The organism is Aeromonas sp. Y289-2, assembly GCF_027705925.1.
Taxonomy (GTDB): Bacteria; Pseudomonadota; Gammaproteobacteria; order Enterobacterales; family Aeromonadaceae; genus Aeromonas; species Aeromonas veronii.
The window spans coordinates 579,750-695,092 of record NZ_JAPDCH010000001.1; the positions used below are offsets into that span (position 1 = coordinate 579,750).

Sequence of the window (115,343 nt, forward strand, 5' to 3'; positions counted from 1 at the left end):
TAATGCGCAGAGAAAGCGGGAAAGACTGTCAGTAAAGAGAGTTGTTGCACCGGTTGCGCAACCGACACATCAGCAGTTGCCACGATGCAAAGATAAAAAAATGGCAGCCATCAGGCTGCCATCGGGAGAGCACGATTCAGCGATCAGAGGGTCGCAGCGACTTCATCGGAGATGGAGCCGTTGTGGTAAACCTCTTGCACATCGTCCAGATCTTCCAGCATGTCAATCAGACGCATCAGCTTGGGTGCAGTTTCTGCATCCAGCTCAGCTTCGGTGGAGGGGATCATGGTCACTTCGGCGCTCTGTGCCTTGAAGCCGGCAGCTTCCAGACCGTCCAGCACGGTACCGAAGTCGTTCGGGGTGGTGTACACCTCGATGGTGCCATCCTCTTCGGTGACCACGTCATCGGCGCCCGCTTCCAGCGCGGCATCCATCAGGGCATCTTCGTCTACGCCCACGAAGGTCAGCAGACCTTTCTTGCTGAACAGATAGGCAACGGAGCCGTCGGTACCCAGGTTGCCACCGCACTTGCTGAAGGCGTGACGCACTTCGGCTACGGTACGGTTACGGTTGTCGGTCAGGCACTCTACCATCACGGCAGAGCCAGCCGGGCCGTAACCTTCGTATACGATGGTCTCGAGCTGCTCGCCATCGCCACCACCGGCGCCACGCTGAATGGCACGGTTGATGGTGTCGCGGGTCATGTTGTTGGTCAGGGCGGCAGTCACCGCAGCACGCAGACGCGGGTTGTTGGCCGGATCGGCATCACCCAGACGCGCGGAGGTAGTGATTTCGCGGATCAGTTTGGTGAAGATCTTGCCACGCTTGGCGTCCTGAGCGGCCTTGCGGTGTTTGATGTTGGCCCATTTACTGTGACCTGCCATAGAGACTCTCCGTTATTTTTTAAATGTCAGTAACTCTGATCATGACTAACCCAAGGGAAACACAGAGGCCGCACGGCGGCGGCCTCCGGTGCCGGTATCGGCTTACTCGTCGCCCTTGATGGTGGTTGCAATCGCCAGCTCACCCAGTTGGGCGGCATTGGCAAGGCTGGGGGCGTCTGTCATCAGACAGGCAGCCGCGGTCGTTTTCGGGAAGGCGATGACGTCCCGAATGTTTTCGGTGCCGGTCAGCAGCATGCTAAGACGGTCCAGACCGAAGGCCAGACCGGCGTGCGGCGGGGTGCCGTACTTCAGGGCATCCAGCAGGAAGCCAAACTTCAGACGCTGCTCGGCCGGGGTGATACCCAGGATATCGAACACGGTGGATTGCATCTCGCTGTTGTGGATACGGACAGAGCCGCCACCCACTTCGTAGCCGTTGATCACCATGTCGTAGGCGTTGGCGTAAGCACCCACAGGGTTGGCTTTCAGCTCGGCCGGGCTCATGTTGCTCGGCGCGGTGAACGGGTGGTGCATGGCGGCCAGACCACCTTCACCATCTTCCTCGAACATCGGGAAGTCGATGACCCACAGCGGTTTCCAGCTGTTCTCCAGCAGGCCCAGATCGCGACCTACTTTCAGACGCAGGGCGCCCATGGCATCGCAGACCACTTTCTTGCTGTCAGCGCCAAAGAAGATGATGTCGCCGTCGGCAGCACCGGTACGAGCCAGGATCTCACGCACGATGGCGTCAGAGAGGAACTTGGCAACCGGAGACTGCACGCCTTCGATACCATTGGCCGCTTCGTTGACCTTCATCCAGGCCAGGCCCTTGGCACCGTAGATGCCGACAAACTTGGTGTATTCGTCGATCTGTTTGCGAGAGAGCTCGGCACCGCCCGGGACTTTCAGGGCAGCCACACGGCCTTTCGGATCGTTGGCGGGGCCCGCGAACACGGCGAACTCGACAGCAGTCAGCAGATCAGCCACATCAACCAGCTCCATTGGCAGACGCAGGTCCGGCTTGTCGGAGCCGTAGCGACGCATGGCTTCGTCGAAGGTCATGATCGGGAAGTCGCCCAGATCCACGTTCAGGATGTGCAGCCACAGTTTGCGGATCATCTCTTCCATCACTTCACGCACTTGCGGCGCGGTCATGAAGGAGGTCTCCACGTCGATCTGGGTGAATTCCGGCTGGCGGTCAGCACGCAGGTCTTCGTCACGGAAGCACTTGACGATCTGGTAGTAGCGATCGAAGCCGGACATCATCAGCAACTGCTTGAACAGCTGGGGTGATTGCGGCAGAGCGTAGAACTTGCCCTTGTGCACGCGGCTCGGCACCAGATAGTCACGGGCACCTTCCGGGGTGGCCTTGGTCAGCATCGGGGTCTCGATATCGAGGAAGCCGTGCTCGTCCATGAAGCGGCGTACGAAGGCGCTGGCCTTGGCACGGGTCTTCAGGTACTTGGCCATCTCGGGACGACGCAGATCCAGGTAGCGATACTTGAGGCTGATCTCTTCGCTGTTGACCTGATTGAAGTCCAGCGGCAGCGGCTCGGCACGGTTGATGATGTTGAGTTCGTGAGCGAACACTTCGATGGCGCCAGTGGCCATGTCGCTGTTGCGCTGGGACTCGGGACGGGTGCGCACCACGCCGGTCACCTGGATGCAGAACTCGCCGCGCAGCTCGGAGGCCAGGGCGAACGCCTCCGGCTTGTCCGGATCGAAGAACACCTGAACGATCCCTTCCCGGTCGCGCATATCGATAAAGATCAGACCGCCGAGATCACGACGACGATGAACCCAACCGCACAATGTAATGGTCTGCCCTGCATGGGCCTCATTGACCTGTCCGCAATAGATAGAGCGCATGGACTTCTTCCTTCGAAATTGTAGAGAGACGGTTAACCTTGGGCCGCCGGGCACGACTGGCAAGCACCGTCTGTCTCACAGCTGGCCAGATTCTTTTTCTTACCCGGTTTGAAATCAGTCTCGTACCATCCGGTTCCCTTGAGCCGGAAGCCTGCCGCCGATATCAGCTTGACCAGATTCGGCTTGCTACAGGCCGGACAGTCGGTCAGGGGGGCATCGGAAAGCTTTTGCAGTTTTGCCAATTCATGGCCACAGACGTCGCAACGATATTCGTAGATAGGCATGGGTCACAAGAAATTGAAAAACAAAAGGGCTGGCATTATAGAGGAAAACCCCCTTTGGGGTAAAATGGCCAGCAGCCTCCTTTCGCCAGTTTTTTGTACTCGATGGCAAAAAGCGGGCAAAAAATCGGCACGAATGCACCAAGAGCGAAGAGAATAGCAATCATGAGCCTCTATTTGGGCCTGCCACAGTGGTCCCACCCCAGCTGGCCCGGCCAGTTGCTGGGCCTTGGCGCCAAGCCTGCCGAACACCTCGCCCACTACGCCACCGTGTTCAATTCGGTGGAGGGCAATACCACCTTCTACGCCCTGCCGACCCCCGATACTGTACAGCGCTGGGCCGATGCGGTTCCCGATCACTTTCGTTTCAACTTCAAGTTTCCGCAAGCCATCAGCCACCAGAGCGATCTGGTGAGCGCAGACAAACAGGTTGCCGACTTTATTCGTCTGCTCGCCCCGCTGCACGACAAGCTGGGGCTGCTCACCCTGCAGTTGCCCGCCCGTTTCGGGCCAGAGGGGCTGGCCAGACTGGCGGCCTTCATCGATCGGCTGCCGCGGGCGTTTCGCTACGCCCTCGAAGTGCGTCACCCTGAGTTCTTCGCCAAGGGGGAGGCCGAGCGGGCATTGAACCGGCTGCTGATGGAACAGGGTGTGAACCGGGTGATGCTCGACAGCCGGCCACTCTTCTCGGTGCAAGCAACCACGCCAGCCCTTGTCGATGCCCAGGGCAAGAAGCCACGCCTGCCGGTACATCTGCTGGCCACCGCCAACGCCCCCATGGTGCGCTTTATCGGCCTGCCGGATCCGGCGGCCAATCACCCCTTCCTGCCCAGCTGGCTCCCCCACTGGCGCCAGTGGCTTTCCGAGGGCAAGGACCTCTACCTCTATATACATACTGCCGACAACGCCCAGGCACCTGAGCTGGCCCGCCAGATCACCCGCTTGCTGGAGCAGGAGATGGCCCCCTGGCCAGGGGAAAACGATCGCGCACGGCAGGGAGTGCTGCGCTTTTAGCCAACCCATTCTGCGGCCATCGTTTCGCTGCAAAAAAAGTGCTTTTTTGTGGCGTGGCAAGCCCTGGCGTCAAGACAAACGGCCATCAATCCTCTACACTACCGCCCCAAGTAAGGGTCCGGAACATGGCCCGTACGAACAGGACAGGTCCAAAGGATTTCACGACCAGCCACCCCGTTCGTAAACAGGTGATAAATCTACTCTGATGGGTGTCACCCAACGACTCAATTGAACAATACAGCCGGGTGATGTCCCGACTGTCAGGTTGCGCCAGCATGCATACCAAAGATCAAATTTTTGCCGCCCCGATCGCCCGATTGGGTGACTTCTGTTTTGACGAACAGGTCGTCGACGTTTTTCCCGATATGATCCAGCGCTCGGTGCCGGGTTACAGTAACATCATCTCTGCCATCGGCATGATGGCCGCCCGCTACGCCCAACCCGAGAGCCGACTCTATGATCTCGGCTGCTCACTGGGCGCCGCGACCCAGGCGATGCGTCGCCATGTCAGCCAGCCCGGCTGCCGCATCACCGCGGTGGATCTCTCCCATCCGATGATCGAGCGCGCCCGCGCCCACCTCTCCGGTTTCAAATCCGAGGTGCCGGTGGAGCTGGTAGAGGCGGATATCTGCGACATCGAGATCGAGAACGCCTCCGTGGTGGTACTCAACTTCACTCTGCAGTTTGTCGAGCCAGAGAAACGGGCCGCCCTGATCCAGCGCATTCACGATGGGCTGCGCCCGGGCGGGATCCTGATCCTGAGCGAAAAGTTCCGCTTCGAAGATGAACCGGTCAACGAGCTGCTCATCGATCTGCATCTCGACTTCAAGCGGGCCAATGGCTACAGCGAGCTGGAGATCAGCCAGAAACGCACTGCCCTTGAGAACGTGATGCGCACCGACAGCCTGCCGGTGCATCAGGCCCGTCTGCGGGATGCCGGTTTCGTCCATCAGGATCTCTGGTTCCAGTGTTTCAACTTCGGCTCCATGATTGCCATCAAATCCAGCGACGCCCAGCCATGATCGACTTTGCCAATTTCTATCAACTGATTGCCAAAAACCGGCTGAGCCACTGGCTGCATACCCTGCCCACCCAGCTGCACGCCTGGCAACATGACAACCAGCATGGCGACCTGCCGCGCTGGAATCGTGCCCTCAACAAGCTGCCGGTGGTCTCCCCCGGCAACATCGAGCTGAAAAGCCGGGTCGAGATTGGCTCGGCCGAGAGCCTTGGCGAAGGTGAACGCAAGAAGGTCGAGAGCCTGCTGCGCCACTTCATGCCCTGGCGCAAGGGGCCGTTCATCGTGCACGGCATCCACATCGATACCGAGTGGCGCTCTGACTGGAAGTGGGATCGGGTGCTGCCCCATATCAGCCCGCTCGAAGGCCGTTACGTGCTGGATGTGGGTTGCGGCAGCGGCTACCACCTCTGGCGCATGGTGGGTGAAGGGGCCAAGCTGGCGGTCGGCATCGACCCTAGCCCGCTGTTCCTCTGCCAGTTCGAGGCCATTCGCCACTTCGCGGGCAATGATCAGCGCGCCCACCTGCTGCCGCTCGGTATTCAGGAGCTGCCGGAGCTGCGTGCCTTTGACACCGTCTTCTCCATGGGGGTGCTCTATCACCGCAAATCCCCCATCGAGCACATCGAGCAGCTGCGCAATCAATTGAAAGATGATGGCGAGCTGGTGCTGGAGACGCTAGTGATTGACGGCGGTGTCAACGACGTGCTGATGCCCACTGACCGTTACGGCAAGATGCGCAACGTCTGGTTTATTCCCTCAAGTCGCGCCCTCAAGCTGTGGGTCGAGCGCTGCGGCTTCACCGACGTGCGGATAGTAGACGAGAATATGACCAGCACCGACGAACAGCGTCGTACCGACTGGATGATTAATGAATCCCTGAGTGACTATCTGGATCCAGACAATCCGGCACTCACGGTAGAAGGACACCCGGCGCCGAAACGTGCCGTACTGATTGCCCGCAAGGCCAAAGACTAGCCGATGGCGATTCAGGAAGTTACACTGACCCAATTCCAGGAAGCACAGTTAAATGAATGACATGAAAAGCAAATTAAAAGGAATGACCCTGCTCTCCCTGCTTAGTCTCGGCGGGTGTGTCAATATGGAAAAAGCGCCTCAGGTCCCTGCTCTGACGCTGGCCGAGCTTCGTAGCGAGCTGAGCCAGAGCGAGCAGCGCCTGCAAACATCCATGGAACAGCAACAGAAGCAGTATGTGCAGCAACAGCACCTGCTGGTTCAGCTCAACACAGATGTCACCAATATGAAAGAGTCCGTCAAGCAAGTAGACCACAAGCTCGCCACCCTCCCCTCCGAGCCGCCCAAGCCGATGGCCATCCCCACCGAGAAGTGCCCGGCCCCCAATCAGGGTCACACCATCGATGGCAAACTGATGGTCGGTGAAGCCGAGTGGATCTGGGTTGATGCAGCCAACGACGCCTTCCAGGCGCGGGTCGATACCGGTGCGACCACCTCCTCCATCAGTGCGCAGGAGATCACCATTTTCGAGCGCAACGGCAAAAACTGGGTGCGCTTCTTCCTGAGCCATCAGGAAGTGGACGACAAGATCCAGATCGAAGCGCCGCTGGTACGCCATGTGCGGGTGCGTCAAGCCTCTGCCGACGATCTGGACCGCCGTCCGGTGGTGCGTCTGGCCGTGCGCATTGGCGACATGACCGAGAAAGCCGAATTTACCCTGAAAGACCGTAGCGACATGACCTTCCCTGTGCTGCTGGGTCGCGAATTTTTGAAAGACATCGCCGTGGTTGATGTGGCCCGCGAATATATCCAACCCAAACCCAAGCTCAAGGATGTGAAATAATCCATGGTTTCCCGTAAGCCGTTCTATTTGCTGGTAGCCCTGCTGTACATTGTCGGCCTGGGGATGACGATCTATCACCATATCGCGTTGGATGTGCCGCTGACGCCCGGTGAAAAGCGCCAGATCTGGTCCATCGAAGCCAAGCTGGAGTTTGAGGCAACCGGTGAGCCGGTGATCGCCTCCCTGGCTATTCCGGGCACCCAGCCCGGTTTCACCCTGATGAACGAGAACGCCGCCAGCCCCGGCTACGGCCTATCCTTTGTCGAGAAAGATGGCGATGCCCGCGCCGAGTGGTCCATCCGCACCGCCTCCGGCCGTCAGGAGCTCTACTACCGCGTCGACATGATGGCGGATGCCCATGCCAAACCGGCCGCCAATCCGCAGCCGCCTGCCATCGAGAAGCAGATCGAGAGTGAGCCTTACGCCACCGCGATGAAGCAGATCCTCGAGCGGGCACAGGAGCGCTCTGCCGACGGCTACACCCTGACTCGCGAGATCATCAAAGAGATCGAGAAGCAGGAGCAGAACGCCGAGCTGCTGAAAAAGCACAAGAGCCGCGCCAACCTGATCGCCGAGCTGCTCAACAATGCTGACGTCCCCACCCGCGTGGTGCATGCCCTGAATCTGGAAGATGGGCGTCGTCGTCAGGAGCTGGTGGATTACCTGCAGGTATTCAACAGCCCGACCGACTACAAGCTGTTCAACCCGCAAACCGGTGAACAGGGTCGTCCGGCCAACCTGCTGCTGTGGGAATATAACTCCGGCGCCCTGCTGGACGTGACAGGTGGTCACAACTCCCGTGTCAGCTTCTCGATGATCGAGCAAGAGCAGCCGGTGAGCGTTGCACTGGCGCAGAAGTTCGAAAAATCAGAGATGATGAACTTCTCCATCCACAGCCTGCCGCTGGAAGAGCAGACCCTGTTCAAGGGCTTGCTGCTGATCCCGATCGGCGTGCTGATGGTGGTGTTCCTGCGGGTGCTGGTGGGGATCAAGACCTCAGGTACCTTTATGCCGGTGTTGATCGCTGTCGCCTTTATCCAGACCTCGCTGGTCACCGGCCTCATCGGCTTCCTGCTGATCGTCGGCACCGGTCTCATCATCCGCTCCTATCTGTCTCGGCTTAACCTGCTGCTGGTCGCCCGAATATCGGCCATCATCATCATGGTTATCTCGATGATCGGTATCTTCTCCGCGTTCGCCTTCAAGCTGGGGCTGACCGACGGCATGAAGATCACCTTCTTCCCGATGATCATCCTCTCCTGGACCATCGAACGGATGTCCATCCTGTGGGAAGAAGAGGGCCCGAAAGAGGTGTTCCGCCAGGGCGGCGGCTCTCTGCTGGTTGCCGTCATCGCCTATCTGGCCATGGATAATGAACTGATCCGTCACCTCACCTTCAACTTCCTCGGCCTGCAGCTGGTGCTGATGGCGACCGTGCTGTTGATGGGTAACTACACCGGCTACAAGCTGAGCGAATTGAAGCGCTTCAAGCCGCTGGTGGACGAGATGAAATCTGGCGTCACCCCGGGTAAGGACAAGTAACCGATGTGGTTCTGGGAAAAATACACCACCCCGTGGAGCCTGTCCCAATCAGGCATCCTCGGCATGAACAAGCGCAACCACTCCTACATCAGCCGCTACAATCCGCGCAGCCTCTATCCGCTGGTGGATGACAAGCTGCAGACCAAGCAAATTGCGCTGGATGCAGGGGTCACCGTGCCTGAGCTGATCGGTACCATCCGTGCCCAGCACGATGTGGGTCGCATCACCGAGCTGGTAAAAGATTGGCCGGGCTTCTGCATCAAGCCGGCCCGTGGCTCGGGCGGCAAGGGTATCCTGGTGATCCTGCGTCAGGAAGATGGCCTCTTCTACAAGCCCAACGGCAGCGCCTCCAACGGTCAGGATCTGGAGCGCCATGTCTCCAACATTCTGGCGGGGCTCTATTCCCTCGGCGGCAAGCCCGACGTGGCGCTGGTCGAAGGCCTCATCAACTTTGATGATGTGTTCGACGGCTACTCCTTTGAAGGGGTACCCGATGCCCGGGTCATCATCTTCAAGGGGTTCCCGGTGATGGCGATGATGCGCCTCTCCACTGCCGCCTCCGATGGCAAGGCGAACCTGCACCAGGGCGCCGTGGGGGTAGGTCTGTGCCTGCGTACCGGTCGTGCCCTGCGGGCGGTGCAGTTTGGCAATCCGCTGCGCCACCATCCGGATACCGGCCTCGACCTCTATGAGCTCAAGGTCCCACACTGGGATACCCTGCTCACCCTGGCGGCCTCCTGCTACGAGATGTCGGGTCTGGGTTATATCGGTACCGATATGGTGCTGGACAAGTTCCGCGGCCCTATGCTGCTGGAGCTCAACGCCCGTCCCGGTCTTGCCATCCAGATCGCCAACGGTCGCGGCCTGGTGCCCAATCTCAAGACCATCGAGAAGCTGGGACAGGTGAAGATGAACGTGGAGCAGCGGGTCAATTTCGCCAAGGATCACTTCGGGATCTTTGAGGAATAACACCTCCGCTTGTGAACTAAGCGCGCCTATGGCGCGCTTTTTTTATGGCTCATGTTTATCTGTCGGCATATCCCCCATCCAGCCATAGGGGCAGCACCTCATTTCGAAACAACGAGTACGCCAGCGAACGGCTGCTTGGAATAGCGAGGAGAGCGATGGAACGATGGAACGATGGAACGATGGAACGATGGAACGATGGAACGATGGAACGATGGAACGAGAAGAGTGTAACCGGCGATATCAGGGGGATAGATGACTCACAGGTATAAAAAAACCGGCGCCAAGACGCCGGTTCTTCAAGGAGAGTACGACCCGATTACAGGGAGTCAGCATTCTCGGACAGGTACTTGGCAACGCCGTCAGGAGAGGCTTGCATACCTTTTTTGCCTTTTTCCCACTGAGCCGGGCACACTTCGCCGTGCTCTTCGTGGAATTGCAGGGCATCGACCATGCGCAGCATCTCGTCGATGTTGCGGCCCAGCGGCAGATCGTTGACAACCTGGTGACGAACGACACCGTTCTTGTCGATCAGGAAGGAACCACGGAACGCCACACCGGCTTCCGGATGCTCAACGTCATAGGCTTTGCAGATTTCGTGTTTCACGTCGGCGATCAGCGGGTACTTGACCTGACCGATACCGCCATCTTCCACTTTGGTGTTACGCCATGCATTGTGGGAGAACTGGGAATCGATGGAAACACCGATCACTTCCACGCCACGCTTCTGGAACTCTTCATAACGGTGATCGAAGGCAATCAGCTCGGACGGGCAGACGAAGGTGAAATCGAGCGGATAAAAGAAGACAACGGCAGCTTTGCCTTTGATGTGGGATGACAGGTTGAATGAATCAACGATCTCGCCATTACCCAGAACAGCTGCGGCGGTAAAATCGGGTGCGGGACGGCCTACCAATACCATATTCAATTCCTCTTTATGTGAAGTGAACAATCCGGTGAGGATTGGGCTACCTAGAGCCAAGTCCATCTAATTCAAGCGACAAACTATAGACCCGGTGGTAGATTAGTTAAATCAAATTAAATAGATAGCATTAATCGGTTTTTTCTATGCAACGTTGGCCCAGCCTCAAACAGCTGCAATATCTGGTCGCTCTCGATGAGCACAAGAACTTCAACCGCGCCGCCAAGGCCTGTCATGTCAGCCAGTCGACCCTGAGTACCGGGATCCAGACGCTGGAGGACATGATGAACCTGCAACTGGTGGAGCGGGACCACAAGAGCTTCATTATGACCCCGGTCGGAATGGAAATCGTCGAGCGCGCTCGCAATTTGCTCTCCGATGCACGGGATCTGATGGAGCTCGGGCAACATCAGGGCGGCGTGATGCAGGGGACGGTGCGTCTTGGCTGCATTCCCACCATCGCCCCCTTCCTGCTCAGCAAGCTGCTGAAAGAGTGCAGCAAAACCTATCCTGACCTCGAATTGTTGCTGCGTGAAGACACCACCAGCAATCTGCTCAAGCAGCTGGAACAGGGTCAGCTCGACTTGCTGATCCTCGCCCTGCCCATCGAGATCGGGGGATTTCACTGCAAGACCGTCGGTCAGGATCCGTTCCACATGGTGATGCCCGCCAGCATGGCGGCCGGTCTGCATACCCCATTCGACTACAAGGAGCTGCCCAACCAGAGCATCTTCCTGCTGGAGCGGGAGCACTGCCTCACCGAGCACGCAGTGAGCGCCTGCCGCCTGCGGGACAAGAGCAAGATCAACCCGTTTGCCGCCACCAGCCTGCACACCCTGGTGCAGATGGTGGAAGCGGGTCTTGGCACCACCTTCCTGCCGCAGATGGCCATCGATGCCGGCATTCTTGCCAACTCCGATCTGGTGGCCATCCCGCTGCCGGGAGAGACCTCCTATCGCGAGATTGGGCTGGTCTGGCGCCCTAGCACCACCCGGGTACAGACCTTCTACAAACTGGCCGAGCTGCTTAAACCGCTGATCAGCCACAACGAGTGACAACAAACGCCAGCCCTCGGGTTGGCGTTTTTCAGTTCCCCGCCACATTTTTCCTATCGGAGACTAGGTCTGGAGCCAGATCCCTGTTTATGATGGAAAAGTTGTCGCGTGCCCTCCTGCCGCCAGAACGATTTGGCAGGATATGGCGCTCGATCAATGTCTCGTTTGGTAGACCCGTCCGTGGAGAGAGCCCGATGTATCGCAAGCTGCTGCTATCCCTGCTGACTCTGCTGCTGGCCGCCTGCTCCAGCACGCCGGAGCCACCTCCGGCCCCTCGGCAGAGCAGTGCCTTCGATGGCTTCTACCAACAGTGGCGCGGTGTCCCTTACCGCATGGGCGGCGCCAGCCGCGCCGGGCTAGACTGCTCCGCCTTCACCCAGCTCGCCTACAGTCAGGTGCTGGGCTTCAACCTGCCAAGAACCACCGAATCTCAGGCCAGCATTGGCAAACCGGTGGATCGCTACCGGCTGCAACACGGGGATCTGGTCTTCTTCAAAACCGGCTGGCAACAGTACCATGTGGGGGTCTACACAGGTGCCGGCGAGTTTATTCACGCCTCCACCAGCAAGGGAGTGATCCGCTCCCGCCTCGACAACGTCTACTGGAACAGTCGCTACTGGCAGGCACGTCGGGTGACCCAGTAACCGCTCAAACGCCTGCTTGCGGCACAAGTTGCGTGCCGATACTCTCCGTCAATCCCTGTCGCGATGTCGGGACACACAACCCGCGCTTATAACTCAATTGGCCCCAAAGCCTGCATATGACACCATTTTGTGATAAGGTGGTGGCCAATTTTTAACACTTTCGCCTTTTTCTCATACGCTCTCTGTCCTGATTGACAACAAGCGAGGCAATAACAAGCAGCGCGCGGCGAAAGTGGAGTGTGGCGCAACACTGCCGGACGGGTGGCCCACAGCGGCAGTATCAAGGGTTAAATAGATAAGGAGATCGTGCAATGAAACAGTATCAAAGCTGGCTGGGGCAATACCTGATGAGTCGCCGTGACGGTGACCACGCCATGGCATGCGAGATGGCGAGTTCCATCTGCGAGTTCTGGCAGCAGCAGGGTGATGAAAACGAACTGGACAAGTGGCAGCAGATTTACCAGAACCATCTGGAAAAGACCACCTGATCCCGACCGTTGCCTTGCTGCCAGCCACCCGGTGTTGGCAGCAAGGCCACTCGCGACCAACCACCATCAGCCAACCCCTCTCCCCCAATTTTCCCGCTACGTTAAACCGCTACCTTCGTTCACTCGCGCTTTACCATCTTCATTTTGCTCTTGCGCACCGGCCTCTGTTCATTCCATCTCGGCAGCCATTTCCTGTGCCCAGTCGATAAAGGCCTGGATCTTGGGACACGCCCGATTGGGCAGGGTCGCCATGTAATAACGCTGCTCGCACTTGACCTCCAGCCCGGCAAAAGGGGCCACCAGCTCGTTGCGTGCCAGTCGCTTGCTCACCAGATTCTTGCGCCCCATGGCGATCCCGGCGTGATTCATGGCGGCGATGATGGCGAGATCCGAGCGATCAAAACCCATGCTCAGCTGGCATGCCTCGAGGCTGACCCCGGCGTGGCGAGCCCAGCAGCTCCATTCATCGGTATCCGAGTCAAATCCCCATGCCTGCCGATCATGGAGCAGCCGGCACAAGGACAAGTTGGCGGGATTGCCGACAAGCCCGTGCTGCTCGGCATATTCCGGGCTGCAGACCGGCAGCATGAACTCATCCATCAGCGGGTGGATGGCAAGCCGCTCCGGGCTCTTCTCATCGAAATAGAGGGTCAAATTGATGCCATAACCATGCAGGTTGATGTTCTCGTTGCCGGTGATGATATTGAGCTCGATCTGCGGATGCAGGCGGGAGAAATCAGCCAACCTGGGCACCAGCCAGCACTGGGCGATGGAGGGACGCGAATAGATGGTCAGGGTACCGGAGAGCTCCTGATTCTTGATCTCCAGGATCTCCTGATTGATGAACTCCAGCGAAGATTTGAGCGCCCAGAACACCCGCTGCCCATCCGCCGTCAGTACCACCTTGCGGTGAAAACGCTCAAAGAGTTTGAACCCCAGCTCCTCTTCCAGCGCGCTGATCCGGTGGCTCACGGCACTGGGACTCAGCGACAATTCATCAGCTGCCATGGCAAAAGATCCGTGGCGGGCGGCCGCCTCGAAGGTGTGCAGCTTGGCCAGCTGGTAGCCACTCAGCAGCTTGTTGCGCGATATGTAATTATCCCCGTTATACATTCATCCCCCTCTTCGCAATGGCCGCCGATGATACACCCACAGGCCACCTTCAGGATGAACCCCAAAGACCCAAAGAGTGTGATTTCGATAAATTGTGACCAATGTAGCGCCTTTGCATCATCTCATTTCATCCAAGTGGTCGATTTCATCATTTGTCAGCCCCGCCTCATTTTCATTCAATAAGCGCATAAACAATCACACACAACAGATGTCGAGGCGCAGTATGAGTTCAGAGGTATGGGTCATCGCTACCTTGCTAAGTAGCATCGTTCTTATCGTGGTCACCATAGTGAAGGGCAAGGTTCATCCTTTCCTTGCCCTGCTGCTGGCGAGCTTCTATGTCGGCACCCTGATGGGGATGGAGCCCCTCAAGATGGTCAGCGCCATGGAAGAGGGCATTGGCGGCACGCTCGGCTTTCTCGCCGCCGTCATCGGTCTTGGCACCATACTCGGCAAGATGATGGAGGCGTCAGGGGCGGCGGAGCGCATCGGTCTCGCACTGCAGAGATGCCGCTGGCTTTCGCCTCAGGTCATCATGGTGCTGGTGGGTCTGGTGTGCGGCATCACCCTGTTTGTCGAAGTGGGGGTAGTGCTGCTGATCCCGCTGGCCTTCTCCATCGCCCGCAAGACCAACACCTCGCTGCTCAAGCTGGCCATTCCGCTCTGCACCGCCCTGATGGCCGTGCACTGCATAGTGCCGCCCCACCCGGCAGCCCTCTACGTCACCAATCAGCTGGGCGCCGATGTGGATTCTGTCATCGTCTATGGTCTGGCGGTCGGCCTGTTTGCCTCGCTTATCGGCGGCCCGCTGTTCCTCAAACTGCTGGGTAACCGGCTCCCGTTCAAGGAGGTGCCCGCAGCCTTTGCCGACATCAAGGCCCGCGATGAGGCCACTCTCCCGACCTTAAGCGCCTCGCTCTTTACCGTGCTGCTGCCCATCCTGCTGATGCTGGCCAAGACGGTCGCCGAGCTCAATATGGGGCACGCCAGCCACCTCTACACCCTGCTGGAGTTTATCGGCAACCCCATCACCGCCATGTTTATCGCCGCCTTCACCGCCTACTACGTGCTGGGGATCCGCCAGCAGATGAAGATGGAAGGGCTGCTCAACAAGACCGAGGAGTGCTTCTCCTCCATCGCCAATATCCTGCTCATTATCGGAGCGGGCGGCGCCTTCAACGGCGTGCTCAAGGCAAGCGGGCTGGGCGATAGTCTGGCCACTATCCTCTCCCAGCTGGATATGCACCCCATTCTGCTCGCCTGGCTGGTGGCCATCGTGCTGCACGCCGCTGTGGGCTCCGCCACCGTCGCCATGATGGGCGCCACCGCCATCGTCTCCCCCATCATGGCGCACTACCCGGATATCAGCCCGGAGATCATGACCCTGGCCATCGGCTCCGGTGCTATTGGCTGCACCATGGTGACTGACTCTCTGTTCTGGCTGGTCAAGCAGTATTGCGGCGCCACCCTGAACGAAACGCTCAAGTACTACACCACCGCCACCTTGGTCGCCTCCCTGATGGCGCTGGCCGGTACTTTCCTGCTCTCCTTTATCGTGTAACAAGACCGAGAACACTATGAAAAACATCGACGTCCAACAGCTCACAGCGCAATTTCCACTGGTGCAATCCCTGATCGCGCTTGAGCCAGTCACCTGGTTCAACCCCAACACCACCACTCTGGCTGCCGGTCTGCCCTATGTGGGGCTCGATAACAACAATGTGGCGGACGCTTCCGCCCGCTTGGCCCGCTTCGCCCCCTATATGTGCGAAGCCTTCCCCGAGACCCGCACCAGCAACGGTATTCTGGAGTCCGAGATCGCCGCTATTCCGGCGATGCAGGCTACGCTCAACCAGCGCTACGGGGTCGAGGTCACCGGTCAACTGCTGCTGAAAAAAGACAGCCACCTGCCCATCTCAGGCTCCATCAAGGCCCGTGGCGGTATCTACGAGGTGCTGACTCACGCCGAACAGTTGGCGATCAAGGCTGGTCTGCTGCGGGAAGAGGATGACTACCGAAAACTGTTCAGCGACGAGTTTCGCCAATTCTTCAGCCAGTACAGCATCGCAGTGGGCTCCACCGGCAACCTCGGCATGTCTATCGGCATCATGAGCGCCAAGCTCGGCTTTACCGTCACCGTTCACATGTCAGCCGATGCGCGGGAGTGGAAGAAGCGCAAGCTGCGTGAACACGGCGTCATCGTGGTCGAATATGCCGAGGATTACGGGGTGGCGGTGGAACAAGGGCGCAAAGAGGCCGAGCGCGACCCCAACTGCTTCTTTATCGATGATGAGAACTCCCGCACCCTGTTCCTCGGCTATTCGGTGGCGGGCGAGCGGGTGAAAGCGCAGTTCGACGAGATGGGTATCAAGGTGGATACCGACCACCCGCTGTTTGTCCACCTGCCTTGCGGCGTGGGTGGCGGCCCGGGCGGCGTGGCCTTTGGTCTCAAGCTCGCGTTCGGAGACAACGTCCACTGCTTCTTCGCCGAGCCCACTCACTCCCCCTGCATGTTGCTGGGGGTCCACACAGGATTGCACGATGCCATTGCGGTGCAGGATCTGGGCATCGATAACCTCACCGCAGCCGACGGCCTCGCGGTAGGTCGCGCCTCCGGCTTCGTCGGCCGCGCCATGGAGCGGCTGCTGGCGGGCTTCTACACCCTGAGCGATCAGGAGATGTATGACCTGCTGGGACTGCTGGCGCGCGATGAGCAGATCACACTCGAACCGTCAGCCCTGGCGGGTATGGCCGGCCCGTGGCGGGTGGCAGCCAATCCCGAGTGGCTAACCGGGCACGGTTGCGATGCCGCAACCATGGCACAGGCCACCCATCTGGTGTGGGCCACCGGCGGTGGCATGGTGCCCGACGAAGAGATGGCAAAGTACCTGGCCAGCGCCAAGATCTAGGCTTTTTCGCCACATTTATCTGCAAATCAACCCGCCATCACGGCGGGTTTTCTGTTTTGGGAACAAGGGGATGGGGCTGTTCTGTCGTAGCCCATGGCGACAATTTCCCCAAGTTGGTCAGTTTGTGCTAAAATGGCGCTCATTTTTTGACATCTCGCGTCACGTTCGCCGCCAGATTGCCCATCGGGCTCTCTGCCCGGGTCGTGACTTTGCACCATCATGCCTGATGATGTTCCCCCCAGGATGAGCCGACAGGCTCCCGTCAAGGTGGGCACCCTCAAGGGCACATGAGATAAGGAGATCGGGTAATGAAACAATATCAAAGCTGGCTGGGAGATTATCTGATGAGTCGACGTGACGGAGATCACGCGATGGCTTCGGAACTTGCCAACACCATCTGCGCCTTCTGGAAGGCCCAGGGTGATGAAGCAGAAACCAGCAAATGGCAGCAACGCTATCAGCAACACGTAGAGCAGGCGCAATAAGCCCCTTCACTCTTTCGCGATAAAAAAACCGGCGCACATGGCGCCGGTTTTGCGTTTCTGGCAAGCAGCAGATTACATCTGCTCGATCATGTCCTGAGCAAACTGGGAGCAGGAGCGCAGGGTGGCCCCTTCCATCAGACGCTCGAAGTCATAGGTGACGGTCTTGTTGCGGATCGCCGCTTCCATCCCCTTGATGATGAGATCGGCCGCTTCGACCCAGCCCATGTGGCGCAGCATCATCTCGGCGGAGAGGATGAGGGAGCCCGGGTTGACCTTGTCCTGACCGGCATACTTAGGTGCAGTGCCGTGGGTCGCTTCGAACAGGGCAACGCCGTCACCGATGTTGGCACCCGGCGCGATACCGATACCGCCTACCTGAGCGGCCAGCGCGTCGGAGATGTAGTCGCCGTTGAGGTTCATACAGGCGATGACGTCATACTCGGCCGGGCGCAGCAGGATCTGCTGCAGGAAGGCATCGGCGATGACATCCTTGATGACGATGATCTTGCCGGTTTTCGGGTTCTTGAAGGAGCACCAGGGGCCGCCGTCAATCAGCTGGGCACCGTACTCGTTCTGGGCCAGAGCATAACCCCAATCCTTGAAGGCACCTTCGGTGAACTTCATGATGTTGCCCTTGTGCACCAGAGTCACTGAGTCGCGATCATTGTCGATGGCATACTCGATAGCGGCACGCACCAGACGCTCGGTACCGGCTTTGGACATCGGCTTGATGCCGATCCCGCAGGACTCGGGGAAGCGAATTTTCTTCACGCCCATTTCGTTTTGCAGGAAGGCGATCACCTTGTTCGCTTCAACGCTGTCGGCCTTCCACTCGATACCGGCGTAGATGTCTTCGGCGTTCTCGCGGAAGATCACCATGTCGGTCAGATCAGGACGCTTCACCGGGCTCGGGGTGCCGTCGTAGTAACGCACCGGGCGCAGGCAGATGTAGAGATCCAGCTCCTGACGCAGGGCTACGTTGAGGGAGCGAATACCGCCACCGACCGGCGTGGTCAGCGGGCCCTTGATGGCCACGCAATATTCACGAATGAAATTCAGGGTTTCGGCCGGCAGCCAGGCACCTTCACCATAAACATGAGTCGACTTCTCGCCGGTATAGATCTCCATCCAGGCGATCTTGCGCTCGCCCTTGTAGGCTTTCTCGACCGCAGCATTCACCACATTCAACATGGCCGGGGTTACGTCAACACCGATGCCATCCCCTTCAATAAACGGAATGATCGGATGGTTGGGAACCTGCAGCTTGCCGTTGGCATCGACTGTGATTTTCTGACCTTGGGTCGGGATTACTACTTTGCTTTCCATCGGCATCTCCTAACTTCCGTTTGTTATCAACTTGTTTGTTGCGCGCGGCCATCTTAGCCCATTCATTTTCATAATAAAACGACAAGAAAGCATGTCAGACCAAAGAGGTAGCCACCCGCCAGTGCGCCGTCACCACGCCTCTCCGACCCCGCCCCGTTATCCTTCCAGCTCGCTGGCCGCCGCCTGCGGCTGACTCAGGGAGCGGTACTGGGAAGGGGTCAAGCCGGTCTTCTGTTTGAACACCCGGCAGAAGTAGTTCACGTCACTGTAACCGCAGCGACTGGCCACCTCTTCAAGACGAAAGCGGTACTTTTTCAGCATGAATTTGGCCCGATCGATCCGCACCCAGCTGATGTAATCGGCAAGGCGCATATGACCCTGCTCGCGGAACAGGTGAGAGAGATGGCTGGCCGAGACGTTGAAACGATGGGCGATGGAGTCACGGGTGATGGGACGGTGAAAGTTCTCCTGGATATAGATGCAGATCCCGTGAAAGAGCTCTGCCCCCCGTGGCCGATCCGTGGCGGACTCCAGCAACAGCTGACGGGCACTCGCCAGCAGGGCCTGCAGCAGGTGATCATCGGTGGGGGAGCGACCAGGATCCTCGGTCAGTACGTTCAGCGCCGCCAAAATGTGTTCGATCACATGGCCCGCCCGCGCCATGATGCTGTGCTTTTGCACATCGAAAAAGTCCGGATCTTCCCTGCGCTTGCTCACCAGGCTGAACCCCAGCTGGCGTTTGCCAAACAGCAGGCTCAGCACCGAGCAGTCGGTGGTCCAGAGCGGCTTGTTCCAGCCGTTGGGAGGGATATAGAGCGCCTGCCCTGGTAACACGCTGATCTCTCTGACCCCCTCCTCCCTGTCCCAGATCTGGTTGAGATACTCGCCGCTAAAGACCAGCTCGAGGCGGGGAAAGTTGACCTGATAGCTGAAACTGGGTGGCACCCCCTGTTCACTGGCAAACCAGATTTGGTCAAATGGAACCTGTTCGCTCAGGGCTCCGTCGAGCAGTTGGCTGAAGATGAGAGACATGGTGATCCTGATCAAGAGAGAGGCAAGCGGTTGCGGCGCGCGCGACCGCCCATGTTATAGTCCGGTCCACAGCAGTAATGCCACCCTTTTCTGCACCCGATTTTCTTCAAACTAGACGAGGCGTCCCTTATGAGCAGTAGCGATCTGCCCTCCTTTCTGTTGATGCAAAACCCGATTCAAGGCTATGACTGGGGAAGTCATGACTCCCTCACCACCCTGTTTGGCATTCCCAACCCGCAAGGCAAACCCCAGGCCGAGCTCTGGATGGGAGCTCACCCCAACGGCTGCTCCGAGGTGACGCTGGCGGGCAGTGTGCAAAAGCTCTCTTCGGTGATCGACAAGGCTCCGGCCGCCGCGCTGGGTGAGGCCACCTTCGCCCGTTTTGGCAGCCTGCCGTTCCTGTTCAAGGTGTTGTGTGCCGAGAAGGCTCTCTCCATTCAGGTGCACCCGAGCAAGGCTCAGGCCGAAGCGGGCTTTGCCAAAGAGGAGGCCGCAGGCATCGATATCAAGGCGAGCAATCGCAACTACAAGGACCCGAACCACAAGCCCGAGCTGGTCTTTGCCCTCACCCCCTATCAGGCAATGAACGGCTTTCGCGCCATTCCCGCCATTCTGGCACTGTTCGAGCGGGTCAATCTGGCGGCCATCACCGATCTGACCGCAGCCCTTGCCGCCAGCCAGAATGAAGCGGGCCTGCAGCACTTCTTCCACCAGCTGCTGGTACTGGAAGGGGCGCGCAAGGAGGAGGCGTTGGAAGGGCTGCTGGTCTTTGCTAACGAGCATCAGGATGAGGAGACGTTTGCCCTCATCACCAGTCTGGCGGCCCAGTACCCGGGAGATGTGGGACTCTTCTCGCCGCTGCTGTTGAACGTGGTGACGCTTGAGCCCGGTCAGGCGATGTTCCTCGATGCCTGCACCCCGCACGCCTATGTACGCGGCACGGGTCTCGAGATCATGGCCAACTCCGACAACGTGCTGCGCGCCGGTCTCACCCCCAAATACATCGACGTGGCAGAGCTTTTGGATTGCACCCGCTGCTTGCCCAAGCCGGACGACCAGATCCTGCTGTCCCCCCGCTGTGATGGCGCGGTACAGCACTTCGACGTGCCGGTACCTGACTTCACTTTCAGCGTCTACCCGGCTGGCGAGCATCAGCTCACCACTGCCAGCGCCGAGATCCTGTTTGCCATCGATGACACAGTGACCCTCAAGCAAGGCGAACAGTCACTGCGTCTGGAAAAGGGGCAATCGGCCTTTATTCCTGCAGCGACTGGCAGTTATCAACTGCTGGCCGAAGGGCGGGTCGCCCGCGCCGGCAACCGCTGCTAATCAGCATAAGAGCCGACTCTCGTTGGAGGGGGAATATGCCTCCCCCTCCCAACAGAGCAATATGGCCTACCAGTCAAGTCCGTCTGTATCTCTACTGCTCTCTTATGCCTACCTTCCTTCAGGCATCTCGCTCTGAAGTCCATCCCTGACTGCATCCTGCCCACAACCAGCTCCACAGGTTTGTCGCCCAAGCTTGGCGCTACCCTGATGCAGATGACTGGGTTTGCTGATACGAAGAAAATTCCAGCCTGCACAAGCAACGGCGACACTCTGAGTATCCGAAAAAATGGAGGCAATAAAAATAACAACTCTACTCTCTACTATTTTCACCCCCTGATGAAAGCTAAAACAGCACATAGATGCATCGCCATTAAACCTTTCCCAGGCCATCATCATTCGGTCTGTAAACGTTTAGCAGCCGTAGTCATACAGAACCATTAATAATGCAAACGAAAGGGATCTCTTTTGAATTTTCGAGATGCGGCCCTATTCTTTAGTCGTTCTATAATTTAATTCCAAGCAGACCATTCGATCTTTGCTGAGAATAACAGCATAAGAAATCAACATTAACACACTGATATATAAACAGATTTATTTTTAACTCTACTTTAAATTGACGTAATCCGTAAAAAAGCCAGGCCGCATTAACTGACAATCCAATCAATTTAAAGGCAGAATAATGAGAGATTTGATATTTATTTCTTGATATGCCAGCCAAACCTCATTGCAGTAAAGAAATAGACCTTAAATACCCTCTGTGATTAAGATCTCTTTTATTTGATTTATTTTTAAGGTATCACATCTATTCGCCGCTATAAATTTCACACAAAGATCCCCTGACAAAAATAGATAAAAGAGGATATATGCTGACAAAAATGACAATTGGGCAAAAGCTGATCATGGCGTTTACCACTCTCGCTTTGTTGATGCTGGGTTTTGCCTGGTTTGCCACTTTACAACTCTCCAATATTTACCGTGACGCCAGTGAGGTCAGCGATAATATCGTGCCCTCCATCCGGGCATCCAGCCAGATGCATGTGTCCTTGCTGGACGCGCGCCGTGCCGAACTGAACATGGTGATAGATGCACTGGGCAAGGATCCCGACTCCCTCAACAGCAGCACACAGTCTTTCGAAGCGGCAAAGAGTCAGTACATGGCCGCCGAGCAACGGTATGGATCAATGCCTTTTGTGTCGGAGCGAGATCGCAACATGTTTGCAGAGCTGAAAACTGCAGCAGCCAAATATTTTTCAGCCCATGGTGACTTGGAAACAGCCATACGGCAGGGAGATATTGCCAAGATGCAGTCGCTGATCAAAAACGAATCCCGCGCAGCCCTCGAGCAGGCAGGACAGGATGGTCTGGAGCTTCGCAAGGAGAACGATCGGGTTGCCAACCTGCTGACCAAGCAGAGTGAGGCTTCCTATGAACGGGCAAAACTGCTGAGCACTACAGTCGGTGCGCTAACCTTGCTGTTCGTCGTTATTGTGGCCTGGCTGCTGATCCGGCAGATCCGCAATCCAGTGATGACCCTGCTGGAGCAGACCCGCCAGGTGGCGGCAGGCAACCTCACCAGCCAACTCGACATGAAGCAATTCTCCCATGACGAGCTGGGTAAGCTGGCTCAGGGGTTCAACGAGATGCAATCCAATCTGCGCATGCTGGTCAACGAGGTCTCCGGATCGGTGGTGCAGTTGGGCGCGGCCGCCGAAGAGATCAGCGCGGTGGCACAGCAATCGGCCAACAACATGGGCGCCCAGCAGCATGAGCTCAATCAGCTGGCCACAGCCATGAACGAGATGCAAGCCACGGTACAGGAGGTGGCCCGCAACACCAACGACGCCGCCAGCGCAGCGACGTCGGCCAGCGACACAGCCGCACAAGGCAGTGAAACCGTCAATGACTCAATCGGCAGGATTGAAAAGGTGGCTACCGCCATCGAAGAGACTGCTCTGGTGATCCGCCAGCTAGGTGATGACAGCCGAAATATCGGCATGGTGCTTGAAGTCATTCAGGGGATTGCCGAGCAAACCAACCTGCTGGCACTGAATGCGGCAATCGAGGCAGCCCGAGCCGGTGAACAAGGTCGTGGTTTCGCCGTGGTAGCAGATGAAGTCCGCACTCTGGCCAAACGAACCCAAGACTCCACTTCCCAGATCAACCACATCATCTCCGAACTGCAGCAGCGTGCTAACGAAGCGGGCGTCACTATGCAACAGAGTCAGGATATGATGTCCGAGACGGTACACACAGCTCGCGAAGCGGGAGCCTCTATTGCCGAAATAAGCAGCTCGGTTAACAGTATCTCCCACATGAATATTCAGATTGCCACCGCAACTGAAGAGCAGGGGGCGGTAAGCGAGGAGCTCAATCGCAATGTAGTCAACATCAGCAATGCCTCGGAAGAAGTGGCGACCGGCGCCAAACAAATGGCTCAGGCTTGCAACGACCTCAACCTGTTGGCAACACAACTGCAGGAGGTTGTACGCAAGTTTCGGACATAACGCCCGATTCTCCTCCCCTCATTAATCAGCTCAATAAGGCTGAAGCACTAAACAGCCCGCCATCCATAAAAGTGGCGGGCTTTGTTAAATAAGGGCTCATGCAAAACCCAAGGACACCGATGATGAACATAACAAGTGATCAGTAGATGGATTAACTCACATCAAGAGCTGCTCTCCCTCTTTCTGATTGTTCTCTCAACGCGTTTTGCCAGCACCTTCACATTTTCCGCCCTCAAAGTAGCACACAAATCTCCATACCTCCGAAGGCAAAACCTTTTCGACGCACTCATGCAAGTAGCAAGGCACATTCATAATTAATTGTTTTTATTAAAAAAAATAAAAACATCGGTATGAGTTGGCTTTCATGATGATATGCGAGCTGGGTCACATGACGACTTGCACAGCACAAAAATCCAGTAAACGGCACATTTGTCCGATTTCGGCACCGCGCCAACGGGAGAACAATATCCAGGTCAATTGTTCCCCCCATCATGCGGCTCGGCAACGGAGCCAGGAGAGTAATATGTTACCCACCATGACCAACGGCAGACTAATCTGCCTGGAGTTGAAGGCCACCAGCAAGGAGGCTCTATTCGACGAGATGGCACAGATGCTGGCGCGCGATGGCGCCGTGTCTGATCAACAGCAATTCGTCAAGGATATCTGGGCCCGCGAGCAGCTGGACTGCACCGGCTTCGAGCAGGGTGTCGCCCTGCCCCACGCCAAGAGCAAGGCGGTCACTCGTCCGGCCATTGCCATCGGTGTCAGCCGCCAAGGTATCGAATACGGCGCCGAAGATGGCAAGCCGACCCAGCTGATCTTCATGATCGCCTCCCCGGATGGCGGCGCCAACCACCACATCGAAGTGCTGGCCGAGCTATCTACCCGTCTGCTGGAGCCGGGCTTTATCGAGCAGATGAAGGCGGCCACTACCGTCGAGCAAGCCCTGACGCTGCTCAAGCAAGGCCCGAAAGCGGAAAAACCGGCGCCAGCCGCCAAACCGGCAGCCACTGCCCCGGCGGCCCCCGAAGAGCGTACCTTCAAGGATCGCCTCAATACCATGAAGCAGCACCTGCTGTTTGGTACTTCCCACATGATCCCCTTCATCGTGGCGGGCGGTGTGCTGCTGTCACTGTCGGTGATGATGAGCGGCAAGGGCGCCGTGCCGGAAGCGGGCTTCCTTAAAGACATGGCCACCATGGGTATCGCCGGTCTGACTCTGTTTACTGCCGTACTGGGTGGCTACATCGCCTACTCGCTGGCTGACAAGCCGGGCCTGGCCCCGGGCATGATCGGCTCCTGGATTGCCGTTCAGCACTATCAAACCGGTTTCCTTGGCGCCATTCTGGTGGGCTTTATCGCAGGTTTCGTGGTCAATCAGCTCAAACGGATCAGGCTGCCTGACTCCATGACCTCCCTTGGTTCGATCTTCATCTATCCGCTGATCGGTACCTTCCTGGTGTGCGGCATCGTGATGTGGGGGATCGGTGCCCCGATCGCCGCCATGATGGAAGGGATGAACCACTGGCTCTCCAGCATGGCGGGCTCAGGTAAAGTGATGCTGGGTGCCATTCTGGGTGGTATGACCGCCTTCGATATGGGCGGCCCGGTCAACAAGGTTGCTACCCTGTTTGCCCAGACTCAGGTCAACACCCAGCCCTGGCTGATGGGCGGCGTCGGTATCGCCATCTGTGTACCGCCGCTGGGTATGGCGCTGGCGACCTTCATGTCTCCGAAGCGTTACAAGAAAGAAGAGCGTGAATCCGGTAAAGCTGCCGCCATCATGGGCATGATCGGTATCAGTGAAGGTGCCATCCCGTTCGCCGCTGCTGACCCCATGCGCGTTATCCCGGCCATCGTCGCAGGCGGCATCGTCGGCAACATCACCGGCTTCATGATGCACAGTATCAACCACGCACCCTGGGGCGGCTGGATTGTCCTGCCGGTTGTTGAAGGCAAGATGGGCTACATCCTGGGTACCATCCTCGGCGCCCTGACCACCGCCATCATCGTCAACCTGCTGAAGAAGCCGGTGAGCGAAGAAGATGACGTCACTACCACCCAAACCAGCTTCGAAGTCATTGAAGCGGAAGGGGAAGCGGACGTACTGGCCATCACTGCTTGCCCGTCTGGCGTTGCCCACACCTTCCTCGCCGCCAAGAGCCTGCAGAAGGCTGCCGCCAAGCAGGGGATCAAGATCAAGGTCGAGACCCAGGGCGCCAACGGCATCATCAACCGCATCACCGCCAAGGATGTCGCCAACGCACGCTGCGTCATCTTCGCCCACGACGTGGCGATCAAGAACCGCGAGCGCTTCACCGATATCGAGGTCATCGACGTGAAGACCAAGGAGGCGATCCACAATCCGGAAGCACTGCTGGCCCGCACGCCGGGCAACAAGGCAAACGCCGCCTGATAGCAGTCAGACCAACCAGTACAAGGGGCCCATCACGGGCCCCTTTTCGTTGTCTGTCGAGCAACCGCACATCATCCCACCGACCAAGCCACTGATTTAAAACATATTAACCAGTCACATCACGGATCTTGGCGAGCCGTCACAGAACGGTGACGTGTAAAAAAACAGCAATTGAAGCGCTGGTCAGATCTCATGTCAAATGGCTCCGCCTACTAAACTGGAGCATCACAAAAATGATAAAAATCAATAAATTGGTTCTGGCTGTTACCCTCACCCTCACTGCCACCCCCTTGCTGGCCGCCCATTGGGAGTGCGGTGAGCACGTGCGCTTTGGCCTCCCCTCCGAATCGGATCAGAAGCTCTGCCGTGAAGGGTATGCCGTCGGCTACAACTACGACTACAAGGTGGCAGACTGGGTATCCTACCGGATGACCGCCCAGAGCGCACAGGGCACAGTGCCGCGCAAGGATGCCTTCGCCGAGGACAGGGAGATCCCGGTCGCCTACCGCGCCACCCTCTCCGACTACAAGGGCTCGGGCTACGACCGTGGCCATCAGGCCCCGGCGGGGGACATGAAATCGAACAAGAACACCATGAAAGAGAGCTTCCTGCTGAGCAACATGACACCTCAGATCGGGGTGCTCAACCAGAAGGCGTGGCGCGTGCTGGAGGACAAGGTGAACAAGTGGGCGGTCTCCCGCAAGGATGTGCAGGTGATCACCGGCCCCATCTTTACCGGCTCTGAAGAGTCCATCGGTCAGGGTGTGGCGATCCCGAGTGCCTACTACAAGATCGTGATGGACCCGGCCAGACTGCAGGCCATCGCCTTTATCATGCCGCAGGAAGAGGTGCCCATCAGCCAGATCGCCAACTACCGGGTCTCGGTACGCGAGGTGGAGGAGCAGACCCAGCTCAACTTCTTCAGCGATATGCCCGAAGAGCAGCAAGAGACGCTGGAAGCCCGCGTCTCCCCGATGTGGAACTGAGCGCGAACACTCGCCAACAGATGGATTGAGACGCCATCTGTCTTGCATCGCAACAGAGGGAGGGGGAGTCACGCTCCCCCTGCCCTTTTCAGATGGCTGCTGACCCGTTGCGGCCACTTTTGCGGCCACAGGTGTGGCATAACCCGACGACCCGCCCCGACTCACAGTTTGCCGCACCGTTAACTGGTATATTGCCCCTCTTTGGCACTAACAGACTGAATTGACGCACATTTGCCTTATCCCATCGGCCCACAAGCCGCTGCGCCACGGCGCGATTCAGCCCGACAGAGGACCTTTTGATGAAACAGACCCTTCTTGCCCTCACCCTCAGCAGCCTGCTGGCGCTCTCGCCCCTCGCCCTGCAAGCGGCCGAGAGCTCGATGCAGATGGAGCACGACCTCAATACCCTGGTCAGCAAACGCCAGGCGGTGGACATGCTGCTCGGCGAAGCGCTGCAGATCTACAAGTCGCCAGCCAAGATCTCCCACGCCGGTTTTACCGCCAAGATGCCGAGCAATATGGAGCTGGTGACCGAGCGGCTGCTGGCCGCCTACCAGCTTGAACCCTACCGCACCGACCTGCTCATCTCGGCTGCCAACGCCCAGATCTACAACGGCAACCTGAGCCGCGCCATCACCTTGCTGGAGCAGGCGCAGGCCGTCGCCCCCGATGATCTCGACATCAACAGCTATCTCGCCATCTGGCAGCTGGTGAAGGGCAACAAGGATGCCTCCCGCAGCTATCTGGCGAAAGTGGCGGATCGCAACAGTGGCCGCGCCGCCGATCTGGAGGAGATCATCGCCCGGGTACAGCGGATCACCGCCGCCCCGCTGCAGACCGAACTGACCGGGGATCAGGTCAAGGCCACCAAGGAGGGCAAGCGCGCCATCGTCACCCTGGGCTACGCCCTCAACCCTGACGGCAGCATGGACAAGATCCTGCTGGGCCGCCTGCAAACCACCCTTGAGCTGGCCAAAGCCGATCCGGAAGCGCTGATCATCCTGACCGGCGGCGTGCCCCAGAACCGCCAGACCGAGGGCAAGCTGATGGCCGACTGGCTGGCCAACCACGGCATCGACCGCAGCCGCCTGATTGAAGAGAACTACGCCACCAGCACGGTGGATAACGCCCTCTACAGCGCCTATGCCCTCGCCCGCCACCAGATTGACTATGCGGTGCTGGTGAGCTCCGCCAGCCATGTGCGCCGCGGCCAGACGGTGCTGGAAATCGCCTGCGACCAGATTGGCCCGGCCAACATCAAGGTGGCGAGCGTCAGCTACCCCGACAAACCCCTCGAGGAGCTGGCCACCCCGAGCGAGAGCGAGCTGCTCGGCATCTACCGCGACGCCCTGCGCACCTACGGCATGTGGAGCTACCGCTCCGCCCCGCTGATCGAGCGTTGATCGACAATCAAAACGAAAAAAATAGGGAGGCGTGATGCCTCCCTCTCTTTTTATTGACCGATGATTGGCCAAGCCGCGCCCGTTAGCTGACGATAAAGCCCTGTGAGGGGGCCGCTTTGGGATCATCACCGAAGCGGTTTGGTCCCTGCTGGCCATTGCAGACCATAAAGTAGATAAGCACCAGAGTACCGATAATGGGGATAAGCCCGAGCAGCAGCCACCAAGCGCTGCGATCGGTATCGTGCAGGCGACGGGCCGCCACCGCCAGCGATGGCAGCAGCACCGCTAGCGAATAGATGGAGCTTATCAGCTCATTGTCGCCGCCGATCAGCTTGTCCACCATGCCGAGCAACAGCATGACGATGACGTTGCACAGCACAAACATCCAGTATTCGGTGCGATGGGCCCGCCCGCTGAATACCGCATATTGCTTGAGGACCGAGATATACCAGTTCATTGCGCCTCCTGAGTGGCCTTTATGCCTATGAATAAAAAGAGAGTCGATAAAACAAGTAGTTAAGAGCTTAGCGCGATCATCCCCCCGAGTCGACAATGATGCCCGAACGCCTCCCAAACTAATCAGCTGCGGCAATCATTGACCGACCGAGCCGGAAGATAATTTGCCCTGCAACAGAGCAAATCACCCCCATCAGCGCATCACTCTCGTCACAAGCAGGAAAATGGTGCTTAATAATCCATTAGCAATCGTATGGACTCAGCGTGAGGATAGCGGTAGATTCGGCGCCCAATCCTGAACAGGATCTGTGTCTCCCTCCCATAATGAATCCACTTATTCATTACTTCTCCTAACACAGGGATAGCCATGAGTATTACACGCAGAGATTTTCTCAACGGCGTTGCCATCACCATTGCGGCAGGCGTCGCCCCCATCAATCTGCTCAAGGCTGCCGAAGGCGGCAGCGCGCTGGCGGATAAAACCCTGGCCTACCCGCCCGCCCTCACCGGCCTGCGCGGCAACCACCCGGGCTCTTTCGAACCGGCCCACAGCATCGCCCGTGACGGCAAGCAGTATGATTTTGCCAATATTCCCCTAGAGGGAGAATACGATCTGGTGATCGTCGGCGCCGGGATCAGCGGTCTGGCCGCCGCCTGCTTCTATCAGCAACTGCTCGGCGCGGATAAAAAGATCCTGCTGCTCGACAACCACGACGACTTTGGCGGCCACGCCAAGCGCAACGAGTTCACCACCCCCGATGGCCTGCGTCTGGGTTACGGCGGCAGTGAGTCCCTGCAATCACCGCGTTCGGTCTACAGCCCGGTGGCGCTCGGTCTGCTCAAGGCGCTGGAGGTCAACATCGACGAGCTGGCCGCCGGTTTCCAGCAGACCTTCTATCCGGATCTGGGGCTCAGCCGCGGCGTCTATTTCGACGAGAAGCACTTTGGCGTCAACAAGATAGTGAACGGGGATCCGGGTCACAACGTGGCGGACGATATCCCCCGCGATCGCCTGAACGGCCGTCCGCTGGCAGAGTTTATCGGTGACTTCCCCCTCGATGATGCCGACAAAGCCGCCCTGTTGGCCCTGCACGAATCGAAGATCGACTACCTGAGCGGCATGACCCGCGAGCAGCAGGATGAGTGGGTGACTCGCAACAGCTACACCACCTTCCTGCGCGATAAAGTGGGCCTCAGCGAGCGGGCGATCACTTACTTCCAGCAGCGCACCAACGACTTCCAGGCGGTCGGCATCGACGCCACCGCCTGCGCTGATGCGCGCCTCTGCGCCTTGCCGGGGTTCGACGGCCTCAATCTGACGCCGCTGGATGCCGAGGAGCAGGCGGAGCTGGACGATCCCTACATCTTCCACTTCCCTGATGGCAACGCCGGTCTCACCCGCCTGATGGTACGCAAGCTCATTCCGCAGGTGGCGCCGGGTCACACCATGCAGGATGTGGTGCTGGCCAAGTTTGACTACAGCAAACTCGACCTGCCTGAGCACAAGGTGCAACTGCGCCTTGGCAGCACGGCGTTGCAGGCCAAAAACGTGCGCCTCGCCGACGGCAAGCTGGCGGTGGATGTCACCTACATCAAGGAGGGGAAACTGCACCGGGTGCGGGCCAAGCAGTCGATCATGGCTGGCTACAACATGATGATCCCCTACATGGTGCCCGAGATGCCGGAGCCCCAGAAGGAGGCGCTGCGCCAGAATGCCAAGGCGCCGCTGGTCTACACCAAAGTGGTGATCAAGAACTGGCAAGCTTTCGTCAAGCTGGGGGTACACGAGGTCTACTCCCCCGCCGCACCCTACAGCCGGGTCAAGCTCGACTATCCGGTCAGCATGGGTGGCTACGAGCATCCCAAGAGCCCGGATCAGCCGATGTGCCTGCACATGGTCTATGTGCCGACCCTGCCGGGCAGCGGCCTCTCGGCACGCGAACAGTCCCGCAAGGGGCGCGCCATGATCCTCGGCATGCCGTTCGAGCAGCATGAGCAGATGATCCGCGAGCAGTTGCAGGGGATGCTCGGCAGCGCCGGTTTCAACCATGAGCAGGATATCCTCGCCATCACGGTCAACCGCTGGTCTCACGGTTACTCCTATGTCACCAACACCCTGTTTGATGACGAAGCGCAGTGCGAAAAATGGATTGAACTGGGTCGCCAGCCGATCGGCAACATCACCATCGCCAACTCGGATGCAGGCTGGAGCCCCTACGCCCACGCCGCCATCGACGAAGCGTGGCGCGCCGTCAACGAGCTGGTTGCCATGAGCAAGGGAGGTGCCCAATGAGCCGCGCCCTGTCACTGACCGCCAGCGCCCTGCTGCTGGCCCTGCCCGCCCTTGCCGCCAACGCAGCCCCCGCCATGTCGGCAGGCGAATACGTGGCCAAGCTGGGCGATTGCGCCGCCTGTCACACCAGCGAAACCAGCAAGCCGCTGGCGGGCGGCAAAGGGTTCCCGACCCCCATCGGTACCGTATTTGCCACCAACATCACCCCCGACAAGACCCACGGTATCGGCAACTACAGCCTGCCGGAGTTCATCAAGGTGATGCGCGAAGGGGTGGCCCGCGATGGCCATCGCCTCTATCCGGCCATGCCCTACACCGCCTACGCCAAGATGAGCGATAAAGATCTCGAAGATCTCTATCACTATCTGATGAAGGAGGTACAGCCGCTGGCCATCGCCAACAAGGAGAGCGACATCCCCTGGCCCCTCAACATGCGCTGGCCGCTGATGGGCTGGAACTGGATCTACCACGATGACAGCCGCTTCACCCCGGTCGCAGGCAAAAGCGAAGAGTGGAACCGTGGCGCCTATCTGGTGCAGGGAGCCGGTCACTGCGGCAGCTGCCACACTCCGCGCGGGTTTGGCATGCAGGAGAAAGCGCTGACCGAGGCGGATCCCGTCTACCTGAGCGGTGCGGCGCTGGATGGCTGGTATGCCCCCGATATTCGCGGCAGCCGATACAGCAAGCAGGCGCTGATCGACCTGCTGAAAACCGGCCGCAGCCAGCATGAAGCGGTCGCGGGCCCCATGGGGGAAGTGATCACTCACAGCAGCCAGTATTTCAGCGACGCCGATCTGGCCAGCATAGCCACCTATCTCACCGATCTGAAAGATGAACCGGTGGCGGAGAAAGGGGCCCGCGCCTACGCCAGTGCCAGCGGCAAGGCGGACTACGCCATGTACTGCTCCACCTGTCACGGGGCCAACGGCCAGGGCAATGACCACGTCATCCCCTCGCTGGTCAACAACCGCACCGTGCTGGCGAGCGATCCGTCGAGCCTGATCAACGTGTTGCTGCACGGCGCCGAAACACCGGTCACCCACGGCCATCTGGGTTACCACATGCCGGGCTATGGCTGGACCATGGATGACGAGCGGATCGCCGAGCTGGTCAACACCCTGCGCGCCTCCTGGGGCAATGAAGGCACCGCCGTCAAGGCGGCAGCGGTCAAGGCCCAGCGCGAGCTGCACGGCAAGGAGTAAGGGCTGTCAGCTCTCTCTTGACCAAGTGCCATAAGAAAACGGGCCTCCACTGGAGGCCCGTTTGCTATTGATGAACCAGGTTCCGGTGCTTATCCCTTGCGGGATTTTGGCCCCGGCAGTGGCGCCGTTGGCTGGCGGTAATCGCCATAGGGGAAGATATTGCGAAAACGCTGGGCCACCGGCTCGGGGATGGAGCGGGAGAAGATCAGCTTGACGCCATCGCCATCGCGCTGCCCCACAATGCGACCGCGCACCGTGTCGTGGCGCAGGATCTGCTTGGCATGCTCAATAAAGGCGGGTGACACCTTGCCCTGCTTGACCACTACCTTGCCGGGGGCAAGGCGGATCTCGAACAGGGCACCACGCCCCAGCTTCATCAACCACCAGATCAGGGCTATCGCCACTATCAAGGAAATCCAGGCCATCTTCATCCCTCCCAAGCTCTTGATATAAGGCAGTATAAGCGGCCGAGCGTTCCGATTGTTTGGCGCCGATCACAGCCCCCGCCTCAACGTAATAGCGCCTCTTTGCTCAGCAATACTTGCCCCAGCCCACCAGCGTCTCGCGATAGAGCGCCAGCAAGGCTTCATCGCGCACCGCCACCCCGACCTGCTGCGGACGATAGGCTGCCCAATCATCGTGGGAGTGGCGTTTGCCATCGAACTTTTGCAGGGTGTGGCCGATGGCCGGGCCGCTGGTGATGACCCGTACCGGTCCCTCGCGCAGGGTAAAGAGGGTCGGATCAATCACATAGGCGATGGCGGACGGATCGTGAACGTGGCAACCGGAGAGCCCCAGCTTCTCGGAGTAGAAGCGCAGATAGAAGCGGCTGACATCCCACAGGAAGCGGCCCGGCTCCCCCGCCTTGTCCCTGAGTTCATCCAGATAGGCGCTGCCGAAGAAGCTCTGCTGGGTCACATCCAGCCCGATGATCACCACCGGCCAGTCGGCGGTAAAGACCCGGTCGGCGGCATCGGGATCGTCGTGAATATTGGCCTCGGCATAGGGAGTGACGTTGCCGCGATGGCCGTTGACGCCAAACGCGCCCCCCATCACCACTACCTGTTTCACCAGCGAGACAATCTCGGGCGCCTGTTGTAGCGCCAGCGCCAGATTGGTCAGCGGGCCGATAGTGACCAGGCTGATCTCCCCCGGCGCGGCTTTCACCGCCTCGACAATATATTGCCAGGCGGGGCGGGGATCCGGAGCGATAGTCACCTCCCCCGCCTCCATGTCGCCAAAGCCGCTCGGGCCGTGGACTATGGTGGTGGGGCCGACCGGCTCGCGCTGCAGCGGGGCGGCAGCACCTTTGGCCACATCCGCCTTCATGCCGTACTTCTGCTTGAGCCAGAGGGCGTTGCGGGTGCCATTGTCGATGGTGGCGTTACCAAAAACAGTGGTGATGGCGAGCAGCTCGATGGCGGGGTGGGCCTCGGCAAACAGGATGGCCATGGCATCGTCGATACCCGGGTCGGTATCCAGAATGATTTTATGGGTCATGAGAAATTCCTACGGTGACAAACCCTGCGACAAAAGGGAGAGTCTACCCGGCTGACGGCCCCATATCCCGGCATGGGATCACAGAGCGGGCCTTTGCTCCCGGCAGCGGGGGCGCTGCTGGCGACAATTAGCATAAAAAACGCGGCCCTGTTGCCAGCGCCGCGCCCTTTATCGTTGTTCGTTATCTGCTATCTGGCAGTGATCTGCCTGACCGGATCCTCAGTGCTTGCGGTGCCAACGCGGTGAGGTCGCCTTCTCCCCCCAGGGGGTGACGCAGGGGAGCAGAGCCCCTTCAATCACCATCTCGCTGCCCGCCAGCGCTTCGGCGATCTTCTGGTGCAGCACCCGCAGTACCTTGCCCTCGTGCTCGGCCAGAGAGTGGCCCGCGGCAAAGAATTCCGGCTGATATTGCAGTGCCAGCTTCTGGGCGAATTCGTAGGTGTTGAAGCAATCCGGCATCCGCTCAACCACATCTTCAAGCCGGGCCAACAAGCTGTTCAGTTCCCTGGTCATAGTGCTCTCTCCGTGTAGGTTAATAGCCAAAAACTACCCCTTATTAGATAAGTCACCAACGAGCAAACCACAAAAGTGTGGGGAGACACACAGTTCTCTCTTGCGTCCGGCTCATGGTGAACGGCAGACAGCTTGCCAGCTTTACATTTCGGTAACAAACAGCTAGATTTAGACCGACTAATCAGTCGGTCATTTTTCATGCGGAGAACAACATGGGTGCGGCGCAGCTTCAACACACTCCTGAGGATATCCTCGCCATCAAATTGTCCCTGCCGGATCAGCTGGCGCGGCTCAAGCGGGCAAGCCTGGCTCACCCCATGCCAACCCTGGCAGAGCGCCGGGCACAGCTGACCAAACTCAAACAGGCGTTGCTCGCCCACAAGGGGCAGCTGTGCAAGGCGCTGGCGGCAGATTATGGTCAGCGCAGCCACTACGACAGCCTGATTGCCGATGTGCTGCCCTGCATCATGCAGATCAACTACACCCAGAAGCGGCTAAAACGCTGGATGCAGCCCCACCGCCGTCACACCGGCCTGCTGCTGGCCCCCGCCAAAGTAGAGGTGCACTTCCAGCCGCTCGGGGTGGTCGGCATTATCGTGCCGTGGAACTTTCCGGTGATGCTGAGCCTTGGCCCCCTCATCACCGCCATCGCGGCGGGCAACCGGGCGATGCTGAAACTCTCCGAGTTCACCCCTCATACCAACGCCGTGCTACGCACCATGCTCACCAGCGTGTTTGACGAAAACGAGATCGCCATCATCGAGGGAGATGCCCAGATGGCGGCGGCGTTCAGCTCACTGCCGTTCGATCACCTGCTCTTTACCGGCTCCACCATGGTGGGCAAGCTGGTGATGGCCGCCGCCGCGCCCCAGCTCACCCCCCTCACCCTTGAGCTGGGTGGCAAGAGCCCCTGTCTTATCGCTCCCGACATGCCGGTCGCCACCGCAGTCGAGCGGATGATCTTCGGCAAGAGCCTCAACGCCGGGCAGATCTGCGTCGCCCCTGACTATGTGCTGCTGCCCCGCAGCGAGGTGGAGAACTTTATCGCCGCCTATCGCCGCCACTTCAGCAAGCTCTACCCGCAGGGGCTCAATAGTGCCGACTACGGCGCCATCATCAACGACCGCCAGTATCAACGTCTCGTCAGCTGGCTGGATGAAGCCGAGCAGGCGGGAGCCCAGCTCCACCCCTGTGGCAGCCCGGCCCGCGACGACCAGCGCCGCCTGCTGGTGCCCCACCTGCTGACCGGGGTACCAAGTCAGTGTCAGGTGATGCAGCAGGAGATCTTCGGGCCGCTGCTACCGCTTATCCCCTACGACACTCTGGAGGAGGCGCTCGCCTATGTGGCTGAGCGGCCCCGCCCGCTGGCCCTCTATCTGATGAGCTTCGACCCCGAGCTGCAGGCGCGGGTGACCCGGGAGACCCACTCCGGTGGCATGGCGATCAACGAAAGCCTGTTTCAGGTGGCGGCCGATGATGTGCCATTTGGCGGCATCGGCGCCTCCGGCATGGGCCACTACCACGGCCACGAGGGGTTTCTTACCTTCTCCAAGGCGAAAACCGTGCTGACCCGCGGCAAGTTCACCACCGGCTCCCTGATCCATCCCCCCTACCACAGCTGGATCCAGAGGCTGATGATGGCCTTCTTCCTGCGCTGATGGAGATGACAATGAATCAGGCTATCCCGCAGCCACAAACCATGACCGACAAGCGCCGCCAGATCCTGGATGCCGCCCTCGCCCTCTGCGCCGAAGATGGCTTGCAGGGGGCTGCCACCGCCCGTATCGCCAAGGCGGCCGGGGTAGCCAACGGTACTCTGTTCCACCACTTTCCGAGCAAGGAGGCGCTGATCCTCGCCCTCTATCAGGATGTAAAGACCCGGATGGGGAGCGCCATCCATGAAGCAGATCCCACCCTGCCGCTGTACGACCAGACCCGCCACTACTGGCAGCTGGCAATGGAGTGGATGCAGGCTAACCCCAATGAGCTCAAATTTGTGCTGGGCTTCTTTCACTCTCCGCTGTTGGCCAGACCGGCCCGCAGCCAGATCCTGAACGATGCCCTGCGCTTTCTGCCTGCCCTGCTGGCAAAGGGGCAGGCTAGCGGCGAGCTGATGCAGGCCCCCGCGCCACTGTTGCTGGAGGTGTGTCAGGGCCAGTTCCTCGCCTGCGCATCACTGTTTGTCGATCAACCGGAGCTGGGAGAGGACGACTACTGGCAAGCCAGTGCGTTCGCCCTCTTCTGGTCAGCCATCTCAGGAGCCAATCCCCATGCAAACACGGATGTTTGAACCTGCGGCAGCCCTTGGCCGCCGCCTCTGGATCACCACTCTGCTCTGGGTGGTGGGTCGTACCCTCTGCCGCGCCGCCCGTACCGACGAGGCAGTACGCCGTGAATTGGCGCCGTTGCCGGACGGGTTGGCTATTCGCCTCGAAGTGGGCGGCATCGGCTACGCCATGAACATGCACAAGCAGGGTGGGCGCTGGTATCCCGGCGCGCCAGTCGCCCCCCATGCCACCATCCATCCGCTACGGGTGCGCTTCAAGCATCCCAATATCGCCTTTCGTGCCCTGAGTTTTCGGCTCGGGGTCAATCAGGCATTTGGCGAAAACCGGCTGCTGGTGGAGGGAGACCTGACCGTTGCCATGCATCTGGTGCGGGGGCTTGAGCAGTTGCAGTCCCTGATCCTACCCGCCTTTATCGCGCGGCCGCTGCTGCGCCACTATCCCGCCCCGACCAACAAGATCGGCCGGGCCTGCAACATCTATCTGGGTCTGGTGACCGGCTAACGCGCAAGGAGCCTTGAAATGAGCCGCTATTACGATTTCTTCTGCCCGGTCAAACTGCTGGCCGGTGAACAGGCGCTGGAGCAACTGGCCAGCGAGCTGGCCAGCCTCGGGGCCCGTCGCCCGCTGCTGCTGACCGACAAGGGGGTCAATGCTACCGGCCTTGCCACCCTGCTGGCCAATGTGCTGGCCGAGGGGGAGCTGCCGGTCGCCGCCATCTGGGACGAGATCCCGGCCGACTCTTCCACCGCCGTGGTGGAGCGGATCGCCAAACGCTATCGCGAGCTCGACTGCGACAGTCTGGTGGCGCTGGGGGGCGGCTCGGTCATCGACACCGCCAAGGCGGTCAACATTCTCACTTCCATGGGGGGTGAACACCTGCTCGACTACTCGGGCGCCGGTTGCCTGACCCGTCCCCTCAAGCCGCTGGCAGTGGTGCCCACTACGGCGGGCACAGGATCAGAAGTGACGCTGGTGGCGGTGATCAAGGATGAGGCGAGCGGGCGCAAGGTGCCCTTCACCTCCCCCTTCCTGCTGCCCCAGCTGGCGGTGTTAGACCCGCGCCTGACCCAGGGGCTGCCCCTCAATATCACCGCCGCCACTGCCATGGACGCCATGACCCACGCCATCGAGGCCTTTATCGGTACCGCCAAGAACCCGGTGAGCGATGCACTGGCCCTGATGGCGGTGGAGAAGATCGCCAGCGCCCTGCCGCAAATCATCCACGACCCGCAAAACAAACAGCTGCGGCTGCAACTGGCGGAAGGCTCCACGCTGGCTGGCATGGCATTCTCCAACTCCATGGTGGGGCTGGTGCACGCCCTCGGCCACAGTCTGGGAGCCCGCTGCCATCTGCCACATGGGTTGTGCATGAACCTCTTTTTGCCGACCGTGCTCGACTACAACCGCCCCGAAGTGGATAGCGAGTTGGCCCGGCTGCTGTTACCGCTGGTGGGGGCAGAGCGCTTTGCTGCCACCCCGGCCCATCAGCGGGCGGAGGCGACCATCACAGCCATTCGCACCCTGCGCGACACCTTGTGGCAAGCGGTCAAGCTGCCGCGCACCATGAGCGAGGCAGGGGTAAGCGATCGCTCGCTACTGACCGAGATCCGCGATCTGGCGGTCAACGACGGCGCCCTGCTGTTCAATCGCAAGGACGCCGACCGTGAGCAGTTACTCACCCTGCTCGAGCGAGCCTGGGTCTGATCCCACCCCTTTGCCAACACTCTTGTGCTGACACTAACGCGGTGCCCGACTCACCATCGGGCACCTTGATCTACATCGCGATATCGATGCGCCCTCTGTCAAAGGGGGATGATATTGACCACGGGCTCTCATTATCTGTTCTATACCTTGGCTAACAGTTATGTTGTGCCGAGAGACCCAACTTTATGCCAGAGGTGCCCACCATGAGCGACATCATCCATCAGGCCAACCAGCAGCAGTTCATCTGTATGGTGGAGGGAAAAGAGTCGAGACTGCGCTACCGGCGGCTCGATGCCAAGACCATCGACGCCTACAGCACCTTCGTGCCCCCCGAGCTGCGGGTGCAGGGGATTGCCGATCAGCTGGCGCGTGCCTTCTTCAACTGGACTCAGGCGGAGGGGCTCACTATAGTGCCGAGCTGCCGCTACATTGATGTCTGGTTACGCCGCAATGCCAACAACTGAACCTCTGAACTCCGCCCTCGAACAGCAATTCCAAGCCAAAACAGAAGCCCTGCTGCGGGCCGATCCGCAGCGGATGGCCTGCCTGCAAGCCGCGGCCGAGCTCAATCTGCCCGACTGGGCGCTGGGGGCCGGTTTTATCCGCAACCTCATCTGGGATCACCTTCACCACAAGGCAGAGCCCACCCCGCTCAACGATATCGACCTTATCTATCTCGACAAAACCGATCCGCAAGGGCTGGCCGAGACGGCGCATGAAGCCTGGCTGGCAAAGCGGCTGCCGGATCAGCAGTGGGAAGTGCGCAATCAGGCCCGCATGCACACGCGGCAGCTGGTAGCGCCGTTTGCCAGCAGCCTTGAGGCGCTCAGCCACTGGGTCGAGATGCCCACCTGCATAGGCGTACGCCTCACCCGAGATGGCGAGTTCGAGTGGCTCGCCCCCTACGGCTTTGCCATCAACTGGTCGCTGCAAGTGAGTGCCAACCCCAGATGTCGCCAGGACAAACAGATTTTTACCCAGCGCATCAAGGAGAAACGCTGGCAGGCTATCTGGCCTGACCTTCAGGTAAACTGGCCATAACCTGATTGCAATCTTTCGATAACCTTGGGCACACTAGGGGAAAAGCTGGTTGTAACTCAATGGGTTAAATAATGCGCGACTTCTTCTCTCTCGAACGCTGGCTACCGGGCCTCGCCGCCCTGCTGCATTACCAGCGCGCCTGGTTGATGCCAGATCTTCGCGCCGGACTCTCGGTGGCGGCCGTGGCGCTGCCCGTCGCCATCGCCTATGCAGAACTCGCCGGAGTGGGTGCCATCGTCGGTCTCTACTCCTGCATCCTGCCCATGCTGGTCTATGCCCTGTTCGGCACCTCCCGCCAGCTGATTGTCGGCCCCGATGCCGCCACCTGTGCGGTCATCGCCGCTGTGGTGACGCCGCTGGCCGCAGGCGACCCCACCCGTCACTGGCAACTGGTGATGACCATGACCGCCATGACCGGCTTCTGGTGCCTGATTGCCAGCCGCTTCAAGCTGGGAGTGCTGGCGGACTTTCTCTCCCGCCCGATCCTGATGGGGCTGCTCAATGGTGTGGCCATCACCATCATGGTGGGCCAGCTCTCCAAGATCTTCGGCTTCACTTTCAGCGAACGTTACCTCATCGAGCGGATCGCCAGCGGGGCCACCTATATCACCCAGACCCATCTGCCGACCCTTGCCATGAGTCTGGTAGCCCTGCTCACCCTGCTGCTGGCCAAGCGCTACAAACCGGCATGGCCCTCCTCCATGGTGGCCATGGTGGTGACCGCTGCGCTGGTGTGGGGCTTTAATCTCGGCCAGTTTGATATCGCCACCCTGGGGACGGTAGGCTCCGGTCTGCCCGCGTTCCAGATGCCGGAATTTCCCCCCGGTCTGATGCGGGAGCTGGTGCTGCCTGCCCTTAACCTCGCCATGGTGAGCTTCGTCTCCATGATGCTGACCGCCCGCAGCTTTGCCGCCAAAAACGGTTACGAAATCGACGCAGACAAGGAGTTTCGGGCCCTCGGTATGGCCAACCTCGCCTCCGCAGTCTCGCAAGGTTTCGCCATCAGCGGGGCGGATTCGCGTACCGCGGTCAACGACGCCAACGGCGGCAAGAGCCAGCTGGTCTCTATCATCGCCGCGGCGGTGATCGCCCTCATCACCTTCTATCTGACGGCGCCGCTCAAATACATCCCGACCGCCGCCCTCGGGGTGGTGCTGGTAATGGCCTCACTCTCGCTCACCGACTTTCGCGGACTGTGGGCGCTGCGTAACTCCGATCGCTCCGCCTTCTGGCTGGCGCTGGTCACCTTTATCAGCGTGCTCACCATGGGAGTGATCCCCGGGATCACCCTCGCCGTGTTGCTGGGCTTGTTCCAGTTCCTGCGCAATGTGATGCGCCCCACCGACCAGCTGCTTGGCATGGATGACGAGGGGGTAGTACGTACCCTGGGGGACAACGAACAGGCCAAGGCGATCCCGGGTATTCTGGTCTATCGCTTCAACTCGCCGCTCACCTACTTCAATGCCCCCTATTTCAAGCGGCGGGTGCTGGCCCTGCTGGTGCAGGATCCCCGAGCCCCCAAGTGTCTGGTGATCGATGCGGTCGCCTGCTTCACCCATCAGGACATCAGCGTGATGAGCATGGTGGGAGAGCTGCACAAAGAGCTGAAACGGCGCGGCATCCATATGGTGATGGCGGGTCGCCACGGCCAGATGACTCACTGGTTAAAGCAGGCGGGCGTGCGGGTGGGCGATGAAGGGATCATCCTCTGCCCCGATATGTATCAGGCGCTGCGCCTGACCCGCTGCTACCGCGAGCCGGTGTTCAAGGATGATGCGGTGGTGGAGAGCACCACTGATGCCATCCGCTCCAACTGGCCGCAGGATGATGCCCTGCCCGACTCGGCGCGCCTCCCCCTGCCAAGCGAACAGGAGGCAGGCGCCACGCCTGCCTGATCCCTTGGCCTGACCCCCTGGCCGATGCAATCCTGCACAAGGATTGCACCGGCCTTAGCCTTGGTGTTAAATGCGCCCCCAGAGGACACTCCCCCGTGCCCTCCCAGCTGTTGGACATGCCATGCAATCTCAATCCCACGCAGGCCCGGGCACGCTATTTGCGCTGACCTGGCCGCTCTTTATCGATCTCGCCCTGCACTTTCTGACCGGCGCCCTCAATACCTTCATGGTGGGTCACGTCTCCTATCAGGGAGTGGCGGCGCTGGCGGTCGGCAATCAGGTGTTCGATCTCGCCATCACATTGTTCAGCTTCGTCAGTATCGGTACCAGCGTGGTGATCACCCAGTATCTGGGAGCCGGCGATCGGGAGAAGAGTCGGGTGGTGATCCACACCGCTATCGGCTTCAACCTGCTGATCGGTCTGGTGGCCGCCATCGGCGTGATGGCAGGCGCCAGCACCATGCTGGCGCTGATGAACCTGCCTGCCAATCTGATGAGCGACGGGACGCTTTACTTGCAGATCATCGGTCTCTGCCTGTTACCGGAGGCCGCAGCCCTCTGTCTGGCGGCGACCCTGCGCGCTCACGGCCACACCCGTCAGGCGATGTATGTGACCCTCATCGTCAACCTCATCACCTTCGTCGGCAACCTGCTGCTGCTCTACGGCTGGTTCGGCCTGCCCCAGCTTGGCGTCGCCGGTGTCGCCATCAGCACGGTCGCGGGCCGCCTGATCGGCGTGGTGCTGCTGGTGTGGCTGGTAGCCCGCAAGACCGGCATTCGACTGGTGGTGCGCGATATCGTCCACCCCAGCCGGGAGATGCTGGGCAAAGTGCTCCATATCGGCCTGCCGGCGGCAGGAGAGAACCTCTCCTGGATGCTGCAGTTTATGGTGGTGACAGCCTTTGTCGGACTGCTGGGTGACAAGGCGCTGGCAACCCAGTCCTACTTCTTTCAGATCTGCCTGTTTATCCTGCTGTTTGGCCTTTCCATCGGCCTTGGCAACGAGATCATCATCGGCCATCTGGCGGGAGCAAGACAGTTCGATCGCGCCTATCAGCAACTGCTCAAGAGCCTCAAGCTGGGGTTGGCAGTTACCTGCGTCATCGCCGTGGCGGCGGCCCTCAATGGCCGCACCATCATCAGCCTCTTTACCGATGATGCCGACATCATCACCCAGGTGGCGCAACTGTTTCTCATCAGCCTTATCCTCGAGCCCGGCCGCACCTTCAATCTGGTGGTGATCAACGCCCTGCGGGCCACCGGGGATGCCCGTTTCCCCCTCTACATGGCGTTGCTCTCCATGTGGGGAATTGCCGTGCCACTCTCCTATTTCCTCGGTATCATGCAGGGTTATGGACTGGTCGGTATCTGGCTGGCGCTGGCCTGCGACGAGTGGGTGCGCGGTCTGGCCATGTTCTGGCGCTGGCGCAGTCGTCGCTGGCAAAACAAAATTCTTGTTGAAACAAAAGCGGAATCACAATGAAGAAGATAGGACTCTTGCTGGCTGCCATCCTGCTCAGCCCCCTGGCCATGGCGCAAACTGCCCCTGCCGCTCCCAAGGCTCAAGCCACCCAGACCTGGTATGTGGCCCCCATCGCCATCGATGAAACCAGCGACGCCCAGAAGGCGCTGACCAAGGACTTCATGGCCCAGATGATCAAGACCATCAAGATCAACGAGTACCAGACCGGCAAGGCCGTAGGCAACACCAAGAAGCCCAAGTGGCTGATCCGTACCAAGCTGATCCTCGCCAGCAACGAGCCGCTGGTCGGCAAGAAGCACCCCCAGGGTCTCACCTACGGCAAGGGCAATCCGACCCAGGAGATCGTCGGCGAGCTGCTGATGAACGGCACCCTGGTGGCCCACATCGGCCAGGGCTGGCGCGAGCCTATCGTCCCGGGCACGCCGGTGGCTGACAAACTCTCCATCGCCAACTATCGCTACGCCATCGGGGATCAGGCCAAGTCGGCGGATCTGGAGGAGCTGGCCGCCCAGATTGGCTTTGAGGCGGGCAAGGTGATCCACCGCGACGGCAAGCCGCTGCCCGAGAAGAAAAAGAAAAAAGAGCAGGCGGACGAAGAGAAAGAGTAACGTTGCCTGCATCCATAAAAAGGGGCCACTCGGCCCCTTTTTTGATCCTGCGCCCTCACGCCAACACTGCCCCTGTTGTGACTTGTCGCACAGTTTGGCTCACCATTCAGATTGACAAATCACTTATCTTGTTTTGATTCAACAAGTTATAAATATCCCGCCGAATACCCCAAATCATTGCCCCCAAATCCGATCAGGATCACATTTATCCCCGGCACTAAGGGGTAGCTTTGGTCTTACAGGCACAATCAAACGAAACCAAGGAGGCTCCATTACATGTTCCCAGAGTACAGAGAACTCATCTCGAAACTGAAGAGCAGTGATGTCCATTTCCAGAAGAAGTTTGACTTGCACAACGACCTGGATGCGGAGATTAGAAAGTTGGAAAAGCATCACGCCAGCGACTATAGCGCCGAGGTGAGAGATCTGAAAAAACAGAAACTCAAACTGAAAGAGGAGATATACGACATCCTCAAACAACATCCACAATAGATGCCTCGAAGAATATGCGGATAAGCAATTTATCCCCCAGCCCGGCCCACGCGCCGGGCTTTTTGTTGTTTCAGTCAATTAGTTGACACCCGAGCCTACCGATCTTGCCGGTAGTTTGTTACATTTTTTCCTTGGAATTCAGGGAATAACGGTGATGATAACATGAGCAGAAAACGATCTTTTTATCATCTATTGCTGCTTTGCCTGTTCGCATTGAGCCACCCCCTGCAGGCTCAGGAGCCTGAACTGGAGCTGTGGCACTCCCAGCAAGCCGGTTACGTGATCGACGACGTGATCGCCCGCTTCAATCAGGAGGGGAACCACAGAGTGCGGGTCACCCAGATTGAGCCGGGCAAGATCAAGGCGGATCTCCTGCTGGCAGCTCAGGCCAGGGGGCTGCCCGACCTGATGCTAATCCCCTCCGATTTTATCGGCCTCTATCGCCAGATGACCCTCGCTCCCCTCCCGGCCGAGTGGTTTTCCCCCGCGCTGATGGCCAGCGCCCTGCGTTATGTCACCCTGGATAGGCAACGCTGGGGCATGCCCATGATGCAGGGCAACCATCTGATGCTGTTTTACAACAAGGCGCTGGTCTCGACTCCGGTGACTCAATGGCAGCAACTGACAGCTATCACCCCGGCCCTCAAGGCCAAGGGGGTCGACCCCGTCAGCTGGCCCTATCACGACATGTACTACTTCGCCGCCTTTTTACACACCTTTGGCGGCTCGCCGGTGACCGAAGGGCGCATCACCCTCGACAGCCCGGCCATGGTGCAGGCGCTGGAGGCCTACAGCACCGTCGCCAGCGAACAGTGGGTCGATCCCGAGTGCGACTATGACACCGCCCTCGCCCGCTTCAATGAGGGCAAGAGCGCCTACCTCATCAATGGGGACTGGGCGTTCAATGATCTGGTGAAGAACATGGGGGATAAGCTGGGCATCGCCCTGCTGCCACGCTGGCAAAGCCATCCCATGCACTCCATGAGCGGCGCCTACGTGATGGGAGCCTCCCGCTGGGCGATGGATGATGAGGATCGGCAACCCGTCATCAAGGCATTGATGGCCTTTATCCAGCGTCAGGATATTCAGCAGTTCATCTATCATCAGGGGGCGCTGCTGCCGGTCAATCAGCAGGCTTTTACCGCCATCAGCCGCCGTCCCACGCCTCAGGAAAAAGTGCTGCTGGAACAGTTCACCCTCAGTACCCCCATGCCCTCCGACAGCGCCATGTCCATCGCCTGGCAAGCGATGGAGAAAGGGTTCGAGCGCTTTAAAGAGGGGATCAGTGCCGCCGACACCGCCCGCTATATGCAGCAGCTGGCCGATCAGCAGTACCGGCAGGTCAAAACACCATGAAACATCGCACCTTTCGGCTCGGCCCGACCCTCATCATCATCCTGTTCACCGTCGCCCTGCTGCCGGCACTGCTGGCCAGCACTGTGCTGCTGATCCGCCAGCACCAGATCATCGCCCAGAGCGAGCAATCGCAGCTGGAGCGGGCCCTCACCAGCATGACCCGCGAGGCCCGCTTTCGCAGCGAGCTGATCGGCACCCAGCTCAATCAGCTCAGCCAGGATCGGGTGCTCCATCAGGCCCTCGACAACTTTCTCTTCTCCAGCCATGCCCGGCTGGCGCTGGCCACCTTTGTCAAATCCAACAGCCTGCTCACCTCGGCCTACCTCATCGATGACAAGGGGTTGGTGGTGGAGTACATCAATGGCCAGGCCTCCCACCTCGAGTCGAGCGACCTGATGCCGCAGCTGATGGCCTGGGGCAAGACCCGCGAGGCGAAACAGGGCAAGCATCTGCTGCTCCCCGTCAATGATCCCGTACTGGTCGACGACATGGAGCAAAACCGCAGTGGCGGGCTGGCGCTGGTGGCCCCCATCTATCGCAACCACCAGCGCGCAGGGGTGATGCAGACTCCTTCCGGCTTCGTGATGACCATTCTCCCCTGGCGGCAGATGGCCCAGTTGCTGGAGCCCTATCTCAAGGGGAGCGAATATCTGGTGATCTCCCAGGGCGAGAACCGTCTCTACGAAGGGGCTCACCAGAGCGCCAACGCGATGGATGACAGGGAGCCAAGCAAGATGGCGCAGCCCCTGGCCATTGGCTGGCCCCAGCTGGAGCAGGAGATCACCCCCACCATCACCCTCTACAGCTACAGCAATGACAGGGTCAGCGAGCTCAACAAATCCCAACAGCTGCTGACCGTCAGCATCGCCGTCATGTTGCTGCTGGTGGCCATCGGCTGCGTCTGGCTCACCCGCTGGCTCACCCGACCGCTGCGCTCGCTGGCCGCGCTGGTGCGCAGCTATGGCAAGGGCAATTACCAGCAACGGCAGGCGCCGCTGCGCTTTGTGGAGTACGACGAGGTGCGCCAGCTGCTGCAGGAGATGGCCAGCACCATCTCGGATCAGGTGCGGGCGCTCTATCAGCAAAATGAACAGCTGCAGCAGGCCAATAGCGAGAAAGAGGCCTTCAACCAGCGGCTGCTCGGCTTCAACGACGAACTGGAGCAAGAGGTTGCCTCGCAAACGACCGCCCTGCGCTCGGCCCTGAGCCGGGAGGAGCGCAGCCGCCATATCCTGCAATCCTGGCTGCAGTTCGGTCTGCACCAGCAGCTGGATATCGATATTGCCGAGCTGGCCAGCTCCGCCCTGCTGCAGCTCTCGCAGCTCTATCCCGGCCACCGCTGGGGACTGGTGATCCGCCGCGATGGCCAGCCCCACTACTCCCTGATCCAGGGGGTCGATGCCCCCTTGCGGGATGCCCTGCAGGAGAAACTGGTTCAACTGATGGATGAGGAGGTCAAACACTCCGAATGCCAGTGGGACAACGCACTTTGGAAGATCATGACCCTGCCCGGTAGCCAGAGCGGCGTGCTGTTTGGCTATCTGATGGTGAGCGCCGAAGGGCTGGAGTCCGAAGACAGGGCCATCTTGCGGCTGTTTGCCAAGCAGTTGGCGGTGGGCATCGAGGGGCGCCTCTTCACCGACGAGCTGGCGCGGGTCGCACGCACCGACAACCTCACCGGACTGCCCAACCGGCAGGCGTTCGAAGAGACCTTCCACCACTATCAAGCGGTGCTGGCGCGCCATCCGGAGCGTCACCTCGCCCTCTTCATGCTCGACCTCAACGGCCTCAAGCGCACCAACGACCAGTATGGGCACGAGGCGGGCGACGCCCTGCTGATCCAGATGGCTCACCAGCTACGCACCCTCTGCCGTCAGGATGAGAAGATTTTCCGCATCGGCGGCGACGAGTTCGTGCTGCTGGCGGAGGCGGATCACCTCGCCAGCCAGCAGCTGGCAGGCAGGTTGGAGGCAAGCCAGCAGCACGCCATCGTGCAGCATGGGGAGCACTGCTTCCCGCTGCGCTTTGCCATCGGCTGGAGCAGCAGCGACCAGACCCCCCTGGCGGAGCTGAGCCGGGTGGCTGACGACGCCATGTATGCCAATAAGGCGCGCTTCTATCAGGGGCAGCGATAAAAAGCGGAGGCCTCTGGCATTGGCGAGCCTTTCGCCAACGCCCTGATCAGCTCGCAAAAATGGCGCACAACGCTAGACGCGGCGCGGACCATGACTAAGATAGGGGCTCTTGATGTCTCGATTTGGAAGGGAGTAGGAAATGGAGTTAGTACTTGGCCCACTGGAAGCCCGCGTCATCGGCTGTCTGATTGAAAAAGAGATCAGCACCCCGGATCAATATCCCCTCTCCCTTAATGCACTGGTCAACGCCTGCAACCAGAAGAGCAACCGCGAGCCGGTGCTGGAGCTCTCCGAGCTCGATATCCGCGCCGTGGTGGACGAGCTGATCCGCAAGCGGCTGGTGGTCAACACCGCTGGCTTCAACGCCCGGGTGCCCCGCTATCAGCACAGATTCTGCAACACCGAATTTGGCGAGCTGAAATTCAGTGCCCAAGAGCTCGGCATCGTCTGCGAACTGCTGCTGCGCGGCCCACAAACCCCGGGGGAGCTGCGCTCGCGCACCAACCGACTCTGCAGCTTCGATGATGTCACCGAGGTAGATGCGGTACTGACCCAACTCATCGAGCGTGGCCCCTACGTGGTCAAGCTGCCGCGCGAGCCGGGCAAGCGCGAATCCCGCTACGCCCACCTGTTTAGCGGCGAAGTGGATATTCAGGCGATGATGGATGCCGCCCCCGCCGCGGCCTATGCCTCCCCTGCCGCCGACCGCCTGAGCGAGCTGGAGCAGGAGGTGAACGAGCTCAAGAGTCGTCTCGCCGCCATGGAAGCACGGCTGGCTGCGCTGGATGGTCAGGGCTGATCGCCTTTACCATCACCCATCTCTATCAGGGAGCCGGGGCTGATGTCCCCGGCTCCCTGCGTTTTTTATCGTGAGGAAGTGCCAGTGATCTCCCTGATTAAAGAGTCAGACCACCAGAAGATGCCCTGGAAAAACCAGCAGGGCACTACCAGCCAGATCCTCATCTCTCCCAAGGGGAGCAGCTTTGCCAAACTCGACTTTGACTATCGACTGAGCTCGGCCCCCATCAAGAGCGCGGGCCCCTTCTCCCCCTTTCCCGGCTATCAGCGCATTTTGCTGCCGGTGAGCGGGGCAGGCTTTGTGCTCAACGGCCACCCCTACGCCACCTTCGAGGCGGCGCACTTTAGCGGCGATGAGGAGACCCACTGCGAGTTGCTGAAAAAAGAGGTGACCGATCTGGGGCTTATCTACCATCCGGATCGCATCAGCGCCAACGTGCGGGTGCTGAACCTCCCCTTCCCGCTGACCCTTACCCTCGAGCCAGAGAAGACCTACCTCTGTCACCTGCTGAGCGGCCAGCTGGCCGTGCAGGGCAAAGAGGTGGCTATCAACGAGACGCTGGTAGTGACCGGGGAAGAGAGCATTCACTTCGAATGCCAGAAGAAGACCGCCATCGCCTTCTTTACCCTGCAGGCCAAATAGCGCGAAAGTCGGCGGTGTGCAGTCATGCCACGCCACACACAAACAGCAGAGATGAAAAAGCCGGGAAATCCCGGCTTTTGCTATTGAGGCAACCGGCTCGTGCCGGTCAGCACCTTAGTTGACCTTGAAGGAGCCCTTCATCATGGCAAAGTGGCCGGGGAAGGAGCAGAAGAAGGTGAGATCCTTGCCCGCCAGACCGTCGGTCTTGAAGGTCACGCTGCTGCTCTCGCCGCCGCCGATCAGCTTGGTGTGAGCCAGCACACGGGGATCATCCTTAGGCAGATAGCCGTTCTCGGCCCCGGCGCTCATCCCGGCAGTCGCCACGGTCTGATAGTCGGCGGTGCTGGCCAGCACCCAGTTGTGGCCCATGGCGGTCACGGGCAGCTTACCGGTGTGGTTCAGGGTGACCGTCACCTCCTTGCAGGTGGCCGGCACGTTCATCTCTTTGAGGTTGTACTGCATGGCATCATTGCCTTCGATGACCAGTGCACACTCATCCGCCAGCACGGGGGCAGCCAGGGTACTCAGAAACAGCAGGGTAATCGCCTTTTTCATCATCTTCTCCTTTGATTGGCAATGGATGGCAACGACTTGGCGGATGCGGTTAACGCTTCGCAAAGATGCCGTCTAAATCGACCTTCATTTTACTCAATTGTCTTCAATCGGCTATGGCTTTTGGCCAAAGCTGCGGGCTAGGTCACCAGACGGTGCTCTACTCGCCACTCTCTCCCTCACGGATGGACGATACGACCCGCTCCCGCCACAGGTTCAAAACTGTTTAATTTTTTCTGCTCTTTTCCCTCCGATTGCCCCTATCAGGGCTCGCCCGGCGGGCGCCCCTTGGCTAAGCTAGCGCCCCGATATGAACCTTCTCCAGATGAGAGCGCCGGATGATTGCGATAACCCCCGTGGCGGCCATGCGCGGCCTGCTGCTGACCCTGCTGCTGGCGCTGGCCGGCTGCCAGCCCACCCCGCCTGCCCAGACCCGTATTCAGGGCAAGACCATGGGCACCTACTATGTGGTGACCCTGAGCGATAGCTACCCCGGTGGGGAGCCCGCCCTCAAAAGCGACGTAGAGAGCCTGCTGGCCCGGATGAACAAGGAGATCTCCACCTACGATCCGGGCTCGCTCATCTCCCGTTTCAATCAGGGACCCGCCAACACCCCGTTTGCCATCCCGCCCGCCATGGCCATCATAGTCCAGCAGGGGATTGATGCCGGTAAGCTGACCGACGGCAAGCTGGATGTGACCGTGGGGCCTCTGGTCAATCTGTGGGGCTTTGGCCCGGACAAACGGCCGGTCAAGCGACCCGATGAGGCGGCCATCGCCGCCGCCCGCCACAAGGTGGGCATCGACAAGCTGACCCTGACCCCGCAAGGGGATCACTTCCTGCTCGAAAAAACGATCCCGGATCTCTATCTCGACCTCTCCACTCTTGGCGAGGGGGCGGCATCGGATGAAATCGCCGCCCTGCTCGAGGGCAAGGGGGTACACAACTACCTGATCGAAGTGGCCGGTGCGGTGCGCAGCAAGGGCAACAACAGCAAGGGCTCGCAATGGAAAGTGGCCATCGTCGAACCCTCCGATCAGCCGGGAGCGTTTTCCGATATCGTCATCCCCAACGGCATGGCGCTCAGCACCGCGGGCAGCTATCGCAACTACTACGAGCTGGATGGCCAGCGTTACTCCCATATCATCGATCCCGCCACCGGCCAGCCGGTCACCCACAAGCTGGTCTCCGCCAGCGTCATCACCCCGACCGCGCTGGAGGCCGATGCCCTCGATACCGCGCTGATGGTGATGGGGCCTGAAGCGGGGATGGCATTTGCCAAACAGCACCAGCTGGCGGTCTATCTCATCATCAAGACCGAACAGGGGTTCAAGGCCGAGTACACGCCGCAATTTGCTCCCTATCTGGCAGAGAAAAAACGGTGAGTTCAAGGCCCTGGCAACAGGGCCTTTTTCTTTCACTCATAGCGGGCAAAAGGCGGACAAACGGAGATGGTTCGCAATCGACAACTTGGCCAATTGCCTCTTCGGGCGCTTTGGTGGCACACTTTCTCCCATCAGCCCGCAGCGCCTCGACCCAGACAGATGCAGACACCTGAACAAGAGCCAGAAAAAAAGAGCCCAGCCAAGCCACAACGCATTCTGATGGTCAATGAGCAGCGCTCGTTTCAGGTGATGATGAAGGCGATGCTGCTCAATCTGGGGATCAGCAACATCACCTACTCCAATACCGCCGAGGATGCGCGGCGCCGCTGCCAGAAGGGCAGTTTCGACATCTATCTCATCGATTACGATCTCGGGGTTGGCGAGAATGGCCGCCAGTTGCTCGAAAGCCTGCGCGACAAAGATCTGATCCCGCCCCAGAGCGTGGTGATCATGGTCAGTGGCGACAGCTCCCGCGCCATGGTACTGAGCGCGCTGGAAGCCGAGCCCGACGAATACCTGATGAAGCCCTTCTCTCAGGAGCAGTTCTCGTTTCGCTTGAAGCGTGCCCTCGCCCGGCGCAATGCGCTGGCCAGCGTCTTTACCGCACTGGCCGATGACAATCTGGCAGCCCTCATTACCGCCTGTGCCGAGCGGGCCGATGCGGTGCCCCGTTTCGCCAACTACTGCCGCTGCCTGCAGGCCGATACCCACCTCAAGCTGGGTCAGGCGCAGGAGGCGCGCGCCCTGATGCGCCAGCTGCTGGCCGGGCAGGAGAACAGCTGGGCCCGCCTGACACTGGGCAAGGCCTGCAACACCCTGGGGCTCCACGAAGAGGCGGTCAGCCATCTGCAGGCGACTCTCAAAAATACCCCGCTGATGGTGGAGGCTCACCTCTGGCTGGCAGAATCCCTGCTGGCCCTTGGCAATGACGAGCAGGCGCAGCAGGAGCTCAGACGGGCGGTGGATATCTCCCCCCAGTCTGTGCAACTCTCCCGTCGGCTGGCGGAGGTGTGCCTGCAGCGCCACGACTACGCCCAGGCCAAGGATGTGCTGATGTCGCTGATCGACCTGTCGCGCAACTCCATCCATCGCACGCCCCATTATCTGGGGGCCTATATCCAGACCCTGACCCTCTACGCCCTCAACAGCAACGACAGCTACCACATCGCCAACCTGCAAAAACAGGTCAATTCGGCCCTGTCGCGCATCCGCGATTCGCTGATGATGTCGGAGTTCAACTACCCGGTGTTCGAGCAGATCTGTCAGGCCCGGGTGCAGATTGCGCTGGGTGAGCTGCTCAAGGGCAAGAAGATGCTCTATCGCGCCAATCAGAACTGGCTCGATGAACCGGCCACCATGCCCCCCGCCCTGCTTGGCGAAACCATCCTTGCCCTCTACCAGCTCGGTGAGTTTGAATATGCCGAAAGCCTGCAAGGGCTGCTGGCGGAGGACGAAGATCGGCTGCTCACCACCTGCATTCAGGCAACCCGCGATGACAAGACGGTGCTGGAGCGGCGTCAGCGCTACCAGCAGCTCAACGATCTGGGGATCAAGGCCTATCAGAGCGGCGAGCTGGAGCAGGCCCTCGGCCATTTTCGCGAGGCCCTGCGCCGCGCTCCCGCCAATACCGGTGCGGCTCTCAACAAGATCCAGGTGCTGCTGCAACTGATGCAGAAAAACCGCAAGAGTCCGGAATTTGGTGCCGAGTGCAAAGACACCCTGGACGTGCTCGACGGCATCCCCCTCAACCCGGCCCAGCAGGAGCGTTTTCGCAAGCTGCGTCAGGAGTTCAACCAGTTCAGCTAAGACCCCGCCACGCCCCCTTTTCCCCGCCTATGCTGAAACCAGTTCGGCAATGCGAGGGAAACGAAGATGGCGATGTGTCGTTATCTGGTGGCCGATGGCCGCCACTGCAGTGAAGAGGCTGGCGAGCACGATCTCTGCCACTGGCATGATCCCCACCATACCCATCAGGAAGCCCACACCGCCGAGGCGCTTGAACAGTACGTTCGCGCAGGCGGACTCTGCCACGGCCTGCAGCTGTCACGGGCCAATCTGGCGGGTCTCAATCTGGTCAACAAGGAGTCCGATCAGGGATTTTTGCTGGAGCAGTGCAACCTCTATCGCGCCAACCTGCGTGGTGGTCACCTCTACGGCCTGCGCATGAAGGGCGGCAGCCTGATGAAGGCCGATCTCAGTGATGCCAACCTCCAGTGCGCCACCCTCGATGACGTCAACCTGCTCGGCATCCGCTGGCACAACACCCGGCTCGACAACATGCAGACCGGCAAACGGGTGATGCAGGATCGCAAGGGGCGCCGCGAACGGGATCCCAAACAGGCGCGCATCTGGTTCAAGGAGGCGGAAGAGACCTACCGGGATCTGCGCAAAGCCTCGGAGGCGCAGGGGATCTTCACCATGTCCGGCAACTATATCCAGCAGGAGCTCACCATGCGCCGCCTGCAACTGCCGTTCTGGTCGACCCAGCGCTTCACCTCCTGGGTGGTCGATCTCTTCTGCGGCTATGGCGAGGCCCCGATGCGGGTGGTGCTCTTCTCGTTGCTGCTCATCTTTATCTGCAGCATTTTTTACTTCTTCTGCGGACTGCATTTTCAGGGCGAGCACCTCATCTACCAGCCCGGTGCCCCTCTCGAGCAAAATGCCATCTTCCTGCTCGAATGCCTCTACTACAGCGTGGTCACCTTCACCACATTGGGGTACGGCGACTTCACTCCGGTCGGCCTCTCCAGGATCTTCGCCGCCTTCGAAGCCTTCACCGGCAGCTTTACGCTGGCGCTGTTTGTGGTGGTATTCGTCAAAAAGATGACCCGCTGACACCTCTGCCCACCCCGCGGTGCCTGCCACTGACGCAGGCCCGCGGCCAAACTTGCATCCACCGCCGATTCCTAGTCCAATAGCCACTTATAAAAATGACATGAGCATCCCGGACATGAAGATCATCTCTTTCAATATCAACGGCCTGCGCGCCCGTCTGCACCAGCTGCAAGCCATCATCGACAAGCACCAGCCCGATGTGATCGGCCTGCAGGAGATCAAGGTGCACGATGAAGCATTCCCGCTGGCCGATGTGGAGGCCATGGGCTATCACGTGGAGTTTCACGGCCAGAAGGCCCACTACGGGGTGGCCATCATGAGCAAGCAGAAGCCAGTCAAGGTGGAGAAAGGCTTCCCCACCGATGACGAAGAGGCCCAGCGCCGGATGATCATGGCCACCTTCGAGCGCGAAGACGGCTCCCTCATCAAGGTGATGAATGGCTACTTCCCGCAGGGTGAAAGTCAGGATCACGAGACCAAGTTCCCGGCCAAGCAGAAGTTCTACGAGGATCTGCAGCACTACCTCGAGACCAACCACACCCCGGACGACCAGCTGGTGCTGATCGGGGATATGAATATCTCCCCCACCGATCTCGACATCGGCATCGGCGAGGCAAACCGCAAACGCTGGCTGCGGGATGGCAAGTGCTCCTTCCTGCCCATCGAGCGCGAATGGATGGAGCGACTGAAAGGGTTCGGCCTCACCGACACCTTCCGCGCCGCCAACCCCACCGAGTGCGAGCGTTTCTCCTGGTTTGACTACCGCTCCAAGGGCTTTGACGAGAACCGCGGCCTGCGTATCGATCTCATCATGGCCTCCGACGCCCTCAAGGACAGCGTGACCGAGACCGGTATCGACTACGAGCTGCGCGGCATCGAGAAACCCTCCGACCACGCCCCCATCTGGGCCTGCTTTGCCTGACACGGCGCAAGATTAACCGATGAGCCGCGACGAATTCGTAAACTGTGAAGCGGCTCGCGGTTGCCCGCGATAAAAGGGCGTAAAAAACCCATCCAGACAAGGTGCCTTATGGCACCTTATTTTTTGCAGCAAGGAGTGGCTGGCGTGATACGGTTGCGAAGAGCCCTGGCCCGGGATGAACATCCCCGAAGCCCCCCGCCCATATCGGAAAAGTCAGACTTTTTTCGTCAATCGGCAACCCTAATTGCCACTTTGAGAAGGTTGTGTTCAAGGTTGCCGCCCTATCATCTCCCATTCCAATCATAAAGAAGTTGTTTTTTTAATCATGACGTTAATGATGTGTATGGAGAAACATGCTGAACGCAGCAGCCGAAATCGATCCAACAGGAGTGTGATGATGAAGGTGTCCAATGCCGGAAGAGAGGTTTACAAACGCAGCTTGCTGACCCTGGCGCTGATCAGCGGTCTGAGTGCCTGTGGCGGCGAGACGACCCAGACGGCACAGACCATGCCCGCCGTCCCTGTGGTGGTCGCCGAGGTCAAGCTGACCGATGTACCGCTCACCACCGAGATGGTGGGAGAGACCGCCGGTTTTCGCGAGATTGATGTGCGCTCCCGGGTCAGTGGCATCCTGCTCAAGCGCACTTATGTGGAAGGCCAGCCGGTTACCGCCGGTCAGGAGCTGTTTCTGATTGACCCTGAGCCCTACAAGGTGGCGCTGGAGCAGGCCAAAGGGACCTTGGCTCAGGAGCAGGCCCGTCTCAACAAGGCCCGTGCCGATCGGGATCGCATCATTCCCCTCTTCAAGCGTCAGGTGGTGAGTCGCAAGGACTATGACGACACCATCGCCAACTACGAAGCGGCCATCGCCAGCCATCAGGCCGCTCAGGCCAAGGTGAAAGAGGCGGAGCTCAACCTCAGCTACACCCAGGTGACCGCCCCCATCAACGGCATGGCGAGCAAGAGCTCCCAGTCCGAGGGGAGCCTTATCTCCACCAGCGGCGACAACGGCCTGCTCACTACCATCACCCAATTTGATCCGCTCTACGTCAACTTCTCCTACTCGGAGCAGGATCGCCTCAACTTCGAAAACTCGGTAAAGAAAGGGGTGATTGAGGCGAAGGATGCCACCACCTGGCGCACCCATATTCGTCTGGCCGATGGCTCCCTCTACCCGGAGGCGGGCAAGCTCAACTTCTCCGACAACCGGGTCGATCCCCAGACCGGCACCATCCGTGCACGGGCCATCTTCGACAACAAGGACGGCGTACTGCTGCCCGGCCAGTTTGTCCGCATGACCATCGATCTGGGCACCCGCAAAAACGCCATCGTGGTGCCGCCGCGCGCCATCGTCCAGTCCCAGGCTGACCGCATGGTGATGGTGGTCGATGCCGACAACAAGGTGGTGCCCCGTCCGGTGACCCTGGGCGCGGCAGTCGACTCCGGCGTGCTGATCGAGAGCGGCCTGCAGGCAGGTGAGCGCTATATCGTCGAAGGCTTGATGAAGGCCCGCCCCGGCGCCGTGGTGAAACCTGTCTCTGCCGACGAGATGAAGGCGATCACCGGCAAGGTGGTCAGCCAGTCTGCGGCCAAGTAAGGAGCCCGTATGTTTTCCAAGTTCTTCATAGAACGTCCCATCTTCGCCAGCGTGATCTCGATCATTATCGTGCTGGGCGGGTTGGCGGCGATGCGAGCGCTCCCCATCGAGCAATATCCCCAGATCACCCCGCCGGTGGTCTCGGTCACGGCGTTTTATCCGGGCGCAACCCCGGAGGTGATCTCCCAGACCGTGGCAGCGCCGCTGGAGCAGCAGATCAACGGCGTCGAGCGGATGATCTACATGCAGTCGGGGTCGGCCTCCAACGGCCAGATGAACCTCAACGTCTACTTCGAGATCGGCACCGATCCGGATCAGGCCACCATCAACGTCAACAACCGGGTCTCGGCTGCCATGGCCCAGCTGCCGGAAGAGGTGAAAAAGCAGGGGGTGACGGTCAAGAAGAAATCGACCTCCATCCTGCAGGTGGTCACCCTCCAGTCACCGAACGGCTCGTTTGATACCACCTATCTGTCGAACTACGCCCTGCTCAACATCATCGACGAGCTCAAGCGGATTCCCGGCATCGGTGATACCACCTTGTTTGGCGGTACTGACTATGCGATGCGTATCTGGCTGCGACCGGATCGACTGGCCCAACTCGAGCTCACCCCGAGCGACGTGATTGGCGCCATTCGCGAGCAGAACACCCAGTTCGCGGCAGGCAAGATCGGTGCCCAGCCCACCACGGCCCCCATCGACTTCACCTACACGGTGCAGACCAAAGGGCGCCTTGAAGATGTGAAGGAGTTCCAGAACATCATCGTCCGCTCCATGCCCGATGGTTCCAAGATCCGGGTCCGCGATGTCGCCCGGGTCGAGCTGGGGGGCAAGGATTATGATCTGGTCGCCCGCGCCAACGGCAAACCGGCCATCGGTATCGCCACCTATCTGCAGCCGGGCGCCAACGCCGTCGCGGTCGCCGATGCGGTACACGCCACCATGGAGCGACTCAAGGAGCGCTTCCCGCAGGATATCGAGTACCAGATCCCCTACGACACCACCGAGTTCGTGAAGATCTCCATCGAAGAGGTGGTACACACCCTGTTCGAGGCGATCGTGCTGGTGTTCGTGGTGGTCTATCTGTTCCTGCAGAACTTCCGCGCCACCCTGATCCCCTGTATCGCGGTGCCGGTGTCGCTCATCGGGACCTTCGCCGGCATGCTGGTGCTCGGTTTCTCCATCAACCTGCTGACCCTGTTCGGCATGGTGCTTGCCATCGGTATCGTGGTGGATGACGCCATCGTGGTGCTCGAGAACGTCGAGCGGATCATGAGCGAGAAGAAGTGCTCCGCCAAGGAGGCTGCCATCCTCGCCATGCAGGAGGTCTCCGGTCCGGTGGTCGCCATCGTGCTGGTGCTCTGCGCCGTGTTCCTGCCGGTCGCCTTTATGGGCGGCATGACGGGTGTGATGTACAAACAGTTCGCCATCACGGTCGCGGTCTCGGTCGCCATCTCCGGTCTGGTGGCACTGACTCTCTCCCCGGCCCTCTGTGCCGTGTTGCTCAAAGAGGGACACCACAAACCCGCCCGCTTCTTCGTCTGGTTCAACGAAAAATTTGACCAGCTGACCCGCGGCTATGTTCGGGGTGTCGCCTTCCTGAACCGTCGGGTGGGGGTCGCCTTTGCCATCATCGCCGTGCTGATCCTCTCCATCTACGGCCTCTTCCTGAAAGTGCCGGGCGAACTGGTACCGAACGAAGATCAGGGCTACCTCATCTCCGCCGTCATGCTGCCGGATGCCGCCGCGATGAGCCGGACCCAGGCGGTGGCGGATCAGTTCGACAAGATCGCCATGGCCAACCCCCATGTGAAGGATGTGATTACCTTCTCGGGCTTTGACATTCTCTCCAATGCCATCATCAGCAACAGCGGCATGACCTTCATTACCCTGAAGGACTGGAGTGAGCGTCAGGGGGCCGGACAGGACTCCTTCTCGCTGGCCAAGACCTTCCAGGGCTTGAGCCTGATGGGGCTGGCGGATGGCTTTGTCGCCTCCTTCAACCCGCCTCCCATTCAGGGGATGTCCACCACAGGTGGCCTTGAGGCCTATCTGCAAAACCGTGGCACCGGCAACGCCCAGGCCTTCTCCGGCGAAGTGCAACGCTTCCTCGAAGCGGCCAAGGCGCGCCCGGAGTTTGCCAGTGTCACCAGCACCTACCGCGCCAACGTGCCGCAGGTCTATCTCGACCTGGATCGCGAAAAGGCCAAGGCACTGGGGCTGCCCATCAACGCGGTGTTCGACACCATGCAGGCCACCTTCGGCCAGGTCTATGTCAACGACTTCAACCAGTTCGGCCGTACCTACCGGGTGCAGTTGCAGTCCGAGGCAGACTATCGCGCCAAGAAGAGCGACATCCGCAACGTCTATGTCCGCTCCGACAAGGGGGAGATGATCCCGCTCAGCAGTCTGGTGACGGTGCGTGATGCCACCGGCCCCGAACTGGTCGAACGCTTCAACATCTTCCAGGCCGCCAAGATCATGGCCCAGCCTGCCCCTGGCTACAGCTCGGGTCAGGCCATCGCCGCGCTGGAAGAGGTTGCTAATGAAGCTCTTGGCAACGACGCCAAGCTGGAATGGACCGGCTCCGCCTATCAGGAGAAAGCGGCCGCAGGCAGCGCTGGCATGGCCTTTGGTTTCGGTATCGTGATGATCTTCCTCATTCTGGCCGCCCAGTATGAGCGCTGGAGCCTGCCGTTTGCGGTGATCACCGCCGTACCGTTCGCCCTGTTCGGTGCCCTGCTCGCCACCTGGCTGGTGGGGCTGACCAACAACGTCTACTTCCAGATCGGGCTGGTGACCCTGGTCGGCCTTGCCGCCAAGAACGCCATCCTGATCGTGGAGTTCGCGGTGATGAAGCACGAAGAGGGGATGAGCCTCATCGAGTCGGCACTGGAGGCGGCACGCCTGCGTTTCCGTCCTATCGTGATGACCTCGCTCGCCTTCATCCTCGGCTGTGTGCCGTTGGTGACCTCCAGCGGCGCCGGTGCCGCAAGCCGTCACGCCCTCGGCTGGCCGGTCATTGGCGGCATGCTGGCCGCGACCTTTATCGCCATCTTCTTTATCCCGCTCTTCTTCCGGCTTATCATGAGAGGGTCGGAAAAAAGGGCCTGACTATTCCGGTAAAGCTCACCAAGCCCCCCCCTCACGGAGGGGCTTTTTTATGTCGGTCCGTTACATCGCAAACAGATAGGCCTTCATCGCCTTGAGGCGTACGGTGGCGGCACCGATGATGTCGATAAAGCCAAGCAGCGGATGGGGTTTATGTGCCGAAATCCAGGCTGAGCCGGTTGCCCCAATTGGCAGGTCCACACCGTCCGGCACCAGCATGTCGAGTACCACTGTCCGACCATGGCTCGACATGTTGTTGCCCACATGCTGCCGTACATCTTGATCCCCCTGCGCAACACTCATCTGGGCCTCCCCCGTACCAGTAAGTACTGAGTGCACCCGTGCCCGAAAGATGCGCCCTGGATAGGCATCTACATAAAACTCGGCAAACTGGCCTGGTGCTATGTTGCGAAAACTCTGATCCGGAATGCGAAACTCCAGAAACTTGCGAGAAGTGTCGTATAGGTGCATGTTGCCGGTACGGGAACCGCTGGCAATATTGACTATCGAGACCTGACCATCAAACGGAGCCCTGATCACCTTCTCTTCATTCCGTCGCTCCTGCAAGGCCAGCTCTGTCTCTAGATTCAACACCTGAGCTTCAATCGCCTGAACCTTCGCTTCACTGGCACTCAGTTGCGCCAGATCGCCATCAATTTGGGTCTGCAGCTGGTCACGGCTCTGAATACTGGCAAAGTTACCCAACTGGGTCAGCCGAGCCAATTCCTTGTGATTGAGGTTCAGTCGTGACTGGATCGCTCGCTGCTGGCTTACCTCTGACGCCACCTGGGCATGCTGGGCGTCAATCTGATAGCTCAACGCCTGAGACTTACCGTTACTCTCCCAGTCCGCAAGACTATAAATGGGCTGACCACGCGCAACACGCTGATTATGCGCAACATAAATCTGATCTATCTGATGAAACTGGTTGATGCCTAGTAAGGGTCCCAACACCGCATGAGGTGCCTTGACCGTCGCCGAATCGGTAAAATCCACCGGAGCCAAATGGCGAGAGGTAGTCAACAAACCAAGCGCCAATAACGCGCCAATTGCGGTACTCCAAAAACCAGTTTTTAGGTTCCAAGGCAATATGTTCAGCTTGACCAGCAACCAGACGATCAGGATATAGGGCAGCAGGATCTCTTTCATGATGCCTCCCCCTCATGACGACCACGTCGAATACCATGGCCGATAATAAGGCTCATCCGCTCGCTCAACACATCCCAACGGGCAAAGGCGATGATGACGGCAAGCACCCACCAGGTCTTGTCGATAAACAGTCCGCACAAGGAGAGTGCAAACACCAGGGTGATATGCACCGACTCAGACACCTTGGCTCGATGCACAGCGATCTCATGCAGTTGCCACAGCAGATAGACCAGATAGAGGACCACATAGAGAGTGATCACAGTAATCACCCCCATAAAGATCTCGGAATCAAGCAGTACCATGATGGCTGGTAAAGCATGGTTGAACTTGGTCGCCTCAATTGGATATATGTGGGCACCTTTCGAGAAGAAGACAACCAGAGCGACCGTGACCAATATAAACGTCAGGCGCCAAAGCCACCGCGCTAACGCAGAGGTTGATTGTGATGACATTTGATGTTGTTCCTTGAGTAACGGATGAGCAAACAAGTGGGCCTCATGAGCCACCCAGCTAATAACGCGCATCAGGCTCGACCGGATCGGCGCGACGGGCAGGATGAAGAAGCCCCCAACCAGTGAAGGCTTGCAACTCAGAACTGGTGTTGCACACCGATGTTGAAGAAGTTCAGGTAGCTGTTGTTGTAGCTGCCGGACAAGTGCGGGCGACCGATCCCGTCCTGATCCACTGGCATATCCCCCAGCCAGGCCAGGGTATAGCTGGCTTCCACCTTGGTGGCTGGGCTCAACTGATAACTGGCCCCCAGCCCCCAGCGCCAACCAGAACCCACTGGAAGCATCACAGTACGGTACTCATCACTCACTGCACTACTGTCATAGCCAATTCCACTGCTCAAACGCAGTGCAGGGGTGACATCAACCTGTGCCCCCAGGCTGGCATGCCATGTATCCTTGTAATTCATATCAATGGTTTGGCTGCCCATGGCAGATGCCACATCGATATCGCCAAAACGGGACCACTGCTGCCAGTTGGCACTGGCCAGCAAGGCCCACTGGTCGTTGAGCTGGTGATAGCCACTTAGCGTAATGGTCTGCGGAATCATGATCTCGACCCCTAGACCTGCCACATCAGCACGTGGGAAGAGCTGATCTTCCAGCTCCCACTTCAGTTCGGAGAAGTAGCTCAGGCCGATACGGGAGTGCTGATCCAGCTCGTAAAGTACCCCGAAGGAGGCGCCATACGCCCAGTCGCTGTTGGAGAATTCCCGCCCTTCCCCCATCCCAGACGTCAGATCCACAGAGGCTTCCAGCGAACCATTCATGGCGATCAGGCTGGCTCCCACCGACCAATTTGAGTCAATGCGGTACGCCAGACTCGGAGCAAAGGCGATGCCGGTCAGCTTGGCCGACTGGGTATAACCACGACCATCCCAGCCATCGCCATAATCGATACCCAGACCGTGACTGCCAAAGACGCCGATACCTGCGACCCATTGATCGTCGATGGCATGAGTCAGATAGAGACTGCCGAGCGGCGCGGTCTGCAGGGCATTTCCACCGTTGTTACCGCCGTTGTCCAGATCCAGCTCAAGGTCGCCGTATACCACACCGCCATTGACCTGCAACTGGGTACCTTCCAGTTTGGTCATACCGGCCGGGTTGCTTGCGATAGTATCTGCCCCTTGGGCACGGGCGGCAGACCCTGCGTTGGCCAGCGCACTGTTGGCAGTGCTGGTCTCGTAGAGGGCAAGGCCGCCAGCCATGACTGAGGGACTCAGCAAAGCGGCAAGCATCAGCGACAGCAGTCGTGGCTGCATTTCAATACTCCTGAATAGTGAACATGGTGAGCACCCGGCAAGGTGTGCTGCTCAAAAACACGGTTTGACTCTTTGATTGTCAGCATCCGGGAGACCTGCGGCTTTATACTGCTCGCTCATGGCGTCACGGGATGGATAAGGTCGGCAAGCACTCCTGCCGCAGTCATTTATGCCGGAGCAAAAGAGTGAACCATCACGCCATCGTGGTAACTGACAGGGGCATCCTAACGGGATGAGGGGCATGCTTCATTAGGGTTGGGCATACGCAATGGTTAAGCATTGCTTAAATATCCCCCCCAACACAGCACCTCTATAACATCACTGGCTCCATTGACCTTCACCTCGTGGCAAGGTTTACAGTCCCGCCATCTGCTCCCTAAGGATGCCCGGATTGTCACTCACCCAGCTTGCGACAAGATTGCCCTCTGCCCTGCTAGCCCGGCTATTGCTGGCGCTGCTGCTCGTCTGCAATCTGACCCTCTGCATCAGCTGGCATGGTTCTCCCCTCTCCTCCGAGACGACCCCAAACAGGGCCCAGTCGATGGTGATGTTCGATTCATCCATGGTGATGGCGGATGGCGATATCTCTCATGCAATGCCCGCTATGGATCACCCGGGCGATGTCATGCCTCTCTCCTGCCATCAGGGAGACGAGAGGTCAGCCATGGGCGATGAGTGCCAGATGCAGACAGGCATCAATGCCCACTCCTTCGGCGCGATGACTCTGCTTGGGGTACTGGTCGCTCTGCTGATCTTTCCCTTGCTGCTTGGCAGCAACTTCGCAGCGTCACTGCTTGATAACTGGTTGCGGGATCCCTTCCTGCGATCGCGCGGTACTCACCCTCCCTCCTGGCCGCGCCGACACCTGATGCTGTCGGTGTTACGCCACTAGAAAGTCCTTCTCTTGCGGTACAGGCAAGCTTCAACTTGCCCGTTCTCTGCCGCCTTGCCTTACCCTGTGCCCCGGCCAAGCCGGTCCGCTCACAGGGAGCCGTGCGCACTGATACAGTTGCGCCCCGTTTGCCGCCAGCCCCTTGGGTGATGCCTTGCACCTCACCCGACCGGCGGCCTGCAAAAGAGAAGACGTATTATGTCACCAGCCCACTTTTCACCGTCCAAGGTTGCTGCCTGCGCGGACGCCTTATCCTCCTGCACTTTCTGCATGCAGATCCGCGCCGGAGGCCAGTCATGAACAAGACCGTCCTGATGTCGGCCCTGCTACTTGCCCTTGGCGCTGGTGGCGGCTACTGGGCCGCCAAACAGACCTCCGATGGCGCAAGCGCCAAAGAGAAGATACCCCTTTACTGGGTCAACCCCATGGATCCCCGCGACAAGCGCGATGCCCCTGCCAAGGACAACATGGGGATGGACTTTATCCCCGTCTATGAGGAGCAGAAAAACGGCTCGCCGGGCACAGTCACCATCAGCCCCGAGATCCAGCAGAACCTGGGGGTGCGACTGGCTAAGGTCGAGCGACTGCCTATCCACCAGCAGATCGAGACGGTGGGCTATGTCGGGTATGACGAGGATCGGCTGGAGGCGATCAACGCCCGCATGGCGGGCTGGATCCGCACCCTCGCCATCAAGAGCGAGGGGCAGCAGGTGAGCAAGGGGAGCCTTATTTACGAGCTCTACGCGCCGGATCTGGTCAACGCCCAGCACGAATACCTGCTCGCACTCAACACGGCCAACCCACTGCTGCTGCGCGCCGCCGAGGGCAAGCTCAAGTCCCTGCAGGTACCGGCAGATCAAATAGCGGCCCTCAAACGCAGCCGTCAGGTGCGCGAAACCATCAGCATTTACGCCCCCAGCAGCGGCTATGTCTCCGAGCTGAAGGTGCGCGAAGGCCAGTATGTTGAGCCCGCTGCGGCGCTCTTTAACATCAGCACTCTCAAGCAGGTGTGGGTCAGTGCCGAGGTGTTCGAGCGTCAAGCAGCCCAGCTGAAAGTGGGGGATCCGGTCACCATGACCCTCGACTATGCCCCCGGTCGCAGCTGGCAAGGTAAGGTGGATTACCTCTATCCGACCCTCGATGCCGCTACTCGCACTCTCAAGGTGCGGCTGCGCTTTGCCAACCCGGACGAGTTTTTGAAACCCAATATGTTTGCCAAGGTGAGCATTCGCACCGGGCAGGGAGAGCCACAATTGGTGGTGCCGAGCGAAGCGGTGATCCGCACCGGCAGTCAGGATCGGCTGGTGCTGGCGTTGGGGGATGGCAACTTCAAGTCGGTCGCCGTCACTCTCGGCCCCCAGTTTGGCGACAAGGTTGCCATCAAGGCAGGGGTAGAGGCTGGGGATAACATCGTCAGCTCGGCCCAGTTCCTGCTCGACTCCGAGTCGGCCATCGATTCGGACTTCCAGCGCATGACGGCGGTGCGCCCCGCTCAGGTGTGGACCCAGGGCGAGGTTGAAAGCATCGATCTGGCCAACCGCACCCTGATGGTCTCCCACCAGCCCATCCCCGAGTGGCAGTGGCCCGCCATGGAGATGGAGTTCACCGTCGCCGAAGGAGTCGACATCAGCAAGCTGGTCGAGGGGCAGACCCTGCACCTGCAGGTGATGCAGGAGGGGGATGAGTACCGCATCACCACCATCCATCAGGAGAAGGCACCCGCTACTGACGGCGACGCCAAGCGTGGAACGGATGAGATGGAGAAGATGGAAGGCATGGACCATAGCCAGCATCAGATGACGATGCCCGAGGTGGAGAAGAAGTCATGATCCCTGCCATCATTCGCTGCCTAGCAGGCAACTGCTCTCCGCTCTCTCTACTTGGTGAGAAAGGAGTTCAATCATGATTCCGTCGATTATTCGCTGGTCGGTGGGCAACCGCTTTCTGGTGCTGTTATTGACCCTCATGCTCACCGCCTGGGGGCTCTGGTCGGTCAAACAGACCCCGGTGGACGCCCTGCCGGATCTCTCCGATGTGCAGGTGATCATCAAAACCTCCTATCCGGGCCAGGCGCCCCAGGTGGTGGAGGATCAGGTGACCTACCCGCTCACCACCGCCATGCTGGCGGTGCCGGGAGCCACCACGGTGCGCGGCTACTCCTTCTTCGGCGACTCCTTCGTCTATGTGCTGTTTGACGACAACACCGACCTCTACTGGGCCCGCGCCCGGGTGCTGGAGTATTTGAGCCAGGTCGCGCCCAATCTGCCCGCCTCCGCCCGCCCCCAGCTCGGCCCGGACGCCACCGGGGTGGGCTGGGTCTATCAGTACGCGCTGGTGGACAAAACCGGCAAGCATGACCTCAGCCAGCTCACCTCCCTGCAAAACTGGTTCCTCAAGTACGAGTTGCAGACGGTGGAGGGGGTCTCCGAAGTCGCCACCGTCGGTGGCATGGTGCGCCAGTATCAGGTGCGGGTCGATCCGGACAAGCTGCGCGCCTACGGCATCCCGCTCTCCCTTATCGAGACCGCCATCAAACAGGGCAATCAGGAGACAGGCGCTTCCGTCATCGAGATGGCGGAAGCGGAGTACATGGTGCGCTCCAATGGCTATCTGAAAAGCGTCGAGGATCTGAAGCAGATCCCGCTCGGCACCACTGTGCGCGGCGCCCCGCTGCTGCTGGGGGATGTGGCAGATGTGGTCACCGGTCCCCAGATGCGGCGCGGCATCGCCGAGCTCAACGGCGAAGGGGAAGTGGTGGGCGGCATCATAGTGATGCGCTACGGCGAGAATGCCCAGCACACCATAGACGGAGTCAAGGCACGGCTGGCGGAGCTGAAAAGCAGCCTGCCGGAAGGAGTAGAGATCGTCACCGTCTATGATCGCTCCGACCTTATCCAGCGCGCCATCGACAACCTCTCCGGCAAGCTGGTGGAGGAGTTCGCGGTGGTGGTACTGGTCTGCCTGGCCTTCCTGTTCCACCTGCGCTCGTCGCTAGTGGTGGTCATCACCCTGCCCATCGCCATTCTGGTGGCCTTTATCGTCATGCACCTGCAGGGGATCAACGCCAACATCATGTCGCTCGGGGGCATCGCCATCGCCATCGGCGCCATGGTGGATGGCGCCATCGTGATGATCGAGAACGTCCACAAACACATGGAGCGGGAAGCGCTCACCGACAAGAACCGCTGGCGCATCATCACCGAGGCGAGCATCGAGGTGGGACCCGCCATCTTCTTCTCCCTGCTGATCATCACCATCAGCTTCCTGCCGGTGTTCGCGCTGGAGGCACAGGAGGGGCGGATGTTCCATCCGCTGGCCTACACCAAGACCTACGCCATGGCCGCCGCTGCCGCGCTAGCCATCACGCTGGTGCCGGTGATCATGGGTTACTTCATCCGTGGCAAGGTGCTGGCGGAGCAGGCCAATCCGCTGAACCGCTGGCTAAGCCAGGGCTATGTGCCGCTGCTCAAAGCCGTGCTGGCCCGTCCGAAAACCACTCTGGCTGTCGCCGCCGTGGTGACGGTGGCGGGCTTCTGGCCGCTCAAGTACCTCGGCTCCGAGTTCATTCCGCCGCTCGATGAGGGGGACATCATGTATATGCCCACCACCGCAGCCAATATCTCGGTGGGCAAGGCGCGGGAGATATTGCAGCAGACCGACAAGCTCATTCGTACCGTGCCCGAGGTGCAGAACGTGTTCGGCAAGGCGGGTCGCGCCGAGACCGCTACCGACCCCGCCGATCTGGTGATGATGGAGACCAGCATCCAGCTTAAACCCCGGGATCAGTGGCGCCCCGGCATGACCCCGGAGAAGCTCAAAGAGGAGCTCGACTCCCTCATCCGCTTCCCCGGTCTCACCAACGCCTGGGTGCCCCCCATCAAGACCCGCATCGACATGCTGGCCACCGGCATCAAGACCCCGGTCGGCATCAAGATAGCGGGGCCGGATCTCAAGGTGATCCAGCAGCTCGGCCAGCAGCTGGAACAGATCGTCGGCAAGGTGGAGGGCGCCTCATCGGTCTACGCCGAGCGGGTGGCGGGTGGCCGCTACGTCAAGGTGGATATCGACCGGCTCAAAGCAGCCCGCTATGGCCTCAACATCGCCGATGTGCAGGCGGTGCTCGCCACCGCAGTGGGCGGCATGGAGGTGGGCCAAACCATCGAGGGGCGCGAACGCTACCCCATCAACCTGCGCTACCCCCAGAGCTATCGCGATTCTGTAGCCAGCTTGGAGCTGCTGCCGGTGGTCACTCCAAGTGGCGCTCGCATCGCGCTGGCGGATGTAGCCCGGGTCTACATCAGCGATGAAGCCCCCATGCTGCGCAGCGAGAATGCACGCCTCAACGGCTGGGTCTACGTCGACATTCGCGGCCGCGATATCGGCTCCTTCGTCGATGAGGCCAAAGCCGAGGTGGGCAAGCAGCTGGTGCTGCCGGCGGGCTACGCCCTCACCTGGTCTGGCCAATACGAGTACATGGAACGGGCCAAGGCGCGCCTCGCCTACGTGGTGCCGCTCACGGTCGCCATTATCGTGCTGCTGCTCTATCTGGCGTTTCGCCGCGTTCAGGAGGTACTGCTCATTCTCACCACCTTGCCGCTGGCGGTGGTGGGGGGGATCTGGACCCTCTGGCTGCTCGACTTCAACCTCTCGGTGGCGGTCGGGGTCGGCTTTATCGCTCTGGCCGGGGTGGCGGTGGAGACCGGCGTCTTGATGCTGGTCTACCTCAACCACGCCTGGGACGACCTCGTCGCCAGCGGCAAGCCGGACAAGGCGGGGCTGCACCGGGCGGTGATCCACGGCGCCGCCCTGCGCCTGCGCCCCAAGATGATGACGGTGGTCACCATCATCGCCGGCCTCTTGCCCATCATGTGGAGCCACGGTACCGGATCCGAGGTGATGCAGCGCATCGCCGCCCCCATGATCGGCGGCATGGTGAGCGCGCTGGTGCTGACCCTGCTGGTGCTGCCAGCGGCCTATTACCTGTGGCGCAGTCGCAGCCTTGGCAAGGGCGCGAACCCGCAATCCGAATAACCCGATTTCACGATCCATATTGACTGAACGATGAGGAAACCATCATGAACTACAAGACGCTGACCCTGACATTGCTGCTTGGCTTTGCCACCCAGACCAACCTGCAAGCCGAAGAGATGATGCACCATGAAGGGCACGAGATGAGTCAGACGGGTGAGATGAGCGAACAGGCCGCAATGGTGATGACCAAGGGGGTCATTACCCGCCTCGATGAGGGGAGCGGCAAGGTCGGCATCAAGCACGAGGCGATCGAGAATCTCAAGATGCCCGCCATGACCATGGTCTTTCGAGTGGCAGATCCGGCCCAGCTCAAAGGGCTCAAGGTGGGGGATGCCATCCACTTTCATGCCGAAAGCCAGAGCGGCAAGCTCACAGTGACAGCCATCCAGCCGCAATAAACGGCTCTGGCTCGCCGAAGAGGTCACGATAGACAGTGACAACGCAAGAGGGAGGCATCAGCCTCCCTCTTCTTTTGGTAAACCTGTTCATGTGGTCAACCTCTGGCACGCGATGGCACTCAGCTGCGGGTTGCCAGCAACTGCTCCACATCCTCGATCACCTTGAGGGCCGCCTGCGGGCCGCCGCTCGAAGTCCAGAGCGATCCGTCCACGGCGCCAAAGCGCTTGGCCTTGATCACCGGCAGTTGCTGGAACGCCGGGGTCTGCTCCGCCTGACGCATGGCATCCACCGCATCACCGGTGGCACTCAGGGTACCGACCACCAGCCAGTCGGCATCCAGCAGATTGAGGGACTCCAGACTGAGCGCCGGTGAGTGGGGCGCGCCGGTACCCTGCTGCTTGCTTGGGCGCACCAGCCCCATCGACTCCACTACGCTGCTGGCAAAGGTGCCCTGATACATAAAGCTCGGCCCCTTGGGGTTCCAGCGCACTATGCTGATGCTCTCCCCCTGATGCTTGGCCAGCTTGCTGCGGGCCTGAGTCAGCCGCTCGGCATACTGCAGCAAGAAAGTATCCCCTTGCTGGTCGCGGTTGAGGGTGTGGGCGGTGCGGCGGAAGCTATCCTGCCACGGCTCACCCCACTTGCTGGTCACCACGGTCGGCGCGATCTCCCCCAGCAAGGTCAGCAGCTCGGGACGGGTCTGGCCGGTCAGGATAAGGTCGGGCTCCAGCGCAATCAGCGACTCCAGATTGGGGCTGTCGAGATCACCGATCACCTGGATCCCCATGCCCGCCTTGTTCAGCAAATAGCGAGGCAAGGTGGGTTGACCACGGCCATTGACGGCGCCGATGGGGATCAGCCCCAGGGTCAGGGTGCTGTCGAGTTCGAGCTCGCTCAGCACCACCACCCGCGTTGGCTGGACTGGCACTTGCACCTTCTGGCCAAACGCATCGGTCACTTCACGCATCTCCTGCGCCTGAACCAGCGGCGCGGCCAGCATCAGGATGGCTGCTGCCAGGGCGGCAAAACGCTTCATCATCTCACTCCTTCTCGTTGCACGGCCCGGATAATCGGCCGCGTGGATACACTCGGTGAGCCCACAGAACAGGCCCATATGACTCAACTCGCCGAACGCAGGGCGCAGCCATGTTCGTGGCGACGGGGCACGATAATGGGCGCCCCGTCGCCGGGGGCATGCAGAATGTCGACACTGGTCTGGTAGAGCCGGTCGATTAGATCCTTGGTCACCACCTCCCGGGCCGGGCCCATGGCGGCAATGCTCCCCTCGCCGATGGCGATCAGCTCGTCACAGTAGCGGGCCGCCATCGCCAGATCGTGGATCACCAGCAGCACGGTTTTGCCCTCGGCGGTGATGCGATGGATCGCCTCCATCACCTCGGTCTGGTGACCGATATCGAGGGCGCTGGTGGGCTCGTCGAGCAGCACCATGTCGCTGTCCTGCGCCAGGATCATCGCCAGCCACGCCCGCTGTGCCTGCCCGCCGGAGAGGGACGCGGCGCTCTGCTGCCAGATGCTTTCAAGCTGCATCCGCTCGCAGGCAATACGCACCATGCGGGCATCCTCCTCACCCCACTGATTGAACCAGCCCTGATGAGGGTGGCGGCCATACTGCACCAACTGCTCCACCAGAATGCCGGCAGGCAGGGTCGGCCGCTGGGGCAGATAGGCGAGCTCCCGCGCCAGCCCCTTCATGGGGTAGCTGGCAAGCGGCTTGCCTTTGAGCAGGATCTCGCCGCGTTGGGCTTTCATCTGGCCGGATAGCAGCTTGAGCAGGGTCGATTTGCCGCAGCCGTTGGGGCCGACGATCCCCACCAGCTTGCCTCTCGGCACGCTGAAAGAGATGTCCCGCAAAATGGGGGTCTGCTGATAGGCGAAGTGGAGGCGATTTACGGTGAGCGTCATCAGTCAGCCCTCTGGCGATCGTTAACGAGAAGAAACAGCAGCAACAGGCCGCCGAGAATGCGGGTCATGATGCCGGTCGCCACCTCGTGAGGGCTGGCCAGCACCCGAACCAGGGTATCGCTGGCAAGCAGCAGCAGGGCGCCGCTAAGCGCCGCCAGCCAGAGCGGCACCACCCGGTCTTTCACCAGCCAGGAGGCAAGAATGGGGGCCGCCATGGCGATAAAGACCACGGGGCCGCCGATGGCGGTGCCGAGCGCCGCCACCAGAATGGCCTGCGCCAGAATGCCCAGTTGCACCCGATCGCCGTTGACGCCAAGTCCTCTGGCCATCTCGGGGCCAAAGCGCAGCACCGCCAGCGAGCGGGAGAGATAGACGATCCAGGGGCAGAGCAGCAGCAACAGGATGGCGATAGGGGTGATGGTGCTGTAACCCACGGCGATAAAGCTGCCCATATTCCACAGATAGAGAGAGCTCAGGTGCAGCAGGGCCTGGGTGGACATCACAAACTGGCCGAGCGCCTCGAACAATTCGGAGAGACCGATACCGATCACCACGAACAGATAGCCCTGCTCACCCGGTTTGCGGCAGAGGGCATAGAGCACCAGCGCCGCGAAGATGGCGCCGATGGGGGCCGCCCACCAGGGCCAGCTGCCCACGGTCAGGTAGAGGGAGAAGACGATGATGGCCAGAGAGGCGCCGTTATTGACCCCCACCATATCGGGTGTGGCCAGCCGGTTGCGCACCAGCGTCTGCACCAGACAGCCGGAGAGCCCCATGGCCGCCCCCGCCACCACCACCCCAAGGATGCGCGGTAACCGGATCTTGAACAGGGTGAGCTGCTCAAGCCGGGTCCCCTCCCCCAGCAGGGTGTTGACCACCCCGGCAAAACCGAGCTTGCCGCCGCCAACGCTCAGGGCCAGCAGAGCAAGCGCCAGCAACGCCATGGCCAGCAGAGCCAGCCAGCGCCAGCTTGGCAGATTGATCAGCAAAGAGCGGTTGCCGGCCCGCAGGCAGAGCGTATCGGTAGGTGTACGCATCAGCCCCTCACTTGACGGTCAGCAGGGTACGAAAGCCCCCGCGATGAACGATGGCGATCAGCACAGGCGCACCGATCAGGGCCAGAATGACGCCGTTTGGCAGCTCGAACGGCTGGATCAGCCAGCGCGCCAGAATGTCGGCCAACAGCAGAAACAGCATGCCGAACAGAGCGGAGAAACAGACCTGCACCGACAGCTTTACCGGTTCCACCAGTCGGCCACAGTAGGCAGCCAGAAAGCCGACAAAGCCGATGGGGCCGGCGATGGCGATGGCACTGGCGGTAAACAGGGTGGCGGCCAGCAGCACGCCAATCCGCACCCGGTTGGGGTGGATCCCCAGCGCCTGTGCCTGACTATCCCCCATCTGCATCAGGGTCAGCTGGCGACAGAGCAGCAAGGTGATGACAAACGCCGCCAGCACGAAGGGCAGTACGGCAATGATGGCATCGAGATTGGCCGCCGACAGGGAGCCGAGGTTCCAGAAGCGGTACTGCTCCAGCACCATCTTGTTGGAGAGCAGCAAAAAGCTGGAGAGACCGCCGAAGGTGGCGGAGAGCGCCACCCCGACTAGAATGAGCTTGAGGGGGTTGGAGCGGCCAATCATCATGCCAAGCCCCAGCACAATCACGTTGCCGAGCAGCGCACCGAGTCCGGCCCAGAGCAGATAGCCGTAGGCGGACTCCACCCCGAACCAGGTGAGCCCCACCACCAGCGCAAAGACCGCCCCGGCGTTGACCCCGAGCAGACCGGGCTCCGCCAGCGGGTTGCGGGTCGCGCTCTGCAACAAGGAGGCCGCCAGAGATAAAGAGGTACCGACCACCATGGCGCAGAGGGTGCGCGGCAGTCGCAAGGTATTGAGCACCATGGCGAGCTTCTCGTCACTCGCCCAAGGCGCGTCACCCATCAGGTAGCCGAACACCTCGCGGGCACCATAAACACCCGCACCGGTGGCGAGCGAGAGACAAAGCAGTATGAACAGGAGGAACAATCCCAGCCAGAACAGAGGGGTCTGGTACTTAACCACCCTTTACGACTCCTTGCGTTGGGTCTGACAACATGCAGCCAAACCGACGTGAAAACAGGACGCTCTTGTGTCAACGGAAATAAAAACGCCGCCCGGACGAATACCCGGACGGCGCAATACTAAATGCAAATCATTTTTATTTGCAAGCGTGGATCAGGTATTCTTTCGCATCCGCTTAATTATCCATCACATCGTGACGGGTCTGGTGATAGGCCTCTTCACTCTTGCCCCGGCGCCAGTACGGCACGGCGTAGAGCGACTGACGATCCACCTCAAGCACGGAACGAAAATGGCGGCGCAGCGGCAGCACCAACGCCTCTTCCCCACCCAGCCAGAAGAAGCCGCCATCGCGCACCAGCGGCAGAGCAATCACATGCTCCAGCAGGCCGCTGGACTCGGGCTCGCCGACAAACCAGTGACAGCGCACCCCGACCGGTAGCGTCAATGGTTGAGCATCGGCCTGATCCGGCACCAGAATCGCAATTTCCCCTCTGGCATCTGCAGGCATCACCTCACACATCGCCATGATGGCGGGCAAGGCGGTGAGATCCCCCACCAGGCAGTAGTGATCGGCTGGTTGCAGCATGGGATTGGGGCCACCCGGCCCGGAGAGGATCACCTTCTCTCCCGGCTTGGCATGGGTGGCAAAGGCGCTGGCGGGTCCGCCTTCACCGTGCAGCACGAAGTCGATATCAATTTCCTGCTCATCACGGCGAAACGCACGGATGGTGTAGGTGCGGATCACCGGCTTGTCTGCCGGGTCACTCCAGCGCGGGCCGCTCGGGGTCATGGCAGGCAGCACCGGCTCTACCTGATGGGGCTGGGCCAGCATCACCTTGATATGGGCCCCACCGCAGGTAAAGGGATAGTCAGCCAGTTCGCTGCCACCAAAGGTGATGCGACGCAAATGGGGGGTGATCTGGGTAATGGCTTTGACAGTCAGCAGACGGGGGCGATTGGGAGGCAGAGATGGGGACACGATGGGGCTCCTCGTTGAGTGTGTCGCCCATGCTACACGCAAATAGGAATCACTATCAAATAAGATTATTTCTCGTCTAGTAGCTACAAGCTGGATTCAAACATCCCCAACCACTCGCGTCCACACCCCAATCCAGACATAGGCTTTATGCACGCTAGCTCCATGATTGGGCAAAGAAAGCAGCCGGACAACGCCATAGTCACAAAGGGTTCCATTTGCTTATTTCGACCATAGTTTTTCGAGATCAAATTTTATTTCCCAATAAGTTTCCTATCCTTAGTGAAGCAGTTAATGTAAGCACAGGATGCCAAACAGGATTGTATGATGGATGACCAGATCCTGATTATTGATGATGACGATCTCTCCCTCCCCGACGCACAGCAAGCGGGCTGGAAGGTGATGATTGTTGACGATGAGCCTGAAGTGCATCGCATCACCAAAATCACCTTGAACAAATTCGAGTTTGACAATCGCCCCATCGATTTTCTGCATGCCTATTCCGCGGCACAGGCCAAAGAGTTGCTGGCCACCACCCCGGACGTTGCCCTGTTGCTGCTGGACGTGGTGATGGAGGTCGACCACGCCGGCCTCGATGTCGTCAAATACGTCCGTGAAGATCTGCAAAACAAGATGGTACGCATCGTGTTGCGTACCGGCCAACCCGGCCAGGCGCCGGAAGATGACGTGGTCACCAACTACGACATCAACGACTACAAGGATAAAACCGAGCTCACCTCCCAGAAGCTGCGCACCCTGCTGCGGGCCAGCCTGCGATCCTATCGGGATATCCGCACCCTGGAGAGTAACCGTCAGGGGCTGGAAAAAGTCATCGAAGCCTCCAAGGGGATCTTTGAGAAACGGGCGTTGCGCCAGTTTGTCGAAGGCGCTCAGGAGCAGCTCAGCGCCCTGCTCCATCTGGGGGAAACCCAGATATACGACGTCAAGCAATACGCCTATGAGGTGAAGGATCAAGTATTGGAGCCCCTGCTCCCCGGCCATCCCGCCATGCTCCTCACAGAAGCGCCGGAGATCCTGCGCCAGGCGATGAGCAAGCGCAGCAATGTCTATAACGCCACCCAGATGGTGCTCTACTGCCAGAATCCGCGCCACCACCTGCTGTTCCACATCGAGACCACCCGCCAGCTCAGCCAGATCGATACCAGTCTGCTGACCCTGTTTACCGAAAACATCATAGTGGCGCTGGAGAATATCCGGCTCAATGAGGTTATCGCCGACAACCAGCGGGAGATCATCTATCGCATCGGCGAACTGGTCGAAACCCGTTCCAAAGAGTCAGGGCTGCACGTCAAGCGGGTCGCGCTCTATACCGAACAGTTCTGCCACCTGATGGGCATGAGCGAAGAGCAGAGCGAGCTGGTGAAACGTGCCTCGCCGCTCCATGATATTGGCAAGGTGGGAATTCCCGATGCCATCTTGCACAAGCCGGGCAAGCTGACAGCGGAGGAGTGGGAGATCATGAAAACCCACGCCCAGCTCGGGCAGGATATGCTCTCCGGCAGCGATCTGGCGCTGTTCCAGATTGGTGCCACCATCGCTGGCAATCACCATGAGAAGTGGAATGGCAGTGGCTATCCCCGCGGTCTGAAAGGGACGGATATTCCGCTGGAGGGGCGGATTGTGGCGCTGGCTGACGTGTTCGATGCCCTGGGTTCGGATCGCTGCTACAAGAAGGCGTGGCCGCTGGACAAGGTGCTGGCCCTGATTGAAGAGGAGAAGGGGCAGCATTTCGACCCCCAGCTGGTCGAGCTGATGATGGCCAATCTGGACAAGTTCCTCGAGATCCGCGAGCAGAACAAGGATGTCTATATCGGCGAACACTGATAGCCAGCTTGTTCTGTTTATGAACTAAAAAAAACCGCCCTGCTTATCAGGGCGGTTTTTTATCTCTGGCATCACGCCACTTCAGTACGAGGGTTACTGCTCTGGCAGATTGAGATCCAGCTTGGCAGCAGGTTGTCCGGCTTGCTGATTCTCGGCCTGCGCAGCGGCCAGAGCACGCTTCAGGGCACGCCGTTTTTGTATCACCACAAACCCGACCCCACCCAATACCGCCAGCAGCACACCCCCCCCCGCCAATGCCCAGATCAGCCAGCCCATTTCCTCCTCTGCCGGAGCTTCATGGGTCGCCTCGGCACTGGAGGCCGGTGCGGCGGCCGACACCACCTCTACAGGAGGCGGCGGTGGCGGGAATACATTGAAGGTTTTCACCGGCAACTCGATTTTCAGCTCACGGCCGAGGCGAGTGGTGCCATAGAGGGTTGCTTTCACCTCATGCTGACCGACCTCCTTGATGTTGGAGAGATCGATATCAAGCTTGGGGTCGCTGGCGGTCTCGCTGAACTCGTAGAGGCCGCCCACATTGCTGGTCACACTCCCCTTGACCACCACGGAGGCGGGATCCAGCTCATCACGGTCGATTAGCAGTGAGAGCTTGGCTCCCAGCTCTTCCGAAGGCGGCGACAAGTTATAGCTGAACGGATAGGGGTAAAGCAGCACATCCTGATAACGGGCACGGACAAACACCTGATTGCCCGTGCTGAACATGGCGCGGTACTTGCCACCGGGAATATCCTGCAGCGTCACTTCCGCCGTCATGATGCCATCACCCGGCACTTCGTCGAGCCCCTTGCCATCATCGCGATAGTGGCCAAGTACTTGATCCAGCACGACCTCTTTCTTATCGGCATCGCTGAACGATTGCAGCTTGACGGTCATGCCAAGGTCAGAGAGATAGTATTTATCTTTCGGCGGCTGACCATTGATCAGCAACCACGCCTTGAGCTTGACCACCTCCCCCTGATAGAGCTGCATCGGCAGGGCGGCGATATCGAGCCGGATATCGGAGAGAATGCGCACCCGGTTGTCGGGATCCACCTCGCCAATCGCCTGCCAGGGGCCCGGCATGGGATTGCGCAGGGTAATGAGATCGTGCTCCGGCAACGCCAGCCAACCCACATCTGCGGGTTTGACCTTGCCCACGTAAAGCTTGCTGCCATCGGGGCGAACCAGGATCACGGACGGGGTGCCCGGCTTGCGCTTGATAATAAAGGTGATCTCCTTCACGCCGTAATCGATGCGAAAGCGGTTATCCAGCAGCGGAATATCGGAAGGGGCAAATACCTCGGTCGCCGCCGCCCCCAGCGAGAGCAACAACAGCAGACCGGCACACCACTTGCTCATTGCCGCCACAGACAACTTCCTCCCTTTTTCTGTACCAGATCCAGTCTCGCCTCGTGCAGGGCCTGAACCTCGGTGCTGGCACGCACCACCTTGAGGGCAGGTCGGTTGCTCTCCAACCGGCGAATGCTGGTGTCCTGATTGCTTTCGTTTTCGTTGCTCTCGGTGGCCAGATTGAGTTTGGTCTGGCCGCCGGTCATCAGCAGGTAGACGTCCGCCAGGATCTCCGCATCGAGCAAAGCCCCGTGCAGGGTACGGTGGGAGTTGTCGATACCGTAACGATCGCACAGCACATCCAGGTTGTTGCGCTTGCCAGGGAAGAGATCCCGCGCCATCGCCAGGGTATCTGTGATGGTGCAGATATCCGCCGTCTTGAAGTTGAGTCCGAGCTTGCTGAACTCGTAGTCCATGAAGCTCACGTCAAACGGTGCGTTGTGAGCGATCAGTTCGGCGCCGCGGATGAACTCAAGGAATTCGTCGGCAATCTGGCTGAACGACGGTTTGTCACGCAGGAACTCGTCGGTGATACCGTGCACCTGGATCGCTTCCGGGTCGACCAGACGATCAGGCTTGATATAGACGTGATAGTGGTTACCGGTCAGCTTGCGGTTGATCACCTCCACACAGCCGATTTCGATAATGCGGTGCCCCAGATAGACAGGGCCACCCGCCGTATTCATACCTGTGGTTTCAGTATCCAGAATGATCTGGCGATTCAGTTGGGGTGTGTTCATGATCCAATCTATGTCAAACTTCGGCTTTACTTACTCGCTAGTTTACCCCAAGCCTCATGTTAAAACAGATTGATTGCTCATGTTAAAACAGATTGATGTCTATACCGACGGCTCCTGCCTCGGCAATCCGGGCCCGGGTGGTTACGGGGCCGTGATGGTCTACGGCAAGCACCGCAAAGAGATTTCCGCAGGATTCAGGTTGACCACCAATAACCGGATGGAGCTGATGGCCGCTATCATGGGGCTGCGCACCCTCAACGAACCGTGCAAGGTGCGCCTCACCACCGACAGCCAGTATGTCCGCCAGGGGATCACCCAGTGGATCATCGGCTGGAAGAAGAAAGGGTGGATGACCGCCAACCGGCAACCGGTCAAGAACGTCGATCTCTGGAAGGAGCTGGATGCGGAAGTGGGTCGCCACCAGATTGAGTGGCTCTGGGTGAAGGGTCACTCCGGCCACCCGGAGAACGAACGGTGCGACGAGCTGGCCAGAGAGGCCGCCTGCGGCAAGGATCTGGCCGAAGATACCGGCTACCAGCCCTGACGGGCCATTCCCGGTGTGGCGAGGGACTTTGGCAGCTGCCAGCGCCGCCGCACCGGGATAAGTGGAAAGCGCCGTTTACGGGCCGCAATCACGTATACCGATGCAAATGCCCTGCAATAATCCCGCCCGATACTCTCCCGCCACCAACTGTGCCAGCTCTGTTTCCCCATAAACGAGTAACCGAAACGCTCGTCGAACATCACCTCGCATCCCAGCAGATGCAACCAGTCCGTCACCCGCCCCGGGGTGAACATCCGTGCCGACCAGGGCATTCTGCGCCGCAAGAACGGCACACAGTGACCGATCCCGACCAGACTCATGGGGTTATAACCACTGATGATCAGCCAGCCATCGTCGGTCAGCACCCTTTCGGCTTCGCGCAACACCTGATGAGGATCGGCAGAGAAATCGAGGCAGTGGGCCAGCAGGCAGGCATCGACGCTGCCGGTCCGCACCGGCAGATCGAGGGGATCGCCATACATGTCGAGCAGCCGCCCGCCGGGGGCGACCCCGATCTGGTGACGAATGGAGGAGCGTTTGCAGGAGAGTTCGGCGCTCAGAGCGCCAATTTTCAGCAGATGATACCCAAACAGATTGGGGCACCAGTTGTCGAGCCGATCCTGGATCTCGGCCGCCACCCAGTCCCCCATAGGCAATGCAGACCAGCTGGTCGGGATCTCGATTTGTTGTTCGGTACGTGCCACCTGCATAATAGGGCTCAACTCGGGGTTTCGAACGCCATCCTGTTATATAAGATACCCTCCCTAAAGAGAAGCAGACTCATGTATCCAGTGATCACAGTTCCAGCCTTTAATGACAACTACATCTGGTTGATCCGCCACGAAAATCACTGTCTGGTGGTCGATCCGGGCGATGCCGCACCCGTGCTGGAGCGGCTCGAGGCATTGGGGCTGGTGCTCGATGCCATCCTGCTGACCCATCACCATCACGACCATGTCGGGGGTGTCACCGACCTGCTTGCCCACTTCCCCCACGCCCGGCTCTATGGCCCCAAACTTGACCCGATGCCGGATCACCACGGTCAGTGGCTGGAAGATGGCGATCAGATCAACTGGCACGGCCTCGCCCTCGAGGTGATCCATGTGCCCGGGCACACTCGCGGCCACATCGCCTACCACGGTAACGGCATGCTGTTTTGTGGCGATACCCTCTTCTCGGCCGGTTGTGGCCGCCTGTTTGAAGGGACGCCGGAGCAGATGTACCACTCGCTGCAACGACTCGCCGCCCTGCCCGATGAGACACTCATTTATTGTGCCCACGAGTACACCCTCTCCAACCTGCGTTTTGCCTATGCGGTCGAGCCGGACAACCCGGCGATCCGCCGCCAGATCGGGCTGATCAGCAAACTGCGGCAACAAGGGCTGCCAAGCCTGCCAACCCGGCTGGGTGACGAACGCACTTTCAACATTTTTCTGCGCTGCGAACAGGATTCAGTGAAATTTTCTGCTGAAAAGCATGGGCTAAAATGCGTGGAAAATCCGGTAGATACCTTCACCATCCTGCGTCAGTGGAAGGACGTTTTTTGAACAAACCTTGATCAGGGGGCCATTGCCCCTTATGATGCGAGCTGTTTTTCCTAAAAATGACCGGAACGAGATGAAGGTACGAACGGCCTTATTGGCAGCGCTGTTGCTCAGCGGCTGCCAAAACCTGAGCCATCAGGATGACCGGGCGCTAACGGCAATCGAGCCGATCAAGTCCCCCCAGGTCAAGAAAAAAGCGCATAAAAAACACTCTTCCCATTTCCTGTTTGGCGATGAACAGCTGGACGAAATGGAAGATACGGACAATCTGTGGGTGCGTATCAGCGATGATATGCAACTGGAAACTCCGGACAATCCGCGCATCCGCCAGCAACGTGAGTGGCTGTTGCGCAATGATAAGCATCTGGCGACCATTGCCAGCCGGGCTGAACCCTACCTCTATCTGATGGTAGAGGAGATTGAACGGCGTGAGCTGCCAATGGAGCTTATTACTGTCCCGATGATCGAGAGCATGTTTGATCCCCATGCCCGATCCCGCAGCAATGCCGTCGGACTCTGGCAGTTTGTGCCAGCGACAGGCAGAAACTTCGGTCTGCGCCACGACAACTGGTATGACGGACGGCGCGATGTGCTGGCCTCCACCAATGCGGCGCTCGACTATCTGGAGTACCTGAACCGCTTCTTTGACGGTGACTGGCTGCAAACGCTGGCCGCCTACAATGCCGGTGAAGGACGGGTGCGCAACGCCATCCAGCGTAACCAGCGCGCAGGCAAGCCGACCGACTACTGGTCGCTCGATCTGCCCCGGGAAACCCGGATGTATGTGCCGAAGATCCTCGCCATGGCTGACATGATCAGCAATGCGGACAAGTACAATATCCAGTTGCCGGTGCTCGCCAACGAGCCGAAGCTGCGAGTGGTGGAGACCGGCAGCCAGATCGATCTGAATGTGGCCGCCCAACTGGCAGGTCTGCGCACGTCACAGCTCAAGGAGGTCAATCCGGCCCTGAGCCGTGGTGTGATGTCGCCCCGTGGTCCTTACCGCCTGCTGGTACCGGTAGAATATGCCGATACCCTGGAGCTGGCACTGGCCGATCTGCCCAAGAGCGAGCGTATTCGTACCCGCTCCTATCAGGTCACCAGTGGCGATACCCTGTCGCGCATTGCCCAGAATCATGGCGTCAGCGTGAACGAGCTGAAGCTGGCCAACAATCTGCGCAGCAACAACCTGCGTCGCGGTCAGCAACTGGTGATCCCGACCCACGGTCAGGTCAGCAGCAAGGCCAGCTCCGCCAGCAAACCGCAACAGCTGGCAAGCCGTGGCAGCAGCCAGAAGGCCAAAGTCAGTTACAAGGTGCGCTCGGGTGACAACCTGTGGAGCATCAGCCAGGCACACGGCGTCTCCCACGAAGAGCTCGCCAAGTGGAATGGTCTGAATGCCAAGTCGGCGCTCAAGCCAGGCATGAAGCTGGTGGTCTATCCCAAGCAAGGGAAGAAGAGCGACAAATCGATGGTGTATCAGGTTCGCCGTGGCGACTCCATCTCCTCCATCGCAGCTCGCTTCCAGGTGGCCATCAACGATGTGATGCGCTGGAATCAGCTGGATAAAGGGGATTACCTCAAGCCCGGTCAGGAGCTGACCCTGTTTGTGAAGAACAACAGCTAAGCCTCACCGCTTGAATCCGATAAAAAACGGGGCCAGTCATCTGACTGGCCCCGTTTTTTATTACTGCGGCTAACCGCTGCTGTGTCTAAGCCGCCGACTAAAACAATGGCTTGGCGCCGCCTGCGGATGCATCACCGCTCTGCAGGCAAAACTATCACAGCTATTCCCAGAGCCTTGTCGGCACCACCATCAGCACGGTGCGCTGACCAATCGCCACATTGGCGTTGGGGAAGACCACCGCTTCGCGCGGCTGCTCGACCGTGTAGCGCAGCTCGCCATCCTCGGCCAGCACGAACCCTTGCGGGAATTCGGTGAAGTTGTCCACATCGCTGGCAAACAGGAAGCGAAATTGCTCCGATCTCTTGGTGATCACCCGATCGATGGCAAACAGGGTGAAATCATCCGCCCGCCAGGGTTCGAGCACCACCTCATCCTGAGTGACCAGCTCCTGCAGTGCCTGCCGGGTTTCGATAAAGCGGGTCATGTCGTTCTCGCCAAACGGACGCACCTTGCCCAGCTCCACCGTGAAGGCGTGGGCGCCATGCTGGCGGGAGCTGTAGTAGCTGAAGGTGGTGGTCGGGCTGGCGGAGAGCAGAATAGTGCGTACTCCGCAGGCGCCGAGGAACTGCACCTGCTCGCGGCAGTGGGGCCGCTCATGGGGGAAGGGGTAAACGGCGAACTTCTCGTGGCGCGAGCCACGAATGGCGGTGTGCAGGTCGTAGTGGTAGCGAGGACGGGCCGGATCGGCAAAGAAGCGGCTCACATACTGCTCAAGGCGCATGGCGCGGATCCGCTCCCGGTTGCAAAGCCCCTCCCCCTTGCTGTGGGCACCGGAGAAGAGGCGGTTCATGTTCTCTTCTACCTCCCGCAGCCCCAGATTCATCGCCGCCGGATTGCCAAACAGGAACAGCACCCGATGGCGGGCGCTCAGCTCGCCAGAGAGCAGGCGGCTCAGCAGCTGGTTGCAGATCTCGATAGGGGCGGTCTCATTGCCGTGAATGCCGCAGGAGAGGACGATATCCTTGCGTCCGCCAGGTTGATCGCCCGCGCCACTGGCAGGTTCCAGACAGAGCACTCCCGTATCCCAGACACTGACCCGCGTGCCATCGGGCAGGGCAAATTCAAAGGGCTCAAGCTGCCACTCATTACTGCGGGTCAGGGCCAAAAAATCGTGCTGGGGAATCATCCGTCTCACCCTCTCGCTCTGGAATACTATGGCCGGATTATACGCAAGGCATCGCGGCTTAAAATCGTTTTTTAAACAAATTCAAACATTAACGACACAATTGTGATAACAATCGAACGATGACTCAATGAAAATAGCGATGTGAAATAAAGAAGAGAGGAAAGAGGATCAACGAATAACAGGGGGAAAACGAGGAGAGATAACACTGACTATTGCCAGCCCGATGGCAGGGCGCCACAGGGGCAGAGCGGAAAACGGATCAGCAGAAAAACGAGGCATCCATGCCCGGCTGATCAACCACGCCAGAACGGCTTGGTGGTCTCTTGATAACGGTCAGCTTCGTTCAGGCCGATGTCTTTGAGCAGGTACTCGGGCAGCTCGGAGAGCTGGCGACGGCTGCGGCTGCGCTCCAGCCAGGTCAGAACGGTCATTTTAACGCGAGCAACCAGATTCAATTGGCTGGAATGCTGGTAACCGGTTTCGGTATAAGTCATGTTGGCCATGATGTGGCTCCTCTGAATATTTGTTTACGCACTGGGCTTTATTTGATGCGCAAAGCTTAGTCAGGGAGCAGGGCCGACTCAATTGACGAATTTTGATACGTTACATTAGGAAAACTAATAGTAAAAAACTGACTGATACAATTTTAATGCTTTGATTTATAAAGAATAATTAAATCACCATTCGACCATCAACGGCCCGCAGCATATTGTGCTGCATGGCACCACCTTACATATGCAATTTACCGCATTGCCTATGCACTCGCCAATGGACATGCCATGGGTGGCAACCCCGTCATTACATTCGATTGTTAATTTGTCGATCTCTTTGCGATCTTAAATTAACACGATGAAACATAAAACAAACTTACTCTTTCTCCCGCGCAGCTCCCTCGATGAAGACCCGAAAACGCCCCTCTTGGCGCGCAACCGGCATACTGGTATGGTTATTTATACAGTAGTTTATTCCCCTGCCCTGACGCCATCGTTTATGCCGTCAGCGGCGGATGAAACCACAGGATCATCGATGGATACCTTTACCCCGACCGCCGCCCTGCGTCAACAGATGGCCGCCATTGAAGCCTCTCTCAACCAGCTGGCCGATCTGCTTTGCCAGCTCGACCTGCAGGAGGCTCATGTCTATCCTCTCCCCCCGGTTGCACAGGGGGAAGAGCACGACCCGATCGAGCAAATTGAGGTGGGCTATCTCAACGGTGAAGCCGCGCTGGCGGCCACCCTCGCCGCCTATCGGGACCACAGCGCCCGCCCCGGCTGCTCCACCAAGGCAACTCATCGGCTGCCCGGCTGGTTGCGCTTTCCTGCCGCCGCAGCCCCCTTGCTGCAACCGCTGATCGACCAAATCAACCAGCACAAACTCGATTTCAAGGCGCTGGTGCAGCAGGCGGGGGGACGGGACGAGAAGTTCGAGCTGGTACATACCGCCCTGCCCGGGGTGATCACTCTGCAGGTCTACCGCAAGCTGACCCTGTTGACAGGTGAGCTGCAATCCCTCGGCTTTACCTGGGCTGACAAGCAGACCATCAATCGCCTCAGTCGCGAGCAGGTGCTTGAGATGCTGGAGCGCAGCCGCCGCTATATACCGGCCCTCTCCAACAACGAGGAGTGGAGCAAGATGGTGGATCAGGAGGTGTACGACATTCGCCGCCTGCCCGCCGATGCCGAGCTGCGGATCCGCCGCCCGGTCAAGACCCACCCGATGATCAACCTGCTCTGGCTGGAGCGCACCCCGCGCAAGCAGCAGATCAAGGCGAGCCTGCCTCTGCTGCTCTGCTCGGACAGCCCGCCTGCAGTCACCCATCTGGGCAACTATCCCCCCAAGAGCCGGCAGGCGCGGCGAGATCGCAAGATTGGCGGCGAGCCCATCATCGAGCGGCTGCACCTCTATCTCTATCAGGGGTGACTGGATCAGGAATAGCTGGGCCGCCTTGCCGCGATAAACGAAGTATCCCGCATCAGCACCCCAAATAAGAAAGGGGAGAACATCCTGGATGTTCTCCCCTTTTCTGTATCGATAGGCGGTATGAAAGGTGGCGTCGCCAATCAACCCATCAGCAGGGCCCGCAGGCTCTCCACATCCAGCCCGCGCACCTCGGACTGGCCGCTCAGCAACCCATCGGCCAGCGCCCGCTTCTCGTCGTGCAGGGCGACGATCTTCTCCTCCACCGTCTGCTCGCATACCAGTCGATAGACGGTCACCGGCTGGGTCTGGCCCATCCGGTGAGCCCGATCGCTCGCCTGATCTTCCACCGCCGGGTTCCACCAGGGATCGAGGTGCAGCACGGTATCGGCCTGGGTGAGGTTGAGGCCGGTCCCCCCCGCCTTGAGGCTGATGAGGAACAGCGGCACTTCCTCATGACGAAAACGCAGGATGGAGTCCTGACGGGACTTGGCAGAGCAGCCCCCATCCAGATAGCAGTAGTCCCAGGATTTTTGCTCGATGCGGGCCCGCAGCAGGCTCAGCAGATCGACAAACTGGCTGAACACCAGCACCCGATGACCACCGTCAATAGCCTCTTCCAGCAGGGCCATCGCCTCATCCAGCTTGCTGCTTGTCTGCGACCACTCGGGCATCACCAGCTCCGGCGAACAGCAGAGCCGGCGCAGCCGGGTCAGGCCGCTCAGCACATGCATCAGGGCACGGCCATCGGCACTTTGCACCTGCTGCACCACTTCCCGCCGGGTCGCCTCGTAGAGCTGGCGCTCTTCGGGGGAGAGGCTGATGTGGTGGATGATCTCGGTCTTGTCCGGCAGCTCGGTCAGCACCTGCTGCTTGAGACGGCGCAGGATGAAGGGGCTGATCACCGCCCGCAGCAGCGCCATGTGCTGGGGATCCTTGACCGCTTTGCCAAAGCGACGCTTGAACTCGCCAAGGCTGCCGAGCAGCCCCGGGTTGATAAAAGTGAAGAGACTCCACAGCTCCCCCAGATGGTTTTCGATGGGGGTGCCGGAGAGGGCGAGGCGAAAATCGCCGTCGAGCTGGAACAGCAGCTTGGCGCGCTGGGTGCCGGCGTTTTTGATCTGCTGGGCCTCATCAAGCACCATGGAAGACCAGCGGCGGGACTTGAGCGCCTCCGCCAGGCTGCCGAGCATGCCGTAGTTGATGAGGATCACCTGACCGGCCTTGGCCTCGCGAATCATCCCCTCCCGCTCGGCCGGGTTCTCGAACACCACCACATCAAGCTCGGGGGCGAAACGGGTCACCTCCTCCTGCCAGTTGGTGACCACTGACTTGGGTACTACTACCAGCGCAGGGCCAAGGTGCTGGCGCATCCGCAGCACGATAAGCGCCTGCAGCGTCTTGCCCAGACCCATGTCATCGGCCAGACAGGCACCAAAACCGTGATGGGCCAGGGTCGCCATCCAGCGCACCCCCTCTTTCTGATAGTCTCGCAGGGAGGTAAGCAACTCGTCCGGGCAATCGACCTCCTGCTGCCACTCCTGCTGCAGGGATTGCCACGCCGCATCCCCTTCGGTGGTAATGACCGAGAGCAGACGGGTCAGGGGATAGGCCAGCTTGTTGTTGATGCGCTGCTCTTCATCGAGCATGGCCCCCAGCATGGTGAGCCGCTCCACCAGCTTGTCGCTCAGCATCAGGCTGGTCTTCTCGTCGAGCTGAACGGTACGCTGGCCCGGGGTCATCTGGCGCAGAATAAGGCGCAGATCGAGGATCTGGTGCTCATCAAGGGCCAGTGCCCCTTCGACCTGGAACCAGTCCTGCCGCCGCTCGATGCGCAGGCTCAGAGCCGCTTCATCAAGGCTCTTGAGGCGAGCGCTGTCCTGATGCCAGTGAATGACCACACCGGCGTCCACCAGCTCGGGCAGGGCATTGACCAGCGCCAGCGCCTGTTCCCCCTGCAGCAGCCACTCGCTGCCGGGCAGGCCGATGGGCAATTGATTGCGCAGCAGCTGGGCCTGCAGCTTCTCGGCCGCGAGGTCGCGCTGCCAGTAGTGGTACGCCTTGATCCCCTGCCGTACGATCGACTCCCCCTTGCCAAGGGGCTGGGGCGGCAGATCCTCAAAGCGGGTCACCAGCTTGACCGACAGCTGACCATCCTGCCAATCCAGTTGCACCGAAGGAATGCCCGGCCAGGGAGCCAGTTCGGCGTTGCCGCTAAGCCCCGCAACCTGACTGTGCCAAGGCAGCTCGGGAATAGCGTCCAGGGTGCGTTGCAGCTCGGCCAGCCCCTCGGCGGGCAACAGCGGGATGGATTCGAGCGCAGGCAAGCGGTCGAGCAGCGGCTGCGGGGTGAGGATCAGCTGCCACAGATCCTGCGCTAGCGGCATGATATGGGCCCCGCGGGCGGCCGCATCGGGGCAGAGCTGCGCGCTCATCCCCTGTTCGGTGGCCACCACCTGCAGCAGGGGGGCGCTGATGGCCAGTTGCAGCTTTTGCCCCTTGGCGTTGAACAAACGGGGGTGATCGGCCAGCGGCGCCCAGACATCCCGCGGCAGCCGTCCCATCACCCGTGGCAGGGTGCGAACCAGTGCCCAGTCGTGCTCATCGAGCATGGCGGCATACTGGGTAGAGAGCAGGGCCGGATCGACCCGGCGACCGGCGGTCCACTCCCCCTTGGTGCTCAGCTTCTGGATCTTGCACTCCAGCTCGGGGCCGTCGGCATGGAGCAGCCACACCAGCCGCTCCTGCGGCTTGCGCACGCCACTGGAGCGTCCCAGCCCCTGCAACCAGTTGAGCCAGCTGGCAGAGGCCGCGGTTTTATCCTCGTCCCCGTCATCATCCTGCTCGTCACTGCCCTCTTGCGTACTCTCCTCACTACCGCGCAGTTGGCACAAGGGCGCCCCTTTGGCCGCCTCGCCCAACAAGATGCGCAGCAGATCCTGACAAAACGCCATCAACCGGTGATGGGGTTCGGCATCGAGCAGGTGGGAGAGATCCCACTTGTGCAGCATGGCCACCTGCGGGCTCTGGGCGCCGTGACGGGCCAGCGCGCAGAGATCGAGCCAGAGATAGCCCCAGTGCAGCTCCTCTACCGGCAGTTGCAGGGTATCGAACAGCCCGACCGCCTGACCGTGCCGCTCCCCGGCCCACTGGCTAAGCAGGTCGGCCAGCAGCGGAAACTGCCCGCCGAGGCTGCGCTGCCACTTCTTGCGCTGCTCGCTGGCGATGACGGGATCGGCCTGCTGCAACCAGCCAAGCCAGAGCAGGGCGCTGAATGAACGGGGCCACTGGCCCGCTTCACCCTCATCGGTTGCCTGCCACTGGCCCAGCGCGGTGAGCAGTCGCTCGCCAAGCGGGCCGCTCTGGCTCTGTTGGGCTATCGCCTGCAGGGCTGGCCAGCCGGGGGCGGCATCCTTGTCCTCGCCGGTTAGCGATGTGCTCTCGCCATCCCCGCAGAGCCAGCGCCACTCCGCCTCGAACGCTTTGGCCCGGGCCTGCACCTCGGGGGCGCAGCGCACCAGCGCATTGGCCAGCGGCCAGCGCTCTTCATAGGGGGCATCGAGCAAGAGTTGCAGCGAGAAGTGCTCCAGCAACATTTGCTGCCAGGCGGGGCTGGAGCCCGCCAGCAACTGGTGAGCGTCCGGGGTATCAAGCAGGGTCAGCAGATCGCTGGCCGAGAAATAGGTGGGGATCTCCCCCGCTTTGCCGCGGCAGAGCTCGCGCACCACCGCATGGGTAAGATCCTGCCCGGTCAATGAGGGCACCCGGCTCCAGTCCGGCGCCGGGCAGAGACCGGCACGCACTCCCAGGATCAGCGCCAGCGTCCCTTCGGCGGTCAGGCTCCACTGCTGCTCCCCGCGCAATCTGACCAGCCCCGCATCCTGCAGTCGGGTCAGTTTATCGATCAGAGCATGGCCTATCGCCAGTTGTTCTTGCAGCAAACGGGTACTGGCAACGCGCTGCAATTGCAGGGTGGCGAGCAGGGCATAACTATCCGAAGAGAGGGTGGACGCAGACATCAAGACTCACGGGCAAGTGCAAAAGCGGAATTTTAACGGTAAAGCGCCAGCGGCTCGACCCTTTACCGTGAAATAACTCAAAAAAAAACGGCCATCCATGATGACCGTCGAAAGTAACGAAGGAAATAGCCGGATCATCCGGTTACCTCCCACAGCGGGAAAATCGGGAGCGCTAGCCCCTAATTCGTGGAGCCAATGCTAGAGGTTGGCGCCCGAAAAAGCTTTGAAGCGGATCACAGTTGAAAAGGATTTCTGAAAACGGTTTCAATTTTTAGCGGCAAAAAACCACGATTTCGCGCCAAATGAGCCATGTCCCCACTCCTCCTGCTCACCCGGTACAAGCGGTGAAAACCCTATAACGGTCGCTTGTCGAACGCCCCTGTGCGGGCAGCTGTCAGCTGTATAGCTTCATCAGAACCTGCCGCCCGCAGGCTAGATTTCAGGGCCACCGGACATGGCCGAGATGGGCCAGGAGAGCACGAATCGGCTCCCTCCCTGCCCGGTAGCTTGGCAAACCGCGCTGCCGCCGTGCGCCTCGGCAATCGCCTTGACCACGGCGAGTCCGAGTCCGCTGCCGCCGCTCTTGCGCGAGCGTGATGGATCTCCCCGACGAAACGCATCGAAGATACAGACGGCCACCTCCTCGCTGATGCCAGGCCCCTCATCTTCCACACTCAGGACGCACACACTCTCCGAGCGATGCAACCGCACGGTCAGCAGGCCCGGCAGCGCGTGCTTCTGGGCATTTTCCAACAGCGCCATCAGGGCCTGACGGATACGAAACAGATCGCAGCAAACATGAAGTTCGCTATCGAGCTCCCGCTGCAACACAAATCCGCTCGCCGCCAGAGGGCTGGCAAACGCCTCAAGCACCACGGCAAGCTCGTCGGCCAGCCTGACCTCGGTCCGCTGCAACTCCAGATGGCCGCTGTCGTTGAGGCTCAATACCCGCAAATCCTCGATCAGGTGATTGAGCCCCTCCACCTGACGCAGCAACCCCTCGAAGAGTTCGCTGCTGGGAGGAAATACCCCTTCGGCCAGCCCCTGCAAGCGGCCACGCAAAATGGTGACGGGAGTGCGCAACTCGTGGGCAATTGCGGCATTCCAGAACTCCCGCTCGCGGGTCATGCTCTGCAACCGCTCGGCCATGGCGTTGAAGTCACGCACCAGTTGCGCCGTCTCCCCGATCGCCTGCTCATCCTCCGGCACACGGGCATCGAGTTTGCCCTCGGCCACCTCGCGCAGGCTGGTTGCCACCGAGTTGAGGGGAGTCAGGATGCGGCGAGAGAGGCGAACCGCCACGTACAGCGCCATCCCCAATGCAATGAGAATGGTGGAGCCGATCCATAACATCTCGACTCTGGAGGGCACCCAGGTCTCGGAGATGCTGCCCGGCACAAACGCCACGGCGATGCCATAAAACACATAGGTGCCGATCACCGCAAGGGAGATGATACCAAGCGTCATCAAGCCCAGAGAGCGGATGATCTGCCTGCGAAGGCCGGGCGCCGATTTCATGCATCGCCCCCGAAGCGATAGCCAACGCCCCAGACACTGGCGGGGACCCCCTGAATGCCGTGTGTCTCCAGTTTTTTGCGCAACTTGCTGATGTGGCTATCCACCGTACGCTCCTGGGTATCCCCCTCCGGCAAGCAGTGAGTCAGCAGTTCGGCGCGACTGAACACCCGTTTCGGCGCCCGCATCAAAGAGGCGAGCAACTTGAACTCGGTCAGGGTCAGCTCCAGCACCTGCTGCTGGTCATCGCAGAAAATGCTGGCCTCGTGGCTCTCCAGATCGATCTGAAACTGACCGACCCGCAGCACATTCGCCGTGGCAGGCGTTACGGCCCGGGTGCGCCTGAGCACGGCCTGCACTCGCGCCACCACTTCGGCCGGATTGAAGGGTTTGACCACATAGTCATCCGCCCCCATGCGCAGCCCCATCAGCTTGTCGAGATCCTGATCGAGGGCGGTCAGCATGATCACCGGCGTATCGCCACGCGCCCGGATCTCGCTGAGCACCTGCCAGCCATCCAGTAGCGGCATCTGCACATCCAGCAGCAGGAGATCGGGTTTGAATGCCTGATGCATGGCCAGCGCTTCACGGCCATCGGCGGCGTGCAGGGAGCGCAAGCCATGACGTTGCAGGTAAGCGGCGAGGATGTCGGCGATCTCGGCTTCATCCTCTGCAATCAGTACCAGTGACTGGCCCGCCGGGCTGGCGGAAGCATTGAGATGGGACATAGTCGGACTCGAAAAAAGGTGGCGCTGAACTTTATCATCGCCTCCATGGATTCTCCACAAAGCCTCGAATCATTCGCAATAGCCCCTCGCCATAATGGCCGCTCGATGCACTCTCCGGTCACATCACACCGGAGAGACGGTTTAACGAGGTGAGTGGATGATGTTTGTCAAACAGCGGTATGCGGGCGCCCTGCTCGCCGTCATTACCGCATTCGGGTTGGCGGGTTGCGACGCCGCGCCGCAAGAGCAGGAGGCACCCGCCCTGCCTCAGGTGTCGGTGCTGACTCTGACTGGTCGGGAGCTGGTCATCAACGAGGATCTGCCCGCCCGGGTGGCGGCACTGCGCAGCGCCGACATTCGCGCCCAGATCAGCGGCATCGTGCAGCGCCGCCTGTTCGAGCAGGGCGCCGAGATCAGCGCAGGCACAGTGCTGTTCCAGATAAACCCGGCCCCCTTCAAGGCCGATGTCGACAGCGCCGCCGCCGCATTGCAAAGGGCCGAGGCGGTGCTGGCCCGCGCCCGCATCCAGATTGACCGCCTGAAGCCACTGCTGCGCACCGACGCCATCAGCCGCCAGACCTATGACGACGCGGTCTCCCAACGGGATCAGGCGGCCGCCGATGTAGCCCAGGCCAGGGCGACCCTGGCCCGGCACCAACTGAACCTGCAATTTGCCAGCGTGGAGGCCCCCATCGCCGGACGTATCGATCAGGCGCTGGTGAGTGAAGGGGCCCTGGTGTCGCCAACCGATACCACTCCCATGGCCCGGATCCAGCAGATTGATCAGGTCTACGTCGATGTGCGTCAACCGGCCTCGGTGCTGGAATCCCTGCGCCAGCAGGCTGGCTCAACGGCACCGGAACTGGCGGTAGAGATCCTCGGTAGCAATGGCACACCGCTGGGAATGCAGGGGCGCATCCTCTTCTCCGGCATAGAGGTCGATGCCGGAACCGGCGACGTGCTGCTGCGGGTGCTGGTGGATAACCCTGAACGGCGCCTGTTGCCCGGCCTCTATGTGCAGGCGCGCATCCCCCGTGCCCGCTATGCCAACGCCCTGACTGTGCCCCAGCAGGCAGTAGTTCGCACATCGGGTCAGACCAGCGTGTGGGTGGTGGATGGCCAGGGGCAGGCACAGCTGGTTCCGGTCAACACCGCTGAACTGGTGAATAGCCAGTACCGCATCGCGTCCGGGCTCAGTGCCGGGCAACAGGTGGTGATCGAAGGGATCGACCGTCTGACCCCGGGGGTTCAGGTCACAGCTTCCCCCTGGCAACCACCCGCTTTCAGCCAACCGGCTGACGGTGGCATTCGCTGAATCGGAGAGTTATCCATGCCGCAGTTTTTTATCCATCGCCCGGTGTTTGCCTGGGTGATCGCCCTGTTCATCGTGCTGGCAGGGGTCATCGCCATACCCAAGCTCCCCATCTCCCGCTATCCCTCGGTGGCGCCGGTGTCGGTGACCCTCTATGCCACCTATCCGGGCGCCACGCCGCAGACCCTGAACGATGCGGTGGTGAGCCTTATCGAGCGCGAGCTGTCGGGAGTGAAGAACCTGCTCTACTTCGAGTCCTCTGTGGACGCCTCGGGCAGCGCGCAGATCACTGCCACCTTCAAGCCGGGCACCGATCCGGAGCTGGCCCAGATGGACGTGCAAAACCGCATCAAGGCGGTCGAACCTCGCTTGCCACAAGCGGTGCGGCAAACCGGCCTGCAGGTGGAGTCCGCCTCATCCGGCTTTCTGATGATGGTCGGCATGACCTCACCGGATAGCCGCTTCGATGAGGTTGCCCTCAACGACTACATGGCACGCAATATTGTGCAGGAGCTGCGCCGCATCGACGGGGTGGGACGAGTGCAGCTGTTCGGCGCCGAGCAGGCCATGCGCATCTGGGTAGATCCGGCCAAACTCGCCGCCTACGGGCTGACCATCAGCGAGGTGGCACAGGCCATCGAGCAGCAGAACATCCAGATTGCACCGGGACGCCTCGGTGATGAACCCGCCCTGCCGGGGCAGCACCTGACGGTTCCCCTCACGGTTCAAGGGCAGCTGACAACCCCCGAGGCATTCGCCGCCATCGTGCTGCGAGCCGGTGGCGATGGCGCCAAGCTGGTGCTGGGTGATGTCGCCCGGGTCGAGCTGGGGGCGCAATCCTACGCCTTTTCCAACCGGGAGAACGGCGTGGCCGCCACCAGCGCCGCCATCCAGCTCTCCCCCGGCGCCAACGCCGTGCGTACCGCAGATGCGGTGCGCACCCGTCTCGCCCAGCTCGCCCCCACCCTGCCGGCGGGCATGGCCTATTCGATCCCGTTTGACTCGGCCCCTTTCGTCAAGGTCTCCATCGAAAAGGTGATCCACACTCTGCTGGAAGCCATGGTGCTGGTGTTTCTGGTGATGTTTCTCTTCCTGCAGAACCTGCGCTACACCCTGATCCCGGCCATCGTCGCCCCCATCGCTCTGCTTGGCACCTTCGCGGTGATGCTGCTGGCCGGTTTTTCGATCAACTCCCTCACCATGTTCGGCATGGTGCTGGCCATCGGCATCATAGTCGACGACGCCATCGTGGTGGTGGAGAACGTCGAGCGCCTGATGGCCACCCGGGGGCTGTCGCCCCGGGAGGCGACGTCGCAGGCCATGAAGGAGATCACCGGGGCGGTGATCGGCATCACCCTGGTGCTCACGGCGGTGTTCCTTCCCATGGCGTTTGGCAGCGGCTCAGTGGGGGTCATCTACCAGCAGTTCACACTGTCGATGGCGGTGTCGATCCTGATTTCGGCCTTCCTCGCCCTGACCCTGACGCCTGCGCTCTGCGCCACCCTGCTGCGTCCGGTCAGTCCGGATCATCATGAGAAGCGCGGCTTCTTCGGTGCCTTCAACCGGGGGTTCGAGCGGTTCACGGTAGGCTACGGTGCGCGGGTAACCCGGCTGGTCGGGCGCAGCGGACGGATGATGGCAACCTTTGCCGCCCTCTGCGCCGTGCTGGCCATCACCGCCGCCCAGCTGCCCTCCTCTTTCCTGCCGGACGAGGATCAGGGTTACTTCATGACCTCCATCCAGCTGCCAACCGGCGCCACCAGCGAGCGCACCCTTGAGGTGGTCAAGGCCTTCGAGGCTCACGTCGCCTCTCGCGAGGCGCTGGACACCAACCTGGTGGTGCAGGGCTTCAGCTTCTCCGGCGCAGGCCCCAATGCGGCCATGGCCTTCACCATGCTCAAAGATTGGGATCAGCGTCATGGCGCCACGGCAGCCGAAGAGGCAGATCTGGCACAAGCAGCCATGGCAAACATTCCTGAAGGCACGGTAATGAGCCTGCTGCCACCCGCCATCGACGAGCTGGGCACCGCCTCCGGCTTCACCCTGTTCCTGCAAGACAGGGCCAACCGGGGAGATGCCGCGCTGCTGGCCGCTCAGGCCCAACTGCTGGAACTGGCCGCCAAAAGCCAGGTAGTCAGTGATGTGTATCCCGACAATCTGCCTCCCGGCGAGAGCATTCACCTCGAGATCAACCGACAGAAGGCCGAAGCCATGGGACTCTCGTTCGCCAGCGTAAGCAGTACCCTGTCGGCCGCAATGGGGTCGCTCTACGTCAACGACTTCCCCAACGGCGGGCACATGCAGCAGGTCATTCTGCAGGCCGACGCGTCGGCGCGCATGCAGCTCGATGACGTGCTCGGCCTGCGGGTACGCAATGCCAGCGGCGGCATGGTCCCCTTGCGGGAGGTGGTGACACCGGAATGGCGCGAATCGCCGCAACAGATGATGCGCTTCGATGGCTTCCCTGCCGTGCGTATTGCCGGGGGGGCAGCGCCCGGCATCTCCAGCGGAGCGGCGATGGCGGAGATGGAGCGTCTGGTGGCGCAATTGCCACCAGGCTTCGCATTGGCCTGGACGGGACAGTCGTTGCAAGAGCGCCAGTCGGCCGAGCAGGCCCCCCTGCTGATGCTGCTGTCGGCGCTGGTGGTCTTCCTGGTGCTGGCGGCACTCTATGAAAGCTGGTCGATCCCGCTCTCGGTGATGCTGGTGGTGCCGCTGGGCCTGCTCGGTGCCGTCGCGGCCGTGATGCTGCGCGGCATGCCCAACGACGTCTTCTTCAAGGTGGGCATGATCACCATCATCGGTCTGTCGGCCAAGAACGCCATCCTCATCGTGGAGTTTGCGCGCCAGTTGCACGGCGAAGGGCGCTCGCTGCTTGATGCGGCTGTTACTGCTGCCCGCCTGCGCCTGCGCCCCATTCTGATGACGTCGCTGGCCTTCACCCTCGGGGTGGTGCCCTTGATGCTCGCCAGTGGCGCCAGCGCGGAGACCCAGCACGCCATCGGCACCGGCGTGTTTGGCGGCATGATCAGCGGCACCCTGCTGGCCATCTTCTTCGTACCGGTCTTCTTCGTCTTCGTCATCGGCACCCAGGCGCGCATTCAGGCCTGGCGGGCGAAGCGAGCACAGCACCGATCATGCTGACCGATGCGCAGGTTTGCTGGCCCTGGGGAGGCGATGATCATGCAGTGCATGCCTAGCACCATTCTGCGTTCCTTCGAAGATGATGAGCGCGCCATGGTGCCGGGCCCGTGGTTCATGGCCGGTGCTGCGGGGCGACCCTATCGCGGGTTACCTCTCCGGGGTTTGTAACCAGCCCTCCGTCGCCGGTTCATCCTTGGTCTTCTCCAAGATTGCGATCTGCTATCTGGCACAAGGGAATTGCACCATCCCGAGTCGGTGCTGACCCAGCAGGAACCCGGCCTCAGCGTCGCTCTGACGGCCGACTCCCTGCATCATCGACTGCATGTTGTCTGCCATCACCAGTCAAGGCTAGACACTCCTGATGCTTGAACCGCTGGAGAGGCCCCCGCAAGGTTGATGACAGCCTAGCTCTCATTCAGCACGCCATGAAATCGAAATCAATCTAAATGTTACTCAGAAATCGACACATCGCAATCACCTCAGACACATTGCTGATCTACTCCAATATTTTCCCTCTGATATTCAGCCTCAAGATAAAAACAAAATAAACTATAAAAAACAATGAAATGAACTATTTTCGTTTAAAGGTGACTCTTTTTTTCGCATCCCCTCCGCTGGTCATAAGGACACATTTTCTGTGATTTGAAACACAAACTTTGATCATCACAGGGGATAAGCATTGCTTTGGAAATCGATTTCAAGAAAATGAGCTCAGTATGATTTGCTTTGACATCGATTGCATGATGGCAGTTTGAGTCTCGACAATTCATCGTGATGGACATTTTCCCATTGATTGGAGTGGTCAGTATGAATGCAACAAAAAAAGGACTTTTAGCAACATTGATCGCCGCAGCCTTGCTCGGCGGATGTGGCGGTGAAGAGAACATTTCTTCTAGCAACGGCAGTGAAACCCATCCGGGTGAAACGCTTCCTGGTGAAACACCTCCAGGCGGTGAAGATGGCGTATTGTTGCTGTTTGGTGTTGGAGCGAACGCAAAAGTCACCCCCAATATTCAGTCGGAGAAGGATAACTGGAACCTGCAGCCAGTCACGTCTACTCCTGTCGCCATGACCAGCATCAGTGCGGTGCTCATCAACAATGCTGGTACCGATGACACCGCCGATGTGCAGGTAGCCGGTGACGGAGATGGCACCTTTATGCTCAAATCCGCCACCCCTCTGAACCTGAGCAAATACGCCTCCGGTTTCATCGAGTTCCAGCTGCGAACCAAGAGCAAGGTGCCGGAAGTGCTCAATGCCTCCATCGACAACGAGTATCCCAACCGCAGCAGCCTGCCCATTGCAAGCGCCCTGACCGGTTCCGGCAACTGGGAAACGCTCACTCTGCCCATCAACTGCATGAAGCCCTTCCCCGGTGCCAAGGCCGTCAACCTCGCCACTGTGGGCACACCGTTCCACCTGGCCACCAAGGAAGTCTTCAACTACGAAATCACCAACATCAAGTACCTGCTCGCCACCTCGGCCAAGCCCGTTGTCGACCCGGTCACCTGTGAAGCGCCTGGCGGCGCTACCGACCCTGGAACCGATCCTGACACCAATCCAGACACAGGCTCCGGCGTCAACAATGCCCCCGCGCTGGTGGCCACCGATGCCGCACTCTACTACTCCGGTGACAAGAGCCAGGCCCAAGACCGCAGCGCTGATTACCCGGCAGCCAGCTTCGGCGGCACCCTGACCGATGAAAACCAGGTCATCACCATGGACCTGCCAGGCAATGGCGCCGCCTTCCTCGGAACCGACAGCGCCAATGGGGATCTCTCCGCCTATCAGGACGGCGTCATGCTGCTCGACCTGAAAGTCTCCAGCTACGGTGACTCCCCCAACATCCAGATCCGCATGGACGGTACCGCAGGCCCAGACTTTGGCACCTTCTTTACCATGGACAGCAACATCGTGCCCGATGACGACACCTGGTACCGCTGCATCCTGCCGGTTGCATCTCTCATTCCGGCGACCAACACAGGCTCAGTACAAAAGGCGCTCTACCTGAGCGGGGCCTGGGACTCCATGGCCGGTCTGCGCTTCGCCTTCACCAACGTAGCCCTGAAAACAGCCATCCCGGCAGACTTTGACAGCAATCAGCCCTGCCAGCAGATCAAGTGATAAGGCATTGAATCTTCGAGAAATCGATTGAGAATAATTTTCTACGGATTGGAGCAATAAGATGAAATTGAAGTCACTCGCCTTGTTTTTCGGGGCATGTTACGGGCTAGCAGTGCCCGCCGTATCGAATGCCGCCGAGAGTTTTGGCTTCCACGGTTATATTCGTGCTGGCTCAATGTTTGACGCCAAGGACAACTTCGCCAAGGCGGGGTACGAATATGAGATGGACAAGACCATGGGGCGCCTGGGCTCCGAGCTGGACAACAGCTGGGAAGCGGGTCTGAACAAGTTGTGGGATCTGGGCAACAACAAGTCGGTCAACATCCACTTCAAGGTGGAGTCCGATGCCGATGGCCTGCAAACCCGTGCAGCTCCTCGCGAAAGCGGTGTGTCAGAAACCTATGTGGAGCTGGGTGGCATCACCCCGACCGGGACCATGTGGGGTGGTCTGCGCTATTACGACCGCGAGAACTACATCTGGACAACCGACTATTTCTACACGGACTACTCGGGGACCGGCGTCGGCATCAAAGCCATGGAGATGGCGGGTGGCAAGTGGGACTTTGCCTATATCAACAGCAACGACACCAGCCACTCCGACCGCGCCAATGGCACTGAAGCCACCATGCACACCCTCCACACCAGCGCCCTCTACGGTGCCTGGGACATGGAGATCGCACTCAAGCAGATGCCCAGCAACGAATTCACCGGCGACAACAAGCAATATGCGACCAAGGGGGCAGAAGGAACCGTCATTTATTCCCGCGACGACTTCTTCTTCATGCCGGGCGGCTTCTCCAAGTTCATCGCCCAGGCAGGACGTGGACTGGGTTCAGGCGACTTGCTGGGGGCCAACCTGACCAATACCGCCATGTATCGCAAGGGCTCCCTGTATCAGAAGACACTGCAGGACAAGGCGGATGGCTATAAACCCTACCAGTCCAAGGTGATGGAAGGCGATCAATCCTATCGCCTCTTCCTCTGGGGTGGCTGGTATGGCGCCAATATTCATCTGCTGCCGACCCTATCCTACCAGTACAACGACTACGAGCTGGGTGGCCATGACTCCTGGTATGCCGCATCTCTGCGCCCGGTATTCCCGATCAATGAGTTCTTTTCCATCCAGACGGAAGTCGGATATGTGAAAAACAACCTGATCATCGATAACGTCGAACGGGGTGGCACCTCTCACAAGGTCAGCATAGTGCCGACCTTCACCGTCAATACCGGCATGGGGCCCTCACCGGAGATCCGCATTCTGACGACCTATGTCGATCACAACAACGAGACCCCCTGGCAGGAAGACCGGGAAGATTTCCTGGTCGGTGTGCAGGCGGACATGTGGTGGTAGGTTAGGTCGCGATACTTATTTTCACTATAATCTCGGGTCCCTTGGGGGACCCGCATTGCATACGAGGAAACACGATGAAGGGAACGAAACAGTGTCTGCCTTTCCTGGTCAGTCTGTTGATGGCCGGGTGCGTCAGTAAAAGCCCGGAGCATCCGCCAAGATCGGCCACCTCCGACTTGCAGCAGCAGCTTCAACATGACCGAGAACAATTGTCGGGCAAAATGGCGATCGCGGCATTCAAGGATCTTCGCTTCCAGCCCTTCGGGCAAGAAAGCCGTTGGGTAAATGTGGGTACTGACAGCCCAGTTTACGCATTCGATTCGGGCAAAAGCTATGTGATGGCATTCTCATTGCCCGCTTTCCCCCAAGCTGCCCGCGTCAAAGTAACCATCCCAATCGACTATACCATTTTTCTGCCCAGCATCCTGTTACTGGACGAGAATCACCACCCCGTTCAAACCATTCCCAGCTCCTCTTTCAGTTATAACGGCCGTTCATTAATTTCAGGACAGAACATCCAGGGAGAATTTACCATTCCGGCCCCCATCGGCAGCGTCCGAGCTGCCTATATGGTGATCTATTCTACTACGCTGGATATGCAAGGCAGCACCAGGCTCAATCCCGACGATCTCCAGCGCGCAATGCAATATGATCGCTCCACGGATGTCGCCCGTCTCATCAATGTGGATGTGCCCCATTCGGCCACCGGACGATTATATTTGGCACTGGACGCAGAGGCTGCTGTAAATGCGACACCGAACGCAAAAACCATATCGCCCGTGATGATCACCGCAGATAAAGCGCTAGGTGAACTGGATTATTATCAACATATTCGCACTGCGGTTGTGAGCAAAAACTACGAGCAGGCTCTCGCCTGGGTCAAGGCCGCCGAACAGGCCGGTTTTACCAAAGCAAGAGAGGTTTTTTTTGCCGCCCAGCAGTAGTGGGCCCCTCAATCTGAGGCGAAGCATCATTGCTTGTCACCACCAAGGGAAAGGGTTATCCTAAGCCTCTGATTTATTGAGAATATATTCTTGTAATATTGGTTATAGCCAAGGGTTTTCACAGTCGAGTACGGAGGGCGGATGTCGAAGTCAGCTCAGGAGAAAAAAGCTACTGTCTATGATATCGCCAGACGAGCCGGTGTCTCGGCAAGCACTGTATCCCGGATATTAAACGGCTCGGCCAAAGTGGCCGCAGATAAACGCCAAGCGGTTGAAGATGCAATTCAAGAATTGAATTTTCGTCCCAACCTTATGGCACAATATCTGAAAACGGGTCAATCCATGACCCTTGGGGTATTGACTCAACATGTAGAGAGTCCATTTTCCAACGAAATGTTGCGTGGTGTTGAACATACCCTTCAGGGCATGGAGTATGTGCCGCTGATTGTCAGCGGTCACTGGAATGCGGAAGAAGAAGTCGAACGGTTGCGCCTGCTGGTAGCTCGTCGGGTCGATGGTCTTATTATTTTGACCGGCCACGTAAATCAACAAACGCTGCTCGAGTTTTCACAGCAAATACCCATTGTTGCCACTGGCCACAATATCATGACCGAGCGGGTACATTCCTTCAGCATCAATAATCGGCTGGGTGGCTACATGGCAACTCGCTATTTATTGGATCTGGGTCATCATGACATCGCCCACATTGTCGGCTTACCGGATCAAAACGATGCCATCGAACGTCATCATGGTTATCGTCAGGCCTTAGTCAGCGCGGGAATCGAATATGATCCATCCTTGGTCATCCAAGGGGATTTCGCCGAGGCTGGTGGCCTGAATGCAGTGAAGAAACTGGTGCAGAGTGGCCGGAAATTCTCAGCCATATTCTGCGCCAACGATCAGACCTGCTACGGGGCTATTTTGGGGCTCAAGCAGTGCGGCTTAAGGGTACCAGAGGATGTTTCACTCATTGGTTTTGATGACCTGCCATTCTCTACCTATTCCAACCCGCCATTGACCACGGTACGCCAGCCCATCTACGAGATGGGGGTCAAAATGGTCAAGACTCTGTTGGGTTTGATCGAGGGTACGGAGCCAAACTCGGACGAACTGCCCGAATTGAGCATTGTGGTGCGTGATACTACTCTGCCGTACAAAGGATGAATGTCGACTGGGGGTTGTTCCCTGCGCAGCATCCGCTCAAAGCGGCCTTCGGGCCGTTTTTCTTTTGTCAGCCGCCTGTCCAGCGAGCGACTTGTCCTTGTCGCATCTTCCACCTTGTCTCTCTGACGTAGCACAGACTCCACACACAACCCGGCGCACCTCTTCTACCGGCCCCTCAATCCGGCTGGCTCCATAAAACCAGCCAGAGCCTGGCAATGACAACCCGATGACATCTGCCTACAAACCGGCCCTGATGGAAAAAGGCGCCTGAAGGCGCCTTGAAGAGTCTGCTGATCGCTGCGGGGGATTGCCCTGTGGGCGTGTCCACCGTCAAGGCGCAGCGAAGGGAGACTCCGTCCCGATAGCTGTGCTGGTTGCCAGCGTGGGAAGATGCTCGTCCGCCTCACAGAGACGGGCTCTTTTTGCCGTCTTCTGGGGGAGATACCAGCTTGCCAACCCCTGCTGGATGCGCGCGGCGGCCGCTTCCGGCGTCATGGTGCCAAGCACCACGGATTGCGATACCTCTGCGAGTTCGGTGGTGAACGATGGCTCCCCCCTAGTGAGAAACTGAGCCCCCAGACGCAGGGTAGAGTCACAGGTATCACGCCAGCCCATCATGGTGCTAGCCACCGGATCCTTGAGCTCGAAGAAGTGATTGGAAAGGGAAAAGAAACCCGGTACCGAGTTGGAGAAGCTCTCGGCAAAGTCCGCACTCGCCATCCACTCCACCAGTTTCAGGGCAGCCTCCTTGTTGGGGCTGGCTGCATTGATGCCGATCCCCATGTCAGTGTGATCGGTGAAGTAGCAGGTGTCACCTTCCTGCGCGACGGGGGGCGGGAAGGCACCAAAATTGACCTTGCCGGTAAACTGGGCCAAGGACCAGGAGCCCGCCACTATCATGGCGGCCTTACCGGAGGCAAAGGCATCCACCGCCTGAGCCTCGGTTGTATCGGCCGGATGGTCCCCTATGTAAGGCCGCCAGCTCGCCAGCTCACGAAACGTCGCCATATAAGGGGCATCGGTCACTCGCGCCTGGCCGTTGATCAACGCTAGGCGTCCATCTTCCCCATGCCAGTAGTTGGGGCCGATATTCTGGTAGCCAAGCTCGGAGACCACCCAACTGTCGTGGGCCGCCAGCGCAAGCGGCAGATAGCGGCCATCCTGCTTAACCTTCTCCAGCACGGCGAAGAAGTCAGCACGGGTTCGGGGTGTCCTCAGCCCCAGGGTTTTAAAGATGTCGACATTGAAGTAGAACCCCTGGATCACGGAGGCGATGGGCAGGCAGAAGGTCTGGGCCCCGGAGTCGGTCTGCCAAGCGGCCTTGGCAAAGCTCGGAAAGTTCTCCATCCCGGGCAAGTCCGTCAGATCCAGCAAATACCCCTGCTGGAACAGTCGCAGGGACTGATCGTAGGGACGGCAAGTGATGAGATCCCCCGCCTTTCCCGCCACCAGCCGCTCGGCAAGTACCTGATCGTAATCGGCCGAACGCTGCGGTTGCAGCTTAAGGGTGATCTCGGGATGGAGCGCCTGAAAACGGGGCAGAAAATGCTCCTTCCAGAGCACCTCGTCATCCACGCGCCAGGTTTCCAGCACCAGCTCCTGGGATACCGCCGCCGTACTCAACCCCCAGACCAGCAGGGCACTCACAGATTTCCACATCGCCTCTCTCCTACACCTTGAAACGGGCCACCAGACTCTGCTGCTGGCTGGCCAGCCCCGACAACACCTCACCACTGCTCGCCGACACCCGGGACGCCTGCTCGGTCTCGTGAGCCACGTCTGCGATGGCCGCCACGTGCTGGGCCACTCCCTGACTCACCGAAATCTGCTCCGCTGCGGCATAAGCCATGTGATCCGCAATCTCCTTGATGGCCTCCATGCGCGAGGCGATCCCCGCCAGGGCACTCTCGACATCCCGGGTCTGCTGCACACTCTGCTGGGTCTGCTCATGGCTCTGGGCCATCACGCTCGCCACATCGCGGGCGCATCCCTGCAGGTTGTCGATCATCACCTGGATCTCCTGGGTCGCCCCTTGTGAACGGGTAGCCAGCGCCCGCACCTCCTCGGCCACCACGGCAAAGCCCCGCCCGGCCTCCCCGGCACGGGCCGCTTCGATGGCCGCATTGAGGGCCAGCAGGTTGGTCTGTTCAGCCATGCCACGGATCACCTCGAGAATGTTGCCAATGTTGCTGCTGTAGCCTTCGAGCTTGCGGGTGATCGCCATGGCCCCGGCGATGTCGGTCGCCAGTTGTTCGATGCCATCCCGATTGGCCTGCATCAGATGACGTCCGCGCCGGCTCTCGTCATTGGCCTCCCCCACCTCCCGACGAACATGATCGCTCGAGCGCGCTACTTCGGTCGCACTGGTCTCCAGCTCGAAGATGGCGGCCGCCACCTGATCGGTCTGGGCCTTCTGCGCCTGCACCTGCGACATCACCTGCTCGCCGATCTCCGCGGTCTTGCGCGTCTCGCTCACCAGGTACTCAGAGCCGGTCTGGACCTCCATCAGAAGCGTCTTGGTGTGGTGGGCCAGCTGGTCGATGGAGTTCGCGACCTCACCAAGCTCGTTCCTGGCGGGGTAGCGAACCCGCAGCGTCATGTCCCCTTGTGCCATCAGACCGAGAACCCGATTGATCCGCACCAGCGGCACCTGGATGCTGCGGGCCGTACTCCAGGCAACTATGAGGGCGATGAGCACGGAACACAGGGCCACCATCACGATCCAGGTGCGGGCGCTGTCAACCGCGACGTCGGCACTCAGCCTGTCCTCCTGCATGCTCTGGTTGCTGATGGCGATAAGCCTGTCCAGGACCTCCCCCAGTTGCTGGCTCTGCGCCTCCTGCTGTTCACGCAAGCCATGGAGTTGCAGGCTGATTTGCTGACGGCGCACCAGGGTGGCAATCAGCCCCTTGTCGCCAAATACCAGCTGGGGAATGCGCGCCACATGGCGGGTGAACCTGGCCTTGACGTCATCGGGGACAACAATCCGCTCCAGACGCTGGTTCGCAATGTCGATGTCTTTGGCCAGCACCCCCTGTAGCGCCACCAGATCCGTGTTGCCGTCGGCACGCAGGATCAGCTTGAGATCCCGTGCAATACCGCTGGTGATGAGCTCCGCCTTGTTCTGCAAAGAGCGCCGCCCCGCCGTGTAACGCACCAGCAAGTCTGCCGCCGAACGGTAGTTGTCGTCCAGGTGCAGCAGCTCGCTCCGCATCCGTGCGAGCACCCTCTCCAGCTCGACCGACTCTTCGTGCAGGCTCATCAACTGCTCAGAGATGGTAAACAGCCGGGGGGCCTGGTCGGTGACCCGGGCGAGTTGCCGCTCACTCTCGGTATCGAGTGTCAGGGCCGCGAATGCCTTGATGTGCTGCTCATAGCGGACCTTGTCATGGGCAACACGCTGACGGGACTCGGGGAACGCCGACGTCTCCCGGATGGCGAGATGCGCCAGGCTGTCCCTGTCAGCCATCAGCAATGCGGCGCGCAGCCGGCTGGCGGTCAGGGCCTGAGGCGTCGCCTCCTCGGTCACCTGCTGGAAACGACCGTGAATGGAGGTCGTCTTCAGGTAACTGATGGCCCCGAGCAATAGCAATAGGACCAGCAGCAGCGTAAAGCCCAATCTGATCCGCTGTACGATCGACATCCTTCTCTCCCACCTCTCCCTCCGCATCGGGGCGGAGCCGGTTATCAAGGCACCAGGAGCCCGACAGGCATCCTGGTGCATCTGGCTGACGGCTTATCGACTCAACCTGCCCTGGCAATCGAGCCTGACCACTTCCCCTGAGGCCCCCAGCAGAGAAGCCGGTACCCAGCGTACGGTCGCCATGTCGATGCGTGCCTGTCCACTGGTGCCCAGGATGAAGGGGGTATTGACCTTCGCGAAGTCCATGCCCTCTTCGAGGCAGCGCAGGGGCAGACTCAGGGTCACCCACTTCTGCGGGGGCAACTGGCGCAAGGCCGGAGCAATCTCGATGGACTTGCCGCAGGGCCAGCCACACTGCAGTCCCAGCGTCATGTCCCCCGCTGGCGCCTGCTGCACCCGCAGCGTCACCTGCAGCTCGCTCTCGCCCTTCAGGTAGGTGCGACGATCCGCCCCCTTGACCTGGGTGGTCTGCAACTGGATCGTGGCCCCGGAGTCGATACCCGGCTTGTCCGCCCCGAGGAAGGTGACCGCTCGCGCATCCTGCTGGCGCAGGTAGTCGATGGGCTGAACCTTGATGAAGGTCATCTCGGTCACGCTGTTGCCGGAGACTTCAGTCCCCGTCCAGTTGCTGGCGTCCCCCATGCGCAGACGGTGTTCTTCACCCGCCTTTGGCCCGAACAGCTCGAGCACCTTGTCAGCGGCGCTCAGTTTGGCGGGGTCGCTCTCGTTGCAGCCGAAGGTACGTTTATCCAGGGTCAGGGTATTGAGGTTGCTGACCCGGGCCGCCACAGGGGAAGGCTTGCCGTAGCTGAGCCCGTAGCCATAGGGGAAGAGCGGTGCGTACTCACCCGCAGGATCCTGCTCGAAGGCTGGGCGCTGCCAGCCCGGGATATGGGTGGGCGTGCGATTGATGGTGGTGGCGCACTTACTAAAGGGCCACGAGAAGGAGAGGCGTCCCTGGAAGTCATGGGCCACCTTGCCCTTGGCATCCCTGAACAGCAGATCGGTGATCCCCTCCCCCTCGGTGCCCGGCAGCCAGGCGGCGACAAAGGCGGAAGAGAGATTGAGCTCCTCATTGACGTAGAGCGGACGTCCGGAGAAAAGCACGGTCACCACGGGGATGCCGGCCGCCTTCAGCCGCTTCAGGGTCAACAGATCCTCGTGATAGCTGCTCTTGAGATCCCCATAGGCAAGGGTCTTGTTGTCAGGAATGTCGCCGAACCACTCGGCATAGGGGTCCTCCCCCATGACCAGGATGGCGACATCGGGCTTGGCTCCCGTAAGCTCACCGGATCCCGTGCTCACCTGCACATGATCCGCACCGACGGTGGCGGTCACCGCATCCAGCACGCTCTGGGCACCGGGGAAATCACCGCGCCCGTTCTCGCTGCCTTGCCAGGTCAGGCTCCAGCCCCCCACCTGCTTGCCCAGATCGTTGGCGGCGCTCCCAACCACCAGCACCCGGCTCTGCCGGCTCAGGGGCAGGATCCTGCCCTCGTTCTTGAGCAGCACCAGCGACTTGCGTACCGCCTCCCGGGCCAGCGCCTTGTGCGTCACGGCACCAAGTTCACCCTGCTTGCCCGCCAGCTCACGGGCCGACGGCATGGGTTTCTCCCACAGCCCGGCCCGCATCTTGACCCGCAGGATACGCGTCACGGCATCGTCGATCCGGCTTATCGGGATCTGCCGGCTCGCCACACCATCGAGCAGGCTCTGGCGAAACTCCATCCAGTCCTTGCGCGCCGTGACCATGAAGATGTCGACCCCGGCCAGCACCGCAGGCAGGCAGCTCCCCATGGTACAACCGGCGATCTCGCTGTGACCGTTCCAATCAGAGACGACAAGGCCATCAAAGCCCATCTTGCCCTTGAGCACGTCGGTCAGCAGATAGCGGCTGCCGTGCAGCTTGCCATTGTACTCAACCCCGTCTTCTGGCAGCACGTCGCGGTTGAGCTCGTTGTGCCAGCTGTTGAACGAAGCCATGACCACCTGGGCACCGGCATCCAGCCCCGAGAAGTAGCCCACCGCGTGCAGGTTGCGCAGGTCCTCTTCCGAATAGAAGTTCTGACCCCGGTCGACCCCGTTCAGGGTACCGCCGTCCCCCACGAAGTGTTTCACGTTCGAGATGACATGGCGCTGGCCGCGCAGATCCGTCGCGGAACCTTGCAGGCCACGCACCATCTCGCCGGCATAGTGATAGACGATGGCGGGATCTTCGGAATAGCCCTCATAGGTCCGGCCCCAGCGATCATCCCTCGGCACCGCCACCGTCGGGGCGAAGGTCCAATCCAGCCCGGTGGCGGCCACTTCCCGCGCCGTCACCTGGCCGATACGGTAGATGAGATCCGGATCCCGCGCCGCCCCCAGGCCGATATTGTGCGGGAACAGGGTCGCCGCGAAGACGTTGTTGTGGCCGTGCACCGCATCGGTCGCCCACATGAAGGGGATGCGATACCCCCTGCCCTCAAAGCCCGCTTCCGCCGCCTGCCAATAGGTGTCTGCCTGGTGTGCCCAGTCCTGGGCCGACGCGTGTTTGTTGTTGCCGGGCCAGCCCCCCCCCCCGTTGAGGACGGAGCCAATCTTGTAGCGCGTCACCTCCTCAGGTGTCACTTCACGAAAGTCGGGCTGGATCATCTGGCCAACCTTCTCCTCCAGGGTCATCCGGGAGAGCAGAGCCTGGATCTGGCGCTCCATCCCCTCGTCCCTGGCAATGGCGCTGTGGATCTGCGGCCAGGTGGAAAAATAGGGCATGGTCGACAACTCATCCGCCATCCCGGCACTCCAGATGCCGCACCCCACGAATAGGCAGGTCATAGACCTGGTGAGACCTGTAGTTTTACGCATTTTCCTTATGACTCTCCGGATGTTCTCGTTCATCGCCTGGACTCATCGTTCATGGCGAGTCGTCTTGAAAAAAACTAAACTTGAAATCGATTGCAAGAATATTAAATGGTAAACAGAAATCTCTTCGTCATTCCAGCAGTATCTTTGTCATGCCATGACAAAGATCACGCTGAAAGAGAAAATAGTGATGCAACTCACAAACTCGGGGGCGTGCCTCATCAGCAGAATACCCAGGAAGGAACAGAGAGAACGGGTAGACTCACGTCAGAAAGTTCAACAAAATAAAATTAAAACAATAATTTAAATGCGATCAATCACATTGACTTGCCGCATGAGCTGTCTGGAACGACACCGATATGGCCAAACGGCTGGGGAGTCAGAGGAATGTTGAAAGGATTCAATAGAATTCAATTCAAGTGCATGAATATATCAATAAACGAAAATTTGCCGTCTCCATCACATTTCATAAAAGCAAACTTGATCTGCCAAAAAATTTACTGTTACCTGAATCGTGAAATCGATTTCCATTCAAGAATTGTGTGTGAATCTTGACAGTGAAATGCGGGCCGCAGGATGACTCGGTCATTTTCTGCGTGAGTGTGAAAATCGACGCCATTATTTCCGTCTGTGATCAAAGGGGTAACAATGAAAACATCTCAGCTTAGTGCCCTGACGCTTGCCATGTCTTGCGTCATTGGCTTGCATGGCTGCTCCCTGCCCAGCGCAGGAGCATCTGGTTCAGCTACCTCCTCGGCATCTGCCGGGCCTGTGGGTGAATTGCTGACCAATGGGGGCTTCCAGGGAACCGATGGATGGTGGACGGCCGGGGGGACCCTGAACGCCGAGAACCAGATGGGCTGTATCACCTTCACCGAGTCGGGCTCCAATCCCTGGGATGTCATCCTGGGTCAGTCCAATCTCGGCCTGGTGCAGGGGCAAACCTACAAACTCCATTTCACTGCCATGGCCAAGAGCGACATCAACGTCAAGGCCCTGATCCAGCATGATGGCGCCCCCTACACCAACTACATGGTGCAGGACCTCGCCCTCGGCAGCACGCCCAAACCGTTCGATATCCAGTTCACACCTTCTGCCACTGACGAGAAGACCCAGTTCCAACTTCAGATGGGCACCCAGACACCGACCACTGTCTGTATCGGTGAAGCCACGCTATCGGGCCCCTCCTTGATCAAGAAATCGGAGCTGGGCGGCGTGCGCGTCAACCAGGTCGGCTATCTGAGCAAGGCTCTGAAACGGGCGACCATCGCCACCGACAGCAAGGACGCGCTCCCCTGGACCCTGCGCAATGCCCAGGGTGAGACCATCGCGGAAGGCAAGACCACGCCCTTTGGCCTGAATGCCGCATCCGGCGAGAATGTACAGATTGCCGACTTCAGTCAGGTCACCACCCCGGGCACCGGCCTGGTACTGGAGGTCGCCGGCCAGAAAAGTCATCCGTTCAGCATCGGCGATGACATCTATCACACCATGAAATTCGATGCCCTCTCCTTCTTCTATCAGCAGCGTAGCGGCATCGACATCGAGGCCAAATATGTCCAGCGCCCCGATCTCGCTCGCCCGGCAGGACACCAGCCCGAGAAAGTGACCTGCTTCAACAAACAGGATGCCAAGGGCAACCAGTGGCCAGGTTGTGACTTCACGCTGGATGTGACCGGCGGCTGGTACGACGCTGGCGATCAGGGCAAGTACGTGGTCAACGGCGGCATTTCGGTATGGACCTTGATGAACCTCTATGAGCGAGAGCAACTGGCGAAAGAGGGTGACAAGAGCGCCTTTGCCGACGGCAAGGCTAAAATCCCGGAGCAGCACAACGGCCACAACGATCTGCTGGACGAATCCCGCTGGATGATGGAGTTCTTCCTCGCCATGCAGGTACCCGAAGGCAAGAAGGCCTGGGTACCGGTAGGAGATCAATCCAAGCAGCTCGACAGCCTGAAACTGACCGAGATCGATGCCTCAGGCATGGTCTTCCACAAGGTCGCCGATGAAGCCTGGACCGGGATGCCGCTTCCGCCCCACAAGGATCCACAGCCCCGTTTCCTGAGCCACCCCAGCACGGCTGCGACCCTGAACCTGGCTGCCACCGCCGCCCAGTCTGCTCGCGTATGGAAAGATCTGGATCCGGCCTTCGCACAGCGCAGCCTGCAGGCAGCCGAACGAGCCTGGAAGGCGGCCAACCGCCATCCGGACATCTATGCCTATGACAACTTTGTGGGATCCGGTCCCTATGATGACACCAACCTGAAGGACGAATTCTACTGGGCTGCCGCCGAGCTATTTGCCACCACCGGCAAAGCCGAGTACAAGCAGGCCGTCCAGCAGTCCCCTCTCTATCTGGCCGCCCCCAAGGGGGATCGCAGCGCAAGCGGTGATCTCTACTGGCAGGATCTCAGCAGCGCAGGGACCATCACGCTGGCCATGGCGCCTAACAAACTGGGCAAACAGGAAGTGGAGAAGGCGCGCGCCGCTATCATCGCCGCAGCTGACGGCTACCAAAAGAGCGTGGCGACAGAGGGTTACCTTATCCCCTATCAGGCTACCGAATACCCCTGGGGCTCCAACTCCAACCTGATGAACCGCAGCATCTTCCTCGGGTTGGCCCATGACTTCACGGGGGAGCGCAAATACCTGCAGGCCATGTCCGATGCCATGGACTATGTGCTGGGCCGCAACCCCCTCGACCAGTCCTATGTCTCCGGCTACGGCAGTCGCCCTCTGAAAAATCCGCACCACAGGTTCTGGGCACATCCAGTCGATCCCGTGTCTCCCCTGGTTCCCCCTGGAGTGATGTCTGGAGGCCCCAACTCCATTAATTTCAGTGATCCAGTTGCCTCTACCATGAAAGGGAAGTGCACCGGCCAAACCTGCTGGAAAGACGAGATTGGCGCATGGACCCTGAACGAAGTCACTGTCAACTGGAATGCCCCCTTCTTCTGGGCCGTCAGCGTGCTGGATGAAGGCGGATTAACCCGTTAAGTGCGCTCCCGATGCTCCGTCACCATGGCGGAGCATTTTCCCCTCCCGACCTTGTCCTTATGCAGATATCGGGCCTGTGTCTATCTTTTTCCCAATTTCCCATCAATGCAAACGCCACAGGACGAATAGATAAGTGGCCCCGCAAACTCTTGCGTCCCTCCCTTATCCACCACACAGCCTTTACGACAAAGTTATGCCTTCTGAGTGCCTCTCATCCACCTTTGGGCGCAGCTGATTTTCTACCGTTATACCGTGCCATTAGGCCTGCTGACGCAATACGGCAGCCGCTCAGAGCAATCTCTCCTGCGATGCAATACAGTGCTACATACCGGTAGATGAGCCCGTGCCAGAACCTGAAGTCGATACTGTCATCATCCCTTCGGGCTTACGGCAAGGTTAGGTCAACGCCTCCATCGGAGCAGGGCTTTGCCCTAGGTCTGCGAGCTTCTGCAATGAAATCTTGCAACCATCCCACATCTGAAGGTCTCCCAATCCCCAACATGCTCCAGAAAAGGCCCCTAGGCCATGACGGGACCTGCCATCAGGGCGGAGTAACAATCAGCAGAGCGCGGTAAAGCACAGGACATCATGGAGGCGGGTATCTGTTGGGGCTTTCAACATCAATGCACCGCGGGAAGAGTACGCTCTGCATCTTGTGGGGCCTGCCCAGCAGGTGTTGGGTTGGCATAAAACACCAACAGACATGAAATCGATATTTCAAAGGCAAAACCCAACAACAACCAGATTCAACCAATAACCATATAAACAAAAAACACTTCATTTTCAAAGGATTGATAATCAAAAATGCGCACAAGCACAACCCAGCAAGTGATCAGCATCACAATTACAAAACCCCAAACGTGAAATCGATTTCCCAAATTATTTGGTCGATCTATAGTGAGTTCAATTTAATAACTGAGGAATCATCATGAAAAAAATTATGCTGTGCTGCTCTGCCGGGATGTCCACCAGTCTGCTGGTGAAGAAGATGGTGATCGAAGCCGATAAACGCGGCTTGGCTGCCGAGATCAAGGCTTTTGGCGCATCAGAGTTCGATGATCAGATGCCGCTTTATCAGGTGGTTTTGCTAGGGCCACAGATCAAGTACATGCAACCCGAACTACAAGCCAAGGCAGCCGTTCATGGTGTCAAGGTACAACCCATCGACATGATGGATTACGGCATGCAGCGCGGTGACAAGGTGCTGGACTACGCCCTGTCCCTGATTGGTTAAGCGTGCTCACAAGGAAGGACACACACAATGAGTTCACTCTATGGGATGCTGGTCAAGTTGATCGAACAACGGATCGGCCCATTGGCAGGAAAACTGGGCCAGCAACGCTATGTTCTGGCCATCCGTGACGGCTTCATTGCCGCGCTGCCGTTCATGATCGTTGGCAGCTTTATGCTGGTCTTCATCTTCCCCCCCATCTCCAGCGAAACCACCTGGGGCTTTGCCAGAGCTTGGCTCGATTTTTCCACCACCTATCGTGCCGAACTCATGTTGCCCTTCAACATGAGCATGGGACTGATGACGGTCTTCATCTCGGTGGGAGTCGCATCAAGCCTGGCCAAGCAATACTCCCTGGACCCCATCACCACGGGCTTGCTCTCCCTGATGTCGTTCATGCTGGTGGCGGCACAATATAAAGACGGCACCATCTCCACCCAGTATTTCTCCGGTCAGGGCATCTTTACAGCTCTCATTTGTGCCATCTATTCGACCGAGGTCTACGCCTGGCTCAAGCGCAACAACATCACCATCCGTCTGCCCGAGCAGGTCCCGATGGGGGTAGCGCGCTCCTTCGAGGTGCTGATCCCGGTCCTGGCGATTATCCTGACCTTACACCCCTTCAACATGCTGCTGCAGGAAACCACAGGCATGATCCTGCCCGAGGCGATCATGGCCATGCTCAAACCGCTAGTGGCGGCTTCCGACAGCCTGCCTGCCGTCTTGCTGGCGGTGCTGTTGTGCCAGATCCTATGGTTTGCCGGCATCCACGGCACCATGATCGTCACCGGCATCATGAACCCCTTCTGGATGGCAAACCTAGCCAGCAACCAGGCCGCACTAGCCGCAGGTCAGGCCATTCCTCACACCTTCCTGCCCGGTTTCTGGGATCACTTCCTGTTCATCGGCGGCGTGGGATCCACCTTGCCACTGGCATTCCTGCTAATGCGCAGCCGTGCCGTACACCTGCGCACCATAGGACGAATGGGCGTGGTCCCCGGGTTCTTCAACATCAACGAACCGATCCTGTTTGGTGCCCCCATCATCATGAACCCGGTCTTCTTCCTGCCCTTCATCCTGGTGCCGGTGATCAACGCCATCCTGGCCTGGTTTGCCGTGGATCTGGGTCTGGTTGAGAAGGTCGTGATGCTGACCGCATGGACCACTCCGGCCCCCATCGGCGCCTCCTGGGCGACCAACTGGGCCTTCAGTCCGGTCATCATGTGCTTCATCTGCATGGGGATCTCCGCCCTGATGTATTACCCCTTCGTGCGGGCTTACGAACGCACCCTGCTCAAGCAGGAAGCCGAGACGGCTGAAGCGGAAGAAGCCGCCAGATCAGAAAAAGCAGACACAATCACACCGATTCAGAGTCAGGCGTAAGCACCCGGCGTGCGGGCGCCACGCCGCCTGCACGCCGGTCATCAAGAGGAAACTGCAATGCAATATACATTCCCCGAAGGCTTCTGGTGGGGTAGCGCCTCGTCGGCCGCACAATCGGAAGGGGCTGCCAACGTGGGCGGCAAGGCACCGACCATCTGGGATCACTGGTTCGAGACGGAGCCACATCGTTTCCACGGTCAGGTAGGCCCAGCCAACACCTCCACCTTCTACGATCGTTATCGTGAAGACATCGCATTGATGGAACAGATTGGCCACAACAGCTTCCGCACATCCATCTCCTGGGCCCGGTTGCTGCCGGATGGCCACACCGTCAACCAGGAGGCCGTCGACTTCTACAACAAGGTTATCGATGAGCTGCTGGCCAAGGGGATCAAACCCTTCATCGGCCTGTTCCACTTCGACATGCCGATGTACTGGCAGGAGCAGGGGGGCTGGGAGAGCCGCGAAACCGTGGCGGCTTATGCCGAGTACGCAGAGCTCTGCTTCAAACTGTTCGGTGATCGCGTCGCCTGCTGGATGACCTTCAATGAACCAGTGGTGGTGGTGGAAGGTGGTTATCTGTATGACTTCCATTACCCGAACCAGATGGACTTCAGACGGGCAGCCCAGGTGGCTTATCACATGATGCTGGCCCACAGCCTGGCGGTGAAGCGTTATCGAACACTATCCCTGCCCGGCCAGATCGGCATTGTCCTGAACCTGACCCCCTCATATCCGCGCTCTTCAAACCCGGCGGACTTGAAGGCCTCGTTCATTGCTGACCTGTTCTTCAACCGCGCCTTCCTCGATCCTGCGGTGAAGGGAGTTTATCCCCAGGAGCTGATCGATATCCTGCGCGAACACGATCAGATGCCCGTGGTGCAAAGCGGCGACTGCGAACTGCTGGCCGCCGGCAAGATCGATCTGCTCGGCATCAACTATTACCAGCCGCGGCGAGTGAAGGCACGCATGACGGCCATCAACCCGGACTCCCCTTTCCTGCCTGACTGGTTCTTCGAGAATTACGAGATGCCAGGCCGCAAAATGAACCCTTATCGTGGCTGGGAAATATATGAGCGCGGTATTTATGACATATTGATCAACCTGCGCGACAACTATGGAAATATTCCAAGCTATATCTCCGAAAATGGCATGGGTGTCGAAGGGGAACACAGATTCATTGGTGAAGATGGTCAGGTAAAAGACGACTATCGTATCGACTTCATTCGTGGCCACCTCCAGTGGATTCATACCGCCATTGCTGAAGGAAGTAATTGCCGTGGTTATCACCTGTGGACCTTTATTGACAACTGGTCCTGGATGAATGCCTACAAGAACCGCTATGGATTCATCAGCCTTGATTTGGAAAGCCAGCAGCGCACCGTCAAGAAAAGTGGTGAATGGTTCGCCAACGTCTCTCGTAATAATGGATTTTAAGGAGTCATAAATGATGGATCTTGAAGAAGCAGTCATGGGCATCATCGTCAATGCCGGTCAGTCTCGCAGTCTCTGTTTCGAAGCCCTGCGTCAGGCTCGTGCTGGCCAGTTCAGCGAAGCGGATGCCTTGCTGCTCCAAGCCACCGACGCAGGGAAGGCTGCCCATGCCGTACAAACCAAACTGATTGAAGCCGATGAGGGCGAAGGCAAGACCAAGATGACACTGGTCATGGTACATGCTCAGGATCACCTGATGACCTCCATTCTGTGCCGCGAACTGGCCACCGAACTGGTCGAGATCTATCGCCGCCAAGCCAGCTGATTTTAACTCATCGGACCGGGAGTCCGTGCTTTTGCCACCGTTATATACGGTGGCTTTTTTTATTCTGCTTATACCAACCAGTCGTCATGTATTTCATACCTTTTCAGGCAATTTCAAAAATATGAAACTGTCATGACGCGATACCAGTATAAGTTTCAATATATGTTAATGGCTATTCTTATGCTGCTTGTAGTCATCAATAAAACACTCATTAATAAACACACAGGAATTTGGATAATATGCGTAAACTTGGACTGATGTCAGTATTGCTGATGGCGGGAGGATTATATTCCACTCAGGCATCGGCATGGTGGTGGAGCAATCAGGATTGGCAGGTCTCTGATGGTTGGCGTAATGGAGGGTCAGAATTCGACTGCACCTGGCGCGCCGCCAACGTCTGGATGGAGTCCGGCATGGCCATCCTCCATGCGAAATCCGACAAAGGAAACAAGAGCTGCGCTGAGCTGCGAACCTACAACTACACCCGCAAGGGTCGTTATGAGGTGCAGATGCAGGCAGGATCGGTGCCCGGCACCATCAGCTCCTTCTTTACCTATACCGGAGATGCAGGCACCAGCTCTCACTATGAAGTCGACATCGAGCTGATGGGGGGCACCAACCTGCTCCATACCAACGTCTGGATCCAGGGGCGTCAGTATCCTCAAGACATCGATTTAGGCAAGTACGGCATGTCAATCTGGAATATGGAGCGCTACGCCTTTAATATCGATGCAGCGGGTGTCACTTGGCAGGTGTTCAGCCGCACCCAGAACAAATGGGTGAGCGTGCGCCGAGAGAGCCGCCCCGTCACCAGTTGGATGCAGGTTTTTGTGAACAACTGGATCAGCGCCAACCCGAGTTTCCCGCCCAGCTCCTACAACGGCCAGCCCGCCTACGCCAAATACAAGTACGCCAATGTGACTCCCTGGGAGTGATGGCTGACTGATATATACAAGATGAAACTCTTCTACTTCAGGAATCACCCATTCATCAACACATCGCCTGAGACTAATGAGCTGCAGAGCATGCTTTATAGACTAAGTGTCAGGAAGGGGTAAGGGAGAATCTGTAAGCTTCTTTTACATCAAGTACAACGAAGAGAAGTACTGCTAGATGTTCAAAGTAGTTCAACGAGACAGTATGTCAGCCACCTTCGAATGGCATACTAAGTGGTATACTCAAAAACACCATATGAAAAAGCCCAACCTATTCAATAGGTTGGGCTATATATGTGGCGGAGAGACAGGGATTCGAACCCTGGGTGGCATTGCTGCCACAATTGATTTCGAGTCAATCCCGTTCGGCCACTCCGGCATCTCTCCGTGGGGAGAGAGTTTTACCCAAGCTGGGCCGAGGATGCAATAAAAATTTCTTAGATATCAAATGGCTGAATCAGATATCTGGGAGCAGGCT

91 protein-coding genes and 1 tRNA gene are annotated in these 115,343 nt (G+C 59.5%); 60 read left to right on the forward strand and 32 right to left on the reverse strand.

The features are described from left to right. Nucleotides 1–143: 143 nt before the first annotated feature. The 3 genes from OKC43_RS02530 to OKC43_RS02540 all read right to left on the reverse strand — a co-directional run bounded on the left by OKC43_RS02530 (nucleotide 144) and on the right by OKC43_RS02540 (nucleotide 3,037). A complete protein-coding gene (locus tag OKC43_RS02530) occupies nucleotides 144–884 on the reverse strand; it encodes a YebC/PmpR family DNA-binding transcriptional regulator (RefSeq protein ID WP_005337681.1) in 741 nt (246 codons plus the stop codon). Nucleotides 885–986: 102 nt separating this feature from the next. After that, nucleotides 987–2,753: an aspartate--tRNA ligase gene (gene aspS, locus OKC43_RS02535; RefSeq protein ID WP_270803807.1), complete on the reverse strand. Its 1,767-nt coding sequence runs from the start codon at nucleotides 2,751–2,753 to the stop codon at nucleotides 987–989. Between the two features lie 32 nt (nucleotides 2,754–2,785). After that, nucleotides 2,786–3,037, reverse strand: a complete 252-nt coding sequence (locus OKC43_RS02540) for an FmdB family zinc ribbon protein (RefSeq protein ID WP_005337686.1) — start codon at nucleotides 3,035–3,037, stop codon at nucleotides 2,786–2,788. A 162-nt stretch (nucleotides 3,038–3,199) separates the two neighbouring features. On the opposite strand from OKC43_RS02540, the gene OKC43_RS02545 reads away from it, so the two are divergent. The 6 genes from OKC43_RS02545 (at nucleotide 3,200) to OKC43_RS02570 (ending at nucleotide 9,396) form a co-directional block, all read left to right on the forward strand. Then, nucleotides 3,200–4,048 carry a DUF72 domain-containing protein gene (locus OKC43_RS02545; protein WP_270803808.1) on the forward strand — a complete coding sequence of 283 codons (849 nt, stop codon included), beginning with the start codon at nucleotides 3,200–3,202 and terminating at the stop codon, nucleotides 4,046–4,048. 275 nt (nucleotides 4,049–4,323) lie between these two features. After that, nucleotides 4,324–5,070: a carboxy-S-adenosyl-L-methionine synthase CmoA gene (gene cmoA / locus OKC43_RS02550; protein ID WP_005353159.1), complete on the forward strand. Its 747-nt coding sequence runs from the start codon at nucleotides 4,324–4,326 to the stop codon at nucleotides 5,068–5,070. Beyond that, nucleotides 5,067–6,044 (forward strand): tRNA 5-methoxyuridine(34)/uridine 5-oxyacetic acid(34) synthase CmoB, encoded by a 978-nt coding sequence (gene cmoB / locus OKC43_RS02555; protein WP_270803809.1) that lies wholly within the window; start codon nucleotides 5,067–5,069, stop codon nucleotides 6,042–6,044. Before cmoA ends, cmoB begins: the two co-directional genes overlap by 4 nt. Before the next feature lie 52 nt (nucleotides 6,045–6,096). Further along, nucleotides 6,097–6,885, forward strand: coding sequence for an ATP-dependent zinc protease family protein (locus tag OKC43_RS02560; protein ID WP_005337698.1), 789 nt, complete (start codon nucleotides 6,097–6,099; stop codon nucleotides 6,883–6,885). Nucleotides 6,886–6,888: 3 nt separating this feature from the next. Beyond that, on the forward strand, nucleotides 6,889–8,427 hold the full coding sequence (locus OKC43_RS02565; RefSeq protein ID WP_005337699.1) for an inactive transglutaminase family protein: 1,539 nt from the start codon (nucleotides 6,889–6,891) through the stop codon (nucleotides 8,425–8,427). Nucleotides 8,428–8,430: 3 nt separating this feature from the next. After that, nucleotides 8,431–9,396 carry an alpha-L-glutamate ligase-like protein gene (locus tag OKC43_RS02570; RefSeq protein ID WP_005337700.1) on the forward strand — a complete coding sequence of 322 codons (966 nt, stop codon included), beginning with the start codon at nucleotides 8,431–8,433 and terminating at the stop codon, nucleotides 9,394–9,396. A 316-nt stretch (nucleotides 9,397–9,712) separates the two neighbouring features. On the opposite strand, the gene OKC43_RS02575 is transcribed toward OKC43_RS02570, so the two are convergent. Beyond that, complete coding sequence (locus tag OKC43_RS02575; protein WP_005337701.1) at nucleotides 9,713–10,315, reverse strand: peroxiredoxin C; 603 nt, start codon at nucleotides 10,313–10,315, stop codon at nucleotides 9,713–9,715. A gap of 146 nt (nucleotides 10,316–10,461) precedes the next feature. Between OKC43_RS02575 and OKC43_RS02580 the strand changes: the two genes are divergently transcribed. The 3 genes from OKC43_RS02580 (at nucleotide 10,462) to OKC43_RS02590 (ending at nucleotide 12,502) form a co-directional block, all read left to right on the forward strand. Beyond that, entirely contained in the window at nucleotides 10,462–11,370 is a 909-nt protein-coding gene (locus OKC43_RS02580; protein WP_005337702.1) for a hydrogen peroxide-inducible genes activator, read from the forward strand. A 194-nt stretch (nucleotides 11,371–11,564) separates the two neighbouring features. After that, on the forward strand, nucleotides 11,565–12,014 hold the full coding sequence (locus OKC43_RS02585) for a C40 family peptidase (RefSeq protein ID WP_005337703.1): 450 nt from the start codon (nucleotides 11,565–11,567) through the stop codon (nucleotides 12,012–12,014). A gap of 311 nt (nucleotides 12,015–12,325) precedes the next feature. Then, complete coding sequence (locus tag OKC43_RS02590; RefSeq protein ID WP_005337704.1) at nucleotides 12,326–12,502, forward strand: hypothetical protein; 177 nt, start codon at nucleotides 12,326–12,328, stop codon at nucleotides 12,500–12,502. Between the two features lie 168 nt (nucleotides 12,503–12,670). Here OKC43_RS02590 and dsdC read toward each other — a convergent pair whose 3' ends face one another. Continuing rightward, nucleotides 12,671–13,615 (reverse strand): DNA-binding transcriptional regulator DsdC, encoded by a 945-nt coding sequence (gene dsdC, locus OKC43_RS02595; protein ID WP_270803810.1) that lies wholly within the window; start codon nucleotides 13,613–13,615, stop codon nucleotides 12,671–12,673. Nucleotides 13,616–13,838: 223 nt separating this feature from the next. On the opposite strand from dsdC, the gene dsdX reads away from it, so the two are divergent. The 3 genes from dsdX (at nucleotide 13,839) to OKC43_RS02610 (ending at nucleotide 17,009) form a co-directional block, all read left to right on the forward strand. Further along, the gene (gene dsdX, locus OKC43_RS02600; RefSeq protein WP_270803811.1) at nucleotides 13,839–15,176 is read left to right on the forward strand and encodes a D-serine transporter DsdX; all 1,338 of its coding nucleotides are present in this window, start codon (nucleotides 13,839–13,841) and stop codon (nucleotides 15,174–15,176) included. Between the two features lie 16 nt (nucleotides 15,177–15,192). Next, on the forward strand, nucleotides 15,193–16,524 hold the full coding sequence (locus OKC43_RS02605; RefSeq protein ID WP_270803812.1) for a D-serine ammonia-lyase: 1,332 nt from the start codon (nucleotides 15,193–15,195) through the stop codon (nucleotides 16,522–16,524). 308 nt (nucleotides 16,525–16,832) lie between these two features. Continuing rightward, a complete protein-coding gene (locus tag OKC43_RS02610) occupies nucleotides 16,833–17,009 on the forward strand; it encodes a hypothetical protein (RefSeq protein WP_005337712.1) in 177 nt (58 codons plus the stop codon). A 72-nt stretch (nucleotides 17,010–17,081) separates the two neighbouring features. Here OKC43_RS02610 and icd read toward each other — a convergent pair whose 3' ends face one another. Beyond that, the gene (gene icd, locus OKC43_RS02615; RefSeq protein ID WP_270803813.1) at nucleotides 17,082–18,335 is read right to left on the reverse strand and encodes an NADP-dependent isocitrate dehydrogenase; all 1,254 of its coding nucleotides are present in this window, start codon (nucleotides 18,333–18,335) and stop codon (nucleotides 17,082–17,084) included. Nucleotides 18,336–18,491: 156 nt separating this feature from the next. Continuing rightward, entirely contained in the window at nucleotides 18,492–19,367 is an 876-nt protein-coding gene (locus tag OKC43_RS02620; protein ID WP_005361632.1) for a helix-turn-helix transcriptional regulator, read from the reverse strand. Between the two features lie 129 nt (nucleotides 19,368–19,496). Between OKC43_RS02620 and manA the strand changes: the two genes are divergently transcribed. From manA to OKC43_RS02645, 5 genes are all read left to right on the forward strand, one after another. After that, nucleotides 19,497–20,696 carry a mannose-6-phosphate isomerase, class I gene (gene manA / locus OKC43_RS02625; RefSeq protein WP_270803814.1) on the forward strand — a complete coding sequence of 400 codons (1,200 nt, stop codon included), beginning with the start codon at nucleotides 19,497–19,499 and terminating at the stop codon, nucleotides 20,694–20,696. Between the two features lie 863 nt (nucleotides 20,697–21,559). Continuing rightward, nucleotides 21,560–23,200, forward strand: a complete 1,641-nt coding sequence (locus OKC43_RS02630) for a methyl-accepting chemotaxis protein (RefSeq protein WP_270803815.1) — start codon at nucleotides 21,560–21,562, stop codon at nucleotides 23,198–23,200. 523 nt (nucleotides 23,201–23,723) lie between these two features. Further along, nucleotides 23,724–25,616: a PTS fructose transporter subunit EIIC gene (locus OKC43_RS02635; protein WP_270803816.1), complete on the forward strand. Its 1,893-nt coding sequence runs from the start codon at nucleotides 23,724–23,726 to the stop codon at nucleotides 25,614–25,616. Nucleotides 25,617–25,849: 233 nt separating this feature from the next. Further along, nucleotides 25,850–26,602 (forward strand): DNA/RNA non-specific endonuclease, encoded by a 753-nt coding sequence (locus OKC43_RS02640; RefSeq protein WP_179902086.1) that lies wholly within the window; start codon nucleotides 25,850–25,852, stop codon nucleotides 26,600–26,602. Between the two features lie 299 nt (nucleotides 26,603–26,901). After that, complete coding sequence (locus OKC43_RS02645) at nucleotides 26,902–28,005, forward strand: ElyC/SanA/YdcF family protein (RefSeq protein WP_270803817.1); 1,104 nt, start codon at nucleotides 26,902–26,904, stop codon at nucleotides 28,003–28,005. Nucleotides 28,006–28,087: 82 nt separating this feature from the next. Here OKC43_RS02645 and OKC43_RS02650 read toward each other — a convergent pair whose 3' ends face one another. Next, nucleotides 28,088–28,462: a DUF805 domain-containing protein gene (locus tag OKC43_RS02650; RefSeq protein ID WP_216948900.1), complete on the reverse strand. Its 375-nt coding sequence runs from the start codon at nucleotides 28,460–28,462 to the stop codon at nucleotides 28,088–28,090. A 366-nt stretch (nucleotides 28,463–28,828) separates the two neighbouring features. Here OKC43_RS02650 and OKC43_RS02655 point away from each other — a divergent pair, with 366 nt between their 5' ends. Both OKC43_RS02655 and OKC43_RS02660 read left to right on the forward strand, forming a co-directional pair. Beyond that, nucleotides 28,829–30,754: an NAD(P)-binding protein gene (locus OKC43_RS02655; RefSeq protein WP_019446634.1), complete on the forward strand. Its 1,926-nt coding sequence runs from the start codon at nucleotides 28,829–28,831 to the stop codon at nucleotides 30,752–30,754. Then, on the forward strand, nucleotides 30,751–31,956 hold the full coding sequence (locus tag OKC43_RS02660) for a cytochrome c (RefSeq protein WP_270803818.1): 1,206 nt from the start codon (nucleotides 30,751–30,753) through the stop codon (nucleotides 31,954–31,956). The genes OKC43_RS02655 and OKC43_RS02660 overlap by 4 nt, the downstream gene beginning before the upstream one ends. An 89-nt stretch (nucleotides 31,957–32,045) precedes the next feature. On the opposite strand, the gene OKC43_RS02665 is transcribed toward OKC43_RS02660, so the two are convergent. The 3 genes from OKC43_RS02665 to OKC43_RS02675 form a co-directional block, all read right to left on the reverse strand. After that, on the reverse strand, nucleotides 32,046–32,381 hold the full coding sequence (locus tag OKC43_RS02665; RefSeq protein WP_005353195.1) for a DUF3634 family protein: 336 nt from the start codon (nucleotides 32,379–32,381) through the stop codon (nucleotides 32,046–32,048). A 106-nt stretch (nucleotides 32,382–32,487) separates the two neighbouring features. Then, entirely contained in the window at nucleotides 32,488–33,456 is a 969-nt protein-coding gene (locus tag OKC43_RS02670) for a nucleoside hydrolase (protein ID WP_270803819.1), read from the reverse strand. A gap of 219 nt (nucleotides 33,457–33,675) precedes the next feature. Beyond that, a complete protein-coding gene (locus tag OKC43_RS02675) occupies nucleotides 33,676–33,969 on the reverse strand; it encodes a hypothetical protein (protein ID WP_005353197.1) in 294 nt (97 codons plus the stop codon). Between the two features lie 212 nt (nucleotides 33,970–34,181). On the opposite strand from OKC43_RS02675, the gene OKC43_RS02680 reads away from it, so the two are divergent. The 14 genes from OKC43_RS02680 (at nucleotide 34,182) to OKC43_RS02745 (ending at nucleotide 48,412) form a co-directional block, all read left to right on the forward strand. Next, a complete protein-coding gene (locus OKC43_RS02680) occupies nucleotides 34,182–35,627 on the forward strand; it encodes a coniferyl aldehyde dehydrogenase (RefSeq protein WP_139410537.1) in 1,446 nt (481 codons plus the stop codon). An 11-nt stretch (nucleotides 35,628–35,638) separates the two neighbouring features. After that, a complete protein-coding gene (locus tag OKC43_RS02685; RefSeq protein ID WP_005337741.1) occupies nucleotides 35,639–36,259 on the forward strand; it encodes a TetR/AcrR family transcriptional regulator in 621 nt (206 codons plus the stop codon). Continuing rightward, complete coding sequence (locus OKC43_RS02690) at nucleotides 36,240–36,758, forward strand: hypothetical protein (protein WP_005361659.1); 519 nt, start codon at nucleotides 36,240–36,242, stop codon at nucleotides 36,756–36,758. The genes OKC43_RS02685 and OKC43_RS02690 overlap by 20 nt, the downstream gene beginning before the upstream one ends. Before the next feature lie 18 nt (nucleotides 36,759–36,776). Next, on the forward strand, nucleotides 36,777–37,961 hold the full coding sequence (locus tag OKC43_RS02695) for an iron-containing alcohol dehydrogenase (protein ID WP_040067905.1): 1,185 nt from the start codon (nucleotides 36,777–36,779) through the stop codon (nucleotides 37,959–37,961). A 203-nt stretch (nucleotides 37,962–38,164) separates the two neighbouring features. Next, entirely contained in the window at nucleotides 38,165–38,425 is a 261-nt protein-coding gene (locus tag OKC43_RS02700) for a GNAT family N-acetyltransferase (protein WP_005337747.1), read from the forward strand. After that, nucleotides 38,412–39,002: a nucleotidyltransferase family protein gene (locus OKC43_RS02705; RefSeq protein ID WP_270803820.1), complete on the forward strand. Its 591-nt coding sequence runs from the start codon at nucleotides 38,412–38,414 to the stop codon at nucleotides 39,000–39,002. The genes OKC43_RS02700 and OKC43_RS02705 overlap by 14 nt, the downstream gene beginning before the upstream one ends. Before the next feature lie 71 nt (nucleotides 39,003–39,073). Beyond that, a complete protein-coding gene (locus OKC43_RS02710; protein ID WP_270803821.1) occupies nucleotides 39,074–40,897 on the forward strand; it encodes a SulP family inorganic anion transporter in 1,824 nt (607 codons plus the stop codon). A gap of 121 nt (nucleotides 40,898–41,018) precedes the next feature. Further along, complete coding sequence (locus OKC43_RS02715) at nucleotides 41,019–42,380, forward strand: MATE family efflux transporter (protein WP_013723595.1); 1,362 nt, start codon at nucleotides 41,019–41,021, stop codon at nucleotides 42,378–42,380. Then, nucleotides 42,377–42,988, forward strand: a complete 612-nt coding sequence (locus OKC43_RS02720) for a hypothetical protein (protein WP_270803822.1) — start codon at nucleotides 42,377–42,379, stop codon at nucleotides 42,986–42,988. The genes OKC43_RS02715 and OKC43_RS02720 overlap by 4 nt, the downstream gene beginning before the upstream one ends. A gap of 276 nt (nucleotides 42,989–43,264) precedes the next feature. Continuing rightward, on the forward strand, nucleotides 43,265–43,480 hold the full coding sequence (locus OKC43_RS02725; protein ID WP_005337763.1) for a YdcH family protein: 216 nt from the start codon (nucleotides 43,265–43,267) through the stop codon (nucleotides 43,478–43,480). A 162-nt stretch (nucleotides 43,481–43,642) separates the two neighbouring features. Further along, complete coding sequence (locus tag OKC43_RS02730; protein ID WP_270803823.1) at nucleotides 43,643–44,836, forward strand: sugar ABC transporter substrate-binding protein; 1,194 nt, start codon at nucleotides 43,643–43,645, stop codon at nucleotides 44,834–44,836. Continuing rightward, nucleotides 44,833–46,971, forward strand: a complete 2,139-nt coding sequence (locus OKC43_RS02735) for a sensor domain-containing diguanylate cyclase (protein WP_270803824.1) — start codon at nucleotides 44,833–44,835, stop codon at nucleotides 46,969–46,971. The genes OKC43_RS02730 and OKC43_RS02735 overlap by 4 nt, the downstream gene beginning before the upstream one ends. Nucleotides 46,972–47,110: 139 nt before the next feature. Beyond that, complete coding sequence (locus tag OKC43_RS02740) at nucleotides 47,111–47,770, forward strand: YceH family protein (RefSeq protein WP_270803825.1); 660 nt, start codon at nucleotides 47,111–47,113, stop codon at nucleotides 47,768–47,770. Between the two features lie 84 nt (nucleotides 47,771–47,854). Further along, nucleotides 47,855–48,412, forward strand: coding sequence for a HutD family protein (locus OKC43_RS02745; protein ID WP_270803826.1), 558 nt, complete (start codon nucleotides 47,855–47,857; stop codon nucleotides 48,410–48,412). A gap of 114 nt (nucleotides 48,413–48,526) precedes the next feature. On the opposite strand, the gene azu is transcribed toward OKC43_RS02745, so the two are convergent. Continuing rightward, nucleotides 48,527–48,967, reverse strand: coding sequence for an azurin (gene azu / locus OKC43_RS02750; RefSeq protein ID WP_267511665.1), 441 nt, complete (start codon nucleotides 48,965–48,967; stop codon nucleotides 48,527–48,529). Nucleotides 48,968–49,302: 335 nt separating this feature from the next. Between azu and OKC43_RS02755 the strand changes: the two genes are divergently transcribed. The 6 genes from OKC43_RS02755 to OKC43_RS02780 all read left to right on the forward strand — a co-directional run bounded on the left by OKC43_RS02755 (nucleotide 49,303) and on the right by OKC43_RS02780 (nucleotide 58,817). Further along, nucleotides 49,303–50,349 (forward strand): FAD:protein FMN transferase, encoded by a 1,047-nt coding sequence (locus OKC43_RS02755; RefSeq protein WP_270803827.1) that lies wholly within the window; start codon nucleotides 49,303–49,305, stop codon nucleotides 50,347–50,349. A gap of 159 nt (nucleotides 50,350–50,508) precedes the next feature. Further along, nucleotides 50,509–52,155, forward strand: a complete 1,647-nt coding sequence (locus OKC43_RS02760; protein ID WP_005361691.1) for a tetratricopeptide repeat-containing response regulator — start codon at nucleotides 50,509–50,511, stop codon at nucleotides 52,153–52,155. A gap of 66 nt (nucleotides 52,156–52,221) precedes the next feature. Further along, nucleotides 52,222–53,184, forward strand: coding sequence for an ion channel (locus OKC43_RS02765; RefSeq protein ID WP_005353221.1), 963 nt, complete (start codon nucleotides 52,222–52,224; stop codon nucleotides 53,182–53,184). Between the two features lie 115 nt (nucleotides 53,185–53,299). After that, the gene (xthA, locus tag OKC43_RS02770) at nucleotides 53,300–54,106 is read left to right on the forward strand and encodes an exodeoxyribonuclease III (protein ID WP_005353222.1); all 807 of its coding nucleotides are present in this window, start codon (nucleotides 53,300–53,302) and stop codon (nucleotides 54,104–54,106) included. Nucleotides 54,107–54,503: 397 nt separating this feature from the next. Beyond that, nucleotides 54,504–55,703, forward strand: coding sequence for an efflux RND transporter periplasmic adaptor subunit (locus OKC43_RS02775; RefSeq protein WP_031227697.1), 1,200 nt, complete (start codon nucleotides 54,504–54,506; stop codon nucleotides 55,701–55,703). Nucleotides 55,704–55,712: 9 nt separating this feature from the next. After that, nucleotides 55,713–58,817 carry an efflux RND transporter permease subunit gene (locus OKC43_RS02780; protein WP_064341877.1) on the forward strand — a complete coding sequence of 1,035 codons (3,105 nt, stop codon included), beginning with the start codon at nucleotides 55,713–55,715 and terminating at the stop codon, nucleotides 58,815–58,817. 60 nt (nucleotides 58,818–58,877) lie between these two features. Here OKC43_RS02780 and OKC43_RS02785 read toward each other — a convergent pair whose 3' ends face one another. From OKC43_RS02785 to OKC43_RS02795, 3 genes are all read right to left on the reverse strand, one after another. Next, nucleotides 58,878–59,963, reverse strand: coding sequence for an HlyD family secretion protein (locus tag OKC43_RS02785; RefSeq protein WP_005361696.1), 1,086 nt, complete (start codon nucleotides 59,961–59,963; stop codon nucleotides 58,878–58,880). Next, nucleotides 59,960–60,265, reverse strand: coding sequence for a hypothetical protein (locus tag OKC43_RS02790; protein ID WP_021231217.1), 306 nt, complete (start codon nucleotides 60,263–60,265; stop codon nucleotides 59,960–59,962). Before OKC43_RS02790 ends, OKC43_RS02785 begins: the two co-directional genes overlap by 4 nt. Nucleotides 60,266–60,552: 287 nt before the next feature. Then, nucleotides 60,553–61,737 carry an OmpP1/FadL family transporter gene (locus tag OKC43_RS02795; protein WP_270803828.1) on the reverse strand — a complete coding sequence of 395 codons (1,185 nt, stop codon included), beginning with the start codon at nucleotides 61,735–61,737 and terminating at the stop codon, nucleotides 60,553–60,555. Nucleotides 61,738–62,128: 391 nt separating this feature from the next. Here OKC43_RS02795 and OKC43_RS02800 point away from each other — a divergent pair, with 391 nt between their 5' ends. The 4 genes from OKC43_RS02800 (at nucleotide 62,129) to OKC43_RS02815 (ending at nucleotide 68,058) form a co-directional block, all read left to right on the forward strand. Beyond that, nucleotides 62,129–62,629 carry a hypothetical protein gene (locus OKC43_RS02800; protein WP_267511513.1) on the forward strand — a complete coding sequence of 167 codons (501 nt, stop codon included), beginning with the start codon at nucleotides 62,129–62,131 and terminating at the stop codon, nucleotides 62,627–62,629. Between the two features lie 296 nt (nucleotides 62,630–62,925). Continuing rightward, nucleotides 62,926–64,458: an efflux RND transporter periplasmic adaptor subunit gene (locus tag OKC43_RS02805; protein ID WP_270803829.1), complete on the forward strand. Its 1,533-nt coding sequence runs from the start codon at nucleotides 62,926–62,928 to the stop codon at nucleotides 64,456–64,458. A gap of 73 nt (nucleotides 64,459–64,531) precedes the next feature. Further along, nucleotides 64,532–67,660 carry an efflux RND transporter permease subunit gene (locus OKC43_RS02810; protein WP_270803830.1) on the forward strand — a complete coding sequence of 1,043 codons (3,129 nt, stop codon included), beginning with the start codon at nucleotides 64,532–64,534 and terminating at the stop codon, nucleotides 67,658–67,660. 44 nt (nucleotides 67,661–67,704) lie between these two features. Next, complete coding sequence (locus OKC43_RS02815) at nucleotides 67,705–68,058, forward strand: copper-binding protein (protein WP_181221667.1); 354 nt, start codon at nucleotides 67,705–67,707, stop codon at nucleotides 68,056–68,058. A gap of 119 nt (nucleotides 68,059–68,177) precedes the next feature. Here OKC43_RS02815 and OKC43_RS02820 read toward each other — a convergent pair whose 3' ends face one another. The 5 genes from OKC43_RS02820 to OKC43_RS02840 form a co-directional block, all read right to left on the reverse strand. Beyond that, nucleotides 68,178–69,095, reverse strand: coding sequence for an iron-siderophore ABC transporter substrate-binding protein (locus OKC43_RS02820; protein WP_333563046.1), 918 nt, complete (start codon nucleotides 69,093–69,095; stop codon nucleotides 68,178–68,180). A gap of 83 nt (nucleotides 69,096–69,178) precedes the next feature. Continuing rightward, on the reverse strand, nucleotides 69,179–69,982 hold the full coding sequence (locus tag OKC43_RS02825) for an ABC transporter ATP-binding protein (protein WP_270803832.1): 804 nt from the start codon (nucleotides 69,980–69,982) through the stop codon (nucleotides 69,179–69,181). Further along, nucleotides 69,982–71,019, reverse strand: a complete 1,038-nt coding sequence (locus tag OKC43_RS02830; RefSeq protein WP_270803833.1) for a FecCD family ABC transporter permease — start codon at nucleotides 71,017–71,019, stop codon at nucleotides 69,982–69,984. The genes OKC43_RS02825 and OKC43_RS02830 overlap by 1 nt, the downstream gene beginning before the upstream one ends. A 7-nt stretch (nucleotides 71,020–71,026) precedes the next feature. Continuing rightward, nucleotides 71,027–72,043 (reverse strand): FecCD family ABC transporter permease, encoded by a 1,017-nt coding sequence (locus OKC43_RS02835; RefSeq protein WP_270803834.1) that lies wholly within the window; start codon nucleotides 72,041–72,043, stop codon nucleotides 71,027–71,029. 175 nt (nucleotides 72,044–72,218) lie between these two features. After that, the gene (locus OKC43_RS02840) at nucleotides 72,219–73,022 is read right to left on the reverse strand and encodes a siderophore-interacting protein (RefSeq protein WP_042083976.1); all 804 of its coding nucleotides are present in this window, start codon (nucleotides 73,020–73,022) and stop codon (nucleotides 72,219–72,221) included. A gap of 324 nt (nucleotides 73,023–73,346) precedes the next feature. Between OKC43_RS02840 and OKC43_RS02845 the strand changes: the two genes are divergently transcribed. Then, nucleotides 73,347–74,864, forward strand: a complete 1,518-nt coding sequence (locus OKC43_RS02845; RefSeq protein ID WP_139741499.1) for an HD domain-containing phosphohydrolase — start codon at nucleotides 73,347–73,349, stop codon at nucleotides 74,862–74,864. 93 nt (nucleotides 74,865–74,957) lie between these two features. On the opposite strand, the gene OKC43_RS02850 is transcribed toward OKC43_RS02845, so the two are convergent. Both OKC43_RS02850 and dnaQ read right to left on the reverse strand, forming a co-directional pair. Next, nucleotides 74,958–76,223: a TIGR03503 family protein gene (locus OKC43_RS02850; RefSeq protein ID WP_201948197.1), complete on the reverse strand. Its 1,266-nt coding sequence runs from the start codon at nucleotides 76,221–76,223 to the stop codon at nucleotides 74,958–74,960. After that, complete coding sequence (gene dnaQ / locus OKC43_RS02855) at nucleotides 76,220–76,954, reverse strand: DNA polymerase III subunit epsilon (RefSeq protein ID WP_064336501.1); 735 nt, start codon at nucleotides 76,952–76,954, stop codon at nucleotides 76,220–76,222. Before dnaQ ends, OKC43_RS02850 begins: the two co-directional genes overlap by 4 nt. Before the next feature lie 79 nt (nucleotides 76,955–77,033). On the opposite strand from dnaQ, the gene rnhA reads away from it, so the two are divergent. Next, a complete protein-coding gene (gene rnhA / locus OKC43_RS02860) occupies nucleotides 77,034–77,498 on the forward strand; it encodes a ribonuclease HI (RefSeq protein WP_021231230.1) in 465 nt (154 codons plus the stop codon). Here rnhA and OKC43_RS02865 read toward each other — a convergent pair. Next, nucleotides 77,486–78,208, reverse strand: a complete 723-nt coding sequence (locus tag OKC43_RS02865; RefSeq protein WP_005361718.1) for a methyltransferase domain-containing protein — start codon at nucleotides 78,206–78,208, stop codon at nucleotides 77,486–77,488. The two genes, rnhA and OKC43_RS02865, sit on opposite strands and share 13 nt — an antisense overlap. Nucleotides 78,209–78,280: 72 nt before the next feature. On the opposite strand from OKC43_RS02865, the gene gloB reads away from it, so the two are divergent. Further along, nucleotides 78,281–79,045: a hydroxyacylglutathione hydrolase gene (gene gloB / locus OKC43_RS02870; protein WP_005337817.1), complete on the forward strand. Its 765-nt coding sequence runs from the start codon at nucleotides 78,281–78,283 to the stop codon at nucleotides 79,043–79,045. A gap of 70 nt (nucleotides 79,046–79,115) precedes the next feature. Then, complete coding sequence (locus OKC43_RS02875; RefSeq protein WP_005361719.1) at nucleotides 79,116–80,669, forward strand: lytic transglycosylase; 1,554 nt, start codon at nucleotides 79,116–79,118, stop codon at nucleotides 80,667–80,669. A 160-nt stretch (nucleotides 80,670–80,829) separates the two neighbouring features. Here the strand turns inward: OKC43_RS02875 and astE are convergent, their stop codons facing one another. Together astE and OKC43_RS02885 are read right to left on the reverse strand one after the other, a co-directional pair. Continuing rightward, nucleotides 80,830–81,855, reverse strand: a complete 1,026-nt coding sequence (astE, locus tag OKC43_RS02880; RefSeq protein WP_270803835.1) for a succinylglutamate desuccinylase — start codon at nucleotides 81,853–81,855, stop codon at nucleotides 80,830–80,832. Nucleotides 81,856–82,148: 293 nt separating this feature from the next. After that, nucleotides 82,149–82,358: a DUF1127 domain-containing protein gene (locus OKC43_RS02885; protein ID WP_005337823.1), complete on the reverse strand. Its 210-nt coding sequence runs from the start codon at nucleotides 82,356–82,358 to the stop codon at nucleotides 82,149–82,151. 523 nt (nucleotides 82,359–82,881) lie between these two features. On the opposite strand from OKC43_RS02885, the gene OKC43_RS02890 reads away from it, so the two are divergent. Continuing rightward, nucleotides 82,882–83,775, forward strand: a complete 894-nt coding sequence (locus tag OKC43_RS02890) for a DNA replication terminus site-binding protein (protein ID WP_270803837.1) — start codon at nucleotides 82,882–82,884, stop codon at nucleotides 83,773–83,775. 140 nt (nucleotides 83,776–83,915) lie between these two features. Here OKC43_RS02890 and OKC43_RS02895 read toward each other — a convergent pair whose 3' ends face one another. From OKC43_RS02895 to OKC43_RS02905, 3 genes are all read right to left on the reverse strand, one after another. Next, nucleotides 83,916–87,791, reverse strand: a complete 3,876-nt coding sequence (locus OKC43_RS02895; RefSeq protein ID WP_270803838.1) for a DEAD/DEAH box helicase — start codon at nucleotides 87,789–87,791, stop codon at nucleotides 83,916–83,918. Between the two features lie 432 nt (nucleotides 87,792–88,223). Next, entirely contained in the window at nucleotides 88,224–89,309 is a 1,086-nt protein-coding gene (locus tag OKC43_RS02900) for an ATP-binding protein (RefSeq protein WP_270803839.1), read from the reverse strand. Then, nucleotides 89,306–90,034, reverse strand: a complete 729-nt coding sequence (locus tag OKC43_RS02905; RefSeq protein ID WP_270803840.1) for a response regulator — start codon at nucleotides 90,032–90,034, stop codon at nucleotides 89,306–89,308. Before OKC43_RS02905 ends, OKC43_RS02900 begins: the two co-directional genes overlap by 4 nt. A gap of 157 nt (nucleotides 90,035–90,191) precedes the next feature. Between OKC43_RS02905 and OKC43_RS02910 the strand changes: the two genes are divergently transcribed. The 6 genes from OKC43_RS02910 to OKC43_RS02935 all read left to right on the forward strand — a co-directional run bounded on the left by OKC43_RS02910 (nucleotide 90,192) and on the right by OKC43_RS02935 (nucleotide 100,073). Beyond that, nucleotides 90,192–91,349: an efflux RND transporter periplasmic adaptor subunit gene (locus OKC43_RS02910; RefSeq protein WP_270803842.1), complete on the forward strand. Its 1,158-nt coding sequence runs from the start codon at nucleotides 90,192–90,194 to the stop codon at nucleotides 91,347–91,349. A gap of 15 nt (nucleotides 91,350–91,364) precedes the next feature. Further along, nucleotides 91,365–94,490 (forward strand): multidrug efflux RND transporter permease subunit, encoded by a 3,126-nt coding sequence (locus OKC43_RS02915; protein WP_270803843.1) that lies wholly within the window; start codon nucleotides 91,365–91,367, stop codon nucleotides 94,488–94,490. Nucleotides 94,491–95,297: 807 nt separating this feature from the next. Continuing rightward, nucleotides 95,298–96,614: a putative glycoside hydrolase gene (locus tag OKC43_RS02920; protein ID WP_201957783.1), complete on the forward strand. Its 1,317-nt coding sequence runs from the start codon at nucleotides 95,298–95,300 to the stop codon at nucleotides 96,612–96,614. Nucleotides 96,615–96,675: 61 nt separating this feature from the next. Next, nucleotides 96,676–97,965 carry a carbohydrate porin gene (locus OKC43_RS02925; RefSeq protein WP_064341857.1) on the forward strand — a complete coding sequence of 430 codons (1,290 nt, stop codon included), beginning with the start codon at nucleotides 96,676–96,678 and terminating at the stop codon, nucleotides 97,963–97,965. Between the two features lie 74 nt (nucleotides 97,966–98,039). Next, the gene (locus tag OKC43_RS02930) at nucleotides 98,040–98,909 is read left to right on the forward strand and encodes a MalM family protein (RefSeq protein ID WP_042084007.1); all 870 of its coding nucleotides are present in this window, start codon (nucleotides 98,040–98,042) and stop codon (nucleotides 98,907–98,909) included. Between the two features lie 141 nt (nucleotides 98,910–99,050). Next, complete coding sequence (locus tag OKC43_RS02935; protein WP_042084009.1) at nucleotides 99,051–100,073, forward strand: LacI family DNA-binding transcriptional regulator; 1,023 nt, start codon at nucleotides 99,051–99,053, stop codon at nucleotides 100,071–100,073. 330 nt (nucleotides 100,074–100,403) lie between these two features. On the opposite strand, the gene OKC43_RS02940 is transcribed toward OKC43_RS02935, so the two are convergent. From OKC43_RS02940 to OKC43_RS02950, 3 genes are all read right to left on the reverse strand, one after another. After that, nucleotides 100,404–101,732, reverse strand: coding sequence for an ABC transporter substrate-binding protein (locus OKC43_RS02940; RefSeq protein ID WP_270803844.1), 1,329 nt, complete (start codon nucleotides 101,730–101,732; stop codon nucleotides 100,404–100,406). A 10-nt stretch (nucleotides 101,733–101,742) separates the two neighbouring features. Next, nucleotides 101,743–103,716, reverse strand: a complete 1,974-nt coding sequence (locus tag OKC43_RS02945; RefSeq protein WP_190973260.1) for a methyl-accepting chemotaxis protein — start codon at nucleotides 103,714–103,716, stop codon at nucleotides 101,743–101,745. 93 nt (nucleotides 103,717–103,809) lie between these two features. Continuing rightward, on the reverse strand, nucleotides 103,810–106,530 hold the full coding sequence (locus OKC43_RS02950; RefSeq protein ID WP_234928257.1) for a glycoside hydrolase family 3 protein: 2,721 nt from the start codon (nucleotides 106,528–106,530) through the stop codon (nucleotides 103,810–103,812). Nucleotides 106,531–107,205: 675 nt separating this feature from the next. Here OKC43_RS02950 and OKC43_RS02955 point away from each other — a divergent pair. The 6 genes from OKC43_RS02955 to OKC43_RS02980 all read left to right on the forward strand — a co-directional run bounded on the left by OKC43_RS02955 (nucleotide 107,206) and on the right by OKC43_RS02980 (nucleotide 114,865). Then, the gene (locus OKC43_RS02955; RefSeq protein WP_270803845.1) at nucleotides 107,206–109,557 is read left to right on the forward strand and encodes a glycoside hydrolase family 9 protein; all 2,352 of its coding nucleotides are present in this window, start codon (nucleotides 107,206–107,208) and stop codon (nucleotides 109,555–109,557) included. Nucleotides 109,558–110,485: 928 nt separating this feature from the next. Beyond that, nucleotides 110,486–110,791, forward strand: coding sequence for a PTS sugar transporter subunit IIB (locus OKC43_RS02960; protein ID WP_064341853.1), 306 nt, complete (start codon nucleotides 110,486–110,488; stop codon nucleotides 110,789–110,791). 27 nt (nucleotides 110,792–110,818) lie between these two features. Next, nucleotides 110,819–112,171, forward strand: a complete 1,353-nt coding sequence (locus OKC43_RS02965; protein WP_064341852.1) for a PTS sugar transporter subunit IIC — start codon at nucleotides 110,819–110,821, stop codon at nucleotides 112,169–112,171. Nucleotides 112,172–112,228: 57 nt separating this feature from the next. After that, a complete protein-coding gene (locus OKC43_RS02970) occupies nucleotides 112,229–113,608 on the forward strand; it encodes a glycoside hydrolase family 1 protein (protein ID WP_100654524.1) in 1,380 nt (459 codons plus the stop codon). 10 nt (nucleotides 113,609–113,618) lie between these two features. Next, nucleotides 113,619–113,930 (forward strand): PTS lactose/cellobiose transporter subunit IIA, encoded by a 312-nt coding sequence (locus OKC43_RS02975; protein WP_010673336.1) that lies wholly within the window; start codon nucleotides 113,619–113,621, stop codon nucleotides 113,928–113,930. A gap of 239 nt (nucleotides 113,931–114,169) precedes the next feature. Next, nucleotides 114,170–114,865, forward strand: coding sequence for a family 16 glycosylhydrolase (locus OKC43_RS02980; RefSeq protein ID WP_081253331.1), 696 nt, complete (start codon nucleotides 114,170–114,172; stop codon nucleotides 114,863–114,865). Between the two features lie 297 nt (nucleotides 114,866–115,162). Here the strand turns inward: OKC43_RS02980 and OKC43_RS02985 are convergent. Next, nucleotides 115,163–115,252: transfer RNA gene (locus OKC43_RS02985), tRNA-Ser, on the reverse strand. Nucleotides 115,253–115,343 lie beyond the last annotated feature (91 nt).

What these genes read in the sequence shown, in the direction of transcription:
- OKC43_RS02565 (WP_005337699.1), top strand. Translation starts at nt 6,889, where the DNA reads ATGGTTTCCCGTAAGCCGTTCTATTTGCTGGTAGCCCTGCTGTACATT.
- OKC43_RS02850 (WP_201948197.1), bottom strand. Translation starts at nt 76,223, where the DNA reads ATGAGCAAGTGGTGTGCCGGTCTGCTGTTGTTGCTCTCGCTGGGGGCG.
- OKC43_RS02940 (WP_270803844.1), bottom strand. Translation starts at nt 101,732, where the DNA reads ATGTGGAAATCTGTGAGTGCCCTGCTGGTCTGGGGGTTGAGTACGGCG.
- OKC43_RS02635 (WP_270803816.1), top strand. Translation starts at nt 23,724, where the DNA reads ATGTTACCCACCATGACCAACGGCAGACTAATCTGCCTGGAGTTGAAG.
- OKC43_RS02620 (WP_005361632.1), bottom strand. Translation starts at nt 19,367, where the DNA reads ATGTCTCTCATCTTCAGCCAACTGCTCGACGGAGCCCTGAGCGAACAG.
- OKC43_RS02580 (WP_005337702.1), top strand. Translation starts at nt 10,462, where the DNA reads ATGCAACGTTGGCCCAGCCTCAAACAGCTGCAATATCTGGTCGCTCTC.
- OKC43_RS02845 (WP_139741499.1), top strand. Translation starts at nt 73,347, where the DNA reads ATGGATGACCAGATCCTGATTATTGATGATGACGATCTCTCCCTCCCC.
- OKC43_RS02890 (WP_270803837.1), top strand. Translation starts at nt 82,882, where the DNA reads ATGGATACCTTTACCCCGACCGCCGCCCTGCGTCAACAGATGGCCGCC.
- OKC43_RS02640 (WP_179902086.1), top strand. Translation starts at nt 25,850, where the DNA reads ATGATAAAAATCAATAAATTGGTTCTGGCTGTTACCCTCACCCTCACT.
- OKC43_RS02570 (WP_005337700.1), top strand. Translation starts at nt 8,431, where the DNA reads ATGTGGTTCTGGGAAAAATACACCACCCCGTGGAGCCTGTCCCAATCA.
- xthA (WP_005353222.1), top strand. Translation starts at nt 53,300, where the DNA reads ATGAAGATCATCTCTTTCAATATCAACGGCCTGCGCGCCCGTCTGCAC.
- manA (WP_270803814.1), top strand. Translation starts at nt 19,497, where the DNA reads ATGAGCAGTAGCGATCTGCCCTCCTTTCTGTTGATGCAAAACCCGATT.
- OKC43_RS02980 (WP_081253331.1), top strand. Translation starts at nt 114,170, where the DNA reads ATGCGTAAACTTGGACTGATGTCAGTATTGCTGATGGCGGGAGGATTA.
- OKC43_RS02945 (WP_190973260.1), bottom strand. Translation starts at nt 103,716, where the DNA reads ATGTCGATCGTACAGCGGATCAGATTGGGCTTTACGCTGCTGCTGGTC.
- OKC43_RS02790 (WP_021231217.1), bottom strand. Translation starts at nt 60,265, where the DNA reads ATGGTACTGCTTGATTCCGAGATCTTTATGGGGGTGATTACTGTGATC.
- OKC43_RS02955 (WP_270803845.1), top strand. Translation starts at nt 107,206, where the DNA reads ATGAAAACATCTCAGCTTAGTGCCCTGACGCTTGCCATGTCTTGCGTC.
- OKC43_RS02610 (WP_005337712.1), top strand. Translation starts at nt 16,833, where the DNA reads ATGAAACAATATCAAAGCTGGCTGGGAGATTATCTGATGAGTCGACGT.
- dsdC (WP_270803810.1), bottom strand. Translation starts at nt 13,615, where the DNA reads ATGTATAACGGGGATAATTACATATCGCGCAACAAGCTGCTGAGTGGC.
- OKC43_RS02875 (WP_005361719.1), top strand. Translation starts at nt 79,116, where the DNA reads ATGAAGGTACGAACGGCCTTATTGGCAGCGCTGTTGCTCAGCGGCTGC.
- OKC43_RS02885 (WP_005337823.1), bottom strand. Translation starts at nt 82,358, where the DNA reads ATGGCCAACATGACTTATACCGAAACCGGTTACCAGCATTCCAGCCAA.
- OKC43_RS02605 (WP_270803812.1), top strand. Translation starts at nt 15,193, where the DNA reads ATGAAAAACATCGACGTCCAACAGCTCACAGCGCAATTTCCACTGGTG.
- OKC43_RS02675 (WP_005353197.1), bottom strand. Translation starts at nt 33,969, where the DNA reads ATGACCAGGGAACTGAACAGCTTGTTGGCCCGGCTTGAAGATGTGGTT.
- OKC43_RS02765 (WP_005353221.1), top strand. Translation starts at nt 52,222, where the DNA reads ATGGCGATGTGTCGTTATCTGGTGGCCGATGGCCGCCACTGCAGTGAA.
- OKC43_RS02825 (WP_270803832.1), bottom strand. Translation starts at nt 69,982, where the DNA reads ATGACGCTCACCGTAAATCGCCTCCACTTCGCCTATCAGCAGACCCCC.
- OKC43_RS02910 (WP_270803842.1), top strand. Translation starts at nt 90,192, where the DNA reads ATGATGTTTGTCAAACAGCGGTATGCGGGCGCCCTGCTCGCCGTCATT.
- cmoA (WP_005353159.1), top strand. Translation starts at nt 4,324, where the DNA reads ATGCATACCAAAGATCAAATTTTTGCCGCCCCGATCGCCCGATTGGGT.
- OKC43_RS02925 (WP_064341857.1), top strand. Translation starts at nt 96,676, where the DNA reads ATGAAATTGAAGTCACTCGCCTTGTTTTTCGGGGCATGTTACGGGCTA.
- OKC43_RS02805 (WP_270803829.1), top strand. Translation starts at nt 62,926, where the DNA reads ATGAACAAGACCGTCCTGATGTCGGCCCTGCTACTTGCCCTTGGCGCT.
- OKC43_RS02560 (WP_005337698.1), top strand. Translation starts at nt 6,097, where the DNA reads ATGAATGACATGAAAAGCAAATTAAAAGGAATGACCCTGCTCTCCCTG.
- OKC43_RS02810 (WP_270803830.1), top strand. Translation starts at nt 64,532, where the DNA reads ATGATTCCGTCGATTATTCGCTGGTCGGTGGGCAACCGCTTTCTGGTG.
- OKC43_RS02730 (WP_270803823.1), top strand. Translation starts at nt 43,643, where the DNA reads ATGAGCAGAAAACGATCTTTTTATCATCTATTGCTGCTTTGCCTGTTC.
- OKC43_RS02815 (WP_181221667.1), top strand. Translation starts at nt 67,705, where the DNA reads ATGAACTACAAGACGCTGACCCTGACATTGCTGCTTGGCTTTGCCACC.
- aspS (WP_270803807.1), bottom strand. Translation starts at nt 2,753, where the DNA reads ATGCGCTCTATCTATTGCGGACAGGTCAATGAGGCCCATGCAGGGCAG.
- OKC43_RS02905 (WP_270803840.1), bottom strand. Translation starts at nt 90,034, where the DNA reads ATGTCCCATCTCAATGCTTCCGCCAGCCCGGCGGGCCAGTCACTGGTA.
- OKC43_RS02915 (WP_270803843.1), top strand. Translation starts at nt 91,365, where the DNA reads ATGCCGCAGTTTTTTATCCATCGCCCGGTGTTTGCCTGGGTGATCGCC.
- dsdX (WP_270803811.1), top strand. Translation starts at nt 13,839, where the DNA reads ATGAGTTCAGAGGTATGGGTCATCGCTACCTTGCTAAGTAGCATCGTT.
- OKC43_RS02585 (WP_005337703.1), top strand. Translation starts at nt 11,565, where the DNA reads ATGTATCGCAAGCTGCTGCTATCCCTGCTGACTCTGCTGCTGGCCGCC.
- OKC43_RS02895 (WP_270803838.1), bottom strand. Translation starts at nt 87,791, where the DNA reads ATGTCTGCGTCCACCCTCTCTTCGGATAGTTATGCCCTGCTCGCCACC.
- OKC43_RS02755 (WP_270803827.1), top strand. Translation starts at nt 49,303, where the DNA reads ATGATTGCGATAACCCCCGTGGCGGCCATGCGCGGCCTGCTGCTGACC.
- OKC43_RS02590 (WP_005337704.1), top strand. Translation starts at nt 12,326, where the DNA reads ATGAAACAGTATCAAAGCTGGCTGGGGCAATACCTGATGAGTCGCCGT.
- OKC43_RS02695 (WP_040067905.1), top strand. Translation starts at nt 36,777, where the DNA reads ATGAGCCGCTATTACGATTTCTTCTGCCCGGTCAAACTGCTGGCCGGT.
- OKC43_RS02545 (WP_270803808.1), top strand. Translation starts at nt 3,200, where the DNA reads ATGAGCCTCTATTTGGGCCTGCCACAGTGGTCCCACCCCAGCTGGCCC.
- OKC43_RS02865 (WP_005361718.1), bottom strand. Translation starts at nt 78,208, where the DNA reads ATGCAGGTGGCACGTACCGAACAACAAATCGAGATCCCGACCAGCTGG.
- azu (WP_267511665.1), bottom strand. Translation starts at nt 48,967, where the DNA reads ATGAAAAAGGCGATTACCCTGCTGTTTCTGAGTACCCTGGCTGCCCCC.
- OKC43_RS02645 (WP_270803817.1), top strand. Translation starts at nt 26,902, where the DNA reads ATGAAACAGACCCTTCTTGCCCTCACCCTCAGCAGCCTGCTGGCGCTC.
- OKC43_RS02680 (WP_139410537.1), top strand. Translation starts at nt 34,182, where the DNA reads ATGGGTGCGGCGCAGCTTCAACACACTCCTGAGGATATCCTCGCCATC.
- OKC43_RS02670 (WP_270803819.1), bottom strand. Translation starts at nt 33,456, where the DNA reads ATGACCCATAAAATCATTCTGGATACCGACCCGGGTATCGACGATGCC.
- OKC43_RS02715 (WP_013723595.1), top strand. Translation starts at nt 41,019, where the DNA reads ATGCAATCTCAATCCCACGCAGGCCCGGGCACGCTATTTGCGCTGACC.
- OKC43_RS02820 (WP_333563046.1), bottom strand. Translation starts at nt 69,095, where the DNA reads ATGAAGCGTTTTGCCGCCCTGGCAGCAGCCATCCTGATGCTGGCCGCG.
- OKC43_RS02685 (WP_005337741.1), top strand. Translation starts at nt 35,639, where the DNA reads ATGAATCAGGCTATCCCGCAGCCACAAACCATGACCGACAAGCGCCGC.
- OKC43_RS02540 (WP_005337686.1), bottom strand. Translation starts at nt 3,037, where the DNA reads ATGCCTATCTACGAATATCGTTGCGACGTCTGTGGCCATGAATTGGCA.
- OKC43_RS02970 (WP_100654524.1), top strand. Translation starts at nt 112,229, where the DNA reads ATGCAATATACATTCCCCGAAGGCTTCTGGTGGGGTAGCGCCTCGTCG.
- OKC43_RS02960 (WP_064341853.1), top strand. Translation starts at nt 110,486, where the DNA reads ATGAAAAAAATTATGCTGTGCTGCTCTGCCGGGATGTCCACCAGTCTG.
- OKC43_RS02785 (WP_005361696.1), bottom strand. Translation starts at nt 59,963, where the DNA reads ATGAAAGAGATCCTGCTGCCCTATATCCTGATCGTCTGGTTGCTGGTC.
- rnhA (WP_021231230.1), top strand. Translation starts at nt 77,034, where the DNA reads ATGTTAAAACAGATTGATGTCTATACCGACGGCTCCTGCCTCGGCAAT.
- OKC43_RS02650 (WP_216948900.1), bottom strand. Translation starts at nt 28,462, where the DNA reads ATGAACTGGTATATCTCGGTCCTCAAGCAATATGCGGTATTCAGCGGG.
- astE (WP_270803835.1), bottom strand. Translation starts at nt 81,855, where the DNA reads ATGATTCCCCAGCACGATTTTTTGGCCCTGACCCGCAGTAATGAGTGG.
- icd (WP_270803813.1), bottom strand. Translation starts at nt 18,335, where the DNA reads ATGGAAAGCAAAGTAGTAATCCCGACCCAAGGTCAGAAAATCACAGTC.
- OKC43_RS02965 (WP_064341852.1), top strand. Translation starts at nt 110,819, where the DNA reads ATGAGTTCACTCTATGGGATGCTGGTCAAGTTGATCGAACAACGGATC.
- OKC43_RS02930 (WP_042084007.1), top strand. Translation starts at nt 98,040, where the DNA reads ATGAAGGGAACGAAACAGTGTCTGCCTTTCCTGGTCAGTCTGTTGATG.
- OKC43_RS02780 (WP_064341877.1), top strand. Translation starts at nt 55,713, where the DNA reads ATGTTTTCCAAGTTCTTCATAGAACGTCCCATCTTCGCCAGCGTGATC.
- dnaQ (WP_064336501.1), bottom strand. Translation starts at nt 76,954, where the DNA reads ATGAACACACCCCAACTGAATCGCCAGATCATTCTGGATACTGAAACC.
- OKC43_RS02665 (WP_005353195.1), bottom strand. Translation starts at nt 32,381, where the DNA reads ATGGCCTGGATTTCCTTGATAGTGGCGATAGCCCTGATCTGGTGGTTG.
- OKC43_RS02720 (WP_270803822.1), top strand. Translation starts at nt 42,377, where the DNA reads ATGAAGAAGATAGGACTCTTGCTGGCTGCCATCCTGCTCAGCCCCCTG.
- OKC43_RS02975 (WP_010673336.1), top strand. Translation starts at nt 113,619, where the DNA reads ATGATGGATCTTGAAGAAGCAGTCATGGGCATCATCGTCAATGCCGGT.
- OKC43_RS02900 (WP_270803839.1), bottom strand. Translation starts at nt 89,309, where the DNA reads ATGAAATCGGCGCCCGGCCTTCGCAGGCAGATCATCCGCTCTCTGGGC.
- OKC43_RS02950 (WP_234928257.1), bottom strand. Translation starts at nt 106,530, where the DNA reads ATGACCTGCCTATTCGTGGGGTGCGGCATCTGGAGTGCCGGGATGGCG.
- OKC43_RS02710 (WP_270803821.1), top strand. Translation starts at nt 39,074, where the DNA reads ATGCGCGACTTCTTCTCTCTCGAACGCTGGCTACCGGGCCTCGCCGCC.
- OKC43_RS02725 (WP_005337763.1), top strand. Translation starts at nt 43,265, where the DNA reads ATGTTCCCAGAGTACAGAGAACTCATCTCGAAACTGAAGAGCAGTGAT.
- gloB (WP_005337817.1), top strand. Translation starts at nt 78,281, where the DNA reads ATGTATCCAGTGATCACAGTTCCAGCCTTTAATGACAACTACATCTGG.
- OKC43_RS02705 (WP_270803820.1), top strand. Translation starts at nt 38,412, where the DNA reads ATGCCAACAACTGAACCTCTGAACTCCGCCCTCGAACAGCAATTCCAA.
- OKC43_RS02660 (WP_270803818.1), top strand. Translation starts at nt 30,751, where the DNA reads ATGAGCCGCGCCCTGTCACTGACCGCCAGCGCCCTGCTGCTGGCCCTG.
- OKC43_RS02690 (WP_005361659.1), top strand. Translation starts at nt 36,240, where the DNA reads ATGCAAACACGGATGTTTGAACCTGCGGCAGCCCTTGGCCGCCGCCTC.
- OKC43_RS02795 (WP_270803828.1), bottom strand. Translation starts at nt 61,737, where the DNA reads ATGCAGCCACGACTGCTGTCGCTGATGCTTGCCGCTTTGCTGAGTCCC.
- OKC43_RS02575 (WP_005337701.1), bottom strand. Translation starts at nt 10,315, where the DNA reads ATGGTATTGGTAGGCCGTCCCGCACCCGATTTTACCGCCGCAGCTGTT.
- OKC43_RS02655 (WP_019446634.1), top strand. Translation starts at nt 28,829, where the DNA reads ATGAGTATTACACGCAGAGATTTTCTCAACGGCGTTGCCATCACCATT.
- OKC43_RS02530 (WP_005337681.1), bottom strand. Translation starts at nt 884, where the DNA reads ATGGCAGGTCACAGTAAATGGGCCAACATCAAACACCGCAAGGCCGCT.
- OKC43_RS02630 (WP_270803815.1), top strand. Translation starts at nt 21,560, where the DNA reads ATGCTGACAAAAATGACAATTGGGCAAAAGCTGATCATGGCGTTTACC.
- OKC43_RS02920 (WP_201957783.1), top strand. Translation starts at nt 95,298, where the DNA reads ATGAATGCAACAAAAAAAGGACTTTTAGCAACATTGATCGCCGCAGCC.
- OKC43_RS02760 (WP_005361691.1), top strand. Translation starts at nt 50,509, where the DNA reads ATGCAGACACCTGAACAAGAGCCAGAAAAAAAGAGCCCAGCCAAGCCA.
- OKC43_RS02830 (WP_270803833.1), bottom strand. Translation starts at nt 71,019, where the DNA reads ATGCGTACACCTACCGATACGCTCTGCCTGCGGGCCGGCAACCGCTCT.
- OKC43_RS02700 (WP_005337747.1), top strand. Translation starts at nt 38,165, where the DNA reads ATGAGCGACATCATCCATCAGGCCAACCAGCAGCAGTTCATCTGTATG.
- OKC43_RS02740 (WP_270803825.1), top strand. Translation starts at nt 47,111, where the DNA reads ATGGAGTTAGTACTTGGCCCACTGGAAGCCCGCGTCATCGGCTGTCTG.
- cmoB (WP_270803809.1), top strand. Translation starts at nt 5,067, where the DNA reads ATGATCGACTTTGCCAATTTCTATCAACTGATTGCCAAAAACCGGCTG.
- OKC43_RS02735 (WP_270803824.1), top strand. Translation starts at nt 44,833, where the DNA reads ATGAAACATCGCACCTTTCGGCTCGGCCCGACCCTCATCATCATCCTG.
- OKC43_RS02775 (WP_031227697.1), top strand. Translation starts at nt 54,504, where the DNA reads ATGAAGGTGTCCAATGCCGGAAGAGAGGTTTACAAACGCAGCTTGCTG.
- OKC43_RS02935 (WP_042084009.1), top strand. Translation starts at nt 99,051, where the DNA reads ATGTCGAAGTCAGCTCAGGAGAAAAAAGCTACTGTCTATGATATCGCC.